Source organism: Flavobacterium sp. UBA7680, from assembly GCF_002482975.1.
In the GTDB taxonomy this organism is placed as follows: Bacteria; Bacteroidota; Bacteroidia; order Flavobacteriales; family Flavobacteriaceae; genus Flavobacterium.
Genome location: NZ_DLHA01000017.1, coordinates 103459 through 218801 on the forward strand (window position 1 = coordinate 103459; position 115343 = coordinate 218801).

Annotated in this window: 109 protein-coding genes and 1 tRNA gene (1 of these 110 running past the window's edge); 70 read left to right on the top strand and 40 right to left on the bottom strand. The window is 33.6% G+C overall.

Translation table 11 applies throughout. The features are described 5' to 3' along the window. Positions 1 to 76 precede the first annotated feature (76 nt). The 5 genes from B3C18_RS02975 to B3C18_RS02995 all read right to left on the bottom strand — a co-directional run bounded on the left by B3C18_RS02975 (position 77) and on the right by B3C18_RS02995 (position 9008). Positions 77 to 1669 (bottom strand): solute:sodium symporter family transporter, encoded by a 1593-nt coding sequence (locus tag B3C18_RS02975; protein ID WP_291142143.1) that lies wholly within the window; start codon positions 1667 to 1669, stop codon positions 77 to 79. A 3-nt stretch (positions 1670 to 1672) separates the two neighbouring features. Further along, positions 1673 to 2689 carry a GntR family transcriptional regulator gene (locus tag B3C18_RS02980; protein ID WP_291142146.1) on the bottom strand — a complete coding sequence of 339 codons (1017 nt, stop codon included), beginning with the start codon at positions 2687 to 2689 and terminating at the stop codon, positions 1673 to 1675. A gap of 68 nt (positions 2690 to 2757) precedes the next feature. Then, positions 2758 to 4959 carry an alpha-galactosidase gene (locus B3C18_RS02985; RefSeq protein WP_291142151.1) on the bottom strand — a complete coding sequence of 734 codons (2202 nt, stop codon included), beginning with the start codon at positions 4957 to 4959 and terminating at the stop codon, positions 2758 to 2760. A 19-nt stretch (positions 4960 to 4978) separates the two neighbouring features. After that, positions 4979 to 6949 (bottom strand): sialate O-acetylesterase, encoded by a 1971-nt coding sequence (locus B3C18_RS02990; protein WP_291142154.1) that lies wholly within the window; start codon positions 6947 to 6949, stop codon positions 4979 to 4981. Between the two features lie 10 nt (positions 6950 to 6959). Further along, positions 6960 to 9008 carry an alpha-galactosidase gene (locus B3C18_RS02995; protein WP_291142157.1) on the bottom strand — a complete coding sequence of 683 codons (2049 nt, stop codon included), beginning with the start codon at positions 9006 to 9008 and terminating at the stop codon, positions 6960 to 6962. Between the two features lie 541 nt (positions 9009 to 9549). Between B3C18_RS02995 and B3C18_RS03000 the strand changes: the two genes are divergently transcribed. After that, entirely contained in the window at positions 9550 to 12231 is a 2682-nt protein-coding gene (locus B3C18_RS03000; RefSeq protein WP_291142160.1) for a T9SS type A sorting domain-containing protein, read from the top strand. A gap of 165 nt (positions 12232 to 12396) precedes the next feature. After that, entirely contained in the window at positions 12397 to 12654 is a 258-nt protein-coding gene (locus tag B3C18_RS03005) for a hypothetical protein (RefSeq protein ID WP_053474453.1), read from the top strand. A gap of 67 nt (positions 12655 to 12721) precedes the next feature. Here the strand turns inward: B3C18_RS03005 and B3C18_RS03010 are convergent, their stop codons facing one another. The 5 genes from B3C18_RS03010 to B3C18_RS03030 form a co-directional block, all read right to left on the bottom strand. Beyond that, complete coding sequence (locus tag B3C18_RS03010; RefSeq protein ID WP_291142164.1) at positions 12722 to 16378, bottom strand: DUF2339 domain-containing protein; 3657 nt, start codon at positions 16376 to 16378, stop codon at positions 12722 to 12724. Positions 16379 to 16566: 188 nt separating this feature from the next. After that, complete coding sequence (locus B3C18_RS03015) at positions 16567 to 17319, bottom strand: SDR family oxidoreductase (protein ID WP_291142167.1); 753 nt, start codon at positions 17317 to 17319, stop codon at positions 16567 to 16569. A 12-nt stretch (positions 17320 to 17331) separates the two neighbouring features. After that, a complete protein-coding gene (locus B3C18_RS03020; RefSeq protein ID WP_291142170.1) occupies positions 17332 to 17802 on the bottom strand; it encodes a DUF1097 domain-containing protein in 471 nt (156 codons plus the stop codon). Between the two features lie 16 nt (positions 17803 to 17818). Beyond that, on the bottom strand, positions 17819 to 18559 hold the full coding sequence (locus B3C18_RS03025) for an SDR family oxidoreductase (protein ID WP_291142173.1): 741 nt from the start codon (positions 18557 to 18559) through the stop codon (positions 17819 to 17821). A 108-nt stretch (positions 18560 to 18667) separates the two neighbouring features. Then, positions 18668 to 19591 carry a helix-turn-helix domain-containing protein gene (locus B3C18_RS03030; RefSeq protein ID WP_291142176.1) on the bottom strand — a complete coding sequence of 308 codons (924 nt, stop codon included), beginning with the start codon at positions 19589 to 19591 and terminating at the stop codon, positions 18668 to 18670. A gap of 160 nt (positions 19592 to 19751) precedes the next feature. Between B3C18_RS03030 and B3C18_RS03035 the strand changes: the two genes are divergently transcribed. From B3C18_RS03035 to map, 10 genes are all read left to right on the top strand, one after another. Then, positions 19752 to 20267: an NAD-dependent epimerase/dehydratase family protein gene (locus tag B3C18_RS03035; RefSeq protein ID WP_291142179.1), complete on the top strand. Its 516-nt coding sequence runs from the start codon at positions 19752 to 19754 to the stop codon at positions 20265 to 20267. 6 nt (positions 20268 to 20273) lie between these two features. Next, positions 20274 to 20792, top strand: coding sequence for a hypothetical protein (locus B3C18_RS03040; protein ID WP_291142182.1), 519 nt, complete (start codon positions 20274 to 20276; stop codon positions 20790 to 20792). 2 nt (positions 20793 to 20794) lie between these two features. After that, entirely contained in the window at positions 20795 to 21442 is a 648-nt protein-coding gene (locus B3C18_RS03045; protein ID WP_291142184.1) for an NAD-dependent epimerase/dehydratase family protein, read from the top strand. Between the two features lie 2 nt (positions 21443 to 21444). Next, complete coding sequence (locus B3C18_RS03050) at positions 21445 to 22581, top strand: MBL fold metallo-hydrolase (RefSeq protein WP_291142186.1); 1137 nt, start codon at positions 21445 to 21447, stop codon at positions 22579 to 22581. Positions 22582 to 22588: 7 nt separating this feature from the next. After that, positions 22589 to 23389 carry a helix-turn-helix domain-containing protein gene (locus B3C18_RS03055; protein WP_291142189.1) on the top strand — a complete coding sequence of 267 codons (801 nt, stop codon included), beginning with the start codon at positions 22589 to 22591 and terminating at the stop codon, positions 23387 to 23389. Between the two features lie 47 nt (positions 23390 to 23436). Beyond that, positions 23437 to 23967 carry a DUF6597 domain-containing transcriptional factor gene (locus tag B3C18_RS03060; RefSeq protein ID WP_291142192.1) on the top strand — a complete coding sequence of 177 codons (531 nt, stop codon included), beginning with the start codon at positions 23437 to 23439 and terminating at the stop codon, positions 23965 to 23967. A 26-nt stretch (positions 23968 to 23993) separates the two neighbouring features. Next, positions 23994 to 24170 carry an AraC family transcriptional regulator gene (locus B3C18_RS03065; protein WP_349680554.1) on the top strand — a complete coding sequence of 59 codons (177 nt, stop codon included), beginning with the start codon at positions 23994 to 23996 and terminating at the stop codon, positions 24168 to 24170. 66 nt (positions 24171 to 24236) lie between these two features. Next, entirely contained in the window at positions 24237 to 24779 is a 543-nt protein-coding gene (locus B3C18_RS03070) for a dihydrofolate reductase family protein (RefSeq protein ID WP_291142195.1), read from the top strand. Positions 24780 to 24857: 78 nt separating this feature from the next. Next, the gene (locus B3C18_RS03075) at positions 24858 to 25766 is read left to right on the top strand and encodes an alpha/beta fold hydrolase (RefSeq protein WP_291142198.1); all 909 of its coding nucleotides are present in this window, start codon (positions 24858 to 24860) and stop codon (positions 25764 to 25766) included. 57 nt (positions 25767 to 25823) lie between these two features. Beyond that, positions 25824 to 26588: a type I methionyl aminopeptidase gene (gene map / locus B3C18_RS03080; protein ID WP_291142200.1), complete on the top strand. Its 765-nt coding sequence runs from the start codon at positions 25824 to 25826 to the stop codon at positions 26586 to 26588. Positions 26589 to 26881: 293 nt separating this feature from the next. Here map and B3C18_RS03085 read toward each other — a convergent pair whose 3' ends face one another. Continuing rightward, on the bottom strand, positions 26882 to 27463 hold the full coding sequence (locus tag B3C18_RS03085; RefSeq protein WP_291142203.1) for a Crp/Fnr family transcriptional regulator: 582 nt from the start codon (positions 27461 to 27463) through the stop codon (positions 26882 to 26884). A gap of 306 nt (positions 27464 to 27769) precedes the next feature. Here B3C18_RS03085 and B3C18_RS03090 point away from each other — a divergent pair, with 306 nt between their 5' ends. The 4 genes from B3C18_RS03090 (at position 27770) to B3C18_RS03105 (ending at position 31578) form a co-directional block, all read left to right on the top strand. Further along, positions 27770 to 28210, top strand: coding sequence for a GlcG/HbpS family heme-binding protein (locus tag B3C18_RS03090; protein ID WP_256635960.1), 441 nt, complete (start codon positions 27770 to 27772; stop codon positions 28208 to 28210). 217 nt (positions 28211 to 28427) lie between these two features. Beyond that, positions 28428 to 29423 carry an L-glyceraldehyde 3-phosphate reductase gene (gene mgrA, locus B3C18_RS03095; protein ID WP_291142211.1) on the top strand — a complete coding sequence of 332 codons (996 nt, stop codon included), beginning with the start codon at positions 28428 to 28430 and terminating at the stop codon, positions 29421 to 29423. A 27-nt stretch (positions 29424 to 29450) separates the two neighbouring features. Next, complete coding sequence (locus B3C18_RS03100) at positions 29451 to 30914, top strand: glycoside hydrolase family 30 protein (RefSeq protein ID WP_291142213.1); 1464 nt, start codon at positions 29451 to 29453, stop codon at positions 30912 to 30914. A 10-nt stretch (positions 30915 to 30924) separates the two neighbouring features. After that, positions 30925 to 31578 carry a delta endotoxin C-terminal domain-containing protein gene (locus tag B3C18_RS03105; protein ID WP_291142216.1) on the top strand — a complete coding sequence of 218 codons (654 nt, stop codon included), beginning with the start codon at positions 30925 to 30927 and terminating at the stop codon, positions 31576 to 31578. A 68-nt stretch (positions 31579 to 31646) separates the two neighbouring features. Here B3C18_RS03105 and B3C18_RS03110 read toward each other — a convergent pair whose 3' ends face one another. After that, entirely contained in the window at positions 31647 to 32672 is a 1026-nt protein-coding gene (locus B3C18_RS03110) for a hypothetical protein (RefSeq protein ID WP_291142219.1), read from the bottom strand. A 195-nt stretch (positions 32673 to 32867) separates the two neighbouring features. On the opposite strand from B3C18_RS03110, the gene B3C18_RS03115 reads away from it, so the two are divergent. The 8 genes from B3C18_RS03115 to B3C18_RS03150 all read left to right on the top strand — a co-directional run bounded on the left by B3C18_RS03115 (position 32868) and on the right by B3C18_RS03150 (position 40496). Then, positions 32868 to 33383, top strand: coding sequence for an RNA polymerase sigma factor (locus B3C18_RS03115; RefSeq protein ID WP_291142223.1), 516 nt, complete (start codon positions 32868 to 32870; stop codon positions 33381 to 33383). Positions 33384 to 33432: 49 nt separating this feature from the next. Next, positions 33433 to 34332 (top strand): FecR family protein, encoded by a 900-nt coding sequence (locus B3C18_RS03120; protein WP_291142227.1) that lies wholly within the window; start codon positions 33433 to 33435, stop codon positions 34330 to 34332. Between the two features lie 27 nt (positions 34333 to 34359). Further along, entirely contained in the window at positions 34360 to 36864 is a 2505-nt protein-coding gene (locus B3C18_RS03125) for a carboxypeptidase-like regulatory domain-containing protein (RefSeq protein ID WP_291142230.1), read from the top strand. A gap of 328 nt (positions 36865 to 37192) precedes the next feature. Next, on the top strand, positions 37193 to 38110 hold the full coding sequence (locus B3C18_RS03130; RefSeq protein WP_291142233.1) for a hypothetical protein: 918 nt from the start codon (positions 37193 to 37195) through the stop codon (positions 38108 to 38110). A gap of 226 nt (positions 38111 to 38336) precedes the next feature. Then, positions 38337 to 38732, top strand: coding sequence for an OB-fold protein (locus tag B3C18_RS03135; protein ID WP_291142236.1), 396 nt, complete (start codon positions 38337 to 38339; stop codon positions 38730 to 38732). 2 nt (positions 38733 to 38734) lie between these two features. Next, positions 38735 to 39577, top strand: a complete 843-nt coding sequence (locus tag B3C18_RS03140; RefSeq protein WP_053472447.1) for a DUF5777 family beta-barrel protein — start codon at positions 38735 to 38737, stop codon at positions 39575 to 39577. A gap of 11 nt (positions 39578 to 39588) precedes the next feature. Beyond that, positions 39589 to 39939 (top strand): cytochrome c, encoded by a 351-nt coding sequence (locus tag B3C18_RS03145; RefSeq protein ID WP_291142241.1) that lies wholly within the window; start codon positions 39589 to 39591, stop codon positions 39937 to 39939. A gap of 11 nt (positions 39940 to 39950) precedes the next feature. Beyond that, positions 39951 to 40496 (top strand): YceI family protein, encoded by a 546-nt coding sequence (locus tag B3C18_RS03150; protein WP_291142244.1) that lies wholly within the window; start codon positions 39951 to 39953, stop codon positions 40494 to 40496. Positions 40497 to 40574: 78 nt separating this feature from the next. Here the strand turns inward: B3C18_RS03150 and B3C18_RS03155 are convergent, their stop codons facing one another. Further along, positions 40575 to 41555, bottom strand: a complete 981-nt coding sequence (locus B3C18_RS03155) for an aldo/keto reductase (protein WP_291142247.1) — start codon at positions 41553 to 41555, stop codon at positions 40575 to 40577. A gap of 179 nt (positions 41556 to 41734) precedes the next feature. On the opposite strand from B3C18_RS03155, the gene B3C18_RS03160 reads away from it, so the two are divergent. After that, complete coding sequence (locus B3C18_RS03160; protein WP_291142250.1) at positions 41735 to 42628, top strand: helix-turn-helix domain-containing protein; 894 nt, start codon at positions 41735 to 41737, stop codon at positions 42626 to 42628. A 4-nt stretch (positions 42629 to 42632) separates the two neighbouring features. Next, positions 42633 to 44204 (top strand): Na+/H+ antiporter, encoded by a 1572-nt coding sequence (locus B3C18_RS03165; RefSeq protein ID WP_291142252.1) that lies wholly within the window; start codon positions 42633 to 42635, stop codon positions 44202 to 44204. A 68-nt stretch (positions 44205 to 44272) separates the two neighbouring features. Here the strand turns inward: B3C18_RS03165 and B3C18_RS03170 are convergent, their stop codons facing one another. Beyond that, positions 44273 to 45244 (bottom strand): alpha/beta fold hydrolase, encoded by a 972-nt coding sequence (locus B3C18_RS03170; protein WP_291142255.1) that lies wholly within the window; start codon positions 45242 to 45244, stop codon positions 44273 to 44275. A gap of 59 nt (positions 45245 to 45303) precedes the next feature. Between B3C18_RS03170 and B3C18_RS03175 the strand changes: the two genes are divergently transcribed. The 5 genes from B3C18_RS03175 to B3C18_RS03195 all read left to right on the top strand — a co-directional run bounded on the left by B3C18_RS03175 (position 45304) and on the right by B3C18_RS03195 (position 49454). Continuing rightward, on the top strand, positions 45304 to 46206 hold the full coding sequence (locus tag B3C18_RS03175; protein ID WP_291142258.1) for a LysR family transcriptional regulator: 903 nt from the start codon (positions 45304 to 45306) through the stop codon (positions 46204 to 46206). Between the two features lie 229 nt (positions 46207 to 46435). After that, positions 46436 to 47902 (top strand): glycoside hydrolase family 130 protein, encoded by a 1467-nt coding sequence (locus B3C18_RS03180; protein WP_291142261.1) that lies wholly within the window; start codon positions 46436 to 46438, stop codon positions 47900 to 47902. A 28-nt stretch (positions 47903 to 47930) separates the two neighbouring features. Beyond that, positions 47931 to 48470: a hypothetical protein gene (locus B3C18_RS03185; protein WP_291142265.1), complete on the top strand. Its 540-nt coding sequence runs from the start codon at positions 47931 to 47933 to the stop codon at positions 48468 to 48470. A gap of 77 nt (positions 48471 to 48547) precedes the next feature. After that, the gene (locus B3C18_RS03190) at positions 48548 to 49018 is read left to right on the top strand and encodes a hypothetical protein (protein WP_291142268.1); all 471 of its coding nucleotides are present in this window, start codon (positions 48548 to 48550) and stop codon (positions 49016 to 49018) included. Positions 49019 to 49031: 13 nt separating this feature from the next. Further along, positions 49032 to 49454, top strand: a complete 423-nt coding sequence (locus B3C18_RS03195; protein WP_291142270.1) for a hypothetical protein — start codon at positions 49032 to 49034, stop codon at positions 49452 to 49454. A 227-nt stretch (positions 49455 to 49681) separates the two neighbouring features. Here B3C18_RS03195 and B3C18_RS03200 read toward each other — a convergent pair whose 3' ends face one another. From B3C18_RS03200 to B3C18_RS03220, 5 genes are all read right to left on the bottom strand, one after another. Then, on the bottom strand, positions 49682 to 50038 hold the full coding sequence (locus B3C18_RS03200) for a TetR/AcrR family transcriptional regulator (protein ID WP_291142273.1): 357 nt from the start codon (positions 50036 to 50038) through the stop codon (positions 49682 to 49684). 17 nt (positions 50039 to 50055) lie between these two features. Beyond that, a complete protein-coding gene (locus B3C18_RS03205) occupies positions 50056 to 51654 on the bottom strand; it encodes an MFS transporter (RefSeq protein WP_291142276.1) in 1599 nt (532 codons plus the stop codon). Continuing rightward, positions 51651 to 52694 (bottom strand): HlyD family secretion protein, encoded by a 1044-nt coding sequence (locus B3C18_RS03210; protein ID WP_291142279.1) that lies wholly within the window; start codon positions 52692 to 52694, stop codon positions 51651 to 51653. Before B3C18_RS03210 ends, B3C18_RS03205 begins: the two co-directional genes overlap by 4 nt. Before the next feature lie 64 nt (positions 52695 to 52758). Continuing rightward, positions 52759 to 54090 carry a TolC family protein gene (locus B3C18_RS03215; protein WP_291142282.1) on the bottom strand — a complete coding sequence of 444 codons (1332 nt, stop codon included), beginning with the start codon at positions 54088 to 54090 and terminating at the stop codon, positions 52759 to 52761. 95 nt (positions 54091 to 54185) lie between these two features. Further along, positions 54186 to 55049 carry an AraC family transcriptional regulator gene (locus B3C18_RS03220; RefSeq protein ID WP_291142285.1) on the bottom strand — a complete coding sequence of 288 codons (864 nt, stop codon included), beginning with the start codon at positions 55047 to 55049 and terminating at the stop codon, positions 54186 to 54188. 210 nt (positions 55050 to 55259) lie between these two features. Between B3C18_RS03220 and B3C18_RS03225 the strand changes: the two genes are divergently transcribed. Genes B3C18_RS03225 through B3C18_RS03235 form a run of 3 tightly spaced genes read left to right on the top strand, consistent with a single transcriptional unit; the run spans position 55260 to position 56842 of the window. After that, positions 55260 to 55835: a Crp/Fnr family transcriptional regulator gene (locus tag B3C18_RS03225; protein ID WP_291142288.1), complete on the top strand. Its 576-nt coding sequence runs from the start codon at positions 55260 to 55262 to the stop codon at positions 55833 to 55835. A 51-nt stretch (positions 55836 to 55886) separates the two neighbouring features. Then, positions 55887 to 56297 carry a tautomerase family protein gene (locus B3C18_RS03230; RefSeq protein ID WP_291142290.1) on the top strand — a complete coding sequence of 137 codons (411 nt, stop codon included), beginning with the start codon at positions 55887 to 55889 and terminating at the stop codon, positions 56295 to 56297. Beyond that, positions 56294 to 56842: a YybH family protein gene (locus B3C18_RS03235; RefSeq protein ID WP_291142292.1), complete on the top strand. Its 549-nt coding sequence runs from the start codon at positions 56294 to 56296 to the stop codon at positions 56840 to 56842. The genes B3C18_RS03230 and B3C18_RS03235 overlap by 4 nt, the downstream gene beginning before the upstream one ends. A gap of 51 nt (positions 56843 to 56893) precedes the next feature. On the opposite strand, the gene B3C18_RS03240 is transcribed toward B3C18_RS03235, so the two are convergent. Continuing rightward, positions 56894 to 57670, bottom strand: coding sequence for a TIGR03915 family putative DNA repair protein (locus tag B3C18_RS03240; protein ID WP_291142295.1), 777 nt, complete (start codon positions 57668 to 57670; stop codon positions 56894 to 56896). Positions 57671 to 57675: 5 nt separating this feature from the next. Then, complete coding sequence (locus tag B3C18_RS03245) at positions 57676 to 58935, bottom strand: putative DNA modification/repair radical SAM protein (protein ID WP_291142298.1); 1260 nt, start codon at positions 58933 to 58935, stop codon at positions 57676 to 57678. Positions 58936 to 59280: 345 nt separating this feature from the next. Here B3C18_RS03245 and B3C18_RS03250 point away from each other — a divergent pair, with 345 nt between their 5' ends. After that, positions 59281 to 59523, top strand: coding sequence for a hypothetical protein (locus tag B3C18_RS03250; protein WP_291142300.1), 243 nt, complete (start codon positions 59281 to 59283; stop codon positions 59521 to 59523). Between the two features lie 15 nt (positions 59524 to 59538). Here the strand turns inward: B3C18_RS03250 and B3C18_RS03255 are convergent, their stop codons facing one another. Beyond that, positions 59539 to 60141, bottom strand: coding sequence for a nucleosidase (locus tag B3C18_RS03255; RefSeq protein WP_291142303.1), 603 nt, complete (start codon positions 60139 to 60141; stop codon positions 59539 to 59541). Between the two features lie 171 nt (positions 60142 to 60312). Between B3C18_RS03255 and B3C18_RS03260 the strand changes: the two genes are divergently transcribed. The 4 genes from B3C18_RS03260 to B3C18_RS03275 all read left to right on the top strand — a co-directional run bounded on the left by B3C18_RS03260 (position 60313) and on the right by B3C18_RS03275 (position 62689). Beyond that, positions 60313 to 60876: a DUF6642 family protein gene (locus tag B3C18_RS03260; protein ID WP_291142306.1), complete on the top strand. Its 564-nt coding sequence runs from the start codon at positions 60313 to 60315 to the stop codon at positions 60874 to 60876. Between the two features lie 2 nt (positions 60877 to 60878). Then, entirely contained in the window at positions 60879 to 61799 is a 921-nt protein-coding gene (locus B3C18_RS03265) for an AraC family transcriptional regulator (protein WP_291142309.1), read from the top strand. Positions 61800 to 61870: 71 nt separating this feature from the next. After that, complete coding sequence (locus B3C18_RS03270; RefSeq protein WP_073486457.1) at positions 61871 to 62071, top strand: hypothetical protein; 201 nt, start codon at positions 61871 to 61873, stop codon at positions 62069 to 62071. A 45-nt stretch (positions 62072 to 62116) separates the two neighbouring features. Next, positions 62117 to 62689, top strand: coding sequence for a pentapeptide repeat-containing protein (locus B3C18_RS03275; RefSeq protein WP_291142313.1), 573 nt, complete (start codon positions 62117 to 62119; stop codon positions 62687 to 62689). A 159-nt stretch (positions 62690 to 62848) separates the two neighbouring features. Here B3C18_RS03275 and B3C18_RS03280 read toward each other — a convergent pair whose 3' ends face one another. The 4 genes from B3C18_RS03280 to B3C18_RS03295 form a co-directional block, all read right to left on the bottom strand. Then, on the bottom strand, positions 62849 to 64411 hold the full coding sequence (locus B3C18_RS03280; RefSeq protein ID WP_291142316.1) for a DUF5123 domain-containing protein: 1563 nt from the start codon (positions 64409 to 64411) through the stop codon (positions 62849 to 62851). Positions 64412 to 64459: 48 nt separating this feature from the next. Further along, positions 64460 to 66241 (bottom strand): RagB/SusD family nutrient uptake outer membrane protein, encoded by a 1782-nt coding sequence (locus tag B3C18_RS03285; protein ID WP_291142319.1) that lies wholly within the window; start codon positions 66239 to 66241, stop codon positions 64460 to 64462. Between the two features lie 20 nt (positions 66242 to 66261). Continuing rightward, positions 66262 to 69474 carry a SusC/RagA family TonB-linked outer membrane protein gene (locus B3C18_RS03290; protein WP_291142322.1) on the bottom strand — a complete coding sequence of 1071 codons (3213 nt, stop codon included), beginning with the start codon at positions 69472 to 69474 and terminating at the stop codon, positions 66262 to 66264. A gap of 626 nt (positions 69475 to 70100) precedes the next feature. Further along, positions 70101 to 71267: an MFS transporter gene (locus B3C18_RS03295; protein ID WP_291142325.1), complete on the bottom strand. Its 1167-nt coding sequence runs from the start codon at positions 71265 to 71267 to the stop codon at positions 70101 to 70103. A gap of 103 nt (positions 71268 to 71370) precedes the next feature. Here B3C18_RS03295 and B3C18_RS03300 point away from each other — a divergent pair, with 103 nt between their 5' ends. From B3C18_RS03300 to B3C18_RS03315, 4 genes are all read left to right on the top strand, one after another. After that, complete coding sequence (locus tag B3C18_RS03300) at positions 71371 to 72204, top strand: AraC family transcriptional regulator (protein ID WP_232682709.1); 834 nt, start codon at positions 71371 to 71373, stop codon at positions 72202 to 72204. Positions 72205 to 72274: 70 nt separating this feature from the next. Next, positions 72275 to 72658: a hypothetical protein gene (locus tag B3C18_RS03305; RefSeq protein WP_291142332.1), complete on the top strand. Its 384-nt coding sequence runs from the start codon at positions 72275 to 72277 to the stop codon at positions 72656 to 72658. A 162-nt stretch (positions 72659 to 72820) separates the two neighbouring features. Beyond that, positions 72821 to 73351, top strand: coding sequence for a DUF3347 domain-containing protein (locus B3C18_RS03310; RefSeq protein ID WP_291142335.1), 531 nt, complete (start codon positions 72821 to 72823; stop codon positions 73349 to 73351). A gap of 2 nt (positions 73352 to 73353) precedes the next feature. Next, complete coding sequence (locus B3C18_RS03315; protein WP_291142340.1) at positions 73354 to 73914, top strand: helix-turn-helix domain-containing protein; 561 nt, start codon at positions 73354 to 73356, stop codon at positions 73912 to 73914. A 116-nt stretch (positions 73915 to 74030) separates the two neighbouring features. On the opposite strand, the gene B3C18_RS03320 is transcribed toward B3C18_RS03315, so the two are convergent. Next, positions 74031 to 74312 carry a Txe/YoeB family addiction module toxin gene (locus B3C18_RS03320; protein ID WP_291142343.1) on the bottom strand — a complete coding sequence of 94 codons (282 nt, stop codon included), beginning with the start codon at positions 74310 to 74312 and terminating at the stop codon, positions 74031 to 74033. Further along, positions 74288 to 74518 carry a DUF2683 family protein gene (locus tag B3C18_RS03325; RefSeq protein WP_291142346.1) on the bottom strand — a complete coding sequence of 77 codons (231 nt, stop codon included), beginning with the start codon at positions 74516 to 74518 and terminating at the stop codon, positions 74288 to 74290. The genes B3C18_RS03320 and B3C18_RS03325 overlap by 25 nt, the downstream gene beginning before the upstream one ends. Positions 74519 to 74790: 272 nt before the next feature. Here B3C18_RS03325 and B3C18_RS03330 point away from each other — a divergent pair, with 272 nt between their 5' ends. The 3 genes from B3C18_RS03330 (at position 74791) to B3C18_RS03340 (ending at position 78283) form a co-directional block, all read left to right on the top strand. Beyond that, a complete protein-coding gene (locus B3C18_RS03330) occupies positions 74791 to 75504 on the top strand; it encodes a heavy-metal-associated domain-containing protein (RefSeq protein WP_291142349.1) in 714 nt (237 codons plus the stop codon). Between the two features lies 1 nt (position 75505). After that, positions 75506 to 77764, top strand: coding sequence for a multicopper oxidase family protein (locus tag B3C18_RS03335; RefSeq protein WP_291142352.1), 2259 nt, complete (start codon positions 75506 to 75508; stop codon positions 77762 to 77764). A 363-nt stretch (positions 77765 to 78127) separates the two neighbouring features. Then, on the top strand, positions 78128 to 78283 hold the full coding sequence (locus tag B3C18_RS03340; protein WP_177178044.1) for a hypothetical protein: 156 nt from the start codon (positions 78128 to 78130) through the stop codon (positions 78281 to 78283). Between the two features lie 181 nt (positions 78284 to 78464). On the opposite strand, the gene B3C18_RS03345 is transcribed toward B3C18_RS03340, so the two are convergent. Then, on the bottom strand, positions 78465 to 81860 hold the full coding sequence (locus B3C18_RS03345; RefSeq protein ID WP_291142362.1) for a polysaccharide deacetylase family protein: 3396 nt from the start codon (positions 81858 to 81860) through the stop codon (positions 78465 to 78467). A 445-nt stretch (positions 81861 to 82305) separates the two neighbouring features. Beyond that, positions 82306 to 82758 carry a DUF4442 domain-containing protein gene (locus B3C18_RS03350; RefSeq protein WP_291142365.1) on the bottom strand — a complete coding sequence of 151 codons (453 nt, stop codon included), beginning with the start codon at positions 82756 to 82758 and terminating at the stop codon, positions 82306 to 82308. Positions 82759 to 83009: 251 nt separating this feature from the next. On the opposite strand from B3C18_RS03350, the gene B3C18_RS03355 reads away from it, so the two are divergent. The 5 genes from B3C18_RS03355 to B3C18_RS03375 all read left to right on the top strand — a co-directional run bounded on the left by B3C18_RS03355 (position 83010) and on the right by B3C18_RS03375 (position 87332). Continuing rightward, positions 83010 to 83468 carry a DUF4870 domain-containing protein gene (locus B3C18_RS03355; protein WP_256636001.1) on the top strand — a complete coding sequence of 153 codons (459 nt, stop codon included), beginning with the start codon at positions 83010 to 83012 and terminating at the stop codon, positions 83466 to 83468. A 122-nt stretch (positions 83469 to 83590) separates the two neighbouring features. Then, the gene (locus tag B3C18_RS03360) at positions 83591 to 83923 is read left to right on the top strand and encodes a PadR family transcriptional regulator (RefSeq protein WP_017498072.1); all 333 of its coding nucleotides are present in this window, start codon (positions 83591 to 83593) and stop codon (positions 83921 to 83923) included. Positions 83924 to 83926: 3 nt separating this feature from the next. Next, positions 83927 to 85672, top strand: coding sequence for a PspC domain-containing protein (locus B3C18_RS03365; protein WP_291142380.1), 1746 nt, complete (start codon positions 83927 to 83929; stop codon positions 85670 to 85672). 3 nt (positions 85673 to 85675) lie between these two features. Then, positions 85676 to 86413, top strand: a complete 738-nt coding sequence (locus B3C18_RS03370) for a head GIN domain-containing protein (RefSeq protein WP_291142382.1) — start codon at positions 85676 to 85678, stop codon at positions 86411 to 86413. Between the two features lie 85 nt (positions 86414 to 86498). Then, positions 86499 to 87332: a GIN domain-containing protein gene (locus B3C18_RS03375; protein WP_291142385.1), complete on the top strand. Its 834-nt coding sequence runs from the start codon at positions 86499 to 86501 to the stop codon at positions 87330 to 87332. Between the two features lie 156 nt (positions 87333 to 87488). Here B3C18_RS03375 and trxB read toward each other — a convergent pair whose 3' ends face one another. After that, positions 87489 to 88436 (bottom strand): thioredoxin-disulfide reductase, encoded by a 948-nt coding sequence (gene trxB / locus B3C18_RS03380; RefSeq protein ID WP_291142388.1) that lies wholly within the window; start codon positions 88434 to 88436, stop codon positions 87489 to 87491. Between the two features lie 153 nt (positions 88437 to 88589). Between trxB and B3C18_RS03385 the strand changes: the two genes are divergently transcribed. The 3 genes from B3C18_RS03385 (at position 88590) to B3C18_RS03395 (ending at position 91444) form a co-directional block, all read left to right on the top strand. Further along, positions 88590 to 88667: transfer RNA gene (locus tag B3C18_RS03385), tRNA-Pro, on the top strand. A 558-nt stretch (positions 88668 to 89225) separates the two neighbouring features. Then, positions 89226 to 89639 (top strand): hypothetical protein, encoded by a 414-nt coding sequence (locus B3C18_RS03390; RefSeq protein ID WP_053472380.1) that lies wholly within the window; start codon positions 89226 to 89228, stop codon positions 89637 to 89639. A 14-nt stretch (positions 89640 to 89653) separates the two neighbouring features. Next, positions 89654 to 91444, top strand: coding sequence for a hypothetical protein (locus tag B3C18_RS03395; RefSeq protein ID WP_291142392.1), 1791 nt, complete (start codon positions 89654 to 89656; stop codon positions 91442 to 91444). 70 nt (positions 91445 to 91514) lie between these two features. On the opposite strand, the gene B3C18_RS03400 is transcribed toward B3C18_RS03395, so the two are convergent. Next, the gene (locus B3C18_RS03400) at positions 91515 to 93683 is read right to left on the bottom strand and encodes a hypothetical protein (protein ID WP_291142395.1); all 2169 of its coding nucleotides are present in this window, start codon (positions 93681 to 93683) and stop codon (positions 91515 to 91517) included. A 193-nt stretch (positions 93684 to 93876) separates the two neighbouring features. Here B3C18_RS03400 and B3C18_RS03405 point away from each other — a divergent pair, with 193 nt between their 5' ends. From B3C18_RS03405 to B3C18_RS03435, 7 genes are all read left to right on the top strand, one after another. Beyond that, positions 93877 to 94278, top strand: coding sequence for a septal ring lytic transglycosylase RlpA family protein (locus B3C18_RS03405; protein WP_291142398.1), 402 nt, complete (start codon positions 93877 to 93879; stop codon positions 94276 to 94278). A gap of 272 nt (positions 94279 to 94550) precedes the next feature. Beyond that, positions 94551 to 95318: a ParA family protein gene (locus B3C18_RS03410; RefSeq protein WP_053472385.1), complete on the top strand. Its 768-nt coding sequence runs from the start codon at positions 94551 to 94553 to the stop codon at positions 95316 to 95318. Between the two features lie 5 nt (positions 95319 to 95323). Beyond that, positions 95324 to 96226 (top strand): ParB/RepB/Spo0J family partition protein, encoded by a 903-nt coding sequence (locus B3C18_RS03415; RefSeq protein WP_053472386.1) that lies wholly within the window; start codon positions 95324 to 95326, stop codon positions 96224 to 96226. After that, entirely contained in the window at positions 96226 to 96786 is a 561-nt protein-coding gene (locus B3C18_RS03420; RefSeq protein WP_291142403.1) for a DUF5683 domain-containing protein, read from the top strand. Before B3C18_RS03415 ends, B3C18_RS03420 begins: the two co-directional genes overlap by 1 nt. A gap of 39 nt (positions 96787 to 96825) precedes the next feature. Then, positions 96826 to 97527 carry a 4-hydroxy-tetrahydrodipicolinate reductase gene (gene dapB, locus B3C18_RS03425; protein ID WP_053472388.1) on the top strand — a complete coding sequence of 234 codons (702 nt, stop codon included), beginning with the start codon at positions 96826 to 96828 and terminating at the stop codon, positions 97525 to 97527. 64 nt (positions 97528 to 97591) lie between these two features. Then, a complete protein-coding gene (gene lepB, locus B3C18_RS03430) occupies positions 97592 to 99145 on the top strand; it encodes a signal peptidase I (RefSeq protein ID WP_291142408.1) in 1554 nt (517 codons plus the stop codon). A gap of 94 nt (positions 99146 to 99239) precedes the next feature. Beyond that, positions 99240 to 99854, top strand: a complete 615-nt coding sequence (locus B3C18_RS03435) for a WbqC family protein (protein WP_180860636.1) — start codon at positions 99240 to 99242, stop codon at positions 99852 to 99854. Between the two features lie 49 nt (positions 99855 to 99903). On the opposite strand, the gene B3C18_RS03440 is transcribed toward B3C18_RS03435, so the two are convergent. The 8 genes from B3C18_RS03440 to B3C18_RS03475 all read right to left on the bottom strand — a co-directional run bounded on the left by B3C18_RS03440 (position 99904) and on the right by B3C18_RS03475 (position 106856). Then, positions 99904 to 100926: an endonuclease/exonuclease/phosphatase family protein gene (locus tag B3C18_RS03440; RefSeq protein ID WP_291142913.1), complete on the bottom strand. Its 1023-nt coding sequence runs from the start codon at positions 100924 to 100926 to the stop codon at positions 99904 to 99906. Between the two features lie 46 nt (positions 100927 to 100972). Beyond that, positions 100973 to 101836, bottom strand: a complete 864-nt coding sequence (locus tag B3C18_RS03445) for a rhomboid family protein (RefSeq protein ID WP_291142414.1) — start codon at positions 101834 to 101836, stop codon at positions 100973 to 100975. A gap of 41 nt (positions 101837 to 101877) precedes the next feature. Continuing rightward, the gene (locus B3C18_RS03450; protein WP_291142417.1) at positions 101878 to 102690 is read right to left on the bottom strand and encodes a rhomboid family intramembrane serine protease; all 813 of its coding nucleotides are present in this window, start codon (positions 102688 to 102690) and stop codon (positions 101878 to 101880) included. Continuing rightward, a complete protein-coding gene (gene mutL / locus B3C18_RS03455; RefSeq protein WP_291142420.1) occupies positions 102687 to 104612 on the bottom strand; it encodes a DNA mismatch repair endonuclease MutL in 1926 nt (641 codons plus the stop codon). The genes B3C18_RS03450 and mutL overlap by 4 nt, the downstream gene beginning before the upstream one ends. A gap of 175 nt (positions 104613 to 104787) precedes the next feature. Next, positions 104788 to 105165 carry a hypothetical protein gene (locus tag B3C18_RS03460; RefSeq protein WP_291142425.1) on the bottom strand — a complete coding sequence of 126 codons (378 nt, stop codon included), beginning with the start codon at positions 105163 to 105165 and terminating at the stop codon, positions 104788 to 104790. 8 nt (positions 105166 to 105173) lie between these two features. Beyond that, positions 105174 to 105746, bottom strand: a complete 573-nt coding sequence (ribH, locus tag B3C18_RS03465) for a 6,7-dimethyl-8-ribityllumazine synthase (RefSeq protein WP_291142428.1) — start codon at positions 105744 to 105746, stop codon at positions 105174 to 105176. 83 nt (positions 105747 to 105829) lie between these two features. Next, the gene (locus tag B3C18_RS03470) at positions 105830 to 106609 is read right to left on the bottom strand and encodes a tetratricopeptide repeat protein (RefSeq protein WP_180860657.1); all 780 of its coding nucleotides are present in this window, start codon (positions 106607 to 106609) and stop codon (positions 105830 to 105832) included. Then, complete coding sequence (locus B3C18_RS03475; RefSeq protein ID WP_291142433.1) at positions 106593 to 106856, bottom strand: hypothetical protein; 264 nt, start codon at positions 106854 to 106856, stop codon at positions 106593 to 106595. The genes B3C18_RS03470 and B3C18_RS03475 overlap by 17 nt, the downstream gene beginning before the upstream one ends. Positions 106857 to 107002: 146 nt before the next feature. Here B3C18_RS03475 and recF point away from each other — a divergent pair, with 146 nt between their 5' ends. The 9 genes from recF to B3C18_RS03520 all read left to right on the top strand — a co-directional run. Then, positions 107003 to 108082 (top strand): DNA replication/repair protein RecF, encoded by a 1080-nt coding sequence (gene recF, locus B3C18_RS03480; protein ID WP_291142436.1) that lies wholly within the window; start codon positions 107003 to 107005, stop codon positions 108080 to 108082. Positions 108083 to 108337: 255 nt separating this feature from the next. Continuing rightward, positions 108338 to 109036, top strand: coding sequence for a thioredoxin domain-containing protein (locus B3C18_RS03485; RefSeq protein ID WP_291142439.1), 699 nt, complete (start codon positions 108338 to 108340; stop codon positions 109034 to 109036). Between the two features lie 10 nt (positions 109037 to 109046). After that, positions 109047 to 109724 carry a DUF2461 domain-containing protein gene (locus tag B3C18_RS03490; protein ID WP_291142442.1) on the top strand — a complete coding sequence of 226 codons (678 nt, stop codon included), beginning with the start codon at positions 109047 to 109049 and terminating at the stop codon, positions 109722 to 109724. Between the two features lie 213 nt (positions 109725 to 109937). Then, positions 109938 to 110993, top strand: a complete 1056-nt coding sequence (locus B3C18_RS03495; RefSeq protein ID WP_291142445.1) for a glycosyltransferase family 4 protein — start codon at positions 109938 to 109940, stop codon at positions 110991 to 110993. Between the two features lie 166 nt (positions 110994 to 111159). Then, on the top strand, positions 111160 to 112263 hold the full coding sequence (locus B3C18_RS03500; RefSeq protein ID WP_291142448.1) for a pyridoxal phosphate-dependent aminotransferase: 1104 nt from the start codon (positions 111160 to 111162) through the stop codon (positions 112261 to 112263). Positions 112264 to 112353: 90 nt separating this feature from the next. Further along, positions 112354 to 113367: a UDP-N-acetylmuramate dehydrogenase gene (gene murB, locus B3C18_RS03505; RefSeq protein WP_291142451.1), complete on the top strand. Its 1014-nt coding sequence runs from the start codon at positions 112354 to 112356 to the stop codon at positions 113365 to 113367. Between the two features lie 38 nt (positions 113368 to 113405). After that, the gene (locus B3C18_RS03510) at positions 113406 to 113906 is read left to right on the top strand and encodes a hypothetical protein (protein ID WP_291142454.1); all 501 of its coding nucleotides are present in this window, start codon (positions 113406 to 113408) and stop codon (positions 113904 to 113906) included. A 178-nt stretch (positions 113907 to 114084) separates the two neighbouring features. Next, positions 114085 to 114699 (top strand): FMN-binding negative transcriptional regulator, encoded by a 615-nt coding sequence (locus B3C18_RS03515; protein WP_291142458.1) that lies wholly within the window; start codon positions 114085 to 114087, stop codon positions 114697 to 114699. A gap of 84 nt (positions 114700 to 114783) precedes the next feature. Continuing rightward, positions 114784 to 115343, top strand: the 5' portion of a protein-coding gene (locus B3C18_RS03520) for a glycosyltransferase (protein WP_291142467.1). Its footprint extends 547 nt past the window's final position; only the first 560 of its 1107 coding nucleotides appear in the window; it begins with the start codon at positions 114784 to 114786; the stop codon falls past the right edge of the window.

Consider the following 115343-nt stretch of genomic DNA (forward strand, 5'->3'; position numbering starts at 1 on the left):
ACGCACTGCTGTGCGTCTCTACATTAAAATCTTTGTCTCTAAAACTTAGCATGTCAGAATCTCAGAAACTAAAAAACTAAGCTATTCCCCATTTCGAGAACAAAACAAAAATACTCACCATACCAATTATTAAAGCCGTAAAATACCAATAACGGTTTTTCCAAGGCGATAATTCAACCGATTCGAGTTTTATTTCAACATAATTATATTTCGGATAAAACTTAGAAACCAGCAGCATGCATACAGAAGTAAGCACAAATAAAAGCGCCAGCATGTGCAGGTAATGTAATTTAATATCGAGTATGTAGTTAAAAGTAATATAACCTAAAATAAAAAATATCATTCCCATTTTTGCGGCCTGCGGTGGTACTTTTTTGAATACAAAACCAATCAGAATAATAGTAAAAATAGGCAGACAGAACATACCGCTCAATTGCTGTAAATAAGTATAAAAACCAGCTTTGCTAAACAATATAAACGGAGCCGAAAACATGGCTAAAGCCGATACAATGATCTCAAATTTACGTCCGGTATAAACCAAATGTTTCTCGGTTACTTCTTTATTTTTTTTCTCTAGCCACGGTTTATAAAGATTTAGCACAAACAACGTACTGCTGCTGTTGAGTCCTGCATTAAAAGTACTTATTGCTGCTCCCAAAACAACTGCAGCTGTTAAACCGATCATAACGCCAGGCAATGTATCTTTTACTACAAGCGGAAAAACTTCGGCTGTATTTTCGAGATCTTGGTAAAGATGAACCCCAACTAATCCGGGAATATTAATGATAAAAGGACATAATAGTTTTCCTAAACAGGCAAGTCCCATTCCTTTTTGACTGTGTGATAAACTTTTTGCTGAAAGCGCCTGCTGTACAATAAACTGCTCCATTCCCCAATAATACAGATTCATAATAAACATCCCTGTAAAAATGGTACTTAACGGAATTTCATCCTGCGGTCCTCCAATAGAGTTCAAATGTTCTTTATGCTGCGAAAGCAAAATATGAAGTCCTTTAAACCAGTCTCCGTTTCCTAAAAATTTAAATCCGAAGTAAGGAAAAGCAATACCAATAGTCAGTAAGCCAACACTTAAAACCGTGTCACTAATAGAGATAGCACGTAAACCTCCTAAAACCGAATAAGCGCAGCCTGTCAGGCCTATAAGCCAAACCATAACCCATATATTCTGCCAGTATGTTAATTCTAAAGGATATAAAAAATTGAACATTCCGGTTAGGGCAACCGCACCGCCGTATAATACTGCCGGAAGTAAATTGACAATATAACTGCATAAAAATATAATCGATACGAGTTTTTTAGTCGAATCATCATACCGTTTTCCCAGATAATCGGGAATTGTCATAGCGCCCGTACGAAAATAAATAGGCAGGAAAAACTCGGCAACAAGCAGCATGGCAAGCACAGAACTTACGCCCCAAGCCATAACGCTCATGTTGTTAGTGTAGATGGATTCGTTTTCGCCTATAAACTGGTTGGCGCTTATATTGCTGAGCAATAAAGCGCCTCCAACTATAAAAAAGTTATTGTTATGATCTGCAAAAAAAAGTCCGCTTGTGGTTTGTACCTTTCTTTTTCGCGTTTTTATCGCCGAAATAACAGCGACTAAACCTGTAATCAGTAAAAAACTAACAATGGATAAAACATTCATAAATTACAACGAATTTCTATCAATAAGAATTGTCGGGATAATCACTTGTGTCTTTTTTCTGTTCAACACAAAATCAGCAGCCTTTTTCCCCATTTCAGAGAAATCTGTAGAAAATGTAGTTACGCCGTCAAAAATGATTTCTTTTACAATATCATCATTGTGCGAGATAAAACCAATGTCTGTACCAATCTTAAGCCCTTTTATTTTAGAGTCCTTCAGCATTTCCCAAAGTTCCAGATTGTGAATCGTAAAATATACTTTTCCTTTTTCCAGAGAACCTGCTGTATATTCTTCTTTTATAACTCCTTTGATATCATAATCCTTCATGAATCTTTGAAAGGAATTTAAAATTTCATTAGGCTCTGCAGACGATGGCTTGAAGAAGAAAACAAGCTCATCATACTTTTTAATTTTATCTTTAAGCTGCACAAAAGCGTTGTAAGACGAATCTCCAAACTCTTGTGCAACATAATTGTAATCTTCATCTGTTTCTATAAAACGGTCTACCAGCAATACTCTGTTGGTTGGCAGCTGTTTTAAAACATCGGGTGTTTTTTTATTCGGAATCGGAGCGATAACAAACATTCCGTATTTTCCTTTTATACTTTGAATAATATTTTCGAACGTATCAAAATTATTGTGATGGAAAAAGATGTCCAATTGCACATTTTTACCAAGCCCTTTTCTGAAATTTTCATAAAACGTTTCCTGAAAAATATCAAATGCAAATATTAGCAATGCCACTTTCAACTCTTGTTTTACATCGTTTGTAGCAACGAAATATCCAAGTCGGTTTTTTGATTCGATAATTCCTCTGTGAACAAGTTCTTTATAAGCTTTGGCAATAGTTTCTCTTGCAAAACCCAATTCGCTTATAAAAGTATTTACAGATGGAAGCAGATCACCTTTTGTTACTACCTTTTCATCAATGGCATTAATTATTCCCTGAACCAGCTGCTCGTGTTTGGATAGGGAATTAATTGATTCAAGGTTTTTTATCTGTTGAATAATTTGCTTCATAAACGTTTTAATAGGTATTTATTTAGAAAATATATAGTACAAATATATACTAATGTTTGAAATTTATTTTAGGCCTTCGTGATTTTTAAAACAACGCTGTTATTTGATACTGTTACATTTGGATTAATTCCAACCTGCATTAAAAAATCTCCAGAATAAACTGCTGTTTCTACAGAAGCTTTTTTATCAGGATACACATTGATTTCTTCTACTTTGTAGTTTTGTCCTGCTTGTAATCCTTTTAATTTTATAGGAAGATGTGTTCCGGCTTCATATCTTGAATTAACCGAATAACTAAACATTACTGCTTCGTTTCCGTTTTTGTTCACAAACATTACCGATGCCGCATCATTGCCCCACGGATTTTGCAGACGATATTGATCTCCCTGCCAGATTGTTCCGCTTAATGCATTGTAGTTTTTGATGGCTTGCTGTGTAAATGCTAAATCTTTTTCGTTTAAATCTTTTACCACAATATCAAAACCTAATCTTCCCATCATGGCAACATCTGTACGGTATTTTATAGATTGTTTACCCCAGTCTGTAACGTGCGCTGCAATAGTAAGAGCTGGATAAAAATATGAGTATTCCCATTGCATGTATACACGCTCTAAAGGATCTGTATTATCACTTGGCCAGAATTCAGTAAAGTATTTTAAAGCTCCGTAATCAACTCTTCCGCCGCCGCCAGAACAAAGCATCATTGGCACTTTTGGATATTTTACACGAATACGTTCTAAAACTTTATAAAGTCCGTTTACATAATCCGTATAAAAATTATTCTGATTGTCCTTTAAATTACTTGAATATGCGTTATAAATCACTGCATTACAATCCCATTTGATATAAGCCAATTCTGGATTTTGAGTAAAAAGATTATCAACAACTCCATAAACAAAATCCTGAACTTTTGGATTTGATAAATCTAAAACCAATTGATTACGGAAATAATGCTCTGCTCTTCCGGGTTGTTTGATTACCCATTCCGGATGTTTTTTATACAAATCACTCGCCGGATTTACCATTTCTGGCTCAATCCAGATTCCGAATTTTACCTGATTGTTTTTCGCTGTTTTTACTAAAGTTCCAATTCCGTTTGGAAGCTTCTTTTTATTCACGTCCCAATCTCCTAAAGCCGCATCATCATTATTACGTGGATACGTATTTCCGAACCATCCGTCATCTAACAAAAACATATCAACGCCCAGTTTTTTACTATCAGCAATAAGTACTTTTAGTTTTTCTTCGTCAAAATTAAAATAAGTCGCTTCCCAGTTATTCAATAAAGTTAAACGATCTCCTTTTCCGTCAAGGATTTTATGACTTCTTGACCAATCGTGTAAATTACGGCTTGCAGTTCCTTTTCCTTTTGATGATAAAGTGTACCAAAATTTAGGCGTTGTAAACACTTCACTTTTAGCCAGTTTATAAGCCGCCGCTGCATTATTAATTCCTGAAATTACACGAAGATTATTTAAAGGATCTAATTCTAAATCGGTTCTAAAATTTCCTGACCATTCTAAACCTGCAAACAAAACTTTTCCTTCATCTTCTGAAGCTGGTTTATCTAAAGAAACCATAAATACCGATGGCTGAAATAAATTAGCACGAGAACCTAATTTAGAATCTAACACTTTAATTCCGTGCGTTAACTTTGTTTCTTCGGGCTGCATTTCTTTTGCCCAGTCACCATGATATTGGTTCAGGTAAAAGTTATTATATCCTTTAAGATATAAATTAGCCGAAGCGTATTTATTCAAAGTAATACTTGCTTTTTCGTTATGCTGAATGGTTGTCCACTGCTCAATTACATCATTATCAAAATAAGACTGAATAAACAAATGAACCTCAACCGGATAAACAGGATCTTTTAGTGTAATATCAGTTTGAAAAACTCCTGTACTAATTTTGTTTGTTTCATGACTTACGTATAACAAATCAAGCGAAGTATTTCCGTCAGCGTGTGTTACGGTAATAGCTGGTTCTAACAAATTTTTAGATCCCGATGCCGTATAAGCTGCATTATAAATACCAGAGTAATCTGTTCCCTGACGAAACTGAGCTTGTATTTTTGTGTATTCTGAATCGTTTGCCAGTCTTTCTCCTAAGTAAATAGTGTTTACTTCTTTCCCGGGAGTTACTTGTAAAACCAATGCGTTGCTTTTTGTTTTTACTGTAATAATCTGCTGTGCAGTTATTGAACAATAACTCGAGAGAATAAAAAATGCTATCGCAAAAGACTGCCTTAAAGTTGTAAATTGTTTTTTCATTTTATTATGTGTTATTTTCTTATTTCTTTTTTTGTGTAATTCCTTCCCAAGTATCTGTTCTAAAAGAGGATGCCGGTAATCCTGAAGCATTGGTTAAATTTCCGTTTGGATTGTCTGCCCAATTGTATCGCACTGCAACCGGATTTGGGACTTCCTGCGCATATACTTCTACTTTTCCGTTGATAATTTTGGCTTCTGCCCAATGAAATTTTTGGTCTGCTCCTGCAATTGAAAATCCTTTTAGAAGATTGTCTTTCGCTTTTATATTTTCATTAAAATCAAAATCGATCGTAATCACATTTGCTTTAACGGTGTACGATTTATAAAGCGGTCCCGAATAATCAATTTTGGTATTATAAACTTTTGCTAAAGCAATATTTGCCAAACGTCCACCTACATCTTGTTTGTTTTTTGGATGAATGTCTTCTCCATTTCCAATATCGGTTGTTACAGCCATTCCGGTATTAGGCAGTTTTAAAGCCATGAATTGTGCTTCTCTTAACTCTGCCCAATCTGAATTATCCGGCTGTTGTTTTTGTTGTTTATAATTGGCTAACTGAACAAATAAAAACGGAAGATTTTTATCTTTAAATTTATCTCTCCAGTCGTTTATGAGCAGCGGCAATAATTTTTGATATTGAAAAGCTCTTTCTGCATTGCTTTCTCCCTGATACCAGATTACTCCTTTTATTTTATAATCTAACAAAGGCGCAATCATGGCATTATAAATCGCACTTGGTCTGTTTTGTCCTTGTGCCAAATAGGGTTTTGCAGGTAAATCTTTACTGTCTGCACCAATATTATATTTCCAGTCACCAGCTAATGAAAGGGTTTCATTTTCAGATTTTAAAGTGATTTTTTCATCGGCATAAACTCCTCCGTTTCCTGCTCCGTCAAAAACTCTGATTGTAATTGTGTTTTCTCCTTTTTTCAAAAAATTAGCCGGAATTGTATAATGACGTTCTACATTATAACCTTTGGTTTCGCCAACATAATTTCCATTAATCCAAAGTACATCATCATCATCGGCATAATAACTCAGGTTAAAATCTTTAGTATTATCAGAGATTGTAAACTTTTTTCTAAACCAGATTATTCCATCAAAATTGGCTAATCCGTTGCTGTCAAAAAAAGAAGGCAGTTTCATGGTTTTCCAAGACGAATCATCAAAGTTTTCTGTTGCCCAAATTGCTTTTTCCTGCTGCATGCCTTTATCAGCATTAGCAACCTGCTTTTCCCAAACAGCCAAATCAGCATTGTATTTTTGCTGCAAAGCTTCTCTGTTCGTTTCAGATTTCATGGCTTCGATTTCGGTATCAAAATCGTGAATTGTGCTTAACGCTCCAGAACTTGTCCAGGCTTCAATAAGTGTTCCTCCCCACGAAGAATGAATTAATCCTATCGGAATCTTTTTTTCTTTGTAAATCTTTCTGGCAAAAAAATAAGCTGTCGCACTAAAATCAACTATCGTTTTTGGACTGCATACATTCCATCCGTCGTGCTGTACTTTTAATGTATTTAATGGTAAAGTACTTTCGATATGTTCAGCTTGTAATAATCGTATTTGCGGATAATCAGCGTTTTGTATTTCTTCTTTATAATGATCGATTTTTCCCCATCCTTCTAGAGGCATTTCCATATTACTTTGTCCGGAACACAGCCAGACTTCACCAATTAAAATATTTTGAAGTGTTTTTACATCTCCGTCATTTATGGTAATAGAATAAGGTCCGCCGTAAACAGGCGTTTTTAAAACCACATTCCATTTGCCATTTACCACATTGGTTTTATATGCTTTTTTATCCCAAGAAGTTGTAATCGATACGGATTGTTTATTGCTTTCTCCCCAAAACGGAACTGCGCTTTTTTGCTGCAATACCATATTGTCTGTAAAAAAAGAAGGTAGTGTTACCGCAGCTTTTACAGCATTTGATGAAAGTATCAACAACGATACAACTAAAATGGTTTTCTTAAAAAAATGTCTTTTCATATACCTTCAATTAACGATTTATGATTTTGTATAAATGAGCATCTTTGGAACCAAGACTTACATTTACATTATTTTTTACATTAGTATTTTGATTTGTAAAAAGATTCTGCAGTTGATAATTACCCTTTTTCACGCCCAATCTTTCCAGAGGAAGTGAATAATTTTTAGGTGTACTACCATAATTTAAAACCGCTATATACCAATCGTTTCCTATTTTTTGTTCGAAAACTTCAGACGTATGTTTTCCTGTATTTCCTTCTAGCGGACGAAAAGCTACTCCGTGAGCAACAATTTTTAGTAATTCTTTATTCTGAAGCCATTCTTTTGCACGTACGCTCCAAATTCCATCTTTACTATAATCGTCTCCGGTTATTAAAGTTCCTGTAATAACTGCCGAGATTAATCTGGCGCGGTTCTCTCCTTCTGTTACATCTGCAAAAACCACATGATCGGCATCTATATAATCATACGAATAAGTCTGCCACCAGCCATAATTTACACTATTCAGCGTGTATTGGGTATGTTCGATTGTTTTCCAGGCATCGCATGCAATACGACGGACGTGGGCATAACGAGATGTTGCCATGTTTGGGGAAATAGCAGCATAAATAAGCATTTGTCCGTCTAATGCATTTACCAAATGTTCCATTCCCACTTTGTAAGCCTGCATTCCTGTAGTAACATTTTTATCGTAAAACGAAGTAGATTCTGCGGCAGCATGACCTAAAAAGTCAATTTTAATCATTTTAAAACCGCACGCTTTTAGTTTATTAATTACATAATCAACACGTTTTAGCGTTCCCGGATGTGTCGGATCAATCGCCCTGGCACCGTCAAAATCAAAATACGTGTTTCCGGTTTTCGTCCACATTTCTCCAAAAGTATAATCACTTCCTTCAGCTTTGCGGTTGGGTCCGTCTTTCCATCCCCAATCTGTAAAAGGCGCCCAGTAAGCTCCCGGTTCTAAACCTTTGCTTTTACAATAATCTGCGAATTCTTTTAATTTGCTGAAATCTCCCGTAAAACCGCCTTTAACCATATTGTCCCAAAAAGAATCCAAATCGATATAAGCTGTATTACCTACTCTAAACTGCGGAATTTCTTTTGCAAAAAAGTCTGCAACTTTTGTAGTGTTTTCAAAATTAATTTTCTCCATCAAAACGCCCCAGCTGTTCCATCCTACGGGAGTTGGTTTGTCCCACTCAAAAACATAAGGTTTTTCTACAATGCGATTAGTTTTACCATATTCTTCCATACCATTTCTCCAATCTGAATAATAACCCACAAAGAATTTTGGAGATAAAACTTTATTGCCTTTTACGATTCCGTGTACGATGCTGTCGCGCGTAACTTCTTTTTCAGCATATCCTGCCCATGCAGAAAATAAAGCTGTCGGTTTTTTATTGGTAGTTTTTACGGCACTTTTCCAAACGGTGTGTTCAAGAGAACCTATTATAAAACCATTTCTGGAAGTATTATTGAATAAAATTCCAACTTCGGCACTTGTATTATTCGAAATCGTATCTAACTTTTTTGAATTGTAGCTGATAAAAGCATCATTATCATAAGGAACAAAAACGGTTTGTAAATTCTCTATTTTATCAAAAGTGATTTTTCCTAAATCTAACGGCGAAATATAATTGGTTGCGATTTGCTGACCATTGCCTAAAATTTCTATTTGAGTTATAAAATAGGACTGATTGTTATAAGTATAGAAGTTTTGGATTAGGGTTGGATTGTTTTTATCCGTATAAGTAAGCGTATATTTTGTTCCCTTTCCTAAATTATCATTAATAGTTTCTTTTGATAAAACAGCTTCTGAATAATCATTAACCGAAATTGTTTTACCATTCACAATAACTGAAGTTTTCGCATCTGAAAAAATAGTTTTTCCGGATTGGCTTACGGCAATTGTTTTTTGTTTTGCATCATAAGTTATGATTCCGTTTTTCCCAAAAGTCATTTTAATGCTTTTTTGGGCTAATGCCGAATTAAAGAAAAATGCCACAAACAAAATGGACAAAAACATTTTTTTGAATAGAAAAAAATTGGGTTTCATTAAATGGTTATTTTTGATTATTATACTATTCTATACTACAATGATACAAATTAAAATTTATTTCGCAAGCACTTCAAAAAATATTTCATTAAATCTTCCATTCAAAAGGCATTAAAAAATAATTTATACGATTAAAAAACTAGTCTTTAAATCTTGTTTTCTCCTTAAAAATAAAGCATATAGCTACTAATGTATTCAATTTGTCGCTAACGCAGTCAAACGAAATTTTTATTTCCTGAATAATTGTAAATTTTACAATTTTTTCAAATAATTTCAAAAAACAAGACAATTAATATCTATAATATTAGTCTTGTCTTTGCTCAAAATAATCCAACTTTAATGCTTCTTTTCCATTTTTCGCCTAATTGATTATTCAATTTATTCATAAATATTTTAAAGATTATTTAAAAACGAAAAACATAATTCTGGCAGCTTCAAAAATAAAATCCCTCAAATTTTTAACATTATATTATTATTTTTCTTATCATTGTAGCACAGTATAGTATAGTACTGCATTCTAACTGTCTAAACCAAAATTATTATGCAAGAAAAAATTACAAAACAAAGATTATTAATTAAGGCATTGTTTACCACTACAATGCTCTTTATAGCGTTATATACTTCAGCTCAGACTTATGAGTTTGAAAACGGTACACGTACTAATAGCGCTGACATACAAAACTGCGATTCCTGTTCCGGCAAAATTGTCGGCAATTTGGGAGGCAACAGCAGTGTATCGACTAACGTTACAGTTTCGGCTGCCGGCTGGTACAATCTTCAATTATTTTATTGTACCGGAGATCCGCGTACCATTCGATTAACCGCTGGTTCGGCAACAACGATATCTATTCCGTGTGATCCAAGCGGAGGATGGAGTACTGCAGCTTCTAAAAACTTAAGTGTATACCTAAACAGCGGAACCACAACGCTGCTTTGGGATAATACAATTTCATGGGCTCCTAATTTAGATAAGTTTGTTTTAACGCCTCTTAGTTCTTCGAGTCTTCAAACTATTGCTTTTGGTACAAATAATAGTATTGTTTACAATTTAGCTACTAAAACGTATAGTGTAAAGTTTAATGGAGCTACGGTAATTACAAATGCTTCTGCTTACGCAAATAGTGACCAGCAGTATTTGAGCAGTAATTTTGCTACAGCTGTTTATTCATCAGCACCATTTACAGATAATATTGGCAGCGGAACAAAGCATATTTTTACGTTAAGCGGTAATTATACTTTAGGTATGCAGCAAATATTTTATACGTATACTAATAAAGAATATGTAGCGGTACAAGTTGTACTTACTGGAAACGGTTCTAACTGCTATAGAATGTCTCCTTTAACGAGTTATCAGGTAACGCCGAATTTTGGTACGGGCGATACAAGAGCTGTATTTGTTCCTTATGATAATGACGCATGGATTCGCTATAATGCTTATACTTTAAACTCTGCAGATTTTACGGCATCTGAGGTTACGAATATTTACAATAATACCAATCGTAAAGGTTTGGTTATTGGTTCTCTTGAACATACAAAATGGAAAACAGGTATTACGGTAAGTGGCGGCGGTGCATCATCTGCCTATGTTTCGGTTATTGCAGGATGGACAAAACAAGAGATTACAAGAGATAAACGTGGTCATGGCTGGGTAAATGTAGGTCAAACTAGCTGTCCTTCGCCTAAAGTAATGCTAAATGCCGGTGACGACTGGAGAACAGGTTTCGAAGAATTTGCTCAGGCAAATGCCGCACTGCAGCCAAAATACATTTTTGACTGGACGGCTCCAAAACCTATTGGCTGGAATAGCTGGGGCGCGATGCAGACTAATATCAATTTAACTAAAGTTAAGGCTGTAGTAGACTATTTTCATGATGATTGCCCTGCATTTAAAACGCAAGACAATACTTTATTTATAGATCTTGATTCGTATTGGGATAATATGACGGATGCGCAGCTTGCACAGTTTGTTACCTATGCAAAAAGCAAAGGATTTAAAGCGGGAATTTACTGGGCTCCATTTGTGGACTGGGGTAAATACAACCGTCAGGTAGAAGGAAGTTCGTACAGTTATAACCAATGCTGGACAATGGTTAACGGAAGTCCGCTTGAACTGGATGGCGCGTATGCAATGGACCCGACAAGTCCGGGAACTAAAGCCAGAATAAAATATTTTGTTAATCGTTTTAAAGCGGCTGGATTTGAAATGGTTAAAATCGACTTTTTGACTCACGCGAGTATCGAAGCCGACAGTTTTACAAATTATCAAATTCACACGGGTATGGAAGCGTATCAGGAAGGTATGAAATATTTAGTGGATGAAATTAACGGAACAATGCTGGTTGAGGCTGCTATTTCTCCTAATTTGGCAACTGGCCCATTTGCGCATATACGCCGTATCGCTTGTGATGCATACAGCAGTATCAGCGATACTGATTATACTTTAAACAGTACTACTTATGGCTGGTGGCAAAACCAGATTTATGATTATCTGGATGCTGATAATGTTGTGTTTGGCAATGTTTCTATTGGACAAAATCGCGCGCGATTATTGAGCAGCGTGGTAACGGGAGCTATTACAAGCGGTGACGATTTCTCTGTTGCGGGTACTTGGAAAGCTACAGGACAGAATCTTTTACAAAATGATGATGTTATGGATGCGGCCCGAAACGATATGCACTTTATTCCGTCTGATGGTAATACTGGAAACAGCGCGGCAACTGTTTTCTATGCAACACATAACAATGTTACTTATGTTGCCGTATTTAATTACAGTAATGCTGCAACAACTAATAACATTAGTTTAAGCCGAATTGGTTTAGGTTCTGGAACTTACAACGTTAAAGAACTGTATTCCGGGACAGTAAGCACTGCGCAAGGAACTTTAAGTGCGCAGCTTCCTCAGGCTGATGCCGCTTTGTATGCTCTTTACGACGGTCCAATTTTGAGCACTCCTGACTTTAACTGGGGAATTGCTGCTACAAACTATATTTTTCCTAACCCTGCTTCAACAACTTTCAGGATAAAATTTGATCACACGATTAGCGGACCTGCTGTTATTTCGGTTTACGATATATCAGGTAAAGAAGTATCAAAAACTTCTCTTGTTGCTGAAGATATGATTAGTTCTGAAATTCCGGTAAACAATCTTGCAAAAGGGGTTTATGTGGTAAAAGTTTCATCGGCAGATAATAAGGTGCAGAACTTTAAGTTTGTGAAAAAATAAATTGTTGCTTCTTAAAAAAATCCCGATTTTCACTTCAAAATGAGAATCGGGATTTTTTATTTCTGCAAAACAGAACCTCAACTTGTTATTTTAAATTATCCATATTTTTATTTATACAATTAATTACAATAACTTTGCAATTTCATTAAGCAACTTAGAAATAATATGGACATAGTTAAATTTAAAATTACATCAAAAACGATAAAAGTAGAAGTACGCAATTCGAATAATTATGTTTTTAATTTTAATACTGCCTTAGATATTGCAAAAGAAGACAAAGATGTTTTATTGAAACTTTACCATGCATTAGATCTTCTGTTTAAGAAAGAAACTCCTCCTGAAAATAAAAATTACATTTCGCCAAATCAAACTAATATTCTGGATCAGATTTCGGCTGTTGATAATTTAGAAAACGAAGAATAAATAAATTCCCTATAAAAAAAGAAGCCCTTAAATAGAAATATTTAAGGGCTTCTTTTTAGTATTATTTTTAATCAAATCGTTCTTTATATTTTTTAAATAAAGTATTCATTACTAAAAGTACTACACCAACGCCCAATAAAACTAATGCTCTTATTAGGAAATCGGCATTTGATAAATCGAAAAACATTAATCGAATTACACAGACTCCAACTAAGGAAAGTGAAACGTAACGGAAGTATTTTTCTTTGAGGATAATTCCGAGTATCAGTAATCCTAAAGATTCTAAAATCCAGAAGAAGGTCAAGATTCCTTTATCAAACGAAAGAAATAAAAACAATCCAATGCTAAAAGTAGCCGGGTAAATAATAATACTATTTCTTAGTTTGAAGTCTTCGATGTATTTGTAAATGATGAAGATATATAAGGCAAGCAAAGCAAATATGATCAGATAAACAAATTCAAATTTAGCTTCGAAATAATTGAAACTTACAAAAGCCAAATGAAAGTTAGCCAGCAAATAGTAAACAATGCTGATTTCTTTTTTGTTCCCTATTTTTTTATAATAAAGCAATAAATTCACAATAGCTGTCGATGCCCAAAATACAGGAAGCCATTTGTGTTCCAGCTGTGAAAACATAATAATAGAAAGCCAGATATTTATAGCTATTTGATAATCTAGCTGCAAGGATTTAATGAACTCTTTTTTCTTTGTCAGGAAAACTAAAACAATCAATAATACTATTGCCGAAAGTTGTAAAACCCAATCCTGCAAAGTAAAATGATTGAGTACTTTGATGCTGTAATACACAGAAGTTAAAATGGATAAAAGCCCAATAACCAATATTGATTCTGAAGCCAATTCTATTTTTTTGTATAAAATCAAACCAAAATTAAGGATTGCCAAAAACATAAACAGTAAAGGCAAATACACTATTTCTACCTGAATAAATAATAAAGCAATTATCCATAAGTTTTGAATAAGAGGTAAAATTGCAATAAACATTTTCCCTTGTTCTTTCTGACTCTTCATCTGCAGATAACTATAAGCGGCAGATATTAAAACACTTATTGTTTGTGTGATATAAAGGATATTTTTATTCAACGCTTTATCTGCATCAAAAACAGCTAAATAAATACTTAAAAGTACGCAGCCTATCAACAGTACAAAAGAATAGATATTATAGCGTTTCATTTTTTCGGTTTTTTGGAAAATCCAAAAAGTGACCAACGCTAAACTTCCTAAATAAACCGGAATATAATCTATTTGAATACAAGAGAATCCAAAAACCAATGCATTAAAAAGAATGAATTCAGAATTTAGTGTACCAAAGTTTTTCCAGTCTGAAATTTCTTCATTCGATTTATTTCTGATTTTATCTGCAAACAAAATATAAACTTCTATAACAGAAAGTCCAACGGCGGTTAAACCAATTTCCGTATTATTTAAAAATTGGGTATTGTATAAAAACAACGCGCTTCCGAATATTGAAAAAGCAAGACAAAAAAGATACAACAACACTTGATTGTCATTAGAAAGCGTTTTTCGTTTAAACTGAATCCAAAGAAATTCGTGATTTAACAGCGCTGCAACAAATAATCCGAAAATCTGAATAATAGTATAACCCGCTAAATATTTATAAGCAAACAAAACCAATAAGGCATTTACACCAATAATCCCGATGGTTTTTATGGTATGCTCATTTGTATAAAATAATTTCACAAACCAGTTAAAGGTTATTACAGCAATAATTCCTAAAGCAAAAACCAGATCTAGATTAGATTTAGGGTTTGTGAAAATTAATACTAAACCTGCAATGATGGTTGTGTTTAAAAAAACGAATCTTCCTAAATCAAAAGTATTGGTTTTGAATTTGAATCGTAAAAAACACCACAATAAAGCAAGGAATACAAGAGGATAATAAAACGAAATTTCGATCGTATGATACCAGCTTACAAAAAACAATGTTGAAAATAGCACAGAGAAAATTCCGTTTAAGCTCAAATCTTTCTTAACAATAAAAGAATCAATTTCTAAAAACTCTTTTTTTACCGCACAGAAAACAGGAACGATTAAAGTAATTAAAGTCATAACAATCACCGACACAAAAGTACTGGTGTTATTCGTTTGCTCAAAAGGTGCATTAACCTGCACAATAAAGAAACCAAAAATAATTAAACCTAAAATATGATTAAGGCCTAAAAATATTTTATGCAGTAAAGTTTCCCCGCTTTTGTAAACGATAAATAAACAAGTAATAACCAAAAAGTACAATGCGCAGGCGATAACATCAAAACCAACTTTCCAGTCGTTAAGCATAATAATACTTAATGAGAAAAGTAAAAATGAAACCATTCCGTCTAAATGATACAGCCAGAAAATCTTTTTCTTTCTGGCAAAAAGAGCAGCAAAAAGGCAAAGAATTCCTGCAGCAAACAAAACAAATATTTTGATTTTGCTTCCGGTTGAATGCAAAATTAAACCCAAAGCAAATAAGATCCAGTTGGTAAGATGTGTTATAAAAGCAATTCGGTCGAAGCGTGTATTCGCATAAATGCTACGGTACTGCATGTACATGCAACTTACCGAAACCAAAATAATACCCAATATGGCAAATATATTTTGTGACGGACTGAGACTATGTACTCCTTGTGTAAACCAAATATCAAATATTATAAAGGCCGAAATAACGATCAATAAATGATATTCCCATTTTTCTTTATACGATAAAATAATTCCTGCCGTCGCGGTTAAAGCTGCCAGCAAAAATGTAATTAAGAGTTTTTCGGGAATAACGCATAAAACCAAAATACTTAAAATCACGTGAAGTGACAAAAAAGTCTGCTGTTTTATAATATACCCTACATATAAATTTATCGCAATCCCAATTCCTATAAGTGAATAAGCAAGCGGAATACTTTCTATAAAAGTAAGCGCTGGAATTTGCGAAGCTCCAAAACATCCAAACAAAAACAAACTTGCTCCGGCACTGCGAAGCCAAAGTCCCGTTTTAAACCATTTTTCTTTTTTCTTTAAAAAGAAATAAGAACCCACTAAAACGCCGGAATAAAGCCAAAGAATTAAAATCCTAAACATTGGCGAAACTTTCAAAGCCGTATAAATGCTTAAATAACCAATTCCTAAAACCATTATGGCGGTTCCTAAAATCCCCGTCCAGTTTTCGGCAAATTGTTGTTCTAGTTTCTTTATAAAAATTGAAAAAGCACTTTCTACATACACTTCTTCTTCCTTATGCTGAGGTTGCGTTTGTATTTCAAATTCAGGGATTGACGGCGTTTCAATATTTTCTATCGGCGCAGGAGTTTCTTTTTCTTCAACAATTTTGTTTGTATCGTGAACAGGAATTCCTTGTGAATCAAAGCTTAAAGCAATTTTCTCTAAAGCTTCTTCACTAATCCTATTTTGTTCATTTTGAAGAACATCGTCAAAACTACTAACAGGTTCCGGAATAACTGGAGGTAAAACTTCAGCTGCTGGCGCAGGAATTTCTTCAATTTCATTTTTTTGCGGTAAATCAGCAACAGTAAAACCAGATTGGGAGATCTGTTTTTTAATCTCACCAATTTCATTTTTTAAAGAATTGTAATCTTCTCTGCTTTTTCTATAAAGAGAATCCAAATGTTCGTTTTCTTCTTTTACCTTAGAAAGACTATTAAACAAGACGATAACACAGACAAATAAGATAAAAAGTATAAAGTACTCCATAGTTTGAATTTTGACTTGGCGAATGTAGATTTTTACATGTATTTAATTTCTGCCAAATTTCTTCCTAAAATAGAATAGATTTTTGGATTTAAGTCTGTAATTAGAATAAAAATAAAAAAGTCAGGTTTTGATAAACAAAAAACCTGACTTTTTTTAAAACACTTTGAAAATTCCTCAATCAAAGTTTATTATTGATTTGCGCCGCCGTTTACAAGCAAATGCTGACCGTTTACGAAAGAAGACAAATCACTTGCAAAAAATTCTGCAATATTGGCTACATCTTCCACTTCTGCCAATCTTCCCATTGGGCAGCTGTCGATTAATGATTTTCTTAATTCAGGATAACTGTTTTCATCTGCAAAAATTCCGGAATGATCTACAGCAAACGGAATAATCGTATTAACCGTAATTCCTTTATGCCCAATTTCTTTAGATAAAACATCGACCATATATCTTGGCGTGGTTTTACTTCCGCCATAAATTGCCATTCCCGGAATTGGAAAAGCTGTTGTACTTGAAGCGATATAAATTATTCTTCCATTGTTTTCTACTTTTTTCGCCGCTTGCTGCATCGTGAAATAAGCACCTTTTGTATTGATAGAGAATAATTTATCAAACTGAGATTCTGTAAATTCAGCAACCGGAGTTTCTACCATTTCAATTCCGGCATTCGCAACAACAATATCAATTTTCCCAAAAGCTTTAACGGCCTCTTCAAACAATCTTTCGATATCGGCAACTACACTTACGTCGGCCTGAACAGCGATTACTTTTACGCCCATCGCCGTAATGTTTGACACTACTTCATCTGCAGAAGCTTTATCTTTTGAATAATTGATTACAATATTGGCACCCAATGATGCATATCTTTCTGCAATAGCTTTTCCTAAACCTCTGGCAGAACCTGTAATTACTGCCACTTTATTATTTAATATTTTCATGATTTGTAAATTTTAATTGTTGAATGATTTTGATACGATTTTAAGAGAAGAATCATTGAGCCAGGCAAATGTAAATCCTGCAATTACAGGAACTAGCAAACTAACGATAGCAACAAATTCAAGTTCCGGATGTACTCCGAATATGATTATCAATCCGATAAACCAAGCCGGAATACTTTTTAAACCTTCTATTTTGGATAAAAAAGCCAATGAACCAATGAATAAAAATACCGCGAGTTGAAAACCTGCAACTCCAATTATGGTTTCAAAAAATTTCGCCGAAACCATTATGGCAACTCCCATCAGTATTCCAAAAATTATTTGTACAAAGACCGGAATTGAGGTTTTAATCGATTTTCCGAATAAATAATAACTAACCCAAGCCAGGAACATCGTCCACGTTGGCCATTGCAGCATGAAGGAAACCGTAACCGCGGCAGCGCCAAACAATCCTAATATTATAGCGTTTAAGTATGTTTTCATAATTTTAAGATTAAGATTAAGCCATTCCGCCGTTAACACCAATATTCTGTGCATTTACCCATTTTGCCTCATCAGAAGCAAGGAACACCACAACATTTGCAATATCATCTGTTTCTCCAATTCTGTTGAAAGCTGATAATGACGCTAATCTTGCGATCACTTCTTCCGATTTTCCGTTTGTGAATAATTCTGTGTTTGTTGGTCCAGGCGAAACTGAGTTTACGTTAATACCTCTTGAACCAATTTCTTTAGAAAAAACTCTTGTCAATTGTTCTACAGCAGATTTTGTGGCTACATAAGTCGCGTAACCCGGAAGCATAATACGATTTACAGAAGTCGAAAAGTTGATAATACTTCCGTTATCAGCCAGTTTTGTAGCTGCTTCACGCATCGTATTAAAAGTTCCCTTAACGTTGATATTAAAGTGACGGTCAAAATCTTCATCTGTAGTATCTTTGATTAATTTGGTAATCATAATTCCAGCATTGTTAATCAACACATCGATTTTTCCAAAATGAGCGATACTTTCGTCAAAAAGATTTTTTACTTCTGCAGAATTGCTTACGTCTGCTTTAATGGCTAAAGCCTGACCTCCGTTAGAAATGATTTCCTGAGCCAGTTTTTCGGCAGGTTCTTTACTTCCTGCATAATTGATAATAACTTTTGCTCCGGCCTGAGATACTTTTAATGCAATTGCTGCTCCAATTCCTCTTGATGAACCTGTAATTAAAACTACTTTGTTTTTTAAATTTTCCATGATTATTTATAATTTTTGTTATGTCATTATCGACAGTACAAAATTGCAAATAGACCGGAAGGTAGTTGTTGCGAAGATTACAGATTGAAATGCAAATTTCAAAGCATACTATAAATCTGCCGACTTTCTATATTCCTCAGGCGAGGTTTTAGTATTTTTTTTGAAGTAATTACTAAAATGCGAAGTTTCTATAAAACCCAATTTATAGGCAATCTCTTTAATGGAAAGCGTAGAATTTATTAAAAGTGATTTTGCTTCTGCAATCAGTTTTTCAGAAATCCAGTTACTTACTGATTTTCCCGTTTTACTTTTAATAACATTGTTGAGGTAATTTTCATGAAGGTTTTGTGCCAAAGCATAATCTTTTACCCGAAGCTGTTTATCGGTTTTTCCGTCCAGTAATTCCCTAAAATGCTGTTCCAAATTTTTCTTGAAGTTTTTTACAATTTGAGAACTTTTATTTCCTTCGTAAATCGGGTTATAATTGTTCCAAAAAGCTTCTTTTATCTTCAAAAGTAAAATAACCAGAAAACTGCCAATTACTTTGTTTTTTATGGAAGATGTAGATCCAAATTCTTTTTCCATTTGAAGATAAATCGTTTCAAACTCTTTAAAATCGGTTTCATTCAAGTTTCTCGGATAAACTGTTTCCGACAATAAAAAAGGAAATTCTTTGAAGATATCTGTATGAACATTTTCTTTTAAAAAGCTTTCTGTAACCGTAATCAAATAAACATCAGTAATCTCATCCCATTCAAAAGATTTGAAATGCCCGGGATTTGTAAAATATACCGTTCCCGGTTCTGTCGTAAAAGAAACATCATCTGTAGTATATTTTCCTTTGGCATCTTTTACAAATAAAAAAGAAAAATAACTCGGTCTGTATCCAATCGATTTAAAAGGTAGTATCGGATGCAGATCTTTTAAATTATTGATTGTTAAACCGTCATTGTCAATAATTTCATTTACAGGAAGTCCCATATTTTTATAGGTATCATGTAAGTTTTTAAATAAAATTATTTCTTTAGACATTGGTTTCTCTTTGTAAGTTCAAGCGAATATAAGATTTTTTCAGAAAAGCCCATTTGTTTCGTTTTCAACATTCTGAACCTCTCAACAAAATAACTTTGGACTTTTCAACAAAATAACTTCTCTGCTTTCTCCTGAAATTTGCCCTATAAAAATACAATCGATGATACAATCAAATCAAAAAGTATTAGTTACCGGCGGAACAGGTTTTGTTGCCATACACAGTATTTTGCAATTACTTAACCGCGGTTATAAAGTGAGAACAACTGTTCGCTCGCTAAAAAGCAAAGAGAAGATTTTTGAAATGCTCGAAAACGGCGGCATTACAGATTTTAGCGATGTAGAATTTATTGAAGCTGACTTAACCAACGATAATAATTGGGCAGAAGCTATGATCGATTGCGATTACGTTTTGCACATTGCTTCGCCTATATTTTTAAGATTACCGAAAAACGAAGACGAAATGATTCGCCCGGCAGTTGACGGAACTTTGCGTGTGCTAAAAGCCGCAAGAGATGCGGGCGTAAAACGTGTTGTAATGACATCCAACTTTGGAGCAGTCGGCTACAGTCATAAAGATAAAAATTCGCTTATTACCGAAGAAAGCTGGACAAATCCTAACGAAAAAGGACTTTCGACTTATAATAAATCTAAAGTTCTGGCAGAGCAAGCGGCTTAGGAGTTTATGAAAAATGAAGGCGGCGCATTAGAACTTTCTGTAGTAAACCCTATGGGAATTTTTGGCCCTTCCTTAAGTCCGGAATTATCGAGTGGTTTTGAATTACTCAAAAAATTACTAGACGGTTCGATGAAAGCAATTCCGGATATCAGATTAGGAATTGTCGACGTAAGAGATGTTGCCGAATTACACATTTTGGCAATGGAAAGTCCCGAAGCAAAAGGACAGCGATTTTTAGCATTATCCGGCGGCACAATGTCTTTAATGGAAATTGTAAAACTGCTGAAAGAAAAAATGCCATATGTAACCGAAAAGGCATCAACAAAATCTTTGCCTACCTTTATAATACGTATAACGGCATTATTTAACGATCAGGCAAAAGCGATTTTGCCTTTGGTTGGCGTTTATCGCAATGCTAGTAATGAAAAAGCAAAAACAATATTAGGCTGGAAACCTAGAAGCAATGAAGAAGCGATAACGGCAACAGTTATTAGTTTAATAAAATGGAAATCTCTTAAAATATAAAGATGAAAGTAATTATAACCGGTGCCACCGGAATGGTTGGCGAAGGCGTTTTAATAGAATGTCTTGAAAATAATCAAATAGAAGCTGTATTATATGTAGGTAGAAAACCAAGCGGAAAATCGCATCCTAAATTAACCGAATATCTTGTTTCAGATTTTCTTTCGCTGAAAAGCGATGATACTAAACTTGTCGGTTATGACGCCTGTTTTTATTGCGCGGGAATTAGCAGCGTAGGACTTGACGAAGCGCAATACACTTATATTACTTACGATACAACGATTCATTTTGCAGAAGTTTTACTCAACCAAAACCCGAATCTTCTTTTCAATTTTATTTCGGGATCGCATACAGATAGTTCTGAAACTGGAAAAGTAATGTGGGCACGTGTAAAAGGAAAAACCGAAAATGCTTTACAAAAAATGTCTTTTAAAGCACAGTACAATTTCCGTCCGGGATTAATGAAACCCGATCCAACACAAATTCACTTAAAAGGATTTAATAAATACATCAAATTTTTGTACCCAATTATGGGGTTATTTTATACGGGCTGCGAAACCAGAGAAATTGGACGCGCCATGATTTCGACAGCACGATTTGGATTCTCTAAAAAAATACTGGAAGCAATTGACATTAAAAAAGCCGCGAACTAAAAATGAAAAAACGAATCCTAAAAATTATCAAAAGAATACTGATTGTTCTCGTAATTCTGATACTAATTCTTGGTTTCAGTATATGGTTATACATGCAAAAAGCAACATTTGGAAGTTTACCTTCAGAAGAAAGTATGGCTCGAATTGAGAAATCATCTCATTATAAAAATGGTGAATTTCAAAATAATACTTACACGCCAACATTTGCTCCCGGTTATACTTTTTGGGGCGTAATACGAAAACAGCTTTTTGATAAAAAAGTTCCAACGGAACCTACTGGCAAAATTCCTTCTGTAAAAAGAGATTTGAAACATTTACCAGCAAATCAGAATTTATTGGTTTGGTTTGGACATTCTTCTACCCTTTTGCAAATTGACGGAAAGAAAATTTTAATCGATCCCGTTTTTAGTGATAATGCATCGCCGATTCCAAATAGTGTAACTGTTTTTGCAGGAACAAACTCGTATCATGTTCAGGATTTACCCGAAATTGATTATCTGCTGATTTCTCACGATCATTACGATCATCTTGATTATGAAACTGTTTTAGCATTAAAAGATAAAGTCAAAACTGTAATTTGCGGTTTGGGCGTTGGCGGGCATTTTGAACGCTGGGGATATCCTAAAAATAAGATTATAGAAGAAGACTGGAACGATTCCATTACAGTTGGAAAAGATTTCACGATTCACACACTTCCAGCAAGACATAAATCTGGTCGTGGATTCACACAAAATCAATCTTTGTGGGCGTCGTATTTAATTAGTTCTCCAAAAATGAAAGTTTTCTACAGCGGCGACGGCGGTTACGATACGCATTTTGCCGAAATTGGAAAGAAATTTGGCCCAATCGATGTTGCTATTATGGAAAATGGACAATATAATAAAGCATGGCATTATATTCATATGCTTCCAGAAGAAACTCTTCAAGCCGCAAAAGATCTAAACGCTAAAAGTATGGTTCCCGTTCATAATTCGAAATTTGCACTGGCAAAACATAGATGGAACGAGCCTTTAAACGAAATCACCCGTTTAAATGAAAAATATCACATTCCGCTGATTACGCCTATTATGGGAGAAATCGTTAATTTTGATAGTCCTAATGTTTCCAAACAATGGTGGAAAACTAATCCTGAAAAATAAACGCTTTATGAAATATACAGAAATCAAAAGTTGTTATATAGGTCCCGAAATATCGCCGGAACATTTTATTGCAGAACATTTCTTTTTGTATCTGGCAAAAGGCGCTATTGAAGGTTATGACGGAGTTAGCAAATACAACTTAAAACCCGGTGAATATTGCATTGCCCGAAAAAATCATCTCGCACGATACAACAAACAAAAACAAGACGGAGAATTTGAAAAAGTCGTAGTAATTTTTGATACCGCGTTTTTAAAAACTTTTGCTGCAAAGCATAAAACCAAAGCTCAAAAAAGTGAAGATGAAGCGGCATTTTTTGCTTTGAAGAAAACCAATCTCGTTCCGAATTTTATTCTTTCCTTAATGCCTTATTATAATGATGGCGGTGAAATCGACGAGACTTTTTCGAATATAAAACGCGAAGAATTGCTTTTGATTCTTTTAAAAGAAAATCCGCAACTGACAGATATTTTATTTGATTTTGCACCGCCGGAAAAAATAGATTTAGAGGCTTATATGAACCGAAATTATAAGTTTAATATCAGCATGGAACGTTTTGCGTATTTAACCGGAAGAAGTATTTCTGCTTTTAAACGTGATTTTGCTTCTATTTTTTCAGATACGCCAAGCCGCTGGCTCATTCAACGCAGACTGAAAGAGGGTTATTTTTTACTGGAAAAGAAAGGCAAAAAACCTTCTGACATTTATCTTGATCTTGGCTTTGAAGATCTCTCCCATTTTTCTTTTGCTTTTAAAAAGAAATATGGGTTTTCTCCTTCTGATGTTTTGAAATCGATGAAGAAAGTGTAACTTGTAGTCCCTAATTTTTTTAGAAACTTTCAAACAGTACAAAACAAATGGACTACAAAGAAACAAAACCCTGTACAGAGTTAGAACCCTTTATTCATTCCTTTTGGGAAATGAAAGGAAGCGAACAAGACAAACAGTGGGAACGAATCTTTCCGGATGGATGTACAGGATTAGTTTTAAATTTGGGAGACAATTGTATTACAGACAATGGTTTGGTTTCTATGGAATCTGAAAAAACTTATGCAGTTGGCGCAATGACTTCGTTTAAGGATAGTTTTATTGACCATAATACACATTTGTTTGGAGTATCTTTGAAACCTGCTGCTTTTACAAATTTTTATAATTACTTACCGCAAAACGAATTGATAGACAATACTGTCGAATTCGACAAAATCTATTCTTTTAGTATTGACAAAATCCTTAAAAATCCTGTATTGTATCTCAATCAATTTTACAGTGATCGAATTATAAAAAAAGACAATGGATTAAAATCTGTTCTTGAAGATATCCATAACTCAAACGGGCAGCTGCCTGTTTATGAACTTGCTAAAAAGAATTATACAACGGTACGACATTAGAACGAAATTTTAAAACTCATATCGGAATTTCTCCAAAAGAATATTCAAACATTGTACGTTTTCAAAATACTTTAAACGTAATAAAAAACGCTGATCAAAATCGAAATTTGTTTGATATCTCTTTTGAATGCGGTTTTTATGACCATTCACACCTTACCAATAACATCAAAAAATACAGCGGCCTTACACCATCTGAACTTTAATTTGTCGCATTTTTCCAAAATAGAAAAGAATACTCCTTTCTATTTTTGCAGATAAATATATAAATCATGAAAAAAATAATTTTAAATCTTGCAGTAACATTAGACGGATTTATTGAAGGTCCAAACGGAGAAATAGATTGGTGTATAATGGATGATGACATGAATTTCGATGCTTTCATCGATAGCATCGACACCATGTTTTACGGAAGAGTAAGTTATGATGCCTGGGGAAATTTTCAACCGGACGACAATACAAGTCAAGTCGAAAAAGAAATGTGGAAAAGTATTCATTCTAAAAACAAGTTTGTTTTTTCAAGCCAAAATCGGAATGATGAAAATGCAGTTTTCATTTCTTCGGATATTGCTAATAAAGTAGCCGAAATAAAAAATCAGGGAGGTAAAGATATTTGGCTGTATGGCGGTGCAAATCTTATCAAGACCTTTATAAACTTAAATCTTATTGATGTTTACAAAATTTCTGTTCATCCGGTTGCTTTAGGTTCCGGAAAACCTTTGTTTGAAAATTTATCAGAACGTGTTGGATTAAAACTAATTGATACCCGAGTTTTTAAATCTGGTGTTGTAGAATTGACTTATATAACGGAATAAAATATTTACATTCGCGCATGCAAATGAATATGAATATTCAAATTGCGTTATTTCACAATCAATCGACATCAATCAAAAATGAAAATCAAAGCAAAATCTTTTTTTAAAGATGAAATTAAAGACAAAGAATACTTTGCAAATTGGGTTAAAGAATTAGAAACAAATAATAAAAGAGTTTACGAAAAACTTGAAATTGCAACTTCTTTAGGCAAAACTCAAATCTGGGGATTAAACACTAACGAAGAAAATCTTGAAACGCTGGTCATATTTCCCGGTGCAAGAACAACATCTTTAATTTGGGATTTTGATCGCGGCTTAGATAATTTAAACCATAAAATGAAAATTTATTTGGTGGAAACAAACGGACTTCCAAATTTAAGCGACGGAGAAACTCCAGAAATCAAATCTTTAGATTACGGTGTTTGGGCAAATGAGGTTTTAGAAAAACTAAATATTAAAAAAGCTTTTATTGCAGGCGCTTCCTTTGGAGGTTTAATTTCTTTAAAGCTGGCAATTATAAATCCTGAAATTGTTAAAAGCATCTTTTTACTGAATCCCGGTTGTCTTCAGCCATTTTCGCTGACCTTCAAAAATCTTTACTATAACATTTTACCTATTTTAAGCCCAAAACCAAAAAATGTTTTAAAGTTTCTTGACAAAGCTGTTTTCGCAAAACCAAATCATCAATTATCTCCGCAATCTGAAAAAATGCTGGTAGATTATGAAGTTTTCGCCATAAGCCGTTATAAGGATAATACGCAAAAACCGTATTATATGGACAAACAACTAAGCGAAGTCACGAATAAAATATATCTTTTAGAAGGTGATAAAGATTTATTATTCCCTTTTGAGAAATCAATTGAAAACGCAAAAAAACATTTTCAAAATTTAGAAGAACATATTGTTTACGAAAATGTAGGCCACGGAATAGAAACCTATGATAAAGCAATGAACTATATTGGCGAGAAAATAAAAAACCACAGTTAAATGAAATTCTATTTTTTGTAATTTTAACTGAAAGATACCCCATAATATTAAAATACCATGTCCATAACAACTGAAGCAGAATTAATCGGAATGAAAAAGGCAAGCGAAGCCGTAGCTTACGCTTTAAGAGAAATGAGAAATTATGCCAAACCCGGAATTTCAACAAAAGAACTTGACGAATACGGCGGAAAAATTCTGAATGATCTCGGAGCAAAATCGGCACCTTATGTAACATATGGATTTCCCGGTTGGACTTGTATCAGCGTAAATAAAGAATTCTGTCACGGAATTCCTTCTGATAAAAAAATATTGAAAGAAGGCGATTTAATCAATATAGATGTTTCGGCAGAATTGAATGGTTTCTTTTCAGATAACGGCGGTTCGTTTGTTATTGGAGAAGATGTAAATCGTCATCAAAAATTGATTGAAGCTTCAAAAGAAATTCTGCATAAAGCAATTTATAATATAAAAGGCGGCGTTCGAATTTCTGATATTGGTTTTATAATGGAAACCGAAGCTAAAAAAAGAGGTTACAAAGTCATCAAAAACTTAACAGGTCACGGCATTGGAAGAGGGCTGCATGAAGCACCACACGAAATAGCCAATTACAGAGATAAATTTAACTTAACAAGATTTAAGAAAAACTCAGTTGTTGCGATTGAAACTTTTATCTCAACAACTTCAACCATTGCCGAAACTTTACAAGACGGCTGGACAATGGTTGGGAACAAAGGTGGTTTTATGGCACAGCACGAACATACAATTGTGGTTACAGATGGAAAACCAATTATTTTAACAGAAATGAATGAAATTTGGAATTAAAAATTCTGAAACATATAACTTAAAAAGCGTTATCCGGTTATCATTCCGTTAGGAATGTTTCATCGGTAGAAAAAAAATAACGATTGACCATATTTTACGTTCCGTAGGAACGTTTGATATCTTAGGTTATTAAACAATGATGTCAAAATCAAACGTTCCTACGGAACGTAAACGATGATAACAATATAATTTTTCTACCGACGAGATGTTCCTATGGAACAAAGAAATATATAAATTTAAAAGGGCTGCTTCGATTTTGAGCAGCCCTTTTTTATTGTTTTTCGAATCTAAATTCACCCATTTTTCAAATGCTTCGCACGCAATCTGCTTAAAAATTCAGGCGTAATTCCCAAATAAGAAGCAATATACTGCTGAGAAACCCTTTGCGAAATTGTTGGATAACGCGTAACAAACTCAATATACTGATCCATTGCCGTTGAAGAAACGGTTTTAAACAATCGTTTTTGCAATTTCGACAAATGCCTTTGAATCATCAATCGGAACATTCTTTCTAACTGCGGAACTTCGTTAATCAAATTCTCTTTAGACTGACGGGTTAAAACCAATAATTCGCAATCTTCAAGCGTTTCAATATACATGTCACTAGGAATCTGATCTTCAAAACTGGTAATATCACTTACCCACCAATCTTCGGTTGCAAATTGCAGCGTCAGTTCAATTCCTGCATCATCAATAAAATATTCGCGAATACAGCCTTTATTAATATAAGCTTCAAAATTGCATATTTCGCCGGCCTGCAGTAAGATTGTTTTTTTCGGAACCAGTCTCAATTCCAGACTGTTTTCAAAAATTTTAATCTCGGCTTCAGAAAGGCGGACAGATCTTGAAAGATATTCTCGTATTCTTTGAAACATTGTTTTACTGATTTACAAGATGTAAATATAAGATGATTTATTTAACTCATTGAATCTATTAATTTAAACACATAGGAACATAGTTTTTCGGAATCTTAAAAAAAGGCGTTTCACTTGCATTAACAAACATAGAACTATGTGCAAATGATGTGTCATTTATTTTAATCTTTTTCAACTTGAATATAAATCTATGTTTCTATGTGTTTAATAAAATTTTTATTTATTATAATTTCTTGATCTAGTTTAAGAAATGAGGAAACAAATTATTTCATCTTTGAAACCCCTAACATTTTACAAATCAAAACAATGAATGATCAAATTCTACACTTAAGAATTGCTTTAGCTTTATTGGCTATTGAAGATCTGATCCCCAGTTACATGGACGTTCAGGAAGACAAAGTAATTTCAAACGGAAATGTAGCCGTATGTATTATTGACGAAGAAGGAACCGTTTATGGCCGCATGTACGGAAATGATAAAGCAAGAAAAAGACAATCGTATAAAATTGCGTGGACAAAAGCAAGTCAGGTTTGGCTTACCGGAGTAAAAACGGGAGATTATGAAAAATTGGTTTTTAATAATATTGTAGATGAAAACGCTAACGGAATTGAAGCTCCAGATCTTATTGGATGGCAGGGCGGACAACCTTTAACCTTATCAGACGGAACAAAACTTTCTGTTGGTTTTAGCGGCTTTAGAGGCACTAGCGATTTAGAAATTGTAATAAAAGCATTTAAAAAAATATAACTACCAACTTATTTGAATGTTGCAAACGAATATTTTTAAACACATAGAAACATAGATTTATAGTATTTTAATAATAAGATTAAAATAAATGACAAATCATTTACACATAGTCTATGTTTGTTAATGCAAGTGAAACGCCTTTTTTAGATCCCTAAAAACTATGTTCCTATGTTTTTAAATAAATTACACCCAAAGAAAAAACAATTAGAATAAAAATATGAGTTACACACCTGATTCAAACCGATATCAAAAAATGGAATACCGCCGCAGCGGTAAAAGCGGATTAATGCTTCCGGCCCTTTCTCTTGGGTTGTGGCACAACTTTGGCGCGATTGACAATATCGAAAACGCCCGTAAAATATTGCACACTGCATTTGATAATGGTATAAGTCATTTTGATTTGGCCAATAATTATGGTCCGCCGGCGGGATCTGCAGAGCAGACTTTTGGTCAATTATTTAAAGAAGATTTCAAACCTTTCCGTGATGAACTTGTGATTTCTACCAAAGCTGGATGGCCTATGTGGGATGGCCCTTACGGCGATTGGGGATCAAAAAAACATTTAGTTGCGAGTTTAGATCAGAGTCTTTCCCGCCTCGGATTAGATTATGTGGATATTTTTTATCACCACAGACCAGACCCAAATACGCCATTAGAAGAAACTATGGCAGCACTTGACTTAATTGTACGTCAGGGGAAAGCGCTTTATGTGGGTATTTCGAGCTACAGTCCGGAAGAAACTCAAAATGCAATTAAAATTTTGAAAGAATTAGGAACGCCTTGCTTAATACATCAGCCTAAATATTCGATGCTGGAACGCACTATCGAAAATGGTTTACTAGATGTTTTGGAGACTAACGGAGTTGGTGGAATTGCTTTTTCACCTTTGGCACAAGGACTTCTTACCAATAAATATTTAAATGGAATTCCTGAAAATTCAAGAGCAAACGCTCATCGCGGAAACGGAGCAATTGAAGAAGATGCGATTACTCCGGAAAATATTGCAAAAGTTCGTCTGTTAAATGAAATGGCATCAGAGCGTGGGCAAAGCTTGGCGCAAATGGCATTGTCATGGGTTTTAAAAGACAAACGTATTAGTTCGGTTATCATTGGCGCAAGCAAACCAGAGCAGGTTTTAGATTCTGTTGGTTGTCTTAAAAACACTGCTTTTTCTGCTGATGAGCTTCAGAAAATTGATAGCATTCTAGCATAAAACGATACTAACTATTTAACCATAATTATGAAAACATACCAAATCAATGCATGCCTGACCATCATGTTATCCGGTTTTCTGGCAGCAAGTTTATCGGCGCAGAAAAAGCAGACTAAAGCAGCTGATTATAAGAGTGTAACGGTTTTTGTAACGGCAAAAAACACCGAGAATAAATTAACAAAAACAGAAACATTATCATTTTTTGACAAACCGCAGCCAACAGAAAAAGAAACTTCTGTTTTTGTTGATCCTTCAAAAACCTATCAAACTCTGCTTGGAATTGGCGGTGCACTTACAGATGCTTCTGCAGAAGTTTTTTACGCACTTCCAAAAGATAAACAAGAAGAAATCCTGACGGCTTATTACGATAAGGACAAAGGAATTGGCTATACTTTGGCAAGAACTAATATGCAAAGCTGTGATTTCTCCAGTGATATTTACAGTTACATTACGGAAGGCGATAAAGACTTAAAAACCTTTGATATCAGCCACGACAGAAAATACAGAATTCCGTTGATTAAAGAAGCTATTGCAAAAGCCGGAGGAAAATTAATATTATACGCTTCGCCTTGGAGTCCGCCGGCGTGGATGAAAACCAATAATAATGTTTTGCAGGGCGGAACTTTAAAACCGGAATATCACCAAAGCTGGGCTAACTTTTTTGTGAAATTTATTAAGGAATACGAAAAAGAAGGAATTCCTATTTGGGGTTATACCGTTCAAAACGAGCCAATGGCGGTTCAAAAATGGGAATCGTGCATTTTTACTGCGGAGGAAGAACGTGATTTTATAAAAAACTTTCTTGGGCCAACGATGCAAAAAGCCGGATTATCTAAAAAGAAACTGATTATGTGGGATCACAATCGTGATTTAATGTATCAGCGTGTAAGCACGGTTTTAGAAGATAAAGATGCTGCCAAATATGTTTGGGGAGTTGGATATCACTGGTACGAAGACTGGATGAAAAACGGAATGAACTTTGAAGCTGAACGCCGTGTTGCAGAAGCTTTTCCAGACAAACCACTTATACTTACAGAAGGATGCGCGGCAGATTTTGATCAAAAATTATTAACGGAATGGAGTTACGGTGAAAAATACGGAATGTCGATGATTAACGATTTCAACATTGGAACGGTTGCCTGGACAGACTGGAATATTTTACTGGATGAAAGAGGCGGACCAAATCACGTTCAAAACTTTTGCATGTCTCCTATTCACGCTGATTTAAAAACCGGAAAACTGATTTATACAAACGGATATTATTATTTAGGTCATTTTTCTAAGTTCATTAAACCGGGCGCAAAACGTGTGGCTTGTAATTCTAGCAGTAATAAATTATTGTCTACAGCTTTTGTAAATCAGGATAATAATCTTGAAGTTGTGGTAATGAACCAAACTGATAATGATGTAGAATATTTTCTATGGATAAAAGGCAAAGCTTCAAAAATAACGAGTCTTGCACATTCAATTGCAACTTTAGAAATACGCTAAAAATCATATTATGAAAAAGGTATTATTATTTCTGAATGCTTTCATGTTGTTGAATGCTATTTCAGCGTCTGCACAATCATCGGCTGAAAAGCCAAAACCTTTTAAAACACAGCAAATTCCCGGAAAAATAGAATGTGAATTTTATGATTTGGGAGGTGAAGGCATTGCATATCACGATACAGATGCCGTTAATAACGGAAGCGGAAAACTAAATCCCGTAAACGGAAATCCGTTAAACGAGTTCCGAATAAAAGAAGGTGTTGATATTTCGTATACCAAAACAGATAGTATTGACGATACGCCTTATACCAAAGTTCCTATTAAGATGAAACAGCTTTATGTGGGCTGGACGCAGCCAACGGAATGGATTAATTATACGGTTGAGGTTAAAAAATCCGGCACTTATAAAATTGGTGTTTTATATACGGCAAACGGCGATGGAACAATTTCTATTGCTGTAAATGGAAAGGATGCCACCGGAAACATGAAAATAGTTTCTACACACGATGATAAAGATCCTGTTGCCTGGAGACAATGGCATCATTGGAATAGTTCTGAAAATATTGGTACAATTAAATTAGAAAAAGGAAAGCAATTGCTCACTTTACATATCGTAGAAAACGGTAATATGAATTTAGATTATTTGACCTTTACGCCCAATTAATAATGATTTATGATTAGTTAACTTGATTTGGCCGCATGATTCAAACCAAATTGTGCGGTCATTTTTTTTTACAGCTTTTCAAAATAAAGATAATTGGTACTGCTGCTTACATCGCGTAATCTAATCTGCGAATTATTGAACTCAAATAATTTCCAGCTGTTATTCAATTTACTTAATAATGCTGAACTGAAAGTCAATTTTAATTCTCTAACATTATTTTGTACACTGCTTTCCCATTGGCCTGTTTCTGAAGTTCCCGCTTTTGTAGCTACAACAGAGTTATCATTTTTAAACACAAATGAATAACCGCTGTAAGACGAGGTTTTATCAGAATCATCAAAATAATACGGAATATCCCAAGAACCATTTGTAATTACTTCATTCAAATTAAGCGTTACAATATTGTTTTCCGGGCAGTAATCAATCGCATATTTTATAGCATTTTCGAAATCTAAATTATTATTAATAGTTCTCGTTTGACCATGATAATCAACTATCGAAATTGGATATTTTAAAGAAATATACTGACTCGGATTCAAATTTTTAATAAAATTAAAAAAAGCCTGATCGCTTATAATTGATTGGGAACTTCCTATTTGATTTGCGCTGTTATAAATATTTATTGTTATTGGATAATTGATATTCAGTCCGTTGATTTTAGCTAAAAGATCAGGATATTGATTCCAGTAATCAATTAAAGAATCAAAATCAGCTTCATTCGGAATCAGTTTTTGGATGTAATTATAATAAACCATCGTTACCGGAAAATCTATTTTTACAATATCATCATCACTATTGCTTGCGTTGATATTATCTATAACTTTTTGATAATCTGCGGTCGTATTAACTGCAATTTGAGTATTATTTACGGTAACTGTGTAAGGTAGTTTTATAGTACAATAAGTAGAACCGTCAATTACATTATCCTGCACGGTTGGCACCATGGCAACCCTTTGCAGATAAGAAGTAAGCGGAGAAGCATTTGTAATTGTTCCTTGCCCACTATCACCCTGATCATCAGGAGATTCGTTTTGACAAGATAACAAAAGCAGGAAAACTGCTGTTATTGATAAATATTTTTTAAAAGGGAGCATATTTATATTTTTACAAAGGTAATAAAATTTAAGAAACTGTTTTTTAATAAATTAACATTAAGGGCTTCGGTCTCTTTTAATACTAAATTATCAAAAGCCAATAACATTTTATTCTCCTATAAAACAATCTACATTGCTTTTACCCTACTTATAGTAAAAACAAATACTTTTGCATCATACCAATCACAAATATAAATGCCAACTAAGAACCAATCAGACACTTGCGATGAAATAATATTTTCATCTTTTTTCAAAAGTCATGTAAAAGCACTTCGAAATTTTCTTTTTTACAAATTTGGCAATGTCAGTCAGGCAGAAGATGTGGCGCAGGAAGCATTTGTAAAACTTTGGCAAAATTGTGCATCTGTACCGCTGGAAAAAGCAAAATCTTACGTATATACAATTGCCAACAACAGCAGTCTTAACGAAATTGCGCACCAAAAAGTGGTTTTGAAATATGAAAAAAACTTCACAGGTTTAGACAAAACAAATGAAAGTCCCGAATATATTCTGGAAGAAAAACAATTTCAGGCTAAACTATTGAAAGCCATAGAAAATTTAAACGAAAAACAGCGTGAAGCTTTTTTAATGCATAGAATTGACGGAAAGAAATACAGCGAAATTGCCTTAGAATTAGATATCAGCGTAAAGGCAGTAGAAAAGCGCATTCATCTCGCTTTAGTAAGCTTGCGTAAAGAAATTGATTTATAAAAGTAGGGTAAATTTAGTTTTAATTGTTTTAATTATATAGTACAGTACAATGAAAAAAGATCGCTTATTAGCAAAATGGCTCAACGATGATTTATCTCCGGATGAATTGGCTGAATTTGAAGCAAGTCCCGATTTTGAAAAATACCGAAAAATAAAAGATTATACAGCTCATTTAGAGGTAGGTGATTTGGACGAAAATGCGATGTTGTCGAACATTTTGAGTCAGAAAAAAGCGGCTCCAAAAGTAGTTCCGCTATACAAAAAATGGGCATTTAGAGCGGCGGCCATATTCGTTCTTGCTCTTGGAATTACGTTTGCGATGAAAGTTTTAGTACCGCAGACAGAAACAGCAGATTTTGGAAAAAAGACCACTTTTTCATTACCTGATAATTCTGAAGTGGTATTAAATTCCGGTTCTGAAATAAATTATAAAAAATGGAACTGGGATAATCACAGACATTTAGATTTAAAAGGAGAAGCTTATTTTAGAGTAGCCAAAGGCCGAAAATTTGAAGTACAAACCAATTTAGGAAAAGTAACGGTTTTAGGAACTCAGTTTAACGTGAAAGCCAGAAAAAACAGGTTTGATGTAGTTTGTTTTGAAGGACGTGTAAAAGTAAATTATGCCGATACTCAAATTTTATTAACTCACGGACAAAGCGTTAGTTTTGAAAACGGAAAACAAATTAAGATGGTTGTAAGTTTAACACAGCCAGAATGGGTCGGCAATGAAATCGCTTTTTATAAAGAAAATATCAGAAGCATTCTTGACGAAGTTGAAAGACAATATGATATTACAATCGAATTAAATACAAAAGATACAACATCATTATTTACAGGGAAATTACCCGCTAACGATTTAAACACAGCCTTGCATATTATTAGTACAACTTATCATTTAGAAGCTAAACAAGTCTCGAAAAATAAAATAATTTTTGACGAAAAATAAATGTTGCTCCCCAAACAAATTCATTTTTTGTTTCTTCTATTTTTCCTTGTCCCGAATGCTTTTGCTCAGGACAAAGGGAAACTTATGCCTTTTAAGAAGATCATACTTGAAATTGAACAGCAGCATCAGGTCAGCTTTAATTTTACCGAAGATAATATTGCCGGACTGGAATTAGTTCCGCCAAAAAAATCACTTTCTTTAGTCGAAAAACTGGAATATCTGGCTCAAAAAACTCATTTGTCTTTTGAAAACATAGACAACAAATTCATTAATATTTATAAAAAAGAGAATCAGGAACCGCTAATCTGCGGTTATGTTTTTTCTAATACAGATAAAAAACCAATTGAAAACGCTAATATCAGCCTTTCAAACAAAACTCAGGTTGCAACAGATGCAAACGGTTATTTTGAATTTAAAAAAGAAGACAAAAACATATTCGTAATCAGTCACATAGGATTTGTAACTAAAAAATTTACTGCAGGCAATACCGACTCTAAAGATTGTCTCCAATTATTTTTAGATCCAGAAATCATGCAGCTTCAGGAAATTAAGGCCAATGCGATTCTGGCCTCAGGGATTTCAAAAAATAAAGACGGATCGTTTGAAATTAAACCCAAGAAATTTGGTATTCTTCCCGGACTTATCGAACCCGATGCTTTGCAGACCATGCAGCAAATTCCGGGTGTAAACAGTATCGACGAAAGTGTTTCGAGCATTAACGTTCGTGGCGGTACGCACGACCAGAATTTATTTTTGTGGAATGGTATACGAATGTTTCAAACGGGACATTTTTTTGGTTTAATATCGGCATTCAATCCTAATTTGGCGCATACGATTTCTATTTACAAAAACGGAAGTTCTGCTTTTTACGGAGAAAGTGTTTCCAGCGTTGTGGCTATTTCATCTACTCCGGAAACGGCTGAGAAAAACTCGTTTAGCGCAGGATTAAATATGATTAATGCTGATGTTTACGGGAAATACAATATTTCACCAAAGGGTTATATCGAAATTTCGGCACGTAAATCAATTACTGATTTTGTAGAAACGCCTACTTATAAGGAGTATTTCAATAAAGTATTCCAAAACACGACGATCACTGATTTTTCAGATAAACAAAATGTCGATTATCACAGCGACAAGAAATTCGGTTTTTATGATGCTACGCTAAAGTATGCTCAAAAAATAGGTCTTAAAGACCAAATTGTTTTAGACTTAATTACTATAAAAGATAACCTCGAAGTTTTTCAAAGTGCAAAAGTATACGACATCAACAGTTCTGAAAATAATATTTTACGCCAGCAAAATTATGGTGGAAATTTGTCGTGGAAACGAAACTGGAACAGCTTTAATACGACTAAAATTAATGTTTACAATTCTGCTTACGAACTTCGCGCGAATCAATCTACCAGCGAAGGTCAAATCGTAATTCAGGAAAATACGGTGAACAATAACGGAGTAAATTTAGAGAACAATCATATCCTTAATTCTAAATTTACTATAAACGACGGGTATCAGTTTAACGAAATTGGTGTTACTAATTTAGAGCAGGTTACAAATCCGGATTTCTATCGTAAAGTAAAAGACGTTTTGAGAACCCACGCTTTAATTGCAGAAGTAAAATACAACGATACGATTTCCAGAATATATTTTAAGGCCGGAAGCCGAATTAATTATATCGAAAAGTTTAAAAAATATATCATTGAACCACGCGCACAGTTTAGCTACGGCATTAGTAAAAGTTTAAATGTAGAATTACTAGGCGAATTAAAAAGTCAAAATTCACAGCAGATTATTGATTTGCAAAAAGATTATTTCGGCATTGAAAAAAGACGCTGGATTATCTCTAATAACTCCACAATTCCTATTCAAAAAAGCAAACAGCTGTCTTTAAATTTATCTTATATAAAAAATGACTGGCTTTTTGATATCGAAAATTTTTATAAAAGAGTAATAGGAATTACAACTTCCAGTCAGGGGTTTCAGAATCAGTTAGAGTTTGTTAAAACTACGGGTGATTATGAAGTTTGGGGAACCGAAATGCTGATTCAAAAAAAAATGAACCACTTTTTGACTTGGTTAAGTTATACGTATAATCATAATAATTATCATTTTTCTAATTACGAATACCCAATTTTTCCTAACAATTTTGAGGTAATGCATACGGCATCGTGGGCGGGAATTTATGAGAAAAACAATTTCAAAATTGCTTTAGGTACAAAATGGACTTCGGGCAGACCTAAAACTTCTCCTGATAATACACAAATTGATCCTTCAAATCCTACATTGATTTATCACAAACCCAACAGCGATAATCTGCATATATTTTCGCAGGTTAACTTTTCTTCTACCTATAAATGGGAAACAGATAATGGTATTCAATACAAATTAGGGATCTCTATCTTAAATATTTTAAACAGAAGAAATGAAATCAGCGAATATTACAGAGTAAGTTCGTTGACAAATTCTATCGAAGAAGTCGAGACTTTTTCACTGCAAAGAACTCCAAACGTGAGCTTTAGAGTTTCATACTAATTTTCTTCAAGTCCGGATTTAAAAAAATCCTACATTATTTTTCATTTTTTTTTACAAAAACTTCAATCCTTTGGTAGGGTAATCTACATCAAGGCTGTTTTACTATTGAACCCTATCAAAAGAATAAAAATGACCACCTTACAAAACTTCAAAAAATACCACGAAGGCTATTTTATTTATGACTCTTCGTAGCATAACTAAAAAGTGTAGAACGAAATGTTCATTAAAGCATGACTTCACCATGTAGAATTTTAAAACAAAACACTTTACTGTTTCTGTAAAGTTTCAATTCCCTAATCAATATCAATATAACTTAAATTAAAAAACGATGAAATTAAAACAACTTAAATTCGCTGCGGTCCTTGTAATTACAACATTCTTTTTAAGCTGCAGTAGTGACAGTGGAGATAGTGGAGACAATGGTGGAAATAATAATCCTCCAACTCCAGAAGTTAAAAAAGCTGTTAGCCTTGCTACAAGCACTACATTAGGTTCTTACCTTGTAGATAAAGACGGAAGATCTTTATATTTTTTCTCAACAGATGCAAACGGACAAATATCTTGTACTGGTGATTGTGAAAAAGTTTGGCCTCCATTTTTTGTAGATAATTTAACTGCAGATAAATTAGGTGCAGGATTATCGTTATCAGATTTTGGAACTGTTACTGTTGGCACAAAAAAACAAGTTACTTACAAAGGATGGCCTTTATACTATTACTCACCAAGTTCTGGAGATGATGGATATGGAAACGTAACCAATACACCAGAAGCTGCAGGAAAAACAGGTGGAGATGGAATTGGTGGTATTTGGTTTATTGCAAAACCAGATTATTCTATTATGATTGTTAGAAGCCAGCTTGTGGGGCACGACGGTAAAAACTACAAATCAGATTATACGGTTGGAGATGGTAATACAACTTACTTTACAGATGCAAAAGGTATAACACTTTACACTTTTAAAAACGATAAATTCAAGAAAAACAACTACACAAAAGAAGATTTTTCTAACAATGCAGTTTGGCCAATATATGAAACAGACAAAATTGTAGTTCCTTCTACTCTTGATAAAACTAAATTCTCAGTTATTACTGTATTTGGTAAATCACAATTGGTTTACAACGGATGGCCATTATATTATTTTGGGCAGGATGCAAATGTAAGAGGCGCTAATAAAGGAATTAGTTTCCCTGCTCCTGCTGTTTGGCCTGTTCCTGTAAAAGATATTGCGGCTGCGGTTGCACCATAACATAATTTACCTACTGAGTGTAAATTAATTTAAACACATAGGGACATAGATTTTAGATTCTTAAAAAAGGCGTTTCATTTATTTAAATTTCACAGAGCTTACTATGTGAAAGAAACGGGTTTCTTTTTTATCCTTTTTAAGTATAAAATCTATGTTACTATGTGTTAAATAAAAAATTCAATAAATATTCTGGTACACTGCTGTAAAATTTAAATCCCAAATTGACATGAACAAGAGAAAAATCACGATTTTAATCGTACTGCTTTTGGTAAGTTTTGGTCCTTACTATATCTACCAAAACATTATTTACAAAGATGCCAGAGACATCAATAATGAAAAATCAATACTTACCATTTCTGCTAAAAACTTAGAAAACCACTATGCGAAAAACGCTTTGCAGGCAGATTCAAAATACTTAAATCAAACAATTGAAATTGAAGGAACAGCCACAGAAGTTACTGATTCTTCAATGGTAATTGACGGAAAAGTATTTTGTAAAATGAATGAAATAGTAAAAACGAACTTCACCAATAAACCAATCAATATAAAAGGAAGATGTATAGGTTTTGATGATTTATTTGGAGTTGTAAAATTGGATCAATGCAGTATACAACAAAACTAAATATGAAAAAAATATTCTTAATAGCCAGCTTTTTAATCTGCTTATGTGCAAATGCCCAAGAAGATTTACTTTCCAGCCTGGACTCAACACAAGTAGTTGATAAAAACGCAACTGCCACTTTTAAAGGTTTGCAGATTATCACATTGCAGTCAACAAAAATGGCGGCCAAAAAAGAGCTTTATATTGTTATATCGCATCGATTTGGTTCTGTAAAAGGCGGAATCTCTGAGTTTTTTGGTTTTGATGATGCCACGACAAAAATTGGCGGAATTTATGGTGTAACCGATTGGCTTTCTGTAAGTGCGTCACGTCATACACTTTTAAAAATTTACGAAACATCGGTTAAATATCGATTAGCCAGACAAAACGACGAATTCCCGTTTGACATTGTGGGCTACAATACAATTGATATTAACAGCGGATTAAAAAAAGATGATTATCCTAAAATTGAATTCTCTGACCGATTAACCTATATTAATCAGCTTTTGATTTCAAGAAAATTCTCTGATAAATTATCGTTGGAATTAGCGCCTTCATTCATTCATAAAAATCTATATAATCCGGATAATGAAAATGATAATCAATTTACTTTAAGTGCCGGCGGAAGATTAAAATTAACCAAAAGACTTTCTTTAAATCTTGAATATGGTGAAAATTTCAACAAACCTGATTTTTATAACAATCCATTATCTGTGGGCTTGGACATCGAAACAGGGGGTCATATTTTTCAGTTAATTTTTACCAATTCACAATCTATGACCGAGAGCGGCTACCTGACCAATGCAACTGGCGATTGGGGAAAAGGCGATTTTTTCTTTGGATTTAATTTATATAGAGTTTTTTAAAAGTATACAATATGAAAAAATTTATCTTCTTATCTGGAATTATATTATCCTTATACAGCTGCGAATCTACTACTTACGAAAGTCTGGAAGAACCAGAAGTTATAACAGGCCCGGTTACTTACAACGCCAATGTGAAATCTATTATTGATGCAAACTGTATTGCCTGCCATAATTCTGAGTCCCAGCTTATTCCTTTAGAAACGTATGCTCAGGTGAAAGACGCCACTTTAAATACGAATTTGATAGACCGAATTCAGCGTCAAAACGGAACTCCGGGACAAATGCCAAAAGCAGGAAGAATGTCTCAGGATAAAATCAATACAATTATGCAATGGAGTACAGACGGATTATTAGAAAATTAAATCGATAGAAAATGAAAAAACGAATTGTACTGCTATTTTTACTGGTTGGAATATTTCATGTTTCGGCACAAAAATATGCGACAAAAACAGGAAACTTAAAGTTTGAAGCTTCTGTTGATTCTTTTGAAGAAGTTGCGGCAGAAAACAAAAACACATCGGCCATTTTAGATTCAGGAACGGGAGATATTGCGGTGTTAACACTTATGAAAGGATTTCGGTTTAAAGTGGCCTTAATGGAAGAACATTTTAATGAAAATTATGTAGAATCGGATAAATTTCCAAAAGCTTCATTTAAAGGAAAAATTGAAGATTTTGATGCATCTAAACTTTCGGCGACAGCTAAAACAGTTAAGATTTCGGGAGATTTAACGCTGCACGGAAAAACAAAAAAAGTAACGACAAATGCTAAAATTTCAAAGTCTGACGACAAGATTACTGTAACAGGAAACTTTGAAGTAAAAGCAGAAGATTTTGATATTCAAATTCCAAAACTAGTTTCTAAAAAAGTGGCCGATAAAATAAAAGTGAATTTTAACCTGCCGCTTACAAAAATGTAATACTTTTTTTAGTTCATGGTTGTTAGTTATTTAAAAGTGCTAAATTTTTCAATTTAGCACTTTTATGTTTTTAAAGGATTATTTCCCTACAGTTTGCTGAAATTGAGCAGGATAACGATCTCCCTGAATTGTAGCTTGAGCAAAAGCATCATCAATTTTTTTAACATCATCTGCAGATAAATGAATGGAAGCTCCGCCAATGTTTTCTGTTAATCGGTGTGATTTTGTTGTTCCCGGAATTGGAGCAATCCAAGGTTTTTGTGCCAAAAGCCAGCCTAATGCAATTTGTGCTGGAGTTGCTCGTTTTTGAGAAGCAATTGCAGACAGTAAATCAACTAATTTTTGATTAGCTTTTCTGTTTTCTTCACTAAAACGAGGTAAATTATTTCTAAAATCTGTAACTTCAAAACTGGTACTTTCAGTAATTGCGCCAGTTAAAAATCCTCTTCCCAACGGACTAAACGGCACAAAACCAATTCCTAATTCTTCTAATACTGGTAAAACTTCTAACTCCGGTTCTCTCCACCAAATAGAATATTCACTTTGTAAAGCTGAAACCGGCTGAACCGCATGCGCTTTTCTAATTGATGCTGCGCCCGCTTCAGACATTCCAAAGTATTTTACTTTTCCTTCCTGAATCAAATCTTTAACTGTTCCGGCAACATCTTCAATTGGCACATTTTGATCTACTCTATGCTGGTAAAACAAATCAATAACATCTGTTTTTAAACGTCTTAAAGATTCTTCGGCAACAGCCCTGATATTTTCTGGTCGGCTGTCTTGTCCGTTAAATGCCTGTCCGCCTTTAAAACCAAATTTCGTTGCAATAACAACATCTTTTCGAAACGGAGCCAGAGCCTCTCCTACCAATTCTTCATTGGCAATACCATACGCTTCGGCAGTATCAAAAAAAGTAATTCCCTGTTCGTATGCTTCTCTAATTAATTTTATTCCTTGTTCTTTATCTAACGCTGTACCATAAGCAAAACTCAATCCCATACAGCCCAATCCTAATGCAGAAACCTCTAATCCTTGTGTTCCTAATATTCTCTTTTCCATAATTTTATTTATATAAAAGTTTATTGTTATTTTAACAGTACAAATTTCCTTCAATAAAACCATTCGTATATAATACAGATTACTGCTATTATTACCATTTTTACTGATTTGAATAATCACGCTAAGTTATTAAGAATCTGAATAGTATATTTGTGTAGATATTTTTTTTCAAATAGATCATGGACCAATTAAAACTCGAACAAGTTTCACAGTACAATCAGTTAAAAGGTGTTGAAACGCAGCATCCTTTAATCAGTGTTTTTGATAATTCTAATAGTAACGCATTACCTAATAATACGCGCCTGCATTTTGGTTTTTATGCTGTATTTTTAAAAGCGGGTCATTGCGGCGAATTAAAATACGGACGTAATAATTACGATTACGATGATGGTACAATGGTTTTTGTAGCACCCGGACAAGTTCTTGAAGTTAATAATACAGACAATTATAAATCGACAGGCTTGACCTTACTTTTTCATCCTGATTTGATAAAAGGAACTGCGCTTGCTAAAAATATAAATCAATATTCATTTTTTTCTTATGACTCACACGAAGCGCTTCATTTATCTTTAAAAGAACAGCAAATCATAAAAGATTTATTCAGTAAATTAGAATATGAATTAAGCCAATCGATTGATAAACACAGTAAAAACATTATAAGCAATACGATTGATCTGCTTTTAAATCATTGCGTGCGTTTTTATGACAGACAATTTATAACCCGCGAAAACATCAATTCTGATATTTTATCAAAGTTTGAAAATTTATTAAACGATTATTTTCAATCAGAAATAGCACAAGATTCCGGTTTGCCTTCTGTTGGCTATTTTGCAGATCATTTGCATCTTTCTTCTAATTATTTTGGAGATTTAATCAAAAAAGAAACTGGAAAATCAGCTCAGGAACACATCCATCTTAAATTGATAAATCTGGCGAAAGAACGAATTTTCGATGCAGAAAAATCAGTTAGTCAGATTGCCTCAGAATTAGGGTTTAAATATCCGCAGCATTTCAATCGAATGTTTAAAAAAAATACCGGTTACACACCAATTGAATATAGAAACCTAAACTAAACGAATGCTGGACGACTTTCCATTTTATCTCGGTCTTTTAATTATCATTTTATTACTCATAATGCTGGGCAATAAAATAAAAATAGCTTATCCTGTACTTTTAGTATTGGCAGGATTGGTGATCAGTTTTATTCCGGGTATTCCCGCTATAAATATTGAGCCCGAACTCATCTTTTTTATTTTCCTACCTCCGTTATTATACGAAGCGGCGTGGACAATTTCATGGAAAGAGTTGTGGCGCTGGCGGCGAATTATTACAAGTTTTGCTTTTATTGTCGTTTTTATCTCGGCACTTTCAGTAGCATTAGTAGCTAATTATATTATTCCCGGATTTTCATTGGCATTAGGTTTTGTTTTAGGCGGAATTGTATCGCCGCCGGATGCTGTAAGTGCCGGAGCAATTTTGAAATTTGTTAAAGTTCCCAAAACCATTTCATCCATATTAGAAGGCGAAAGTTTATTGAATGATGCTTCTTCCCTTATTATTTTCAGATTTGCTATGATTGCCGTAGCAACAGAGCAGTTTATATTTTATAAAGCGGCAATGAGTTTTAGCTGGATGATTTTTGGCGGTGTTGCCATTGGTTTATTAATTGGATGGCTTTTTATGAAAGCGCACAAATATTTACCAACAGATGCTAATGCCGATATTGTGCTGTCCTTATTAACCCCATACATAATTTATCTCGCTGCCGAAGAAGTACATAGTTCCGGAGTATTAGCGGTTGTAAGCTGCGGATTGCTTTTATCTAATAACAGGCATCGCTTTTTGAGCAGCAGATCGCGTATACAAGGCGTAAATGTTTGGGAAAGTTTATGTTTTATTTTAAATGGATTAGTTTTTATGCTGATTGGTTTAGATTTACCTCAAATTACGAAAGGGCTTGAAGGCGTAAGTCTCTTAACCGCAATTGGATATGGCGTATTAATCACAGTTGTTTTAATTGTAAGTAGAATGATATCTTCTTACGGTGCGGTAATTGTCACCTTAATTGCCCGAAATTTTATCACCGTTGCCGACAGAAGACATCCCGGTTACAAAACGCCTTTTATTCTCGGCTGGACGGGAATGCGTGGTGTTGTATCATTGGCAGCGGCATTATCGATTCCGGTTTATTTGAATAATGGCAACGGATTTCCGCAGCGAAATCTTATTTTATTTATCACTTTTATTGTGATTCTTTTGACTTTATTAATTCAGGGATTAACGCTTCCTTATTTTATCCGAAAAATTAAACTGCCTAATATCTACGATGTCCCTCGTGAAGAAGCTTATCATCAAATACGACAAGAATTAGCTGAATTTGCTTTACACTATTTAAAGACGAATTATGACGGTCAGGTAGAAAATAACACTTCATTACAGCATCTTATTCAAAAATGGGAACAGCATATTAAAGGAATTGATGATGAATCGATAAGTCAGGATCTTAAACATATTTATCTTGATTTATTAAATCAGCAGAGACAATGGCTCATCAACAGAAACAAAGAAGATCAGACTTTAGACGAATCTATTATTCGCAGACAAATGCATTATCTGGATATTGAAGAAGAAAAACTGAGATATCTTTAATTTATATAATAAAAAAACAGCCTCTTGTTGGGCTGTTTTTTTATTAAGACTGAAAAGTTGTTTTCGTCTTATTTAGGAAGTTTAGCAAGGAATTTCAAGATATCGTTTCCTATTTCGTTTACATGTGTTTCAAGCGCAAAATGTCCGGTATCATAAAATTTTACCTCAGCATTTGGACTGTCTTTTTTATACGCTTTTGCTCCGGCAGGTAAAAAGTAAGGATCTTTATCTCCCCAAACTGCCAATATCATTGGTTTTTTAGTTCTAAAATATTCCTGGAATTTTGGATAAAGTGCCACATTAGTTCTGTAATCTTTTACAAGATCAAGCTGAATTTCAATATTTCCCGGACGATCTAAAAAGTGCTGGTCCAAAGTATAAGTTTCGGGAGCAATAAGACTTTTATCAGCTACTCCGTGAAAGTACTGGAATTTTGTAACTTCGGTCGATACAAAACCATTAAGTGCATCGCGATTGGCTTGAGTTGGCTCTTTCCAATATTTCTGAATTGGATTCCATTCGTTGCTTAAACCTTCTTCATAAGCATTTCCATTTTGAGATATAATTCCTGTAATTTTTTCCGGATTAGCCAAAGCAAGTCTAAAACCAGTTGGCGCACCGTAATCAAATACATAAATCGCAAAACGTTTTAAACCAAGCTGATCGATAAAACCCTGCATTGTTTTAGCCAAATTATCAAAAGTGTAGGCAAACTGTGTATGATCTGGCGCATCAGAGTAACCAAATCCAGGTAAATCTGGAGCAATCACACGGTATTTTTTACTCAAAATAGGAATCAGGTTTCTGTACATATGTGATGACGTTGGATAACCATGAAGTAATAATACAACTGGCGCATCTTTTGGGCCTGCTTCACGATAAAAAATATTCAAGCCGTCGACCTTTGTGGTATTATAATGTGTTGCCTGAATTTCAGTATTACTTTTTGCTGCAGAAGATTTTTCTTGTGCATTTGCATCAATTCCGGGCAGCGCTGTTAAAGTCAATATTAGCGCTACAGATTTAATTATGTTTTTCATATTTTCAATTGTTTGATACAAATTTATTTTGTATTTTTGATATCTAAATATGATATGTTATGATCATATTAATCACTAATAATGATGTTATGAATAGTAATGATCTTAAAATATTTGAAGCTGCCGCAACACTCGGAAGCTTTACAAAAGCGGCAGAAGCTACTTTTACTGTACAATCGAATGTTACGGCGCGTATAAAAAGTCTGGAAGAAGAATTTGAAACGGAACTTTTCAAGAGAGTTTCCCGCAAGGTTGTACTTACGGAAGCCGGCGAAACATTATTAAAATATGCGAAGAAAATAGGCAATTTGCTGAATGATGCAAAAAATGATATTCAGAACTCAGATCAAATTGGAGGAACGGTACGCATTGGCTGTATTGAAACTACGATGGCCTTAAAAGCACCTGATATTATTAATAATTTTAGCGAAATTTATCCGGCTGTTGAACTCGAGTTTCATTCGGCAGCATTATCGACACTTGTTCACGATGTATTAAATTATAAACTGGATGCTGCGTTTGTTATAGCACCAATAAATATTCCCGAACTGGAACAAGTGGTTGTGCGCAACGAAAAGCTTCTTATACTTTCTCCATCGGGAACAAATAAATTAGAAGATATTCTTAACGAAGATCCTTTAAAAATTGTCGTTTTTGAAAAAGGCTGTGTTTTTAGATCCCGACTTGAAACGTGGCTAAGCTCAAAAGGAATCACGCGCTATAAAAGCACCGTACTTAATTCTATTGAAGGAATTATCAATTTTGTTGAAGCAGGTTTAGGAATCAGCATTCTTCCGGAAGAAGTAATTAATACGTATTACAGTGGCAGGAATATCAAAACTTTTCCGGTAAGCAAAGAGTTGAACACGATGACAACTTTATTAGTTTACAGAAACGAAGAACTCCATTCTAAAGCGCTAAATGCGTTTATAGAACAATACAGAGAGCCTTCAGCAGTTTAAACTTTGATCTTTGACTTCCTTTTAAAATAAATAGAGAAAGAAAGTACAGCCAAATAGTTCTTAAAAAAGTTTTTTTTAGTGACCAAAATCATTAACTTGTTATAGAATTAGAACTAATACCCCAGTATTTATGAGGTTTATTTCTAAATTTTTTAAAACAAATTATTACCCGAAGTAATTTTTCTAACACTAGAAAATTACTTACTCATTGTACTAAAAAAACAAAACTATGCGAGTATCAGTAGTCCGAAAAAGTATAAAATTCACCCCAGATTCCAGAAGAGTTGTTGCCCGATATTTTATGAATGGTTACGAACGAACCCAGCAAATGGTGCTTCGGATCATGACATTGGATGAAAAACAAGTATTGGAAACTTTAGAGCAAACCCTTCGCGAGTTTGCCAGACGCCATCGTAATATTTCGGCTATATTTTTTAGACACTGCGAAAAAATCAGGCCTATTATTGAAGCCATGCAGGTCGATTATGAAGGAATGTCTTTGAATCGAAAAATGCTTATTGGTTCCTATTGCACCATGGAATATGCGATAGAATCTGCAGCTATTTTTAATCCCTCAATTGTAGAAGATTTTGATCAGTCGGGTTTAGAAGTTGGTGAAAAACGTGTTATTATTTCCTTTCGTGCCACGGGCGAAGGTCATATTTCATCGATTGTTTTTAGACGAGGAATTCTAGACAGAGATAACAATTTGCAGATCATGAAAATTGGTCATCATATTGATAAAGCCGAAATTGAACACAAAACTTTATTCAACAAAGAGCGATTTTTGACTAAGCTGATCGAAATGCATACCCAGGACAAATACATCGATCAAATCATGCAGGGTTTACCAGATGAATTTGAATTTGCTGTCCTTAAAAATTTATTGACCACAGCATTGGGCGATCCGTTGATACGCCAGGAAAGAAGAGTTGCACTCGAAGAAATTCTTTGGTTAGCTAATTCGTTTTATGATTTACAATTCAAACACGATTCTGATATTACGGAGCGTGTTATTTTCCCAATATCCGATTCTGAAAGCCGCGGAATTGAAGACGCTCGTTTCGTACGTTTTACCGATGATGATGATTCTGTTCGTGTTATGGCTACTTATACCGCCTATAATGGTCATGCCATTTTACCAAAATTAATTTCTACAGAAGATTTTTATTCGTTTAGAGTAATGCCTTTACACGGAGAAGGCGCTCAAAATAAAAACCTGGCTTTATTTCCACGAAAAATAAAAGGAAAATACGCCATGCTTGCCCGAATCGACGGTGTAAATAATTACATTATGTATTCGAACCGAGCGACTCAATGGAACAATCCTATTTTATTGCAGCAGCCGCGTTACACTTGGGAACTTACCCAAATAGGAAATTGCGGTTCTCCGCTTTGGACCGAAGAAGGCTGGCTTGTCATTACGCACGGTGTTGGTACAATGCGCCGTTATTGCATTGGCGCATCGCTTTTTGATCTTGATGATCCGTCAAAAGAAATTGGAAGACTTAGCGAACCGTTACTTTCTCCGCTTGAAGACGAACGTGAAGGCTATGTCCCTAATGTCGTATATTCCTGCGGAGCGATTATTCACAATAATAGTTTGATATTACCGTATGCTGTTTCTGATTATTCGTCTACTTATGGTGTGGTGGATATGGTGGAATTATTGGATGCTTTGAAGAAGAGTAAGTAAAAATATTGGGGGTTAAAAATACATTTAAATGGTAAAAAAAATTATATGCGTTTTATTTACATTCCTTATTTCTATAGTATTTATTAGTTGTGAGACTAAAAAAAGTAATTTGGAAGAATCCGTTTATTATGTTGAAAATATTAAACCAATACAAGATTCTATTTTTAAATTAAAAACTTATGGCGCTAAATTAGCTGTATGCAGTTTAAAAAAAACTTCTAGTCATACTATAATTAATTTATCTGTACCAGATACTCCTTATAAAATTCATACTAATTATAAGTATAAAAAAATTCAGGGAGTTAATATTCTGTTTGTAAATTATGATGAAAAACTGATTAATCAAGAAATTCCAAAACAACTTATAAAAGATAAGATTTTAGCATTTAATGGACCTGAGAATAATGAGCCACCGTACTTAGAGTTTATTTTTTGTCCAAATGATATTAGTTCAATAAAATGTTTTAATAATATCCAGCTTGACGATTTTGATCAGGAATTTAGAAAAAACAAAAAGATCTTTAATGAAGATATGTTGGTTAGAAAATGTGACGATAATGAAACTTAATTCTTTTCATATTCGAGAATTCGAAATTTTTCCATTTGTAAACTACAGACTGCAAATTCGCAAAAAGAAAACTAGCAATGAATAAATTTTATTTCTTAAGCATATTATGTGTCTTCATAAGTTGTAACACCAGAAATCGTATTGATAAAAAATTATTAGATTCGATTACTCAGATCCATATACAAAATAGGGCTATCAATAAATTTGGAGGAATCGAAGAATATAGGATTAAAAACAAAAAAGAAATCGAATCTATCTGTAAAGATGTGGTTTCATTAAAAAAGGAGAACAACCTACAAACAAAACCCTTTAATGGTACAATCCTTATAAGATTTTCATACGAAGATAAAGATGGGATAAATGAATACATTAATATTCTAACAACTAATATTATTTTTAAACCTAATGGAGAATATTTTATAGATTATTCTAGAGGGCAATTTGTCTCAGATCACTTTTTAGCTAGAATTTTAAACTATTTAGAAATAGATAAAAATAAAGTTTCTGCGTTGGATAATTACCAAAAATCCGAGCAAAATAAGTTATAAAAATCAAATACAAATGACCCTTCAATTTAAAATAGATAGCAATTATGATGATGAATTACTTTTATCATATTTGCAGCATCACTTAATTAAACAAGAAATTAGCGATGTATCTATTATAAATAACAAGCTTGTACTTAAAAACAATTTATTTAATGGTCAAAGTCAAATGAATAGCTTTGCTTATACCGCAGAAGGCTTCTTTTATATCGAACATTTTGAAACTTCTAAAACACTTTATTATACTTATTATAATTTTAGAGTTCTACTATATATTGGTTCTCTTTTTTTAGTTTTAGGTTTTTTCTTTGAAACATTTAGAATTCTTACTATTGGTATTATTCTAATAACTCTAATTAATCAAACTCTTTATCGTAAAAAACAGAAAAGATTTATAACTAAAAAAATTTCAGAGTTTATTGCTGCCAATCAAGCTTAACAATTTTTCCTAATCAACTGCAAAACCTCGCAAAACCTTCCCAAGATCTTTCTTCATTTCTATTTTATTTTTCTCATTTGAAACATCAGATGAATCTATTTTAAAAATTACAAAGATTAAAAACCCTGAAATTATCATTATAAAATCATCAATATTAATTTTAGTTTGACTTGAATTTCTGTTTAGAATGTTCTTTAAAATCTGCCGATTTGATTTAAAATAAGAATCTATAAGAGCAACAATTTTTCATTTTCATTTGACAGTTTTTCTTTCATTATTAATTTGAAAAATGACAGATTATCAATAACCAAATCGATAAAAAAATCAATATAAATTGAAAGTTTTTCGGCAGAAGTTTTGTCTTGCAGATCAAGTCTTTTCTCGGCATCTTTAAACTGATCTATTTTACTTTCGAATACAATTAAAAACAGATTTTCTTTCGAATTAAAATAATAATTGAGCATTGCGGTATTTATGTCTGCCTTTTGAGCAATGAGCCTGACAGTCGTATCTTTTGAACCATAATTGCAAAACAATTCTTCGGCAATATCTAGAATGTGTTTCTTTTTACTTTTTGTTTCCACTTTTTCAAAGAGCTAAATTATACGGCAAGAGGCTGTTGTTTTTGATTTCTTGAAGCAACGATTTTACTTCCAATAATAAAAACAATTAAAACTATTATGGCGAAACACATTACCAAAGCTCCAATCATAAAAATAGTTCTGTTGGTCAATAACTGACTTTGTATTACTGCGGCTTTGTTAATCATTACGTTTGATAAAGCATTTGCCTGATCGATTGTATATCCTTTTGATAAAAACAAATTCTGATAACTTGCACTGCGTTGTGCCAAATTCTGATCTTGGGTTGTAAGATGTTCTAAAAAACCTAATCTGTATTCTTTATTGTAATTAAGCTGCATTGTATAAAATCCCGAAATAGAATTTAAAGTCCCAATAAAACGACCATAAGCACAAACAATAATCGCTGTAAATCCGGTAGATTTAGGAACTGCCGCCATCGTTAAAATAAGCACAGGCAAAAAAATAAATCCCGAAGCGAATCCTTGTATAAAAACCGGAACAGACAAATCCATAAAAGATAAATTGGGAGTCAATGACCAATACATCCATAAATTGTAAAAAATCATGATAAGGAATCCTGTTAATAACAGTTTGGGAACATTCGTTTTGTTTTTAAGAACCATCATCGCAGAAAATGCAATTGCAATGGCAACGCCTGCAGCATTATACAATCCTAACTGAACAATATCTGTAGAACTCCAGCCTAAAATTCCGCCTGCATATCCGTAAATTAAATTGATGGTATCTTTTATTCCGTAAAAAAGAACCAATAGCAATAATCCCAAAATAAACTTGCCGTATTTAAAAGCTTTTAAATCTATAAGCGGTCTTTTAAGATTCGCTTGTTTGTATAAAAAAAGTAAAAGCATCACAAAACCAAATAGTGCAATTATGCCAATTTTATGAGACGAAAACCAATATTCTTTTGGTCCATAAATCATAACATAAGAAAAAGAAAGGCTGAAACCGCCAAAGAATATTCCTCCCGTCCAATCTATTTGATACAGCGGAAAAGGGCGGAGTTTCATTTTTGGATGAAAAATAAAATAACAAATTAGGAGTGCTAAAACCTGCAATGCGATCAATCCAAAATAGGTGAAATTCCAATCCATATTTACTGCAACCCACGAAGAAAGAATTCCGGTAATTACCGATGTTGTTAAAATGGCAGCAAAGAAAATGGCAGATCCAATCAGCGTTGTTTTTTCTCCCGGCTGAGTTGAAAAAATAACCACTAACATACTTCCCACACAAGTTGCAACAACAGTTCCCTGAAAAAATCGCAACACCATAAATACCACAATATCGTGTGTTAGAAAACTTCCGATGTTGATTAAAATACCCAATAAAAAAGCCGTCATTAAATAGTTTCGCATGGTGAAATAACGCTGTAAACGAAATTGTATCGGCAGGAAAGTTATAATTCCAGAATAGGCTGCCATTAATGACATTGATATATCTTCGGATTCTACTCCATAAAACGAAACCAAATGCTGTTGTATAAGATTAAAAGAAGAAAATTGTGCCAGTGCTATAAAAAGAATCAAAATCAACAACCAAAATGTCACACTTTTGTATTGTATAGCCTTACTGTTTAAAAAAGGATGTGCTTTCATGATTTTCTGTTTAAAACCGTAACCGTTACATTCATTCCTGATTTAACTTCCTTAATATCGCCGGGATTTGCAAACTCAATTTTTACCGGAATTCTTTGAATAATTTTCACAAAGTTTCCTGTTGAATTATCAGCTGGCAAGAGAGAAAATTTAGATCCAGTCGAAGCTGCAATTGCTTTTATTCTTCCGTCATACGTTTTTCCGGAAATAGCGTCAACTGCAATTTTTACTGTTTGTCCTTCATAGAAACCATTCACTTGGGTTTCTTTAAAATTAGCCGTAACCCATTTTTCGTTTTCATTTACAATCGAAACCAAAGGCTGTCCCAATTGTACCTGTTGTCCTTCGAGAATCTGTTTTCGGCCTGTTTTTCCGTTATATGGAGAAGTAATTACCGTGTAAGTCAAATTAATTTTTGCCAATTCCAGTATGGCCTGTTTACGTTTAATATCGGCATTTAGTAAAGCTTTACGGGTTTTAAGTTCCTGAACTCTCGATTGAGAACTCAGTAAAACATTTTCTGTAGCGTTATAATCGTTTTGCGCCACATCATATCTCGTTTTAACCTGTTCGTATTCTTGTCCTGTAACGGCTTCGTCTTTTAATAGTTTTTGATATCTTAAATTATCTTGTTTTTGCTGCCACAATCTTGCTTTCGCAGAAGCGATTTGATTTTTACTAACCAGAATTCCCGTTTGCGCCACATTTATTCCGGCATCTAAAACGTTTATTTGTGCATAAGCATCTTCCAGAACGGCTTCGGCTTCATGAACTTTAGAGATATATTCTCTGTTGTCTAAAACGACCAGCGTATCTCCTTTTTTCACATCCTGATGTTCTTCAAACAAAACTTTGGTAATATATCCGCTGGCCCTTGCCGAAACAGGATTGATATAAGATTCCACCTGAGCGTCATTCGTTTCCTCGTAATTTGCTCCGTCTACAAGGTAAAGTGCAAAACATATAGCTGCCGATGTTATGATTAAGATAGCAGTTATCGTTAATAATGTACTTGAATTTTTATTGCCTGCTGTTTTCATTGTAATTGATTATTAATGTTGATTTTGAAATTGATATTGTTATTGAATTTGAAATTGATATTGCTTATAAATTCCCCGTTGTATATTGTAATTTGTAGTAAATAATTAAGGCGCTGATTTGTGCATTCACGAAAGTGTATCTTGATTCCTGATATAAATTATCAGCATCGAGAAGATCTGTTAATAAGGATAATTGATTAAGATATTTTGTATTGATAATTTCAAAATTGACTTTTGCCTGTTCTATAGATTTATCCGTCACTTCAATTCGGTTTAAAGCCTCGCCGTATTTTATATTAAGTGCCGAGATATCGTCTTTTACATTATCTTTTATCCAGTCTTTTTGAAGTTCGATGGCGTCCAATCTGTATTTTGCTGCTTTTACTTTATTTTTATTTTGATAGATGGATGAAATATTATAATTCAGCTTAACGCCCACAAAACCTGCAGAATAAATCTGATCGATAGGTTTAAAAAACAAATAGTTGGGATAATTGAATCCGTAAGCAGAAATAAAACTCAGCGATGGATAATAATTAGATTTCAGGTTTTTGATTCTAGTCGATTGAATTTTTGAATTCATATCCATCTTTTGAAGCGCATAAGAATTATTGGCATCGTTTTTATCTGAAATAACTACTTCTTTTAAATTATTGGCCAATAAAGTATCGCTCGGAAAAAGCACTTCTGAATCTGAAACATTGATTAAAATGGCTAATCTTTTACTGCCAATTGCAATATCATTTTCGTTTTGGGTTTTGTTTAGTAAAACATTTGATAAGGTTAATTCGGCACGAAGCAGATCGCTTTTGGTAACGCGCTGGTTTTTATAAAATGAGGTAATATTTTTCAACCTTGCTTCTGCTCTTTTTTCCTGATCCAGAATCAGTTCTTTAAAATGATACAATCGAATCAAATCCAGATATTGCACGGCAGTCTGCAAACCAATATTTCCTGCCTGATCTTTAGAATTGATTGCTGCCAAGGCATTGCGATACGAACTTTCTTCAATAACTGATTTTGTTTTTCCGCCCGAATAAATATTGAAGGCTAAATCGACTCCCAAATTTGCGCCGTCCGGACTTGGCAATCGGCTTACTTGTGTGGCATCATTCAAACCGTGATCGTATAAAGTTGCTTTAGAAAATCTTTGGTACATTCCGCCAATTCCTAATGTTGGCAGCATTGTATTTTTTGCGTCACTATAATCGGCTTGGGCTGCTTTTTGCTCTATGCCAAAAACCTGAACGGTTTTGTTATTTTCCTTTGCCATCGCAACAGCTTGCTGTAAGGAAATATTATGCTGATTCACTGGCTTTTCTTGTGCAAAAACAGAAGCACTAAAACCTATAAGCATCAGAATATTTAGGAATGGATTATTTACTATTGTTTTCATTTTTTTTAGTTTAAAATTCATTTGGAATAAGACATGAGAATGCCTGCTCCCGTTTGGAAGTAATTTTTTTAATTATGATAAGTTTACCTGATTTGCTATTCGCTCAAATGGCTTTGTCTAAACTGAACGGGCGATTTGTTTGTTATTTTACTGAAGATTCTGCTAAAATATTTGGGATCGTCAAAACCAATGGTACTGGCAATTTCTTTTATACTTAAATCAGAATACCATAACAATCGCTGTGCTTCGCGAATGGCTTCTTCCTGAATGGAATAGGAAACCGTATTGCCTGTAACCATTTTTAAAGTATCATTTAAATATCCCAATGAAAGATTCATTAAAGCCGCATATTCCGCTGGGCTTTTTACTTCCTTAAAATTATCGCGCAGTAATTTTCTGAAAGCGGCAACTATGGTATTGCTTCTTATTGAATATTGTTTAGTATCCTGAGTTACACTTGCCTGATAAATAGATGTTATTTTGTAAATAAGGGATACAACAATAGATTTAATGGCAGGTTTATGAAATGTAGACATATCGTTGACAATTGAAGTATCGTATAATAATTCCATCAATTGAAACAACCATTTTTTTTGGTCTTTTGAAAGAGTAAGTACAGGTCCCTGATACAAAGATTCTTCTAAGACTGATCTTGAATAATCATCTATTAGATTATGATCAAAAAACAATACCCAACCCTCAATTTTCTGCGTTTTTATTATGCGCTGTACCTGGCCCGGATACAGGAATAACATGAAGCCGCTGCTAAGATAAACTTCCTTGAAATCAACAAAAAAAGTTCCTTTTCCTTTGTTAGGCAAAATACAAGCACAAAAATCATTTCTATGTGATTTTGTAATTTCTCTTCCTATCTTTTCTACAAACCCATCATTCATCTTATCTATCATTATATCCAGAGTAGATTCGTTTAGTTTTTTAAGTGGAATTATTGTTTTCATTACATCTATTTCTACAGTGCAAAGTTCACCTATAAATAAGTAGTTTTATCTAATTAAAGACGGTATATGGTGGACGATTCACATATTAACCCATAAATTTACAAAAATGATGGAGGATTCGCTTATCGTTTTGTGTTTATAAGAGAAATTCCCGACGCACTAAAGTAAGATTACGTTATCTTTACATATATTATTGTACATCAATTAGTAATGGAATCACTACGCACTATTTTCACCGAAACCTTAGGATTAAGCTCCAGTCATTTTGAAGAATTCTTAAAAGAATTGCATCTTAAAACCCTCAAGAAAAAAGAACATTTAATTCAGGAAGGTTCTGTCTGCGATTTTATTGCTATCGTGATTTCGGGAACATTGAGATCGTATGTGCAAAATAATGACGGAGAATTCAATAATGATTTTTATCTCGAAAATAGTTTTGCCAGTGCGTACACGAGTTTTTTAACGCAAATGCCAACAAACTGTAATATAGAAGCTTTAACCGATGTTGAGTTGTATTATATTACTTATAAGCAGTTTCATTCGTTGATTGATAAAGACACTAATTATTTAAAACTTGCTAAATACATTTCTGATAATTATTTCATCAGAAAATGTAAAAGAGAAACTTCTTTCCTAAAAAATTCTGCAGCCGAAAGATTAGAAATGATCAGAAAGCTTTATCCAGAAATTGAGCAAAAAGTGCCGCAATATCATATTGCCTCATATTTAGGAATTAAACCGGAGTCTTTAAGCCGAATAAAACTCTTAACATACATCAATAAATAAGTCTGTTGTTATAATGAGCTTTGTACTTCATTAATTATTAAATATTGAAGTATGCCTATTATAAATTTAAAAGTCAGCGGCAAAGAAGACGCTGCTTTAGCAAAAGAATTAGCGGTAATTATTAGCGGCCTTACCAAAAAGGTCCTGAATAAAAAACCCGAAGTTACGGTTGTAACGGTATCATTTGTTCCAGACAATTTTTGGTTTATTAACTCCGAATCGCTGGAAGATTTACAAACGAAAAGTTTTCATCTTACGATTAAAATTTCTGATTCTACCAATCTAAAAAACGACAAAGCCAATTATATCGATGCTGTTAACAAGGCGTTGGAACTTCGATTGGGCGGAATTCATCCGGTAAGTTATACGGCAATCGAAGAAATGAAAGCTGATGCATACGGTTATGAAGGATTAACTATTGAATACAAAATAATTCATAATCGCATAAAATTAGAAAAATGAAAAATATAAAAGTATTGATTTTTGGCTGTTTGATTTGTATTCAAAATATAACCGCACAGCAAAAAGCAGATAACAAAAAAGAAATAAATGCGATTATAGAAAAGTACAGCGAAAGCGTGATCAAAAGAGATTCGATCGCTTTTTACGATTTATTTAATGACGGAACGGTTACTTGGTGCGCTGCGCTTATGGATAAATCACAAAATAAAGAAATAGAAACAAACGGAAAAGAAAAAGCCCGATCGAATTATTTTTCCGGGACTTATAAAGGTTTTATGAGAAGTTTGTTCCGCCATCAATCTACCGAAGATAAGTTTGACAACATTCATATTATTGAAGATGGAACTGTCGCCGCCGTAACAATGGATTATAGTTTTTGGGCGGATAATAAAATGACCAATTTTGGCGGTAAATATTTAACTCTAATAAAAAGAGACGGCAAATGGAAAATTACCAGCGTCATTTATTCCTTAGAACTTACCTCCTATTTTGAACAACCTTCGCTTGCAATCAGAAAAAAAGAAAAGAAATTACAATTATTATAAAGACTTGAATCAGAAAAAACAAAACCCTTAAACATTGATTTGTTTAAGGGTTTATCTTTTCAAATTCGGAATTTTCTCTGTCAAATTCTTCCAATAGCGTTTCGGCATATGCTGTAAATGCAGTTTGGTATTTTTTCTGGATTCAATATTAACACTGCTGAAATATCGACGCCATAAATTCTGAAAAAACTCTTCGTCGTCGTCGCTTATTTCGGCTAAAAATTTAGAAGAATTGGAATCAGCATTAAACTCTAATTGTACCGAAGTTGTATTTTCGAGATCATAATAAATGCCGTATTTGCGTTTGGCGTCATAAATTAACCAACGCTGATCTGCATAACGATTTTTAAAATGCCTTTCTATCAAAGGCAGTACATCGCAGTCGGGTTCTACTATTGCGTAATACAAATTATCTTTGGTCAATTTAAACCTGACAAAAGCTTCCATTCGGTGGCTTTCTCTTCCGGTTAAGTGAGCGGCTTTTCTAACTTCTAAAACTGCCGAATTAGATAAATCGCCTTCAACATTTATAGAACTCGAAAAAATATATTTTACGTATTGAAATAAGGTTTCGTCAATTTTATCATTTTCAGATAAAAAAGCTCTGTAAATATTCGCAAAACCTTCTTTTGAAAGCTTTTGTTTTAATCCGTTTAAAACCCGTTTTGCTTTTACTAAATCTGTTGTTACTAAATATTTATTCGAAAAAAGCAAAGCATTTGAAACTTCACTTTTAGCAAAAACCACATCATCGAGTTTAAGCTCGTAAATTTCAAATACAGCCGAAAGCCAGCCTTCAAAAGTACTATCGTAAATTATTTGTGTCATTTGGTTTAAAATAAAGAAAGCTGATTCGAAAAATCATTTTTGTATTTGCTTTTCTGCGTATTCAAAATATGATCTTTTATTTGAATCGAAGTCAAATCCCGCTGTAATTGAAAAGGCGAAGCAAAAGCCAAAAAGTATTTTGACCTGCTATAAGCGATTCCTAATTTCTGTAAATCTTCGGGTTGCAATCTTTTAAATTTTCTTGCGGACACAATCTTTTGGGCACTTGAAACTCCAATTCCGGGAATTCTGAGGATCAATTCTAAATCGGCGGTATTGATATCAACAGGGAATTGGTTTAAGTTTCGCAAAGCCCAGCCCAGTTTTGGATCAATATCCAAATCAAGATTCGGCTGATCAAAACCTACAATTTCATTGACATTAAATCCGTAAAAACGAAGTAGCCAATCGGCCTGATACAACCGATTTTCCCGAATCATGGGAACAGGCGTACCAATTGCCGGAAGCCGATTGTCATAACTTATCGGCACATATCCCGAATAATAAACACGTTTCATGTTCATTTGTTCGTAGAAATAATTGGCCATGCCAAGGATTTCGAGATCATTTTCTTTTGTTGCACCAATAACCATTTGCGTACTTTGACCCGCCGGAGCAAAAAGCGGTGCTTTGTAGTTTAGTTTTTTTTCTTCTTTATAACCAACGATTTCATTTTTCAGATATTCCATTGGTTTGATCACATCGATATGATTTTTATCGGGAGCCAGTAATTTAAGACTTTGCTCTGTTGGCATTTCGACATTTACGCTTAAACGGTCGGCATAAAGTCCTGCTTCTTTTAGCAGTTCGTCGCTCGCGCCCGGAATGGCTTTTAAATGAATATATCCATTAAAGTTTTCTTCTAACCGAAGTTTCTTTACGATTCTCACCAAACGTTCCATCGTATAATCGGGATTATCAAAAATACCCGAACTCAAAAACAAACCTTCAATATAATTTCTTCGGTAAAAACCAATCGTCAAATCCACCACTTCCTGAACGGTAAAAGCGGCGCGTTTTATATCATTGCTTTTTCTGCTCACACAATATGCACAGTCGAAAATACAATGATTGGTCAGTAAAATTTTAAGCAAGGAAACGCAGCGTCCGTCTTCGGTATACGCATGGCAAATTCCTTTTCCCATTGCATCGCCAAGTCCTTTGCCTTTATTTTCCCGTTTGCTGCCGCTGGACGAACACGAAACATCATATTTTGCTGCATCGGCTAAAATTGCCAATTTCTCCATCACTCTTTCGTGTACCATTTTGCCTTTTTTATTTGTTTTTGGAATGAAATTTCATCATTTCAAAATTAGGAATTTGGCATGGAGAAGGGTTGAAAATCACTGTTCTAAATTGTATCAAATTTTTAAGCTAATGTCAACAATAACAAAGCTTTTCCTAATAATTATTCTCCTCAAAATAAAAGAGTTAAAGTTTAAAAACAGGTATAAATACCTGGTCCAAAATTTTTGAATATTTATACATTGCGCTAACAGTTTAGAAAGTTTTTTTAGCCCCCTTAGAATTATTTTTCAACTCTCTTTTTTTGTAAAATTGAGATTACTGTATTAGCGAAAAAATATTAAAGAATCAAAAAAGCTAAAGCAATGAATTTTGAAAAAGGACAAGATGTATCCTACACAACTTTAAGTGGGAGATCTTACAGGGCTATTGTATTAGAAAGAAAATTAGATTTTAAAAAAGGACTTATCAAAAAATCTGCAATGAAAGAAATGACGTTTCATTATTTGATTGAAGTCTATAGAAATGATCTTAGAGAACAAATTCTTTGTTCAGAGGATCAGATGAAGCTTTTAGAGCAAAAAGTGAGCATAAAAAAAGCGGCTTAATAGCCGCTTTTTAATCTATACTAAAACATCTTCATTATTCAATCCTAAAATCTTACCGTAAGCCACAGCCGCTTTATGCACCTGAACAAACCAGTCTTCGGCTGCATTATCATCGGCACCATCAGAAATGTATTTGAGACATAAAAACGGAATATTTTCTTTCATTGCAATCATGGCTAAAACATAGCCTTCCATATCTACAACATTATAGGCATCAGAACAATGTCCCATTTCAAAATTATCGCCTGTTCCACAGATTCCTTCTTTTAGGTTATCCATTTTCAAACCATATTCCAGAACTGGAGGCAGCCCAGATAATGGCGTTTCATATTGCGCATATCCTAATCCCTGAACATCCATGTCTCTTTGTACAAATTTAGTACAGCAGATAACGTCTCCTTTTTGAAAAAAACTGCTTCCCGCAGATCCTAAATTAACTATTAAGGAAGGCTTTTTATTTTGAATAGCTTTAGACAATTCATACGCTGCATTAACTTTTCCAATCCCTGTAATCAATGTATTATAGTTTTTAAAAACTTCTGCGGCTTCAGATTCAAGAGCAAAAGAGAATAATATATCGTCGATGGAAAAAGATTGGTTTTGGTTAATTTGGATCATGTTTAATTTGGATTTTCAGTCAGCAAAAATACATTTAAAAAGTTTTTTTATTTGATGTATTTGTTCTAATTCTAAAAACCACGTTAAAATCCCAATCAAATAGCGGTTTTTCCATATAAAAAAATATATTTGTCAAAAGCAGTTTTCCTTAGAACCGAAAAGACATTTTGTATGGATAATGAAAAATTTATTTTCTGCCTTGAAGGCGTACAGGACGTAGATACCGTTATGACTACTGATGTGGTTAAAAATCTGGAAGAAATTGCTATTGACCAGGGAATTGCAAGTATTTATAAAGCTTGCGATACGATTGAAGGTTTAGAGGAAAGCTTGAATACGCTGCTTTATGACGATCATAATTTTAAGGATTATGAAATTATTTATCTTGTAATGCCGGGACAGGAAAATAACATTTGCCTTCATGATTATTACTACAGCCTCGAAGAAATAGCCGAACTTTTTGAGGGAAAAATGAAAGGAAAGATTATTCATTTTGCCAATAAAAAAAGACTGGACCTCAACGATGAGGAAGCGCAATATTTTCTGGATATTACCGGCGCGCGCGCCATTTCGGGTTACGGATCAACTTATAACAAAATTGCCAGCTGCAGTACGATTGACAAAGCTTTTTTTAGCTTGTATCAGGAAAATGATGATCTTACGGAAGTGGTAGAAGATTTGTATCAAAAACATTATGCACTTTGCAAATTACTTGATTTTAGATTGTATTATTAAGTATGAAAGCGAAGACAACCGAAAAAATAAAGACCTATAATCCTTCAAGATTTCGGGAGAAGTTTTTGGGAGAGGACAATCCTATTCATTTGCTTTTCAAATCAAATTCGGATCATTTTTTCTGTTTGGAGATTGAGGAAATCATGCAGATGCAATATCCGGTTCCGCCTTCTAAACATTCCTGTCATACTTTAATTTTTATTACTTCTGGTCAGCATGTTATGAAATTAGGTTATCAGGAATACATCACTACCGATAACGAAATGATTATGGTTCCGGCAGGTCAGATTTTCTCTCTTGATAATGTTAACAGTATACACAAAGGCTTTATCTGTCAATTTCATCCTGATATTTTAATTGGAAAATACGGAAGCCGTGAAATGCTTAATGAATTTGATTTCATGAAAATTTCGGGTAATCCGAAAGTAGCTTTTTCCAGCAAAGATGTTCCTGATATTACGGCTATTTTGAATCGGCTTCAAAAAGAATATTCAGAAACTGAGAGCGCGAATTTGAATATTGTGCAGTCGTATTTGATTGCTTTGTTTTATGAAATGAATAAAAATTCGGTTAAGAGTGCGAAAAGTATTTCGGCCGCAGAAGTTATTACAAATAAGTTCAAAGAACTGATTCACGAGCATATTAAAACCCATCATTTTGTTCATTATTATGCTTCGCTGCTCAATGTTACGCCAAATCATTTAAATAAATCTGTCCGAACGGTTACCGGAAAATCGGCAGCAAAATGGATTGACGAGACCATATTGCTTGAAGCTAAATATCTGCTGTTTCAAACTACGCTTTCTGTAAGTGAAATCGCCATACAAGTGGGACTTGAAGACCAATCGTACTTTAGTCGGTTTTTTAAAAAGCATGAAGGGATTAGTCCTATTCAATATCGAAAAATGATTGATAAATCCTAATTATTGATTATTGCATCCTATTAAATAACAATACATTTTTCTGAAATTTGCATCTCAAAAAAATGCATATTATGATTTATGTTTTTAAAACTTCCGTTGACAGTCGATCCAAATTTGAGTCGGCTTCTGCCCTGCTTCAGGAATTGCTCCCAAATTCGTTATGGAATTTTGATCTCGAAGACTGCGATAATATTTTAAGAATCGACAGTGAACTTGATATTCCTAATTTAATTCAAAATAACGGCATTTTTGATTGTATCGAATTAGAATAAAAATCAAGTTTATTTCTTCAATTTTCAATTTCTTCATCCCTTTTAATGGAAACAAAATTATATCAAAACCGAACTTTTGACACGGTAGATTATGCTGATCAGAGTTTATCGAATACTGAATTTGTGAACTGCGAATTCATCAATTGCAACTTTTCTAAAAGTGATTTAAGCCATAATGATTTTCTGGATTCTACTTTTAAAAACTGCAATCTTTCATTGGCGATTCTGAAAAACACGGGATTAAAAAATATCAAGTTTATTGGCTGTAAACTGATGGGTTTGGATTTCAGCGCGAGTAACAGCTTTTTGTTTTCCATGAGTTTTCAGGATTGCCTTTTAGATTATTCGACTTTCATTTACAAGAAATTAAAGAAAACGAATTTTATTGACTGCTCTGTAAAAGATGTCGATTTCTCGAATACTGATTTGTCTTTGGTGGTATTCAAAAACTGTGATTTATCGAATGCCACTTTCGTGGAATGTATTCTGGAAAAGACTGATTTTCGATCGTCTAGAAATTATGCTTTTGATCCTTCTGAAAATAAAATTAAAGGAACTAAGGTTTCGCATATTGCGCTTGCGGGTTTGCTACAAAAGTTTGACTTGGAGATTGAGTAGTTTTTTTAATCGCAGTTTTCAGTCTCGGTTTACAGTTATAGTTTTTGCGCATAGGAACTTTGTCAAAGTTTAAAACTTTGACAAAGTTGGAAAACACAAAAAAGGGATGCTGTTTTGCATCCCTTTTTAAACCAATGAAAAAAAAGAAAAAAATGAATATTAATCTAACCAGCGTGGATCTCCAATTTGGTTGTCGATCAGGGTTTGATTTTTTACTGTAAAGTCGCCGCTTGCTGCATTTACAAACTGCGGGTCTGCAGTAGTTCCTGAGGCGTCGATTTTATTTAAAGGAATCGTTGCGTCCATAAAACTTGCTGCATTGTAATAATAGGTTTTACTAAATACTGGCTGTTCAGTATTGGCCTGATTGGTATAAATAGCGCTTGTTCCTGCTATTAAAGTATTTTTTACTGTTGAAGCGTTATCTAAGAATCTAACATATAAAATTCTTTTTGGAGCTGCCAAATTTGACACATTATACAAAGTACATTTATCAATTAAACTATTGGTTACTAAACCAGTTCCAGATAAGTTGGCCGCCACATCTGCTCTAATAAAATCACGAGATGCAGAACAACTGTCGAATGTACTATTTTTAAGTACTATGCTTGCAATGTAGGTATTTCTGAAATCAATAAAATCAGCACCAACATTTGTATTTACATTTTTAACTATACTGTTATCAACCGTAAATGATGTCACTTTTGCATTTGTTACGTTGGCAGAAATTAAAGCACGAAGATAATCATGAATATTACTTTTACTGATTAAAATATCTCCATAAGTTGATGCTGCTCCGCTAATTGTTATTACAGCTGCATTGGTTAAATCTTTTCCATTCAAATCTAAATCTACTAAAGAAAGATTTGTAACTCCAGGATTGATTGTAAACTTGACATTTAGTTTTGGCTTGTCGGCTGTTTTTAATCCTCTTATAATAAGTGATTTATTTAAAATTATTTCACCAGTAGTAGTAAAAGTTCCCGGCATTAACAATAATCTTGAACCGGCAGGCGCGGCTGCAATACTTGCTGCTAAATCATCTCCCGGATTCACTACAATACCATTCGTAATATCAATTCCAGTTGTAAAAGTTGCCGTTCCTCTTATTTTGGTTCCGTTTAATAATGTCGCTGTATAAGCTGTTTCACCATTAAGTCCGTTTACGACTGCGACTCCTGCTGTTTTTTCTGCAGGTGTGATAGTATGAATGACATTACCCGGAACAACAGAAATTTGTGTAACATTGCTATTTGGCGTCCATTTCAACGTAACAAATTTAGCATCGATATCAGCATCCTGAACCGGAAAGAAAATTTGCTCTGAAAGTGTAATTGCTGTTATCACAGACCATTTAGAATCTTCTAATCCTGTTGAGCCAACTGCTTTTACTCTGATAGAATAAACGGTTTCCCCTTCTAAAGCTACCTGAATTGGTAATTGCTCGGGTGTAACGTTAATGGTTTTAAAAATGACTTTAAAGTCTGGATCATCTGCACTAAATTCTACTACATAATGATCTGGATTTTCTTCTTCTTTTACATTCCAGTTTAACTCAACTGTAGTCTGGTTTCTAACTTTTGCTGTTAATCCAATTGGAGAAAATTCCCTGCTTGCATTTATACTGTCTATAACTTCTTCGTTATAACTTTCACAGCCCGAAATAACAGCGGTCAGTAACACTGAAGCTATTAATCCTTTTATTATATATTTTGTTTTCATAAACATAATGCCTTATAATTAATAAATAATTGTGTGAGATTAATAACCTTAATTGTTAGTCAATTTACCGTTACTTCCGTCAATAAATACTTGCCAGATTGGCCAGAATTGTTTGTTATCAGGATTCACACCGGCTTTATACAAACTATTGATTTTTGCATCGGTAGCGGCACCTGTCCATGTCCATGCAATAGAAGAATAAGCAGCTCCCGGATCAACAGTTTCTCCACGGTTTAATCCATAAATATCTAAGCTCACATTATCGGCTTTAAATTTATAATATAAGGTTGTTGGCACTGTGGCATATTCGCCTAAACGCTGCGATAAGTTTGTCATTTTAACTTTGGCTTCGTCTAGTTTTGTTTTAAGAAGGTTCCAGCGAATAAGAGCTTGTTTACGTTCCATTTCTCCTGTAAACTCAAATTTATTTTCTTCTACCAATGCTTTAAACATAGCGTCTTTGCTTGTTAAGGCATTTACATAAGCATCTACTTTTACAGCCTGAGCTGCTGCCGGAAATGCTCTTCTGCGGATTTCTTTTAAATATGGTGCTGCTGCACTTGGGCCTTCTAATTCGTTTGCTGCTTCTGCCGCAATTAAAAGAACCTCAGCATAACGCATATAAATTTTGTTTACACCATCGTCATTTGTTGAAGTTACAAAACGTGTCATCCATTCGTAACGGTATTTTCCAAAATACCATGTATTTAAAGTCCCTAATTCTTGTTTTGCAATATTGTTTACAGCTGTTCCATATTTGTACGGAACACAAGTTACATCTCTGCGTGTATCTGCCTGATCGTAATCGTAAAAAACGAAAGGAAGCGGTCCAGCAGTTCCTCCGCGGTTTGGTCCATTAGCATGAAATTGATCGTTTGTAGTATGGCGAACAGCAAATGTAAATAACATACGTCCTCTACCTTCTGAAAATGGAAGTTCCCACAATGATTCTCCACCTGCTACTAAATATTCCTGATTGTATTTTTTCCAAAATGTTTCAAAAGAAGATTCTAAATGTGCAGATCCGCTTTCAATTACCGAACGGGATTCTGCTAATGCCAATGCGTACATATTGGCAACAGAAAGCTGCGGATCTGTACTTCTTCTAACTCCGTCAGGATATTGCTGATAACCGCTCGCAGCCATTGCTAAACGAGCACGGAATCCTTTTACGAATGCTTTATTGATTCTTTCTACACTGCTTGTTGCTGTAGTTTCTCCAGGCCACGGTACTAATGTTGCTGCTTCAGCTAAATCTTTAAGCAGCTGTTTGTAAATTTCGTCGCGGCTTGTTTTTCCTATGTAGAGTGTTTCATTTGTTAATGGTTCAAATCGATACGGAACATCTCCCCAAGCTTTTATTAAATCGGCATAATAAATGGCTCTCAATGTCAAGGCTTCACCTAGTAAATATCCTAAGTCTGATCCCGGTGTTGGGTTACCATAAGTACGCAAACCGCGAACACAAAGATTGGCACGCTCAATTCCTGAATACATCATTGCCCATGCATTGTTGGTTGTATTCATTTGAGAGTTATTTGCCTTTGCATCATACGTACATAAATCTGATGCATCACTTACGGTTTGTGAAGAGTTATACCATTCTACATCGGTATTTAATCCATAAAAAGGAAGAAAACGACCTCTGTAAGAGTTAGTTTCTGCAAACGGAATTTTAATTCCGTCTACTGCTCCCGCAGCTAAATCAGGGCTCGAAAAAATAACTGATTCGTCTAATGTTGATTGTGCCGGAGCATCTAAGTAGTCATCTGAGCAAGAACAAAAAAGACTTGCAACAAACATTCCTGCTATTACTATTTTATGTTTCATCTTGTGAAAGTTTTACTGAATTAAAAATTAAGGTTTAAACCAAATATCAACTGTCTGCTTCTTGGGTAAGCTGAATAATCAACCCCAGGAGTCAGCGGTGTATTTCTTCTTGTTGAAGCTTCAGGATCTTGTCCGGTGTATTTTGTCCAGACAAATACGTTACTGGCAGTTAAGTAAAATCTTAACTTAGAAACGCCTAAAGCAGAAGTTAAATCATTTGGTGTAGTATAACCTAAACTCAAAGTATTAAGTCTTAAAAAAGACCCGTCTTCAACAGCCCAGTCACTAAAAACATAACGCGGCATATAAGGAGACCACATTGTAGTATTTGCATTTAAGGCAGTAAGTGCTGCAGGATCTGTTACTAATTGTCCTGTGTTAGGATCAAAGTTCGTCCATCTTGTCCCGTCAGCCATTTCAGTATCTAAATTTCTATATTGTCCATTTGGAATTGAAGTAGAAAATTCCACTTTATTAGCATTATAAACATCATTCCCAATGCTGTAGTTAAATGCTGCAGAAAGATCAAAGCCATACGCATTGGCATTCAGTACAAAACCTCCTGTCGTTTTTGGATTTGCGTTTCCAATAACCGTAAGATCATTTGCATCTATTTTATTATCACCATTAATATCTTTCAATTTCATCGCACCGGGTTTCATAGGCCCAACAATTGTAGTACCATCTGGCACTCCGGTTTTTAAAGTGTAAGCTCCTGCATTATAATTGAAATCAGATACTTCGTAACGTCCGTCACTTTTATATCCGTACATAACACCTATTGACTGGCCTACGTTTACTAAATAATCATTTCCAATAGCCGTAGAAGCCCATCCGGAACTTGCACCAAAGTTACTCATTACACCAAGTGAGTTAATTTTATTGGTATTGAATCCAGCATTAAGCGATAAGCTTACGCCGAATTTCTCTCTTTCGATTAGGTTAAGATTTAAAGTGGCCTCAACTCCGCTGTTTTGAACTTCACCCATGTTTCTGAACTGAAAATCATATCCTCCAGAAATTGGGAAGTTGATCAATAAATCTTTTGTAATGTTTTTATACACCTCAACAGATCCTGTGACACGGTTTTTAAACAAATCGAAATCTAAACCTAAGTTTTGCGTCACAGTGGTTTCCCATTTCAAATCTGGGTTTGCCATTGTTTTAGAAGGTGCCCAGTAATTATCAACACCATTAATCCATGTAGATGTAGTAGATGTGAAACTCTGAACCATTTGCCCTGTTGGGATATTGTTGTTTCCTGCTTCACCATAACTTACTCTAAGTTTAAGCAAATTAATCCATGAAGCATTTTTCATAAATTCTTCTCCCGAAATTTTCCACGCTGCCGCAGCCGCCGGGAAAAATCCCCATTTATTATCGCCTAAAAATTTACTTGAACCATCGGCACGGTACGTTGCTGTAAAAAGGTAACGATCTTTATAATCGTAATTTACACGGCCAAAAAATGAAAGCAATTTATCATCTGGGAAATAGAAATTATCAACTGAAACCGGTGTTCCCTGAGTCGTTAATTTTTTTGCCTGATCTAAACCAAAAGTTAATGGATAACCATGAATGGCAGTATTTACATCATTTCTTTTGTATTCAATAGATTCTTCACCAAAAAGTAATTTTAAACTATGATTTTCTCCAACGATTTTTTTCAAATCATAGTTCAGCGTATTGGCGTTTCTAAAACGAGTATCTTTTCTGTCTCCCATTATCATAGCAGGCATACCTTGTCTTTCTGCTGCCGGATTATTTTTCACATAATAAGTAGAACGTCCAAAATAACGATAATCTAAATAATTGTAATTATCCCAGCCTAATTCTGTTTTAAACACTAAATCTGAAGTAAGCTTCCATGAAAAACTTCCCAGCATATTAAAGTTTTTTCTGAATTGCTGACGGTCAGTATCCGCAATAGCCACAAAAGGATGCACCAGATTATCAGAAACTGCTTCATCAGTATCATCGGTTGTTAAACCCGGAACCGGAATTGGGGCATATCCCACAATATTTTTTAAACGAGAATCTGCTGATGAAACCTCATTTTGCTCGTTCATTCCTCCACCATTAATTTCAGTATCTGAATAACGCATTGTAAAACTCAAATCAACTTTATCAGAAGCTTTACTGTTTAAAGCAAGCGACAAGTTGTTTCTGTTAAAATCAGATCCGTTCATGATCGCTTTTTCATCATAATGAGCATAATTGAAATTATAGTTCATTTTATCTGAACCGCCGCGAATAGATAAGTCACGGCTTTGAACTTCTCCTGTGCGCCCAAAAACCTGTCTTTGCCAGTCATTACCTTTCATGCCTTTGTACATGTCATAATCTTTCCATGAACCAAAGTATTTTTCATACGAACTTAAATCCGTGTTATCCTTAAGCAAAGCATACTCATACTGCCATTTCACATAATCTTCAGGAGCTGTAACATCAATAGTATTGGCTATTTTTTTCATTCCGTAAAACATATTATAGTTTACGGTCACTTTACCATCTTTACCTTTTTTAGTCGTAACAATAACAACCCCATAAGCTCCTCTTGAACCATAAATTGCGGTAGACGATGCATCTTTTAAAATGGTCATCGTATCAATATCAGAAGAAGAAATATCATTAATATTGTTTACCGGAAATCCGTCTACAATGTATAACGGAGAAGCATCCTGCGTTAAAGATCCGTTTCCACGAATTCTAATCTGCACGTTTGAATCCGGCGAACCTTCAGATGAAGTTACCTGAACCCCCGCTATACGTCCCGTTAAAGCTTCTGCTACGTTAGGAACAGGAATTTTACGCATTTCATTTCCAGAAAATGTAGCCACCGCACCCGTTAAATCAGATTTTTTTGAAGTTCCATATCCAATTACAACAACTTCATTTAAGTTGTTTGAATCTTCAGTCATTGTTGCATTTACTTTGGCTTTTCCTTCTGTAGGTATTTCAATACTTTTAAATCCTATAAATGAAAAGCTTAAAACCGCTTTTGGATTGGTTAATTTTAATTTATAGTGGCCGTCAAAATCTGTAGAAGTCCCGTTCTTCGTTCCTTTCTCCAGTACATTAACCCCTGGCAAAGAAAGTCCGGCTGCATCCTTAACGGTTCCTTCTATTGTCACTGTCTGAGCATTCGCTCGATTGCTCAACAGCAAGCACAATAAAAAAACAAATGCAAAGCAATGATTTGCTCCCTTGTTTAATAAATCTTTAAAATTCATGGTTGTTTGTTTAAGTTAGTAAATTGTTTAAAAGTGGTTTTTGTGGTTTCTTTTTTTGTTTGCAAGCCCAGTCTCTGCTATTATTAACAAAGAATAGATCTACGCTATTTTGGAATTTTAATCATTCTATTTTTGTAAGAATCGAAACTTTCATTAACTATGCTTAAAAAAGTTGTAATCGATTACACAAACATAGATATTTTTTTTATATAAAAAATTAAAATTCATAAAAATTTCATAAATAGAATTACATATCAAAAATAAAATAGCTTTTTTATACGACTTATGTAATTTTACGGATATATAAATATTAAATATATTATCAGATTTTGATAATTTGTTACGATTTTATCTGAAAAAACAATCGATTACAAGCTTACAATTTAATAAATTTTTAAGTGTGATTTTAACATTTAATATTAAAACAAAAATCATTAAAAATTTTTAATCGATATCATTTTTAACAAGTTTTTCTTTCAAAAAAGGAATCTACAACTTGTTTTTGTGTATCTATTACAGTTATAAAACGAGCACTCAAAACCCTAAACAAATCCTAAAATAAATTTTGGGCACAAAAAAACCCTTAGAAATAATCTAAGGGCTTGATATTTATAGGGATATAAAATTTATGCGCTTTGAAGCCTCAAATCGTTCTTGCGAATTTTAATTAATGTTATTGTGATCAGCATTCCAACTATAGACATTCCAACTCCTATAAGATTTGGGGATTCGTAGCTGTATCCGGCAGTTAAAGGCAATCCTCCTAGAAAAGCTCCTAAAGCATTTCCGATATTAAAACTTCCTTGTAAAGAAGCCGAAGCAATCATCTCTGCTCCTTTTGCAGTTCGAATCATCAACATTTGAATTGGCGCAATAACAGAGAAAGAAATAGCACCCGTTAAGAATGTTAAAAACAAAGAAATATATTGATTTGATGAAAAGAAGTAAACCAAGATCAAATCGATTGACATGATAAACAACAAGGCTAAAGTGGTTGGTGCAGGAGAATATTTATCTGCCAGTTTTCCTCCGGCAAAATTTCCAACAACCATTCCCAATCCGGCAAGAATTAAAATATACGAAACATCGCCTTCGCCAAATTTCGAAACATTGATTAATAAAGGAGCGATATAACTGATCCACGCAAATAAACCTCCAAAACCAATAGCAGTGATTCCGATAATTAACCAAGCTTCGGTTCTCTTGAAAAACTCTAATTGTTTTTTCATATTTACCGTTTCACCTTTGTCCAGCTTTGGCATCCATAAAGAAATAAGAAGAAAGGTTAACAGACCCACAATGGCAATTAATACAAAAGTATAACGCCAGATAAAGTTATGTCCAATATAGGTTCCAATTGGTACACCAATTAAATTAGCCAGGGTTAAACCCGAAAACATAATCGCGATCGCCTGTGCTTCTTTTCCTTTATCGGCTAAACGGCTTGCGACTACCGCACCCACTCCAAAAAACGCTCCATGCGGTAATCCCGATAAAAATCGCGAAGCAAATAAAAAATTATAAGAAGGTGCAATAATAGAAAGCGCGTTAAAAACCGTTAACATTAAAGCTAAAATTAAAAGCATTTTTTTAGGTGGAAAATTTCTTCCAAGTATTACTAATAAAGGAGCGCCAATAACGACTCCAAGTGCATAAGCAGAAATTAAATATCCGGCAACAGGAATACTAACTTTCATATCTGAAGCGATATCAGGAAGAAGACCCATCATTACAAATTCGGTTATACCGATTGTTAAGCCTCCAAAAGAGAGTGCAATAAGACTTTTTTTCATTTTGATTGGATGAGAAAGGGAAAGACTTTCTACGTTGCAAATTTAACACCATTAAGCAAGAAAAAAGTTGTACATTTACAACATAAACTTGTAATAATAAAACATGCCGAAATTAAATCAGTTTGAAACTCTTGTGATTCATGAGTTTGAAGATGAAAAATTTCATCTTCCGCCGCATACACATACGTATTACGAAATCATCTATATAAAGAAAGGAAGCGGCGTTCATCACCTCAACAATAATCTTCTTCCATACAAATCCGGAGACTTATTTGTGATCTCTCCAGAAGACGAGCATTATTTTGATATTAAAAAATCGACCCGCTTTGTTTATATCAAATTCACCGATAATTATTTTAACTCCAAACAAAATTTAACCTGCGATGAATTCTTAATTCACACGCCTGAAAATTTTATGCGGGATAAATTATTAAAAGAAACCGTTTTAAAATTAGACGATCCGTGCAAAACGATTCTAAAAAATACAATTGAAAATATTACGGCTTATAATTGCAAAACCGATGTTTCGACTTCGCCCATTATCTTTTATCAGATTCTTTCGATTTTTGGCGTAATCAAAGAAACTATTAAATGCATGAATCTGCGAATGGAATCGACGCATATCGACAACGAACAAATTGCGACTTATATTCATCAGAATATTTATAACCCGAAATTGGTTCAGATAAAAGTGATTGCCAGTCATTTTAATATTGCCGAAACTTATTTTAGTGCTTATTTCAAAAGGACTTTTTCGATCAGTTATCGCGAATACATTAATAACCTGCGAACGACTTTAATTGAAAAACGTATTCATAACGACAAGCTTTCTATTAAACAAATTGCCTACGAATTTGGTTTTACCGATGAAAGCCATCTTTCTAATTATTTTAAAAAGAAGAAAAACATGAAACCGACCGATTTTAAGAAAACTTAAAATTGGAAATCTTAAATAAGTAACGGCTCTTAAAAAAAATATCTAAATTTGTAATTCCAAAGCATTTTCATTGAAGAAAAAAATTCACATATTGTTTTTCCTTTTAACCCTTGGCTTCTTTTTGATGTCCAGTTCAGGTTATGCTTGTGGAAAATCTGCTGAGAAAACTTCATGCGAAAAGAAAGCTGTTTCTAAAAAAGAGAATTCCCATTCTTGTCAGGAAGATTGCTGTAAAAAAGGTCATAATTCTAAAGATCAGCACGGCTGCAGCGGAAAATGCGATCATTCGAGCTGTACAACTACTGCTTTACAGTTTAGTATGCTTACTACAAACGAATTTGAATTCGAAAATAATCTCTTTAATTTTTCTTCGGAGAAATCTGTTTCTTATTACAAAACCGCCAGTATTTCTGATGGTTTTACTTCTATTTGGTTAATTCCTAAAATAAAATAATTCTATTTCTGACAGCCATAATAGTGTTTTGCCGCTAAGGCACAAAGGCTCGAAGAAATATAAAACTTTGCTCCCGATAGCTATCGGGATTGCGAGATTAAAAAACATCCTAAATTATTTAACTTAGAGAAAAATTACATTCTCTATCAAAATTTACACACAATGAAAAACTCAATATCAACTATAGCAGCAATAATTACATTATTATTTTCTGCAAAGACGATTCAGGCAAATACAATAAAAACAACAGAAACAGGAATTGAAATCGCTGATTCAAGTCAGTTACAATCTGTTTATGATGCTTATTTTACTGTAAAAGATGCTTTAATAAAAAGCGATGCAAAAGCAACTTCGGCGAAAGCCAAAGATTTATTAGACGCGATTACTGCCATAAAAATGGACAAACTAAAAAGTGACGAACATACGGCCTGGATGAAAGTGGTTAAAAAACTAACTGCCGATGCTAAAAGTATTTCGACTACAACAGATTTAAAAAAGCAACGTGAAACTTTTAAATCGCTTTCAAAAAACACTTATACCTTAATTAAAGTTTCAAAATCGACTGATGTTGTTTACAAACAATATTGCCCAATGGCAGACGCAGATTGGTTGAGCAAAGAAAAAGCAGTTAAGAATCCGTATTACGGTTCTTCAATGTTAACTTGCGGAAACGTGGTAGAAACCATCAAATAAATATGACGCTCTACATCAAAAACATGGTGTGCGCCCGCTGTAAAATGGTTGTGAAGTCTGAGTTTGAAAAACTCGGACTTCAGACTATTTCTGTCGAATTAGGCGAAGTCGAACTACAAGATGAAATCAACGATTCTCAAAAAGAAGTTTTGCTTAAAAATCTGCAGACTTTAGGTTTTGATTTATTGGATGATAAAAAAACCAAAACCATCGAGAAAATTAAAAACCTCATTGTCGATTTGGTTCATCATAAAAACAACGAACTCAAAATCAATTTATCTGATTATTTAGTCGAAAACCTTCATCAGGATTATAATTCGTTAAGCAATCTTTTCTCTGAAATTGAAAATACTACAATTGAAAAGTATTTTATCAGTCAGAAAATAGAAAAAGTAAAAGAATTATTGATTTACAATGAACTTTCTTTAAGTGAAATCGCTGATCTTTTAAACTACAGCAACGTAGCACATTTAAGCAATCAATTTAAGAAAATTACGGGCTTCACGCCTACTTATTTCAAACAGCTTAAAGATAAGAAACGTATTCAGATCGAGAATTTGTAATTTTTTTTAACCGCAAAGAGCGCAAAGGTTTACGCAAAGTTCGCAAAGTTATTTTTAGACAAAGCTTTGTGAACTTTGCAATAAAAAAAACGTGCTAAAATTATTAGCACGTTTTTTTATTTATCTGAATAATGTCCCATTGCTGAAATCACAACAACCGTTACAATTTCTTCCTCAACACTATATATAAGTCTGTCTTTTTTATTTATTTCTCTCGACCAAAACCCTGAAAATTGATGCTTTAATGCTTCTGGTTTCCCGACTCCTTCAAATGGAGTTTCACTAAGCTCTTCCAGAATTTTTGCAATTTTTTTTATGCTAGATTGATTACCTGATTTTAAATGTTTTGCAATATCTATTTTTGCCTCTGGAATTATTTCAACCCTAAACTTCCCCATACATCATTCGGATCAACCGTTATTGTTTTAGATTTTCCACTTTTATAATCTGCATATCGTTTTTGTATCTCAGCGACAAATTCAGGATTATAAGGACTTTCATTCTCTTCTATTTTCACCCCTTTATTTGTAACAGCTAACAACTTCGCAAGCTCAAGCAATGTTTTGCCAGCTTTTGTTTTTTCATTTATAGTTATAGTTGTCATAATCTTAATTTTATTATTACAAAGGTACAAAAAAATTTAACCCCAAAGAGCGCAATCCCGATAGCTATCGGGATACGCAAGGTTCGCAAAGTTTTTTTAGACAAAGCTTTGCGAACTTTGCCCTTTTTACAAAACCCAGCATATCAAAAACCTTTGCGTCTTTGCGGTAAAAAACCACCTTTAGTAAATCTTACAAATCATTCTCAAAATTATACAAACCGTTGTAGATCTTACTTCGGAAATTTGCATTGTAATATCTAATAAATAAAACAATGACCCATACATATCAACTTAACGGAATGACTTGTACAAGCTGCGAAGACAAAGTAAAAAAAGCGCTTCAACTTGTAGATAACGTGACCGATGTTACCGTTTCTAAAGATAACAACACCGCAACGGTAACGATGAATAAGCACGTTGCACTGGCCGAATTGCAAAACGCATTAGAAAGTAAATACGAGATCAAAGCTGCCGATCATAATGAAAACACTGAAGAAGTAAAATCATGGTTTACTACTTATAAACCTATTTTGCTAATTTTTTTCTACATCAGTTTAGTTACCTTATTAATACAATTTACCAATCATCATTTTGATTATATGCAGGCAATGCCGCATTTTATGGCAGGTTTTTTTCTGGTTTTTTCGTTTTTTAAATTATTAAATCTAAAAGGTTTTGCCGAAAGTTATATGATGTATGATGTGCTGGCAAAAAAAATTCCGGCCTGGGGATATGCCTATGCTTTTATTGAACTAGGTTTGGGAATTTCATATTTATTGAATTTTAATCCGTTATTGACTAATGCTGTTACTTTTATTGTAATGACTATTAGTATCGTTGGTGTTTTGCAATCGGTATTAAATAAAAAGAAAATTCAATGTGCTTGTTTGGGTGCAGTTTTCAATTTACCTATGAGTACCGTAACTATTATAGAAGATGGTTTGATGATCCTGATGAGTTTTATTATGCTAATTACAATGCTATAAAATGAATAAATCCCTATTTAATACTCTGTTTTTGCTCTTTTCCGTTCAAAGCATGCTTTCGCAAAAAGTGGTTCGTTATGATTTACACGTTCGCGACACGATTGTCAATTTTTCCGGAAAAGAAAAACGCGCTCTTACCATAAACGGACAAATTCCGATGCCGACATTGACTTTTACGGAAGGTGATATTGCAGAGATTTATGTGCATAACGATTTAAAAAACGAAGATACAGCCTTGCATTGGCACGGATTATTTCTTCCGAATAAAGAAGACGGTGTTCCCTATTTAACTCAAATGCCAATAAAACCGGGAATAACTCACAAATATACTTTCCCCATTATCCAGAACGGAACGTATTGGTATCACAGTCATTCGGGATTGCAGGAACAAATTGGTTTGTACGGACTTTTCATTATCAATAAAAAGAAAGACGATTCTACTTTTAGAAAAGGTATTGATGATTTGCCGACTGTTCCGGTTATTTTAAGCGAATGGACGGATCTGAAACCGGAGAATGTGCAGCGAATGCTCCATAATGCAAACGATTGGTTTGCGATAAAAAAAGGAACAACGCAAAGTTATGCCGAAGCGATTAAAAAAGGTCAGTTTTCGACCAAAATCACTAACGAATGGAAACGCATGAATGCCATGGATGTGAGTGATGTTTATTATGAAAAGTTTTTAATTAACGGAAAAAATGAAGATCAGCTTTCAGAGTTTAAAGCCGGTGATAAAGTCCGATTACGAATTGCAAACGGAGGTGCTTCCAGTTATTTCTGGCTGACGTATGGCGGTGGAAAAATAACGGTTGTGGCGAGTGACGGAAACGATGTTGAACCTGTAGAAGTTGATCGTTTGATTATTGCCGTTTCTGAAACTTATGATGTCGTAGTTACAATTCCTGAAGATAAAAAATCATTTGCTTTTTTGGCTACAGCCGAAGACAGAACCGGATCTGCATCTTTATTTTTAGGAGAAGGCACCAAACAACCTGTCAAACATCTTCCTAAATTAAAGTATTTCGAAGGGATGAAAATGATGAACGACATGATGAAGATGAACGGTGAAATGAATGATATGGGCATGAATATGTCGCTCAATAAAATGGACATGAATGCCGTAATGTATCCTGAAATTTCCGGCGAAGAGGAATCTGCAAAAACAGAAGATCATTCAATGCATAATATGGAAGGCATGGAAATGGACAATATGAAAATGTCTAGCGATTCTACCACAACTTCTGAAATTGTAACATTGAATTACGGAATGTTGAAATCTCCAACCAAAACAACGTTGCCAAAAGACGCTCCGGTAAAAGAATTACGTTTTACATTATCTGGAAATATGAACCGCTATGTTTGGAGTTTAGATAATAAAGTGATTTCTGAAACGGATAAAATTTTAATTAAAAAAGGAGAAAATGTCCGAATCGTATTGTACAACGGCTCAATGATGCGTCACCCAATGCATTTACACGGACATGATTTTAGGATTTTAAACGAACATGGCGAATATTCTCCACTAAAAAATGTGATTGATATTATGCCGATGGAAACTGATACAATCGAGTTTCAGGCCAATGCAGATGGCGACTGGTTTTTTCATTGTCATATCTTATATCATATGATGGCGGGAATGGGAAGGATTTTTAGTTATGAAAATTCGGCACCGAATCCGTTGATTCATCATCCTGAAATGGCGTATAAAATGCTAAAAATGGACGATCGTATGTTTCATTTTATGGCCGAAAATGATTTTGCTTCAAATGGAAATGACGGAGAAGCAATGTACAGCAACACACGCTGGAGCATTGAAACAGAATGGAGATTGGGTTACAACGACAAACATGGTTATGAAACCGAAACACATATTGGCCGATATATTGGTAAAATGCAATGGTTTATGCCTTTTATAGGTTTTGACTGGCGATACAGAAAAATGGGAATGGACGAACAGGAACAAAATCTTTTTGGACAAAGTAATACGAAAGACAATCGTTCGGTTTTTAGCGCGGGTATTGAATATACTTTACCAATGCTTGTAAAAGCACAAGTTGAAATGTATACCGATGGAAATGTGAGAATTCAATTTGAACGAAAAGATATTCCGCTTTCGAGACGTCTGCGTATGAATTTAATGTGGAATACCGATAAGGAATATATGGCTGGTTTGAAATATATTGCGGGACGAAATTTTGGAATTACAACGCATTATGACAGCGATATGGGAATTGGTTTTGGAGTGAATTTGAATTATTAAGAGAAGTGTAGTCCCTACGGGACATTTTTTAGGGATGTTATTTTATTTTTCTACCGATATTAAACTCCTAACGGAGTATTTACTGGAATCTAGAGATAAGATATCGGTAAAAACTATTTCATTTCCTTTTTTAATGATATTATATCCTAACGAAGTATTTACTAGAAAAAATATCTCGTAGAGATAATATATCGGTAGAAAAAAATAACCCGCATTTAAAATTGTCCCGTAGGGACTATATTAACATCTTCATATTTCTACATTAACTTATCATTGACAATTTCCAAAACTAAATCGCATTATATTTGAACCAACATCTTCAATCAAAAAACGAAAATTACTAACAACTAAATTTTACAAAAAATGCAAAAATTATTTACTGTTTTAGCCATCGCTTTATTTACAATTGGATTACAAGCTCAGGATACTACTCCTGCTAAGAAAGAAAAAGCTAAAAAAGAATCTTGCTGTAAAAAAACAGATTCAAAAAAAGACAAAAAATGCTGCGCAAAGAAATAATCGCAACATGCATTAAATTTAAAAGGCCTCAACTATTAGAGGCCTTTTTTTATGTTTTTTTTCGCCACAGATTTCACAGATTAGCACAGATTTTTTTAACCAACTTTGACAAAGTTTAAAACTTTGTCAAAGTTCTTCATTCCAGAAATCTTTTTAATCCTTTTAATCTGTGGCAAAAAACTTATTTCACCGTTGCTACATTTCCTGTTCTTGTCAGCACTCCCCAGCTTTGGCTTTCGCCTTTTATGGCTCTTCTTAATGCTCTAAATAAAATAACATACATTAATTGTCTGTATACAAATCGCTGTGGAATTAACCATATTAATTTAGTCAGTTTTTCTTTTTCAAAAATAAAAGCAATCACACTAACCAGCATATCTACCACCATAAAAGCAATATAATAAACCAATATTTTATGAAGACTGTCTGGATCATTGAAATTCCAGATTAAACTTAAAATAAGAATTAAATCAGCCAAAGGCGCAAAGATTGGCAAAACGATTTGAAAAAGAAGAATGTTTGGCAAAGCGACCATTCCTAATCCTTTATATCTTGGATTAAAGCACGCATCTCTGTTTTTAAAAAATGCCTGCATGATACCATAACTCCAGCGAAAACGCTGTTTCATAAATTCTTTCAAACTCTCTGGAGCTTCTGTTATTGCAACGGCTTCGATACAATTTATAATACGGTAATCGTTTCTTAAAATCCGAATCGTTAAATCACAGTCTTCAGCAAGTGTATCGGTTGTAAAACCTCCTGCTTTTTCAATTGCTTCTTTCTTAAAGGCACCAATTGCTCCTGGAACAACCGTAATTCCATTGATTAAATCGAAAGCCCTGCGGTCAAAATTTTGTGCAGTTGTATATTCAATACTCTGCCATTTGGTAAGCATTGTATTTTCGTTACCAACTTTTACATTTCCGGCAATGGCGCCGATTTCCTCATTGTCTTTTAACTGAATAGTAAAGCCTTTCATCAATTGCGAAATGGCATCAGTTTTTAGCTGCGTATCCGCATCAATACAAACAACATACTCATTTTGGGTTAATTTAATTCCGTAGTTTAAGGCAGATGCTTTTCCTCCGTTAGGTTTGGTATTGACTTTTACTTTTGGATTATTGCCAAAGGCTTCATTAATCATGGCAAAAGTTTTGTCTTTAGAACCATCATCTACAAAAACAATATCAAAATCAGGATAATCCTGACCTAATAAATTCTCGATTGTTTTTACCGCATTTATTTCTTCATTATAAGCCGGAACAATAATACTCACTTTTGGAAGAACTCCATTTGAAGGTTTATAAACTGGCGGATGTCTATGATCTTTCCATTTTTTTATAAAAGCCATAATTGCCATTAATGCGATTCGGAAAAACCCCAGAAAAATGGCAACCCAAAATGTAGCCGTAATAAAATGTCCAAACCAATATCCGAAATCGAAAATAAAATTATCGACTGAAATAAAAGGCCCTTTTGCTTCTGGCATAATTTCGTCTTTGGTTTTACCAAGTAAATGAGCAACAGTTGTAAACTGAATATGTTTGTCTTTAAAATATTTAATAATTCGGGGCAAAGCTGTAACCGTAGCTTCTCTGTTGCCTCCAGCATCGTGAAGCAAAATAATTCCTTTATCGGGATTTGCTTCATATTGTTGTATGGTTCTAATGTAAACCGAATCCGCACTTACGCCTTTTTCCCAATCATTTGGATCTATACTTTCTCCAACAGTATAATAATTTTGTGCTTTACTTAAAGCAATTGGTTTCAGTTCGGCTTCTGTTGTGGGTTCGGCATCTGCATTATAAGGCGCTCTAAAAAGTACAGTACTTTTTCCGGTAACGGCTTCGATTAATAATCGGGTTGTTTCCATTTCTTTCGCCGCGCGTTCCGGACTTACCAAAGCAATATTTGGATGTGTAAAAGTATGATTCCCTATTTCGTGGCCTTCTTTATAAATTCTTTGCAGCAGCGGAATATTATCTTCTCCCTGAATACCAATCACAAAAAATACCGCTGGTACTTTTTCTCTTTTTAAAATATCTAAAATTTGAGGCGTATAAGTAGGATCTGGCCCGTCATCAAAAGTTAAAATGACTTGTTTGTTTACGTTTCCAAATTTGCTGATGACATATTTTGTGGGCAATTCTACATATTTCTGTTCTGTAATAATGTCTTCATCATTATTGATTTCCAATTCTATTTTTCCCGCTGCAGGAGCTGCAATAACATTTAATATTTCGCCGTCTCCAATGTAAGCGGGACTTTCGATTCGCGTATCAACACGTTTCATTATATTAAAATCGAAAGGCTTTTTATTGATGCTTTCGTCGGTTAAGCTTCGCTGATAAAAACTCCACAAACGCTGATCTTCGCTTCCCAAACGCCACAAAGCAGTTCCTCCCAAGCCATATTCGTCACTAAATCTTATAGTATTAAAATTAGTGGCAGCATCTTCAAAATTGACTACATGTTTTTTACCATTACTATCTTTATAATTATAAGAGTTACTGTAACTGTTATTATCAAATTTTATCGTGGCATTATGTTGTTTTGCAATGGCAATTGCCTGATCGTAAGTTATGGTTTCTCCTTCTTGTTTTTCCTGCCAGTCGTAACCATAACCGGCAAAACAAAGAATAATTTTTTCTGACGGAATTTCCTGCGCTGTTTTGTCTACGATACGCTCTATCCATTTCTGGCTGCTTACATCTCCTGGAACACTGCCGGCATAATGTTCATCATAAGCCATCAAAAACATATAGTCATTGTATTTTGCCAATGCTTTTACATTAAAATCATCGTCTGATGCCATAATATCCTGCGAAACAAGATAGCCCAGCGGATGCAGTTTTTCGTATAAGGCTTTCTGAAAAGCAATTATAGGTTCATCGCTGTTTTCTTTAAACTCTTCAAAATCGATATTAATTCCTTGTAAATCATATTTCTTTAATGCTTTTACAATATCATTAATTAGCCTTTCTCTTTTATTTTTATCGTGAAGAATGCGATGAATAAGGTCTCCGTCAAATTCGCCTTCACCTAAAGATTCATTGATGTTGTTGATTAACGGAAGGATTTTTACTTTCCCTTTTTTCATTACTTTCAATGCTGCCGTATCAATTTCTGTTCGCAGTAAATCGGTTTTGGGATCAATAAAAAACCATTCCGGGACTACCATATTGAGTTTGTCAATATTTTTTTGGAGTGAAAACAAACTCTGAGGATCCCAGTCGACATAAAAAGCAGCCCGAACTTCTTCAGTAGTTTTTGGTGCAATTGGCTGTTTTCGTAATTTTTCTATTTTCTTTTTTTCTCTTAAGAAATAATCAAATCCTTTAAACTTTTTGAGTTCTTTATCACTTAAATCTTTTGGTGTAATGGGATTTTCAAGGCTATGTCCGGCTCGGCTGCTGTTGGCTAAAAGTGGCAAAGGCGGCTTTAATCCTCTTTTTAAAGTGATAAAAAAAATGGGAACCATTAAAATAAGAAGAAACAAAATAAGCCTGCTTGACCATTGAAATGTTTTCCAGCGTTTTTGGGTAACCGTCTGAAATATTTGTTTTTTATCATCCATATATTTTACTTTTTTAGGTAAATACTATTAAAAGATAAATCAAAAAAATAATTGTAAATCTTGAAGATTTAGACAACTTGATAAAATTCTGCTTTTTCTATTATGAAATATTTATCTTACAAATGTAATTTAATTTAGATACAAAACTAGTGTTGATAAATGAAGATAAAATTAGCAGACTGTATTTTCGGAGCAGAAACTATAGAATAAAATTACGAAAGAAAAAGTTCAAAAAAACAACAAAACACAACAAAGCTTACTGACTAACAAATAAATACAAAAAAGACCTCAATTTCTTGAGGTCTTTCTTTATGTTTGTTTTCGCCACAGATTAAAAGGATTAGCACTGATTTTTTCTATACATAAACTTTGACAAAGTTTTAAAATTTTGTCAAAGTTCTTCAAACTGAAATCTTTTTAATCCTTTTAATCTGTGGCAAAAAAATTATTTCAATCTAACACTCCATTCAAAATCCATTTCTGAAACCTGAACACCTTCTTCATTAGTTCCTATCGATTTCATCCAGAAGGTTTGTCCCTCGCCTGTTGCGATTGTCTGCTGAATGGCTTCGGCAATTAAATGTCCGTCGTTGCATACAAAAGTTATTCTTCCGGTTGCTTTTTTGGTAAAGTTTCCTTTATTATTAGCGACAAGCATCGAGATTTTTTTACCGCTTTGTTCTATTTGTGAAATAACCAAAGCGCCTGTTGTTAACTCAGCCGCCATTGCCTGAACTGCAAAATACATTGAATTAAAAGGGTTTTGATTTATCCAGCGGTGTTTTACACTTACTACACATCTGTCTTTGTCGATTGCTTTTACACGTACGCCGCAAAAGTATGCCGACGGTAATTTGAATAATACAAATTTGTTAAGTTTAGATACAGATATTGCCATTTGATATATTTTTTATGTAAAAATACAAAAAAACTATGCACGCACAATAAATTGACATTACTTTCTAAAACCATCAGTAAAATCAATACTTCGCAATGATTTTCAGTTAATTATATATCTTAAATTAATTTTTAATTTGTTAAAATTTTGTTAATAATTAGTACTATGTAAAACAAGATACTGTCTTTTAGATATATATTTGCATAAGAAATTACTATATGCTTTTAATCACTCAATCAAAACCACTCATCATGGAAAAATCATCAGAAAAGAATACTTCGGCATTCGCACATTTAAGTACATTAAGTCAATACATTATTCCGTTTGGAAATTATATTTTTCCAATCATCATTTGGTCAAGTTATAAAGACAAATCGGAGTTTGTAGATCATCACGGAAAACAAGCTTTGAACTTTCAGTTAAGTTTATTGCTTTACACGTTAATCTTAGCTTTAATCGCAATCCCGGTTTTTGTTACGGTTTTTTTACAAAACCTTCCAATCGAAGCTGTTTTTAATGACAATGAAGATTTCTACATCAGAAATTTCAATTTTGAAGGAAACATTGGCCTTTTAAGTATTGGAGCTACGGCAGTAGTACTTTTTGGACTTTTAAAATTTGTTGAATTCTTTTTAGTGATTTATGCTTCTATAAAAGCTTCAAACGGAGAATTATACAAATATCCGTTAACGATTTCTTTTATAAAGTAACACTTCGACTTCGCTCAGTGTGACAAAAGGTTAAAGGTTATAGCACAAAAACAATCAATCATCAATCAATTATCATCAATCAAAAAACGAATTGTTCAATCTAAAAAAAACAAAATGAAATTATGAACATTGAAAACACAAAAGCACAGATGCGCAAAGGTGTTCTTGAGTTTTGCATCTTATCTGTTCTAAAAGAAAAAGACGCATATACATCTGAAATATTAGACACTTTAAAAAACGCAAAATTACTAGTTGTTGAGGGAACAGTTTATCCGCTTTTAACTAGATTGAAAAACGACGGTTTACTAAATTATCGATGGGAAGAATCGACATCTGGACCACCAAGAAAATATTATGGATTAACCGAAATAGGGCAAACATTTTTAAACGAACTTAGCGGTACCTGGACAGAATTGTCTGACGCCGTAAAACTAATCACCAATCAAAATCAATAAGTCATGAACAAAACAGTAAATATTAACTTAGGCGGTATGTTTTTTCACATCGATGAAGATGCATATTTAAAATTGACACGCTATTTTGACGCTATAAAACGATCACTTAACAACTCGTCTGGACAGGATGAAATTATTAAAGATATCGAAATGCGTGTTTCTGAATTATTAACAGAAAAACAAAAAAGCGAGAAACATGTTGTTGGACTGAAAGACGTTGACGAAGTGATTGCGGTGATGGGACAACCTGAAGATTATATCATTGACGAGGAAGAAAAATCAAATCAGTCTTTTAATAATTATAGTGGAAGAAGTCACAAAAAATTATACCGTGACAAAGAAAATGGTATGATTGGCGGTGTTGCAACTGGTTTGGCTCACTATTTTGGAATTGATGCTGTATGGATCAAAATCGTATTCTTAATATTCGTTTTTGCAGGTTTTGGAACTGGGATTTTAGCTTATTTCGTTCTTTGGATTGTAACGCCTGAGGCTATTACAACTTCTGAAAAACTAGAAATGACAGGTGAACCGGTTACGATTTCGAACATTGAAAAAAAAGTTCGTGAAGAAATAGATTCATTGTCTGATAAATTTAAAAATGCAGATTATGACAAAATGGGAAACCAGGTAAAGTCGGGAGCTGAGAGAATAAGTAGTTCATTTGGAGACTTTATCATCACGGTTTTTAAAATCTTCGCTAAATTTTTAGGAGTAATTTTAATCATATCTGGTATTGCGGTTTTAATCATGTTAATGGTTGGGGTTTTTACCTTAGGAACGAATGCTTTTGTTGATTTCCCTTGGCAGAATTTTATTGAAGCCGGAAACTTTACAGAATATCCTATTTGGTCTTTTGGTTTATTAATGCTTTTTGTATTTGGGATTCCGTTTTTCTTCTTAACATTATTAGGATTTAAATTGTTGTCTCCAAACTTAAAATCAATTGGTAACATTACAAAATATACTTTATTAGCCGTATGGATTATTGCTCTTGCAATCGCAATTAGTATTGGAATTAAACAAGCTACAGAGATCTCTCGCGACAATAAAGTGGTAGAAAAGAAAATAATTGGTATTACTCCAAAAGATACTTTGTATGTAAAATTCAGATACAATGACTATTACGCTAAAGATTTATATCGCCACGGAGATTTTCAATTTGTACAGGATTCAGCTGGAAATGATTTGATCTATTCAACAGATGTTCGTTTACATGTTTTACGTACTGATGAAGCTTCTCCTTATATTCAGATAGAAAAAAGCGCTAGAGGAAATTCATTAACTAACGCTAAAAAAAGAGCAGAAAAAATCAATTTTAAATACCAGGTTAGTGGAAATCGTTTAATTTTGGATAATTATTTTCTGACAGATGTTAAAAACAAATTCAGAGGTCAGGAAGTAGATGTGTTCTTATATTTACCAGAAGGTCAATTATTTAAACCAGATGCATCAATACAAGAATATGATGATACTGACGATAATTTCTTTAACTTACACTTTAGCGGAAATTACAACTATAAAGTAGAAGGTTCAAAAATTAAATGTTTGAACTGCCCTGCAGAAGAAATGGACGATGAAGATCATGACGGAGATTATAATGAAGATTACAATGAAGAAAATCATATTGAAAAAGATACTGTAAACGAAGTTTCTATTAAAGTAAATGGAAAAGAAATTTTAAACGGTAAAAAAACTAACGGAAAGCTAACCACTGATAAAAACGGAGTTATAATTAAAATTAACTAAGCCATGATAAAAATAATCATTCATATTACGAAATTTGTTATTGCCACAATTACTGCACTATTGTTTGCTTCATGTAATGACTTTAACATGAAAACAATTGAAGGCAGCGGCAATGTAACGACTGAAAAAAGAATTGTTCAGGGAGATTTTAAAAACATCGAAGTAAGCAATGCAATAGATTTGGTTATTCAGCAATCTGATTCGGTAGACATTACAGTTGAAGCTGATGATAATTTGCAGAAAGAAATCATTACAAAAGTTGAAAACGGAACTTTGATCATTGAATGCAAATTCTCTTCTTTCCGTAACGTAACTCAGAAAAAAGTAACGGTAAAAATGCCTCATGTGAGCAGAGTTGAAGCATCGAGCGCTGCGAGTGTGTTAAGCAAAAATACACTTCAGGGAGAAAACATAGAATTAGAAACTTCAAGTGCAGCTTCAATGCATGTAGATGTAGAGTCTGATAATATTTCTTGTAATTCAAGCAGCGGAAGCTCAATTGACATTAAAGGAAAAGCATTAAAAGTACAGACTTCAGCGTCAAGCGGATCTTCAATCGAAGCGGGAAAATTATTAGCAAATGACGTTGATGCCGATGTTTCGAGCGGAGCAGTTATAAATGTTCATCCAATTTTAAAATTAAAAGCACAAGCGAGCAGCGGCGGGAACATTAACTATAACAATGTTCCAAAGACTATCGAGAAAACAGCAAGTTCTGGAGGAAGCGTTAGTCAAAGCTAACATTTTTAAACTGTTAAATATAAAAGAAATCATTCATCTAAAGTGGATGATTTTTTTATATTTGTCAAAATCAAATCTAAAATAAATGAAAAAAAATACAGCCCTGTTCCTACTGCTTTTGGTTACAACATTAACTTTTGCTCAAAAGAGAGAAAAAGTAAAAGGATCTAAAATTGTAACTACCTCTATTAAAGACGTAGGAAGTTTTGATGCTCTTGAAGCCGATGATAATATTGAAGTTTATCTTGAAAAAGGAGAAAAAAACGAAATCAAAATTGAAGCCGATGACAATCTTCATGAAATCATTGGAATGGATTTAAGAGATAAAACGCTTCGTTTATACACATCAAAAGAAAGTACAATTTTCAAAAAGCTTTCTGTAAAAATCACTTATACGAGTTCATTAACTAAAGTAATTGCAAAAAATGAGGCAAAAATTTATGCCATTCAGGAAGTTCAATTAGATGATATTACTTTTAGTAGTTTTGATTATTCCAGATTGTACCTGAATGTTAATTCAAAAAAATTCAATTTAATTGCTGATGACAAATCAAGAACAGAATTAAACTTAAAAGCTGATGACGGAAGTTTACAATTGAGCAAAAGTTCTTCTATTAAAACTTTGGTTTCTGCCACTAAATTTAAATGTGATTTGTACCAAAAAGCAAATGCTACTATTGAAGGAATTGCCGAAAAAGCGACAATCCGTTTAGATAATAATTCGGTTTTCACTGGAACAAAATTTACTTTGAAAGATGCGAATGTAACGGCTGAAAGTAATTCTGTTGGAAGTATTTTAGCCGAAACTACGGTTTCTATTGCCGTTGGTGATAAAGCAGAATTATCTTTATTCGGAAATCCAAAAATTGAATTAACTCGTTTCTCTGAAGAAGCTAAGCTGATTAAGAAAATTAAATAATTTGTTTCAAGTTTTCTTTGTTTCAGGTTTCAAGTTGAAAATAGGAACGCTAATTATAAAAAAAATCCCGGTCTAAAATTTAGACCGGGATTTTTTATTTTTAAGTTTTACGTTCCAATAACTTGAAACAAAAAAAACCTGAAACCTGAAACAAACTTAATCCTTTGAAGCTAAATAACGTTCTGCGTCAAGTGCAGCCATACAACCAGTACCTGCAGCAGTAATTGCCTGACGGTAAACGTGATCTGCAGCATCTCCGGCTACGAAAACACCTGCTACATTTGTATTCGAAGTTCCCGGTGTATTTATGATATATCCGGTTTCGTCAAGAGTGATGTAATCTTTAAAAATATCTGTGTTTGGTTTGTGACCAATTGCTACGAAAAATCCTGTTGCAGGAATTTCAATAGTCTCACCAGTTGTTTTATTTAAAGCTTTAATAGCATGTACTACATTTGAATCTCCTAAAACTTCAACAGTATCGTGATTCATTAAAATCTCGATATTTTCTGTTTTACGAACACGTTCTTCCATAATTTTTGAAGCTCTGAATTTCTCGCTTCTTACTAACATCGTTACTTTTTTACAAAGTTTAGATAAGTAATGTGCTTCTTCACAAGCAGAATCTCCTGCTCCAACAATGACAACTTCTTGATTACGGTAGAAAAATCCGTCGCAGACAGCGCAGGCAGAAACGCCGCCTCCCATATTTAAATAATGCTGTTCTGATGGTAATCCCAAATATTTAGCTGTAGCACCTGTAGAAATAATAACAGTTTCACAGTGCAATTCGATTGAATCGTTAATCCAAACTTTATGAATATCTCCAGAAAAATCAACTTTTGTAGCCCAGCCATCACGAATATCAGCACCAAAACGTTTTGCTTGTTCTTGTAACTGAACCATCATTTCTGGTCCTGTAACACCATCAACATAACCAGGGAAATTTTCTACTTCATTAGTCGTTGTCAACTGACCTCCAGGCTGCATACCTTGATATAAAACCGGATTCATGTTTGCTCTGGCTGCATAAATTGCTGCAGTATAACCTGCAGGGCCAGAACCTATAATAAGGCATTTAATTTTTTCTATTGTATCTGACATAATGTGTATTGTTTTTTTGTGATGCAAATGTAAACTTTATTATAAAAAATAACACCGAAAATAAATCTGAAATAGCTATCTCAAAATAAGTTTTATTTATTTTGAAATTTTCCTTTTGTAAACGAATTTTATTTATATCTTTGCATCCGCTTTCGGGGTGTAGCGTAGCCCGGTTATCGCGCCTGCTTTGGGAGCAGGAGGCCGCAGGTTCGAATCCTGCCACCCCGACCAAAAGTCTTTTCATTTACTTGAAAAGACTTTTTTTTTGCAACAAACTGAAATATAAAATCATAGAATAGAACGGTTATCACGTCCCGACTAAAATCTTTCCATTTACTTGGAAAGACTTTTTTTTTTGCAATAAACTGAAAAATAAAATCATAGCATAGAACGATTATCACATCCCGATTGAAAATCGGGAAGACCACAGGTTCTCCAGAAAGCTTTCGGGATTGCCACCCCGACCAAAAGTCTTTTCATTTACTTGAAAAGCCTTTTTTTGCTTTAAACCCAACTTACAATTGAAAGGTTATCGCGCCACTATTTAACTTTTTATATTCCTAATTCAACCTTTTCAAAACAATTAAATATCTTAGAGTAAATTTCAAACATTACTTTTAATTAAAAATCAAGTATTTATACTTGTTTATTTCTTTACAATAATAACGAGATTTGACATTTATTAGTAAAAAGAAATTGTAAATTTCATTAAAGAAGTTTATCCAAATTAGATTAAATTAAAATTCATTTTCATTTGGTATTAACATAAAAAATAAAACATTATTAGCTATGATTCAAAACTTTACACTTTCAAGCACAAATGCAGAAGATGCAACTAGTACATTAAGTGAACTTATTTCGGACCCATGGACATTTCTTGTTGTTTTAGGAAATAGTACTGAAGCGCAAAATGCTTTACAAATTTGCTATAAAAAAATAAACTCAGGCCATCCATATTACAAAGGTGTACGCTGTATACATATTCCAATTCCTTCTTTAGTATTACCTTTATTAAAAAGTCTACGTGTAAAACCTGAGGTTCAAATTGACTGGAATAATTCACAAAATTACCTAATAACTTGCATATCAGCAGTATACAACAATATAGGATATATTTATTCCGCTCAAAATTATTTTAATATTCCAGAAGCTAAAACAGACCGATTAGTTCTAAAAGCGCTTGCAGCCGATTTATCCATTTAATCTTTAATAAGTTTATGAAAAAAATACTCTTCTTATTATTGTTAACCATTGGCACACAATACATGGTTAAAGCGCAAGACCTGTTTAAAGTAACAGAAAAAGATCAAGATGGTAATTGGCTTGATGCAAATGGTAATGCTAAGACAGATTATATAAATAATCGAATAGCAGATATTAATAGCGTCCTCATGATTGATATTGAAACCGAAAATATCGTTTCGTCTTACGCAAACAATAAAGGCCTGCCTCAAGAAATTGCTACTAAAATTACGGCTTTAAAAAATGTTCTTAAAACTGAAAAAGATGTACTCGAAAAAATAGACAATCTTATAAATCGTATTGACTACAGCAGTTATTCAAAAAATCCTGAAGCCATTCATAAGCAATTAAAAGATTTACAAATACTTGCGGAGTTAGTTGACAATATCAGTTTAATTGACAAAGACATTGATAATATTGCTGACAGCTTTTATGATCAAACAGGAACCGATGGCATGTTCTCAAGATCCTATATGGCTGCGGCTGTAGTTCTAAAAAGAGAACAAGCAAAACTTTTCGATTATGCAAAAGAAGAAGGTGTATCTATAAAATTTGGCGCATGGCTTATTACTAAACGTGAAAAAATCCCTTTACACATTGATGGTTTTGACAACATCGCCCCTCAACAACAATACGAAGTTGAACGTTGGGCAATATCTTTAACACCTGAGCAGAAACAAGAACTTGCAGATTTACAGAAATATTCAAAAGAAAATAGAGATAAAGGACTGGATTTAATAAACCAAATGACTGATATGCAAATTAAAGCCATTAAAGATTTAGCTTGGACAGAATATACCGGAATTGCCGATCAAATAAAACTGGAAATAAAAAAATTGGAATCCGACCCTAGTGTGGAGGATATTGTACAAAAAGCAAAGACATTAGCAAGCGATATTGAAACCTTTAAAAAAGATGCGGAAAGACGAATAGCTTATTATAAAAATCTAAAATTTCAAAAAGGAGAAAATATTACTGATTTGGTTTCTAAAATCACATCAGACATTACATATTTTTCTACAACTTTAGAAACTTTAAAGAAAAAAGCTTCTGATTTAAAATCTAGTATCAATAGAACAGCCATTAATCTTTCTCCAAATATCACCAATACCTTTTCAGCTATTGTTGCAAATTTTACAACTAAAATAGACGCAATAAACAATTTAAACAACACAACCATTAAAGATATCATCGAAGGACGCAAACTCGATGCAGCAGCATTAGAATTTAGCGATGCTGTTTTAAAATTATCTTTAACTGAGATAAAGAAAAACTTTGAATTCGATCTTACCAATGCGGGTTATCGCGAGGAAGGGAACCGAGTAGCATTAAAATTTTCCGTATATGATAAAAGCAGCAATCTTGAAATAAAAACTCAAATAAGAGAAATATATTTATTTAAGGTTTTAACTCACGTAATAAGTACTGTAGGAATTGTTTTTGCAGACCCCTTTACGCCAACAGCCATACAAACGCAATTTCAAATGGCTCCATATTACAATCTTTTGTTCAAAGGATGGATTGACAAAAAAAAACGAAGAAAATCCATAACGTACAATAAACTATTGGACTGGGGTATTGGCTTACATGTATCTGCACCAGATTTCGACAAAGATGATGTTCCTGAATTAGGTGCGGGAATAGTAATTACAGCACTGCATGATTATGTTCAAAGCGGTATCGCTTATAACATCTTCACAGGAGATCCGTATTGGTTTTTTGGATTACGCATACCAATGCCGAGTTTTGGAAGCAATAACCAATAAATGATAATAATAAAAAATGACAAGGTTTTCGAGCCTTGTCATTTTTTATTTCAAAATATCTATATCTTATTTATTTCTCCATAACAATATAAGCAGGAAACGATTCCTTATTAGGCAAATTAAATTCTTCGTCAAAAGGCTGTGTACCTTCACTATTATTATATAATGCCACACGTTTTACACCAGTTGCAGTGCTTCCGCCAATACTATTAATAACATTTTGGATATTTCCCGGCCCGGCAAAACGAGTAATACACATTTTTTCAAGTTTTACATTTGGACTATTAGGCGCTTCAAAGCCATTTTTCTTATTCACATTTCCATCTGTTCCTGTAAAAACTGCATAAGAACCCATTCCTATACTGTGATAGTCTTTTACAGTATTGGCTATTTTAAATGCTGCATAACCATCAACTTTACCTCCTTGACTACTCCAGCTTGCTTGATTTGGAGCATCATAAGGCGGTTCGTTTTGGAAGAAATAAGTTCTGCCGCGTTCTCCAAGCCATAAAACTTCATATTCCTGAAAGTGTTCTGTAAACAGCGCATAAAGTGTAACATCATTTCCTGTAACGATAAGTCCGTTTTTACATCTGTCTCTTATCCATCGCAAATCTCCGCCTTTCTGCGAACCATGATCAGCACGCCATAACCAGAAATGGTCGCCCACAACATTACTGCTGTTTATTTGCATAGCAGTATGTATCTGAATATTTTTTGACTGAACCCCGCCCACTCTACAAGTAATATCTGATAGTAATATAGGATTTGTAGCATGGTCTGCTTTTGCACCTTCTTCACCAATTCTAACCTGATATGTTGTACTATTAAATGAATCTGTAAGAAGTCCGGCAATGATAATTCCGTCTTTATCATCGGCATAAATACATCCCCAAGTATTTTTCTCAGTAGGTTCTAATGTTACCGAAGCTATACCTGCACCAAGAAGAATTGCATCTTTTCTATTTACCTGAATAGGCGCATTCAATGCATAATGTCCCGGAGTGAAAAATATATTTTTACCTGCTTTTAACGCATTATTAATTTCTACATCGGTGTCACCTTCTTTAGCAACATACCAATCGGTAAGTAAATCTTGAACTTTACCTTTCCCCATATCTGTTGACGACCATGAAACTCCTACTCTATCTTTTTGCCATGCCGGAACAAATACTTTGTATTCACCATCATTATCTATAAAAAGAAAAGGTTTTTCTCTTATAATAGGTGTCGTAGGAATTGGAGAATTGGTATCATCAGCTTGTGGAGGATTAACGCAGCCTTGCCAAACCATATTATACGAGCCTCCCATAGCTCCCGACCCCGAAGGAAAAACAGCATTTCTAGTGTACCATTGCTGTTGTCCAGCCCAGTTTGGTCTGTTTGATGTATAATGAGTATCGGCAATAAAACCACCGCTGCCCCAAAAATTAGTATTTCCAATATCTGAAATATATTTCGAAGTACTTTCAATCAATATTCTTCGTGCGCTGGTTGATTGAGAAACTGTCCATGCAAAATCACGCATTACCTCTACATTTTCTACAGAACGCCAAAATGTACACGTAGCATTTGCTCCACCAGAAAGGTGAGGTCTTGTAAAAATAGAACCCAATTTAACATCTGACGGTACTTTTCCTAAACCTCCAATGTGAGAGTAGAATCCTAATTCAATTGAGTTAGCTTCTGCCGATGATGCTGAACCTGAACCGCCTGAATCGTAAGTTTGACCATTAACGTTTGCTTTTAAATAATAGGCCTGACGTTTCGTAGTCCATTCGCCGTTTGCTCCACCCAGACCAATAGCACTAAATTGTGAATTAATATCATTTTTGGCCGTTTCAGCTTTTTCATACTTTCGATCATAGAAATACATATTGCTGCCAAAAATTTGATTCTCTAACGAAAGCAGTATTGTTATATCGTTACGAGTTATTTTATAATAATTCTCGTATTTATTTTTATTCGGTTTATTATCTGTAAACGTTAATTTAGAAGTTGAGCTCACCGATACAAAATTAGATGCCAGACGACTGCCTCCCCTTGTAATCACATAATTTCCCGAAGAACCAAATGCAGGCCAAGATAATGTTATATTATGTTTTATCTTATTGTAAACAATCTTGCCTTCTATCTTATTTTCTAGTACTTTTTTATTAGATGAATTAGATGTTGCAAAACTGCATAGAATCAGCATAAACGCAAACGCCGTAAATACTGAGGTTAACTTTTTAATCATAAAAATTGTTTTTGGTTTAATAGTTTTTTAGGGATTCTAAAGTAGTCATAATCCTTAACCTATATTTTTCAATTTTCTTATCAAAAACTATACAACGAGACCAAATAATGCCTTTTAATAGCATAAATAAACCGTATAGCATATTCTCATTTTTTTATAATAGATTTTTTTTGCGCCCAATAGAAATTAGAAAATGAAAATATTAATACTCTATATTGCTTTAGCTTTTTCAGGAATAGCAGCAGCGCAGGAAGTTCCAAATGATACAGACTTAGATATCGAAAACGGCCAGTATGTTTTATATAAAGAACATGCACATGCTTCTTATTATCATGATAAATTTAATGGACGAAAAACGGCCAGCGGTAAAAAATTCAATAATAATGATCTGACTGCTGCTCACAAAAAACTTCCTTTTGGCACAAAACTTAAAATCACAAACGAACAAAATAATAAATGTGTTATTGTAGAAATAACAGATCGCGGTCCTTTTGTTAACGGAAGAGAAATTGACCTAAGCAAAAGAGCTTTTATGAACATTGCTTCAAATAAAAAGAGCGGCGCACTTACTGTAACAATTGAAATTATAAAATAAAGCCCTCTTCATTATTTATATTACCTAAGATTTAGGAAAGAAAACCTCAATGTGATCATTTCTGTAAAGTAAAATTTAAATCCATACGTTTTTACTTCAAAATAGCATTCACGATAACCAAAATCTTGTTTGTAATTCTGCTCAAAACTCAAATTAATTTCTGCCGAACACGCACGAAACAACGATTAAGCGAAGTTTCACAAATGTTAACAAAATAGATTTTCAAAAACCATAAATAATTGTATTTTTACGGTTCAAAATTCAGAAAATAAATGGGCAAAATCATTGCGATTGCTAATCAAAAAGGAGGCGTTGGAAAAACTACAACATCTGTAAATCTTGCAGCCTCATTAGGTGTTTTAGAGAAAAAAGTATTATTGATCGATGCTGATCCTCAGGCTAATGCTACATCTGGCCTTGGAATTGACGTAGAATCTGTTGAACTTGGAACTTACCAAATTCTTGAACATACAATAACACCAAAAGAAGCCATTTTAAAATGTTCGGCTCCAAATGTTGACGTGATCCCTGCTCACATTGACCTTGTTGCGATCGAAATCGAATTGGTCGACAAAGAAAATCGTGAGTACATGCTTAAAAAAGCATTAGAAGAAGCAAAAGAAGAATATGATTTCATCATTATCGATTGTGCGCCTTCATTAGGTTTATTAACCTTAAATGCTTTAACAGCTGCCGACTCAGTAGTAATCCCTATTCAATGTGAATATTTTGCACTTGAAGGATTAGGAAAATTATTGAACACTATAAAAAGTATTCAAAAAATTCACAACCCTGATCTTGACATCGAAGGATTATTACTTACAATGTATGATTCAAGATTACGTTTATCTAATCAGGTAGTTGAAGAGGTTCAAAAACACTTTAACGATATGGTTTTTGACACCGTTATTCAGCGAAATGTTAAATTAAGTGAGGCCCCAAGTTTTGGAGAAAGTATCATTAATTATGATGCTACAAGTAAAGGTGCGGTTAATTACATTAATTTAGCTCAAGAAATTATAAAGAAAAACAGTAAATAGTTTTTATGACAAAAGCAATTAAAAAACAAGCCTTAGGAAGAGGATTATCAGCGTTATTAAAAGATCCGGAAAACGACATTACATCAGTAGAAGACAAAAATGCTGATAAGGTTGTTGGAAATATTATTGAGCTTGAAATAAGTGCTATCGAAATAAATCCGTTTCAGCCTAGAAGCAATTTTAATGAAGAATCATTACGCGAATTAGCCACTTCTATTAAAGAACTTGGTGTAATTCAACCTATTACTGTTCGAAAATTAGACTTTAATAAATACCAGTTAATTTCTGGAGAACGTCGTTTACGCGCTTCAACTTTAGTTGGCTTAACTCATGTTCCGGCTTACATTCGTATTGCTAACGACAATGAGTCTCTTGTTATGGCATTAGTTGAAAATATTCAGCGTCATGACTTAGACCCAATCGAGATTGCACTTTCTTACCAGCGTTTAATTGATGAAATTCAATTAACACAAGAGCAAATGAGCGAGCGCGTTGGAAAAAAACGTTCTACAATTGCCAATTATTTACGTCTTTTAAAACTGGATCCAATTATTCAAACTGGTATTCGCGATGGTTTCATTAGTATGGGACACGGTCGTGCTATCATTAATATTGAAGATTTAGACGTTCAGACTGATATTTACCAAAAAATCGTAAGTCAAAATTTATCTGTTCGTGAAACTGAAGCCTTAGTTAAAAATTATCACGAAGGTCAGCAGCCAAAAGCAGAAGGAAAACCTAAAGCTGAATCTTCATTTGTGGTTAGAGAAACACAAAAAAATACTTTTAATGATTATTTTGGTTCGAAAGTTGATATAAAAGTCGCTGGTAACGGAAAAGGAAAAATCACAATTCCTTTTAATTCTGAAGCCGACTTTAATCGAATTATAAAATTAATAAACGGATAGTGAATAAAATTGTCCCCATAAGTCTATTGTTCTTTCTCATAGGAACCGTTTCTCTTTTTGCCCAGGTAAAAAAAGACACGGTTTTAGTCGTTAAAGACACAACTGCATTAATAGAAATAGATCCGCTTACGCCTGCAAAGGCTGCTTTTTACTCGGCTATTTTACCTGGCTTGGGTCAGGTATACAATAAAAAATACTGGAAAGTTCCATTAGTTTACGGAGCAATTGGTACGAGTTTATACTTTTACATTGATAACAATAAAAAATATCATGATTATCGTGATGCCTACAAACGAAGACTTGAAGGCTATAATGATGATAAATATAAATTTTTAGATGACAGCAGACTTATTGCCGGTCAGAAATTTTATCAGCGAAACAGAGATTTATCTGCCTTATTTGTTGTTGGATTTTACGTTTTAAACATTATTGATGCCAATGTTGATGCAGCTTTGATTCAATTTAACGTAAACGAAAGATTATCACTTCGTCCAGAAATTTATCCCGCCGATGTAACATTTAAACCAAACGTCGGACTAACTTTTAATTATCGTTTTTAAGTAGTTTCTTCTATTTAAAAATTCACAAATACATACAAAATGAAAATTGCGCTTTTAGGATACGGAAAAATGGGTAAAGTAATCGAACGAATTGCTTTAGAAAGAGGTCATGAAATTGTTTTAAAGAAAGACGAATTCAACACATACGACGGACTTTCGACTGCAGATGTTGCGATTGACTTTAGCGTTCCGTCAGCGGCAGTCGACAATATTTCTGCATCTTTTAATGCTAATGTTCCTGTAGTTTCCGGAACAACCGGATGGTTAGAACATTACGATGAAATGATTGCTCTTTGCAACGAGAAAAAAGGAGGTTTTATCTCCAGCTCAAATTTCAGTTTGGGAGTAAATATTTTCTTTGGATTAAATGAATATTTAGCCAAAATCATGAATCAATTTGATTCTTATAAAGTTACGATGGAAGAAATTCACCACATTCATAAATTGGATGCTCCAAGCGGAACTGCGATTTCTTTAGCGCAAGGTGTTATTCAAAACAGTGACTATTCTAACTGGACTTTAGATGAAGCAAAAAAAGGTGAAATTCATATTGAAGCTAAAAGAATTGGAGAAGTTCCGGGTACACATACCGTAAACTACGATTCAGCTATTGACAGCATTGAAATTAAACATACCGCTCACAATCGTGAAGGTTTTGCTCTTGGTGCTGTTATCGCTGCAGAATGGCTTGCCGGAAAGCAGGGAATTTTCACTATGAAAGATGTATTAAACTTACAATAAATTGATAAAAGTTCTGGATTAAACAAATATTCAATCCCGAATTTGAAACTTAAAATACTATATTATGACTCTTTACTCTTGGTTCGTATTTTTCTTAGCTGTTCAAATTATTCATTTCGTTGGTACTTGGAAATTGTATCAAACAGCAGGAAGAAAAAGCTGGGAAGCGGCAATTCCGGTATATAATTCAATTGTTTTAATGAAAATTATCGGCCGACCAACCTGGTGGACATTATTACTTTTCATTCCAATTATCAACTTGATTATGTTTCCGGTTGTTTGGGTTGAAACACTTAGAACCTTTGGTAAAAAATCAACTTTAGACACTATTTTAGGAATTTTTACTCTCGGCTTTTATATCTACTATGTAAATTATACACAGAAATTAGAATATAACGCTGACAGAAAATTAACTCCTGAAAACAAAACAGCTGATACGGTAAGCTCTTTACTTTTTGCAATTATTGTTGCAACTTTAGTACACACTTACGTTATTCAGCCTTATACGATCCCAACTTCTTCCTTAGAGAAATCGTTATTAATTGGAGATTTCTTGTTTGTAAGTAAGTTAAATTATGGTCCAAGAGTTCCTATGACGACGGTTGCATTACCAATGGTTCATGACTCTATTCCATTAACGAAAAGAAAATCTTATTTAAGCTGGCCTCAACTGCCATATTTCAGACTTCCTGCTTTTGAACAAATAAAAAGAAATGACATTGTGGTATTCAACTGGCCGGTTGACACGGTACATTATTTTTATGAGCCAAAAGGAAGACCGGGCGTTATTAAGCCAATCGATAAGAAATCAAATTATGTAAAAAGATGCGTTGGTATTCCTGGCGACAGTTTATCAGTTGTAGACGGCTTTGTATTCATTAACGGAAAAAAACTTATTTTACCGGAAAGAGCAAAACCACAATATTCTTATTCTGTGGCTTTAGACGGCAAAACATCTATTGATTTTGAATCTTTATTTAAAGAATTAGATATTACAGATCCTGCAGGTTTTAGATCTGAAAAAAGAGACACGCTTTATTTTAGAGCCTTGACAGATGCAAGCGCTGAACGTTTGAGAAACACTCCGGGTGTTACTGCTGTAAAAAGAGAAATTGACAAAGGAAATGACAATGCTCTTTTCCCGCACATCAACAAATGGAACCAGGATAATTTTGGCCCAATTTATATTCCTGAAGCTGGTAAAACAGTTGCTTTAACCAATACATCTCTTCCGTTTTACAAAGAAATCATCACAAATTACGAAGGAAACACTTTAGAGTTAAGCGGTTCTAAATTTATCATAAACGGTAAAGAAACTAACACTTACACCTTCAAACAAAATTACTATTGGATGATGGGAGACAATCGTCACAACTCTGAAGATAGTCGTTATTGGGGTTACGTTCCGGAAAATCATATCGTAGGAAAACCGGTTTTCATTTGGATGAGCTGGGATACAAACGGAAAAGGTATCAACAAAATTCGCTGGAGCAGAGTTTTCACTACTGTTGACGGTGAAGGACAACCGCAATCGTATTTCAAATATTTCCTAATTATTCTTGCACTATACTTTGTTGGAGAATTCTTCTGGAGAAAAAGAAAACAGAATAAAGCATAAAAAATAAAAAATGTTATTTTTGTTTCAGGTTTCAAGTTTCAGGTTCTTTGCGAACGTGAAACTTGAAACCTGAAACTTTTAAAACAAAAATCAAATGAATTCCCTATTACTTCCTACATATTTCCCATCAATTAGCCACTTTGCAGTTATGGCTCAATCTGAGAATATAACTTTTGAAATGGAAGATAATTTTCAAAAGCAGACGAATAGAAACAGAACTTATATCTATAGTCCGAATGGAATTCAATTATTAAATATTCCTGTTAAGCATTCTAAATCTGCACATCAGAAGACAAAAGATGTATTGATCGAAAATGAATTTGACTGGCAGAAACAGCATTTTAAATCCTTAGAAGCTGCTTACAGAAGTTCTCCGTTCTTTGAGTATTTTGAAGACGATATCGTGCCTATTTTCGAAAAGAAACATACTTTCCTGATGGATTTAAACATGGAAGTTTTTGATACAGTTACAAAGTGTTTACGAATGAAATTAGAATTTGGTAAAACGGCTGAATATTTTCATGAAGTTGAAAATATTTCTGATTTTAGATATTTAGCAAACGGAAAAAAAGATCAAAATTCTTTTGAAAAATACACTCAGGTTTTTGATGACAAACATGGTTTCATCAATAATTTAAGTGTTTTAGATTTACTTTTTAATGAAGGTAAGTTTGCAATGGATTATTTAAAAACTCAGAAAATAATATGAGTTAAAAGTTATGAATTATGAATNNNNATTCATAATTCATAACTTTTAACTAAAACTGATCAATCGAAAGTCTCGTCATTATTGGATAATGATCTGAGTTTTCGAAATCAGAAAAGCTTTCAAACTGCTTTACTTTCATTTTAGTATCGGTGAAAATATAATCGATTCGGGCTGGATAATACTTAAATTTATAAGTTGCCCCAAAGCCTTCTCCGGCTTCTTCAAAAGCATCTTTAAGTTTTCCCTTAATATTTCGGTAAACGTATGAAAACGGACTGTTATTCATGTCTCCACAAATAATAATCGGGTATTTACATTGCTTTATATGCTCCTTAAAAATTTCGGCCTGCTCCTGCTGCTGCGTAAACCCTTTACTGATTCGGGCATAAATACGCTGTGATTTCTGTTGATTTACTTTATCAATATCATCAGAAATCTCACTTACGTCAGGAGAAATTTTAATAGACTGCAAGTGCATATTATAAACACGTATAATGTCTTTCCCGCGTTTAATATCAGCATAAACCACATTATTATCTGATTTTGGAAAAATAATATTTCCCTCGTTTATAATAGGGAATTTAGAAAAAATAGCCTGTCCGGTCTTAATTTGGTTTCCTTCAATAAAAATATAACGGTGCGGATACACTTTTAAATCTAAATGCGCGGAGTTTGAATACTCCTGAACACACAAGATATCAGGATCTTTTTCATCTATAAATGTTTTAATATTTTCCGGAATATCATCACGGTCCAGCCATTTGAAAACATTAAAAAGACGTACGTTATAACTCATTACAGAAAAATCTCTTTCGTCTTTTACATATTCTTTTGCAGAGAATTTATAGAATTTGCTGATAAAAGTAATTCCGGTAAGCAAAACCAAACCAGATAAAATAAGTCGTTTTTTAAACTGAATTGCCCAATATAAAAAGAAGAGCCCATTTGCAACAAAAAAGGCCGGCATGAACAAAGTAAGCACCGATAAAAGCGGAAAGCTCTTAGGTGCTAAAAACGGTAAAATATAGACACTAAATGTGAGCACAGTCAGTACTATATTCAAAAAGAACATTATTTTATTAAACCACGAAAGGTTTTTCATATTTTCTTGCTAAGGATTATTTTCCTGCTTTAAATAAAAACTCTTTTTCTTCTTTTGTCAGACAATCGTATCCCGACTGGCTGATTTTATCTAAAATCTCATCAATTTGCTGCTGCGTTTTGTCTTTTGTAACAATTCTTGATGTAGCTTTTTCTGTAGGTTTTTTGTAATTTTTATGAACTTTTGTAAATGGGGTCGTTGGGGATTTTCTAAAAAGATTTGCAAAGAAATCTAATGTTCTAGAAACAATAATACTTAAATCAGTACCATTCTGAAGTAATTTTATATAGGCAAATCCAAAGAATGCACCAGCCAAGTGCGAAATATGTCCGCCCATATTGCCAGAACGTAATTGCACTAAATCTAAAACCAAGATTACAGCCGTTATATGCCAAAGCTTTACGTTTCCAAATAAAAGCAAACGAACATTCATTAATGGAGAATAGGTCGTAGCAGCAACTAAAATTGCCATTATTGCAGCCGATGCCCCAACTATTGAAGCAGAAGTCCCTAAAACATAAAAACTTAAGACAAAAACAACTCCGGCAAAAAGAGCACTTAAAAGATATAGACCCAAGTATTGTTTTTGATTAAAAAAAGTCAAAAACAAATTACTTGCAAAGTTTAAAACCAACATATTAAATAACAGATGCCAGAAATCGAAATGAAAAAAAGCGTAAGTTAAAAATGTCCAAGGCTTAAACAAAAAGACTTGTGGATCTGAAGACAGAGCCAGCCAATTTGGGTAAGCAAATGCCCCAGCAAAATTCGGCCAGAAAAAAACTAAAGAAATAAGAAAACAGGCAACATTCCAATAAATAACCCGCATCGCAATGCCGCCTAATTTATATTGAAGTTTCAAATCGTCAAGAATATTCATAAAGTCTTCTTTTGGTTTTTAAATTTAATTAAAGTTAAAAATTAATTCCATCGATTGTTATTAAACTGATTTTTTTTCCAGTATAACATCATTAAAAAACCAGCAACCGCACCACCAATATGTGCAAAATGAGCAATTCCTGTTCCTCCGCTTCCGAATAATGAACTTCCTTTAAATCCTAAAAATAAATCTACTGCTAAAATTCCAGGCACAAAATATTTCGCTTTGATTGGAATTGGAATAAAAATCAAACCAAGCTGCGCATTAGGAAACATAAAAGCAAAAGCCGTTAATAAACCATAAATTGCTCCAGAAGCTCCTAAAACTGGAGACTGCATAATTCCACCAGCTTGTGCCAAAGCATTAAATTGTTCTTGAGTACAATGTGCTTTATTTAAAATAGCTGCAATATCCCCTTGTACCATTTTACCACTGGAATCAAATAAAGACTGATAATCTGCATTTAAAATTAAATGAAGTTCTGATTTTGATAAATTCAAATTAGAGACAGAATCTAAAATAGACTGTAATTGCAGGTAATTCACTCCTGTATGAAGCAATGCTGCTCCAAGTCCGCAGGAAATGTAGAAAAACAAGAACTTCTTACCTCCCCAAAAATGCTCTAACGGAGAACCAAAACTATATAATGCGAACATATTAAATAAAATATGAGCAAAGTTTGGTAATGGCGCATGCATGAACATATGCGTAATGATCTGCCAAGCCCTAAAATCATTACTTTCCGGATAATATAATGAAAAATATTCATACGAAACTGGCACTAACTGAGCGCCAATAAAAAATATAATATTAATAATTAGCAGTTGTTTAACCACTGGAGTCATATTCATCATAAGGCAAACTTTTTATCTATATCTTCAACACGCATGGTAATGAAGGTAGGTTTTTGAAAAGGTGAAATATTAGGATCTTTACAAGCAAACAAACCGTTTACTAGATTGTCTTGTTCTTTCTCGGTTAAATAAGATCCGGTTTTAACCGCTAAACTTTTTGCCATTGATTTAGCAATGGTATCATTTTGACTGTAACTACTTGCCGGAATTCCGTCTTCCAAATCGCTTAATAATTGTTCGATTACAAGAGAAACTTCGCTTTCGGTAATGTTTACCGGAATTCCCGAAATTACAATATGATCTGTTTTGGCTTCTTCAAAAATAAATCCGGTTGTTTCTAACGAAGGTTTTAATTCTTCGATTAATTTCATTTCTGTAGAAGAATAAAATAAATCTAAAGGAAAAAGCAATTTCTGACTTGAAGCCTGATTCACAGTCATATTCAACAAAAAATGTTCGTATAAAATACGTTGATGCGCGCGCTGCTGATCAACAATTATCATTCCTGATTTTATTGGAGAAACGATATATTTTTTATGAATTTGATACGTTTTTTGAGTTGCCTGTTCAACTTCATCATCATTAAATAAAGAAGAGGTTACTTCTTCGTTTTCGAATGTAAAGGGTGAACTTTCAATACTTTCTACATTTTCTACATCTAATCCAACATACAAACTTTCCCAGCTTACTGTTGGTTCTACTCTTTTTGAATAACCTGAATAAGACGAAGATGAATTTGAAGAAGAAGATCCAGAGCTATAACCAGAACTTGATCCTGAACCCGCTTTTGCATAATGCTGATTCGTTTTATCATCTGTAAACGGATTAAAAGTTCCATCAACCTGAATTGTTGGTACTTCTGCTTCTACATCTTTATAATGATAAGGTGTATCTAAATTTGAATCTCTGTCAAAATCTAAAACCGGAGCCACATTAAACTGACCTAAACTATGTTTAATCGAAGCTCTTAAAATAGCATATAAGGCTTGTTCATCATCAAACTTAATTTCGGTTTTTGTGGGATGAATATTGATATCGATTGTATTTGGTGGTACTTGCAGATATAAGAAATAACTTGGCTGAGAACCATCTTTCAAAAGTCCGTCGTAAGCTGCCATAACCGCATGATGCAGATAACCGCTTTTGATGAAACGGTCGTTTACAAAAAAGAATTGTTCTCCTCTATTTTTCTTGGCAAATTCTGGTTTGCAGACAAATCCCTGAACGTTTATAATTTCTGTATCTTCATTTACAGGAACTAATTTTTCATTGGTTTTACCAGACATAATCCCAACGATACGCTGACGATATCCTGCTGCGGGAAGATTATACAATTCGCTTCCGTTATGATAAAAACTAAAATGAATATTTGGATGTGCCAAAGCTACACGCTGAAATTCATCCATAACATGGCGAAATTCAACTGTATCTGATTTTAAGAAATTACGACGCGCTGGGATATTAAAAAACAGGTTTTTAACAGCAAATGATGTTCCTTTTGGCAAAACTGCCACTTCCTGCGAAACAAATTTACTTCCTTCAATAATAATATGAGTTCCGAGTTCGTCCTGCTCTTGTTTTGTTTTCATTTCCATATGCGCAATTGCCGCTATAGAAGCTAGTGCTTCTCCGCGAAAACCTTTTGTAGCAAGGGAAAATAGATCTTCGGCCTGACGAATTTTTGATGTAGCGTGACGTTCAAAACACAAACGTGCATCTGTAACGGTCATTCCTACACCGTTATCAATAACCTGAACTAATGATTTGCCGGCATCTTTTATAATCAATTTAATATCAGTTGCCTTTGCATCAACAGCATTTTCTAACAGCTCTTTTACGACTGAAGCGGGTCTTTGAACCACTTCTCCAGCAGCAATTTGGTTAGCAACGTGATCAGGAAGTAATTGAATAATACTCGACATTGAAAATTTTAGATTGTAGATTAACGATTTAAGATTTTTGATTTAAATCTAAACCAAGCAGCACAAATTTAGTGAATTTCTACTGGCTTTTTAAATATGTGAAATCATAAAAAAAACAAAAAACCTATACTATTGTGACACAGTATAGGTTTTAATATTTTTAAAACAAATGTGTTTATTCTGTAATATAAAAGTGATTTCCTAGTATATCTTTTAATCCTACTAAAACCAGCCAGACAAAAGTTACAAAAAGCAATATTCCATATCCGGGTTTTAGACGACCAAGAGTCATATAAACAAGAAAAAGAGCAAATATGAATGAGCTTATACCTACTATAAAGAGAAAAAATCTATTAGAATCTTCTTCTCTAAATTCATTAATAGCAACTATTGCGATACAAACTGCATAAACCCAAATAAACATACTTATTGGAGAATCTGAAGAATCTGGATAACGTTCTAATATATTAAAGGAACTCCAGAAAATAAAAACACTTAACAGAATTCTAGAAATTGCCCAAAAGACTCTTGTTTTACAGAAAAACTCATCCATAGATATTTTTATTCGTTCTCTATTTTTCTTGGAGAATCTTCTATCTGAAGTGCTCCAGAAGTCAATAAAGGTTGATTAAAAGGATGCGAAATTGAAGCTTGCTGGCGAATGTATGCCATTTTTATGGCAGCAATTGCAGCTTCGGTTCCTTTGTTTCCGTGAACACCGCCGCTTCTGTCAATAGACTGCTGCATGTTATTATCTGTTAAAACACAAAAAATAACCGGAATATCAGTTTGAACATTCAAATCTTTAATTCCCTGCGTTACACCTTCACAAACAAAATCAAAATGTTTAGTCTCTCCTTGAATTACACATCCAATTACGATTACTGCATCAACATTTTGCGTTTGAAGCATTTTTTTTGCGCCATAAATAAGCTCAAAACTCCCTGGTACATTCCAGCGAATAATTTGCTGCGCAGGAACATCACAATCAACTAGTGCGTCAAAAGCGCCATTGTAAAGTCCTTCTGTTATAACATCGTTCCACTCAGAAACAACAATCCCAAATCGAAAGTCTTTCGCATTTGGGATTGTGTTTTTATCGTATTCTGATAAATTTTTATTTTCGGTAGCCATCTTTAATATTTTAGATTTTTGATTTTAGAATTTAGATTCTTAAAATACAAATCTACAATCTTAAATCTAAAGTCTAAAATTTTTTATTGTGCTAATCCAATCAAAGCATCAACAGCACCAGCTTCTGGAGTTGCATCGAAGTTGTCTTTAATATCGTTTAGATATTTTAAAGCGTCTTCTTTTTGACCTAAAGCGATAGCCGTTTTAGCAGCTTTTAACAAGAAACGAGGTGTTGTAAAATCGTTTTTGTTAGCTTCAGCAGCTTTTACATAATAGTCTAAAGCTTCTTTTTGATTGTTTTTTTGAGAGTAAGCATCTCCAATTGCTCCTTTTGATAAAGCACTTAAGATTAAATCATCTGATTTAAATTCTCCTAAATACTTAATAGCATCATCAAATTTACCTGTATTTAAATATGCCATACCAGCATAGTAATTTGCTAAATTTCCAGCGTCAGTTCCAGAATATTCGTCAGCGATTTTCACAAATCCGAATTTACCTTCAGATCCGTTTAATGCTAATTTATATAATGAATCACTTGCAACACCATCAACAGCTTTTTGAAAGTTCTGTTGTGCAACAAACATTTCGTTTGCAGCTTCGTCTTGTTTAGGATTTTCAATAAATTTTTGGTAAGCCAAATAACCAATAGTAGCAACTGCAATACCAGCAACTAAACCAATAATGATTTTTTGATTTTTAGCAACCCAATCCTCCGTTCTTGAAGCAGTTTCGTCTAATTTAGAAAAAACACCAGCTGTTGTGCTGTCTTTTTCGTCAATGATTACCTGTTGTTCTTCATTTACTTCTTTAACTTCCTTCTCTTTTGGTGCTTTATATCCTCTTTTATTGTAAGTAGCCATTTAAAATTAATTTAGTGAACGGCAAAAATAAAATTTTTCTTGAAACTGTGGCATAAAAAATCAAATTTATCACTATTTTAAAACAAATATTTTTAATAACGCTAACTCCTTTCGCATCAGCACCAAAATAAATCAACTTGAAACGCACCAAAAGTCCTTTATATCGATAATTTTCGATAATTTGCACCCTCAAATTTTTGATGATTTCAAATAACACTTTTTTTGAGCTAAAACTTTTTTTTGCCACTGATTTCAGGGATTTACACAGATTAAAGAGTCTCTGTAAAAAAATCTTTTTAATCATTTTATCCCGATAGCTATCGGGAGTGACAGAAAAAAGACAGCGAATTAATAGAAAAGCATCAAATTTTACCTTTTTAGCGTCTCTTAAAAATGCATTTAAACAAAATATCTTTATTCAATTATAAAAATTTCGCTGAAGCCAGTTTTGATTTCGACATCAAGATCAATTGTTTTGTTGGAAAAAACGGAATTGGAAAAACCAACGTGCTGGATGCCATTTATCATTTGGCTTACGGAAAAAGTTATTTTAATCCGCTGGCGGTTCAAAATATCAAACACGGAGAAGAGTTTTTTGTTATTGATGCCGAATTAGAAAAAAACGACAGAACAGAACAAATTGTCTGCAGTTTAAAAAAAGGACAAAAGAAGGTTTTAAAAAGAAACGGAAAGGCTTACGATAAATTTTCAGATCATATTGGTTTTATTCCGCTCGTAATTATTTCTCCGGCCGACCGAGATTTAATTGTTGAAGGAAGCGAAACACGCCGTAAATTTATGGACAGTGTTATTTCGCAGTTAGATTCGACTTATCTGCATCAGCTTATTCAATATCAAAAAGTAATTGTGCAGCGAAATGCACTTTTGAAATATTTTGCGCTCAATCATACTTTTGATAATGATACCTTATCTATATATAATGAGCAGTTAAATGAATACGGAAAATCGATTTTTGAAAAGCGAAAAGATTTTCTGGAACAATTTATACCTATATTTAATATACATCATCAAACCATAACGGGTTCTGAAGAAACGGTTCAATTGGTTTATGAAAGTCATTTATTCGAAAAAGATTTATTGACACTTTTACAGGAAAACATCAATAAAGACCGTGCGCTGCATTATACAAGTTCTGGAGTTCACAAAGACGATTTATCTTTTGAAATTGATTCGCATCCCATAAAAAAATTCGGATCGCAGGGACAGCAAAAATCTTTTTTGATTGCGTTAAAACTGGCTCAGTTTGAGTTTTTAAAAAAACAAAGCGGTGTAAAACCTATTTTATTATTTGATGATATTTTTGATAAACTGGACGAAACCCGTGTTGCCAAAATTGTAGAAATGGTAAATAGTGAAACTTTTGGACAGCTTTTTATTTCAGACACGCATCCTGAACGTACCGAAGCTATTGTAAAAATGACGCATCAGAGTTATAAGGTTTTTAATTTGTGATTCAATGTTTGCCACGAATTTCAAGAATTAGCACGAATTTAAAATTAACGGGACGTAAAACTTTGACAAAGTTTTGAACTTTGTCAAAGTTCTGCGAAGTCAACAGCAATTAAAAAATTCGTGCTAATTCGTGAAATTGCTTCGCCTGTTCGCTATCNNGCTATCGCTCGGGTCGTGGCAAAAGAAAAACATCAATTTGAAATTCAAAAATGAAAAATCACTACTTTAGCAACAATCATTTTTAAAATAAAGACTATGAAATTCCCCAAAATTTTATTTCTGCTTGTTTCAATTTTGCTGCTTTCGTGCAACAAAGAAAAAACAGTTTCTTTTGAATCTGTAAATGCAAAGAATTTTGCAGATAAAATCAAAAACACCGAAAATCCACAAATTTTAGATGTTCGAACTCCAGATGAATTTTCATCAGAACATATTGAAAATGCTGCAAATGTAAACTGGAACGGCGAAGATTTTGAATCGAAAGCTGCTCTTTATGATAAATCGAAACCTGTTTTTGTATATTGTTTAAGTGGAGGAAGAAGCAAAAAAGCGGCTAAAAAATTAAACGAATTAGGTTTTTCAAAAGTTTACGAGTTAGACGGAGGCTTTTTAAGCTGGAGCGAGGAAGGATTGTCAAAACCGTCAGATGCTCAGATTGGAATGACAATGGAGGAATTTAATAATCTCGTACATACAGACAAAAAAGTTTTAGTCGATTTTTATGCCGAATGGTGCGGCCCGTGCAAACAAATGGAGCCTTACATTTTAGAAATGCAAAAAAACATGGCCGATAAAGTGACTATTATAAGAATTGATGTTGATCAAAATAAGACCTTAGCAACTCAATTAAAAATTGACCAGCTTCCTACTCTGGCTTTGTATCACACCACAAAAGGAATATGGAAAAAAACGGGTTTTATAAGTGAACAAGATTTAAAAAAACAACTGCAATAAATTAAGAAATATGCTTACGAAAGAATCATTGCAATTTTTAGACGATTTAAAAAAGAACAACAATAGAGATTGGTTTCAGGACAATAAAAAGCGTTATGAAATCTTCAAAAAAGATTATCATCAATTAGTGAGCGATTTTCTGGATGTAATGAAACCGCTTGATCCTTCGCTGGAATTATTAGAGGTTAAAAATTGTACGTTTAGAATTAACCGAGATATTCGTTTTTCTAAAGATAAATCTCCTTATAAAGCACATTTAGGTGTTTGGCTTTCATCTGGCGCAAAAGGCTTAAACCGTTCCGGATATTATGTTCACATTGAAAAAGGCGCTAGTTTTATAGCTGGTGGATTTTATTCGCCTGAAGCGGAAGATTTGAAAAAAGTCCGCAAAGAAATTGCTTTTTTCCATGACGATTTGGAAGCAATTGTAGCCAATAAAGACTTTAAGAAAGAATTTGGAAATTTAGATTTTGACGAAAATAATTCGCTTAAAAATCCGCCGAGAGGTTATGAAAAAGATCATCCGGCAATTGAATTTTTAAAGCTGAAAAGTTTTACAGCTTCTCAAAAATATGATATTTCTGAAGTGACTCAAAAGGACTTCGTTTCAAAAATGAGTAAAAAACTGATTGCTTTAAAACCTTTAAACGAATTCATAAATCGTGCTTTAGACACTGATGAATCTTAATTTTATCTGCCACAGATTTCACAGATTAAAATGATTTTTTTTGCCACGAATTTCACGAATTTTCACGAATTAATAGCTTTGACAAAGCTTAAAACTTTGTCAAAGCTAAACCAATCACAATTAAAAATTTGTGGAAATTTGTGTAATTCGTGGCAACTTTTCTATAAATCCTTTTAATCTGTGAAATCTGTGGCGAAAAAAAAACTCATTTCAATGAAAAGAAAAATACTTTTTCTTGGAGAATCGTACCGCGCCGATGCTATAACATGGATGAAAGGCCTGAAAGAATTTGGCGATTTTGAAATTATCACCTGGGAACTTCAATCTCCGAGTAATTCAAAACTTAACCGATTCAAACGTATTTTAGAATATTTCTTCGCTCCTATTTCTATTCGAAAAATAATCAGAAATAAAAAACCAGATATGGTTATTGCGGAAAGAACTACAAGTTACGGATTTCTTGCTGCTTTGTCTGGTTCAAAAACTATTGCAATCGCGCAACAAGGCCGAACTGATTTATGGCCGGAAGATTCTGTTTTATATCCATTTAAAAAGTTTATTCAGAAATATGCTTTCAAAAAAGCGCATTTAATTCATGCCTGGGGACCAGTTATGACCATTTCTATGAAAGAAATTGGCGTTGACATGAGCAAAGTTTTGGTTCTTCCGAAAGGGATTGATTTATCACTTTTTACACCTTCAACAAACAATTCCAATAAAATTGAAGCGATTGTGACGCGTTCGTTACAGCCGGAATATCGACATGATTCTATTTTAAAAGCATTTAGTATTTTACATCAAAAAGGAATTGATTTTTCGCTGACTATTGTTGGCGACGGAACAAGATTGCAATTTTTAAAAGATTTGGCTAAAGAACTTCAAGTCGAAAACAAAGTGATTTTTACAGGAAGAATCCCGAATACTGAACTTCCTAAATTATTACAGCAATCGAATATTTATATCAGTATGCCAATTACCGAAGGTGTGTCTGCATCATTATTTGAAGCTATGGCTAGTAATTGTTATCCTGTAGTTTCGGATATTGCTGGAAATCAAAGCTGGATTACACATCGTGAAAATGGGCAGTTAATTACAATCGACGATATTGAAATGCTTGCCAATGACTTAATTTGGTCTTTTGAGAATCCTGAATCTCGAAATGAGGCCATTATTCGAAATAGAAAATTTGTAGAGGAAAATGCTAATTATGATATTAATATGAAGGTTATTGCTGATCGATATCATGAGTTGCTGGATTCTCGAAAGTAATTTAACCGCAAAGACGCAAAGTTTACGCAAAGTTCGCTAAGCTTTGCGTTCATTGCGTAAACTTTGCGTCTTTGCGTCTTTGCGGTAAAAAAAACCTTCGTAACTTTTCTTCAATTTCAACGACATACTATTATAACAGATTGTGTAATTTAATTCTTAAAATAATATGAGTAATAGAAGAAATTGGTTAAAACAAGTAGGTTTAGGCACAATAGGATTAGGTTTAACTTCATTTGAAACATTTGCAAATCCTTCGCCAGAAAATTATATTCCTTTAGATGTAGACAAATCTCCTATATTATTACGATCAAATGAAAATCCTTATGGTCCTTCTCCACTCGCTCGCGCCGCCATGCAAAAAAGCATCAATAGCAGCAATCGATACGGTTGGAATCTTTCGGGAGAATTAATTTCTCTTATTGCAAAAAAGAATAATGTTTCTGATAATAATATTTTATTAGGTGCCGGTTCAACAGAAATTTTAGATTTGGTTCTTCAACATACTGCTTTAAAAAAAGGAAATTACATACTTGCCGAAACAACCTTTAACTATTGGACATTTCCTTCTGAAAAATTAGGAATAAAAAAAATTACGGTTCCGTTAACTGTAGATAAAAAACATGATTTAGCGGCAATGTTAAAAGCAATTGATTCAGATACAAAAATGATTTATATCTGCAATCCAAATAATCCAACAGGTACAATATGCGATCACGAAGAGTTAGTTTCTTTTGTAAAAGAAGCATCTAAAAATGCCATTGTTTTTGTAGACGAGGCTTATATCGATTTCACAAAAGAACAATCATTAAGCAGTCTTGTAATTGAAAACAAAAATCTAATTATCACTAAAACTTTTTCAAAAATGCATGGTTTAGCCGGCGCACGTATAGGCTATGCCATTGCGGCTTCATCGACTATTGACGAACTCAGCGCTTTAAAATCATCTCCAAATTTATCTGTTAGTGTTGTATCAACAGCTGCTGCTATGGCATCTTTAAATGATGAAAAGTTTATTAAGGAAGTTTATTCTTTAAATGAAGAAGTTAAGAAATATACGATTGATCAACTTACGAAGCTTAACTTAACCTGCATTCCTTCTTATTCCAATTTTATTTATTTTTCTCTTGAAAATTATAAAAAGGATTTCTTTAAACAATTAGAAGCCAACAATATTGAGGGAACCAAAATCTATGAAGAAAACGGAAAATGGACCAGAATTACTATTGGAACAATGAAAGAAATGCAGCAATTTATTGAAGCGATAAAGTAAATTCGCTTAAAAAGACTTTCTAAGGTTAAAACTCAATTGAAATAAATTATAATCCTTACTTTTGACCTCAGATTAAAAAGCCTTTTACACATGCATATCCAATCCAATTTTTCTTTAAAAAACTACAATACTTTCGGTATTGAAGCCAAAGCCAAAAAATTTGCCGCAGTACATTCTGTTGAAGAACTGAAAACTATTTTAGAAGAAAACAAAAACGAGAAGAAATTTATTCTTGGCGGCGGTAGCAATATGCTGTTAACAAAAGATATTGATGCTTTGGTCATCCATATCGATTTAAAAGGAAAAAAAATCATTAAGGAAGACGATGATTTTGTTTGGGTTGAAAGTCAGGCTGGTGAAACATGGCATGATTTCGTGCTTTGGACAATCAACAATAATTTTGGCGGATTAGAAAATATGTCTCTAATTCCCGGAAATGTCGGTACAACTCCAGTTCAAAACATTGGTGCTTACGGAACTGAAATTAAAGATACTTTTGTTTCCTGCGAAGCAATCAACATCGAAACGCAGCAAATAAAAACTTTTGCCAATACTGAATGTAATTTTGGATACCGCGAAAGCATCTTTAAACATGAAGTAAAAGATCAATTTATTATTACTTCGGTAATCTATAAATTGACAAAACGCAATCATAAAATCAATACATCTTACGGAGATATTTTGGCTGAATTAGCTAAAAACAATGTTTCTGAACCTACTTTAAAAGATGTAAGCAACGCTGTTATTGCTATCAGGCAAAGCAAATTACCTGATCCTAAAGAATTAGGAAACAGCGGCAGTTTCTTTAAAAACCCTATTTTATTGAAATCTGATTTTGAAAAAATTCATCAAAAATTCCCTGAAATGAAGTTTTACGAAGTTTCTCCAACCGAAGTAAAAGTTCCTGCAGGATGGCTTATTGAACAGGCAGGCTTTAAAGGAAAACGTTTTGGCGATGCGGGAGTTCATAAAAATCAGGCTTTGGTTTTAGTCAATTACGGAAATGCAACGGGTCAGGAAATCTTAGCGGTTTCAAAACAAGTGCAGCAAACCGTTTTTGAAATCTTTGGCATCCAAATTGAAGCCGAAGTCAATGTGATTTAAAAAAACTCAGACCTTACTAGCTTACCAACCACACCTTAATGAAAGAATTAAATATCAAAGTTATTTTACTCCAAATATTCGGAATGATTTTCCTGATTAATGGTATTCTGCAGCTTAGATTTTACACCGTATCTGAAAAAATCATCTGGGCAGAAACACATTCGCAATATCAACATTCGCAATATTGGAACAAATTATTACCTACAAACGAAGGCGTTTTTAACTTTTGGCCTAGTGTATACGTTTGGATATTTTTAGGTTCATTAATAGGAATCTGCGTACTTGCTTTTGTAAATTGGAAGAGCAAACTTTCGTCCCTAAATACAATTATAGTGGCAATTGTATTGTATATTCTATTAAGACTTAAGTTTTTCAGAAAAGAAATGATATCTCAATTATTCCGTCCCATCAGAACCTTTTGCTCTGATGATTTTGGAACACAATGTTTGATTGAAGGAATAATTTTTACTTTTATTGGAGTTACTATTTTATACCTAAGTGTAATTCAGATTTATTTGAACTCAAAAAAAATGAACTGAAATTTAGATTGGTGATTAAAATTCTTCCTTATAATTTAACACCTCAAAAACCGAAAAAGTTATAGAAAGTACCTTTGAATTATCGGCAAATCTTTATCTTCGTTTTGAAAACTTCAAGAATTTATATTGATGCTGAAGTGAATGCAGCAACGAAGAAATCTTGAAATAAATTCTCAAAATGTATACACCTGAACTCTATAAAGATGAAGATCCGGAATCAATCAGAACTTTTTTAAAAGAGAATAGTTTTGGAATTCTGATCAATCAGACTAACGGAAAATTATGCGCAACGCATATTCCGATAGAACTGGAAATTAATGCTGATGGAAAAGAAATTCTGCAGGGACATATTTCTAAACTGAATCCGCAAGCTGAAGGTTTTGCAGAAAACGATCAGGTTTTAGCTGTATTTACAGGTCCGCATAGTTATATTTCATCTTCTTGGTACGATCATGAAAATGTTCCAACCTGGAATTATATAGCTGTACATGTTTACGGAAGAATCAAGATTGTAGATTACACCTCAACTGTAGAACAGCTAAAAAAGCTTGTTGACAAATACGAAGCTAATTCTGAAAATCCTGTTCGTGTTGAAGATTTATCTGTAAAAACCATGCGAGAAGCCAGAGGAATTTTTGGTTTTGAAATAGAAATAGATGAAATTCAGTCTACCAAAAAATTGTCTCAAAACCGCGACGATCATAATTATAAAAACATAATTTCGGAATTAGAAAAAACCGAAAACCCTCAGTCTATTGCTATTGCAAAAGAAATGTCAAAGTGCCGAAAGTAAATTGATATTAAACATTGAAAATTAGGAATTCATAACTACCTTTGTTCTCGCAAAATTTGGAACATTAACAGACATTAAAACCATATGCTTATAATTTTACTTTACTTTTTTAGTGCCATTGTTTTTATTCAGCTTTTCTACTATTTAGGAATTTTTGGAAAATTTGCTTTTGCTAAACCTCAAGAAGTTACGCCAAAGAATATTCCGGTTTCTGTTATTGTCTGTGCAAAAAATGAAGAAGAAAACGTAAAGAAATTTATCCCTTTATTAGCAGAGCAAAATTATCCTGATTTTGAAATTGTTTTAATTGATGATGCATCAAGCGATGAAACGCTTGAAGTTTTTGAAGAATTTGAGCAAAAATATTCGAACATTCGCTTGGTTAAAGTTGAAAATAATGAAGCTTTTTGGGGAAATAAAAAATACGCTTTAACCTTAGGAATCAAAGCAGCAAAAAAAGAATACCTATTATTTACTGATGCAGATTGTTATCCAACTTCAAAAGACTGGATTACATCAATGACTTCGCAATTTGATACAGAAAAAACTATTGTTTTAGGTTATGGAGGTTATGAAAAAATAGAAAATTCTTTATTAAATAAAATTATTCGTTTTGAAACCATATTAACTGCTGTTCAATATTT

Coding starts and splice junctions, on each gene's coding strand:
- B3C18_RS02980 (WP_291142146.1), bottom strand. CDS start 2,689: ATGAAGCAAATTATTCAACAGATAAAAAACCTTGAATCAATTAATTCC.
- B3C18_RS03275 (WP_291142313.1), top strand. CDS start 62,117: ATGGAAACAAAATTATATCAAAACCGAACTTTTGACACGGTAGATTAT.
- B3C18_RS03215 (WP_291142282.1), bottom strand. CDS start 54,090: ATGAAAACAATAGTAAATAATCCATTCCTAAATATTCTGATGCTTATA.
- B3C18_RS03370 (WP_291142382.1), top strand. CDS start 85,676: ATGATAAAAATAATCATTCATATTACGAAATTTGTTATTGCCACAATT.
- B3C18_RS02975 (WP_291142143.1), bottom strand. CDS start 1,669: ATGAATGTTTTATCCATTGTTAGTTTTTTACTGATTACAGGTTTAGTC.
- B3C18_RS03235 (WP_291142292.1), top strand. CDS start 56,294: ATGAAAAATATAAAAGTATTGATTTTTGGCTGTTTGATTTGTATTCAA.
- B3C18_RS03450 (WP_291142417.1), bottom strand. CDS start 102,690: ATGATGAATATGACTCCAGTGGTTAAACAACTGCTAATTATTAATATT.
- B3C18_RS03400 (WP_291142395.1), bottom strand. CDS start 93,683: ATGATTAAAAAGTTAACCTCAGTATTTACGGCGTTTGCGTTTATGCTG.
- B3C18_RS03100 (WP_291142213.1), top strand. CDS start 29,451: ATGAAAACATACCAAATCAATGCATGCCTGACCATCATGTTATCCGGT.
- B3C18_RS03180 (WP_291142261.1), top strand. CDS start 46,436: ATGCGAGTATCAGTAGTCCGAAAAAGTATAAAATTCACCCCAGATTCC.
- B3C18_RS03145 (WP_291142241.1), top strand. CDS start 39,589: ATGAAAAAATTTATCTTCTTATCTGGAATTATATTATCCTTATACAGC.
- B3C18_RS03070 (WP_291142195.1), top strand. CDS start 24,237: ATGAAAAAAATAATTTTAAATCTTGCAGTAACATTAGACGGATTTATT.
- B3C18_RS03295 (WP_291142325.1), bottom strand. CDS start 71,267: ATGAAAAAAAGTCTTATTGCACTCTCTTTTGGAGGCTTAACAATCGGT.
- B3C18_RS03485 (WP_291142439.1), top strand. CDS start 108,338: ATGAAATTCCCCAAAATTTTATTTCTGCTTGTTTCAATTTTGCTGCTT.
- dapB (WP_053472388.1), top strand. CDS start 96,826: ATGAAAATTGCGCTTTTAGGATACGGAAAAATGGGTAAAGTAATCGAA.
- B3C18_RS03340 (WP_177178044.1), top strand. CDS start 78,128: ATGCAAAAATTATTTACTGTTTTAGCCATCGCTTTATTTACAATTGGA.
- B3C18_RS03175 (WP_291142258.1), top strand. CDS start 45,304: ATGATCATATTAATCACTAATAATGATGTTATGAATAGTAATGATCTT.
- trxB (WP_291142388.1), bottom strand. CDS start 88,436: ATGTCAGATACAATAGAAAAAATTAAATGCCTTATTATAGGTTCTGGC.
- B3C18_RS03500 (WP_291142448.1), top strand. CDS start 111,160: ATGAGTAATAGAAGAAATTGGTTAAAACAAGTAGGTTTAGGCACAATA.
- B3C18_RS03170 (WP_291142255.1), bottom strand. CDS start 45,244: ATGAAAAACATAATTAAATCTGTAGCGCTAATATTGACTTTAACAGCG.
- B3C18_RS03445 (WP_291142414.1), bottom strand. CDS start 101,836: ATGAATATTCTTGACGATTTGAAACTTCAATATAAATTAGGCGGCATT.
- B3C18_RS03415 (WP_053472386.1), top strand. CDS start 95,324: ATGACAAAAGCAATTAAAAAACAAGCCTTAGGAAGAGGATTATCAGCG.
- mutL (WP_291142420.1), bottom strand. CDS start 104,612: ATGTCGAGTATTATTCAATTACTTCCTGATCACGTTGCTAACCAAATT.
- B3C18_RS03130 (WP_291142233.1), top strand. CDS start 37,193: ATGAAATTAAAACAACTTAAATTCGCTGCGGTCCTTGTAATTACAACA.
- map (WP_291142200.1), top strand. CDS start 25,824: ATGTCCATAACAACTGAAGCAGAATTAATCGGAATGAAAAAGGCAAGC.
- B3C18_RS03005 (WP_053474453.1), top strand. CDS start 12,397: ATGGACATAGTTAAATTTAAAATTACATCAAAAACGATAAAAGTAGAA.
- B3C18_RS03040 (WP_291142182.1), top strand. CDS start 20,274: ATGAAAAATGAAGGCGGCGCATTAGAACTTTCTGTAGTAAACCCTATG.
- B3C18_RS03265 (WP_291142309.1), top strand. CDS start 60,879: ATGAAAGCGAAGACAACCGAAAAAATAAAGACCTATAATCCTTCAAGA.
- B3C18_RS03460 (WP_291142425.1), bottom strand. CDS start 105,165: ATGGATGAGTTTTTCTGTAAAACAAGAGTCTTTTGGGCAATTTCTAGA.
- B3C18_RS03240 (WP_291142295.1), bottom strand. CDS start 57,670: ATGACACAAATAATTTACGATAGTACTTTTGAAGGCTGGCTTTCGGCT.
- B3C18_RS03510 (WP_291142454.1), top strand. CDS start 113,406: ATGAAAGAATTAAATATCAAAGTTATTTTACTCCAAATATTCGGAATG.
- B3C18_RS02990 (WP_291142154.1), bottom strand. CDS start 6,949: ATGAAAAGACATTTTTTTAAGAAAACCATTTTAGTTGTATCGTTGTTG.
- B3C18_RS03360 (WP_017498072.1), top strand. CDS start 83,591: ATGAACATTGAAAACACAAAAGCACAGATGCGCAAAGGTGTTCTTGAG.
- B3C18_RS03405 (WP_291142398.1), top strand. CDS start 93,877: ATGAAAATATTAATACTCTATATTGCTTTAGCTTTTTCAGGAATAGCA.
- B3C18_RS03330 (WP_291142349.1), top strand. CDS start 74,791: ATGACCCATACATATCAACTTAACGGAATGACTTGTACAAGCTGCGAA.
- lepB (WP_291142408.1), top strand. CDS start 97,592: ATGACTCTTTACTCTTGGTTCGTATTTTTCTTAGCTGTTCAAATTATT.
- B3C18_RS03230 (WP_291142290.1), top strand. CDS start 55,887: ATGCCTATTATAAATTTAAAAGTCAGCGGCAAAGAAGACGCTGCTTTA.
- B3C18_RS03365 (WP_291142380.1), top strand. CDS start 83,927: ATGAACAAAACAGTAAATATTAACTTAGGCGGTATGTTTTTTCACATC.
- B3C18_RS03320 (WP_291142343.1), bottom strand. CDS start 74,312: ATGGGGAAGTTTAGGGTTGAAATAATTCCAGAGGCAAAAATAGATATT.
- B3C18_RS03110 (WP_291142219.1), bottom strand. CDS start 32,672: ATGCTCCCTTTTAAAAAATATTTATCAATAACAGCAGTTTTCCTGCTT.
- B3C18_RS03335 (WP_291142352.1), top strand. CDS start 75,506: ATGAATAAATCCCTATTTAATACTCTGTTTTTGCTCTTTTCCGTTCAA.
- B3C18_RS03325 (WP_291142346.1), bottom strand. CDS start 74,518: ATGACAACTATAACTATAAATGAAAAAACAAAAGCTGGCAAAACATTG.
- B3C18_RS03315 (WP_291142340.1), top strand. CDS start 73,354: ATGACGCTCTACATCAAAAACATGGTGTGCGCCCGCTGTAAAATGGTT.
- B3C18_RS03000 (WP_291142160.1), top strand. CDS start 9,550: ATGCAAGAAAAAATTACAAAACAAAGATTATTAATTAAGGCATTGTTT.
- B3C18_RS03030 (WP_291142176.1), bottom strand. CDS start 19,591: ATGTCTAAAGAAATAATTTTATTTAAAAACTTACATGATACCTATAAA.
- B3C18_RS03470 (WP_180860657.1), bottom strand. CDS start 106,609: ATGGCTACTTACAATAAAAGAGGATATAAAGCACCAAAAGAGAAGGAA.
- B3C18_RS03435 (WP_180860636.1), top strand. CDS start 99,240: ATGAATTCCCTATTACTTCCTACATATTTCCCATCAATTAGCCACTTT.
- B3C18_RS03085 (WP_291142203.1), bottom strand. CDS start 27,463: ATGTTTCAAAGAATACGAGAATATCTTTCAAGATCTGTCCGCCTTTCT.
- B3C18_RS03350 (WP_291142365.1), bottom strand. CDS start 82,758: ATGGCAATATCTGTATCTAAACTTAACAAATTTGTATTATTCAAATTA.
- B3C18_RS03300 (WP_232682709.1), top strand. CDS start 71,371: ATGCCGAAATTAAATCAGTTTGAAACTCTTGTGATTCATGAGTTTGAA.
- B3C18_RS03185 (WP_291142265.1), top strand. CDS start 47,931: ATGGTAAAAAAAATTATATGCGTTTTATTTACATTCCTTATTTCTATA.
- B3C18_RS03010 (WP_291142164.1), bottom strand. CDS start 16,378: ATGGAGTACTTTATACTTTTTATCTTATTTGTCTGTGTTATCGTCTTG.
- B3C18_RS03310 (WP_291142335.1), top strand. CDS start 72,821: ATGAAAAACTCAATATCAACTATAGCAGCAATAATTACATTATTATTT.
- B3C18_RS03390 (WP_053472380.1), top strand. CDS start 89,226: ATGATTCAAAACTTTACACTTTCAAGCACAAATGCAGAAGATGCAACT.
- B3C18_RS03195 (WP_291142270.1), top strand. CDS start 49,032: ATGACCCTTCAATTTAAAATAGATAGCAATTATGATGATGAATTACTT.
- B3C18_RS03245 (WP_291142298.1), bottom strand. CDS start 58,935: ATGGTACACGAAAGAGTGATGGAGAAATTGGCAATTTTAGCCGATGCA.
- B3C18_RS03135 (WP_291142236.1), top strand. CDS start 38,337: ATGAACAAGAGAAAAATCACGATTTTAATCGTACTGCTTTTGGTAAGT.
- B3C18_RS03205 (WP_291142276.1), bottom strand. CDS start 51,654: ATGAAAGCACATCCTTTTTTAAACAGTAAGGCTATACAATACAAAAGT.
- B3C18_RS03055 (WP_291142189.1), top strand. CDS start 22,589: ATGAAATATACAGAAATCAAAAGTTGTTATATAGGTCCCGAAATATCG.
- B3C18_RS03515 (WP_291142458.1), top strand. CDS start 114,085: ATGTATACACCTGAACTCTATAAAGATGAAGATCCGGAATCAATCAGA.
- B3C18_RS03375 (WP_291142385.1), top strand. CDS start 86,499: ATGAAAAAAAATACAGCCCTGTTCCTACTGCTTTTGGTTACAACATTA.
- B3C18_RS03140 (WP_053472447.1), top strand. CDS start 38,735: ATGAAAAAAATATTCTTAATAGCCAGCTTTTTAATCTGCTTATGTGCA.
- B3C18_RS03440 (WP_291142913.1), bottom strand. CDS start 100,926: ATGTTCTTTTTGAATATAGTACTGACTGTGCTCACATTTAGTGTCTAT.
- B3C18_RS03045 (WP_291142184.1), top strand. CDS start 20,795: ATGAAAGTAATTATAACCGGTGCCACCGGAATGGTTGGCGAAGGCGTT.
- B3C18_RS03105 (WP_291142216.1), top strand. CDS start 30,925: ATGAAAAAGGTATTATTATTTCTGAATGCTTTCATGTTGTTGAATGCT.
- B3C18_RS03190 (WP_291142268.1), top strand. CDS start 48,548: ATGAATAAATTTTATTTCTTAAGCATATTATGTGTCTTCATAAGTTGT.
- B3C18_RS03120 (WP_291142227.1), top strand. CDS start 33,433: ATGAAAAAAGATCGCTTATTAGCAAAATGGCTCAACGATGATTTATCT.
- mgrA (WP_291142211.1), top strand. CDS start 28,428: ATGAGTTACACACCTGATTCAAACCGATATCAAAAAATGGAATACCGC.
- B3C18_RS03015 (WP_291142167.1), bottom strand. CDS start 17,319: ATGAAAATATTAAATAATAAAGTGGCAGTAATTACAGGTTCTGCCAGA.
- B3C18_RS03490 (WP_291142442.1), top strand. CDS start 109,047: ATGCTTACGAAAGAATCATTGCAATTTTTAGACGATTTAAAAAAGAAC.
- B3C18_RS03075 (WP_291142198.1), top strand. CDS start 24,858: ATGAAAATCAAAGCAAAATCTTTTTTTAAAGATGAAATTAAAGACAAA.
- B3C18_RS03285 (WP_291142319.1), bottom strand. CDS start 66,241: ATGAAACATAAAATAGTAATAGCAGGAATGTTTGTTGCAAGTCTTTTT.
- ribH (WP_291142428.1), bottom strand. CDS start 105,746: ATGGCTACCGAAAATAAAAATTTATCAGAATACGATAAAAACACAATC.
- B3C18_RS03290 (WP_291142322.1), bottom strand. CDS start 69,474: ATGAATTTTAAAGATTTATTAAACAAGGGAGCAAATCATTGCTTTGCA.
- B3C18_RS03280 (WP_291142316.1), bottom strand. CDS start 64,411: ATGAAAACAAAATATATAATAAAAGGATTAATAGCTTCAGTGTTACTG.
- B3C18_RS03060 (WP_291142192.1), top strand. CDS start 23,437: ATGGACTACAAAGAAACAAAACCCTGTACAGAGTTAGAACCCTTTATT.
- B3C18_RS03155 (WP_291142247.1), bottom strand. CDS start 41,555: ATGGAAAAGAGAATATTAGGAACACAAGGATTAGAGGTTTCTGCATTA.
- B3C18_RS03345 (WP_291142362.1), bottom strand. CDS start 81,860: ATGGATGATAAAAAACAAATATTTCAGACGGTTACCCAAAAACGCTGG.
- murB (WP_291142451.1), top strand. CDS start 112,354: ATGCATATCCAATCCAATTTTTCTTTAAAAAACTACAATACTTTCGGT.
- B3C18_RS03020 (WP_291142170.1), bottom strand. CDS start 17,802: ATGAAAACATACTTAAACGCTATAATATTAGGATTGTTTGGCGCTGCC.
- B3C18_RS02985 (WP_291142151.1), bottom strand. CDS start 4,959: ATGAAAAAACAATTTACAACTTTAAGGCAGTCTTTTGCGATAGCATTT.
- B3C18_RS03250 (WP_291142300.1), top strand. CDS start 59,281: ATGAATTTTGAAAAAGGACAAGATGTATCCTACACAACTTTAAGTGGG.
- B3C18_RS03395 (WP_291142392.1), top strand. CDS start 89,654: ATGAAAAAAATACTCTTCTTATTATTGTTAACCATTGGCACACAATAC.
- B3C18_RS03050 (WP_291142186.1), top strand. CDS start 21,445: ATGAAAAAACGAATCCTAAAAATTATCAAAAGAATACTGATTGTTCTC.
- B3C18_RS03115 (WP_291142223.1), top strand. CDS start 32,868: ATGCCAACTAAGAACCAATCAGACACTTGCGATGAAATAATATTTTCA.
- B3C18_RS03150 (WP_291142244.1), top strand. CDS start 39,951: ATGAAAAAACGAATTGTACTGCTATTTTTACTGGTTGGAATATTTCAT.
- B3C18_RS03090 (WP_256635960.1), top strand. CDS start 27,770: ATGAATGATCAAATTCTACACTTAAGAATTGCTTTAGCTTTATTGGCT.
- B3C18_RS03210 (WP_291142279.1), bottom strand. CDS start 52,694: ATGAAAACAGCAGGCAATAAAAATTCAAGTACATTATTAACGATAACT.
- B3C18_RS03025 (WP_291142173.1), bottom strand. CDS start 18,559: ATGGAAAATTTAAAAAACAAAGTAGTTTTAATTACAGGTTCATCAAGA.
- B3C18_RS03160 (WP_291142250.1), top strand. CDS start 41,735: ATGGACCAATTAAAACTCGAACAAGTTTCACAGTACAATCAGTTAAAA.
- B3C18_RS03165 (WP_291142252.1), top strand. CDS start 42,633: ATGCTGGACGACTTTCCATTTTATCTCGGTCTTTTAATTATCATTTTA.
- recF (WP_291142436.1), top strand. CDS start 107,003: ATGCATTTAAACAAAATATCTTTATTCAATTATAAAAATTTCGCTGAA.
- B3C18_RS03495 (WP_291142445.1), top strand. CDS start 109,938: ATGAAAAGAAAAATACTTTTTCTTGGAGAATCGTACCGCGCCGATGCT.
- B3C18_RS03225 (WP_291142288.1), top strand. CDS start 55,260: ATGGAATCACTACGCACTATTTTCACCGAAACCTTAGGATTAAGCTCC.
- B3C18_RS03410 (WP_053472385.1), top strand. CDS start 94,551: ATGGGCAAAATCATTGCGATTGCTAATCAAAAAGGAGGCGTTGGAAAA.
- B3C18_RS03270 (WP_073486457.1), top strand. CDS start 61,871: ATGATTTATGTTTTTAAAACTTCCGTTGACAGTCGATCCAAATTTGAG.
- B3C18_RS03255 (WP_291142303.1), bottom strand. CDS start 60,141: ATGATCCAAATTAACCAAAACCAATCTTTTTCCATCGACGATATATTA.
- B3C18_RS02995 (WP_291142157.1), bottom strand. CDS start 9,008: ATGAAACCCAATTTTTTTCTATTCAAAAAAATGTTTTTGTCCATTTTG.
- B3C18_RS03355 (WP_256636001.1), top strand. CDS start 83,010: ATGGAAAAATCATCAGAAAAGAATACTTCGGCATTCGCACATTTAAGT.
- B3C18_RS03260 (WP_291142306.1), top strand. CDS start 60,313: ATGGATAATGAAAAATTTATTTTCTGCCTTGAAGGCGTACAGGACGTA.
- B3C18_RS03035 (WP_291142179.1), top strand. CDS start 19,752: ATGATACAATCAAATCAAAAAGTATTAGTTACCGGCGGAACAGGTTTT.
- B3C18_RS03220 (WP_291142285.1), bottom strand. CDS start 55,049: ATGAAAACAATAATTCCACTTAAAAAACTAAACGAATCTACTCTGGAT.